104 protein-coding genes and 1 tRNA gene (1 of these 105 running past the window's edge) are annotated in these 115343 nt (G+C 71.7%); 67 read left to right on the plus strand and 38 right to left on the minus strand.

All coding sequences use genetic code 11. From position 1 onward, the window contains the following. On the plus strand, positions 1-103 hold the end of the coding sequence (locus ACQP1N_RS13350) for a hypothetical protein (protein WP_433231547.1). It extends 1280 nt beyond the left edge of the window; 103 of the gene's 1383 nt are visible here — the last part of the coding sequence; its start codon lies beyond the left edge, outside the window; its stop codon occupies positions 101-103. A gap of 16 nt (positions 104-119) precedes the next feature. On the opposite strand, the gene ACQP1N_RS13355 is transcribed toward ACQP1N_RS13350, so the two are convergent. Together ACQP1N_RS13355 and ileS are read right to left on the minus strand one after the other, a co-directional pair. Beyond that, positions 120-845 carry a DUF1707 SHOCT-like domain-containing protein gene (locus tag ACQP1N_RS13355; RefSeq protein ID WP_067795831.1) on the minus strand — a complete coding sequence of 242 codons (726 nt, stop codon included), beginning with the start codon at positions 843-845 and terminating at the stop codon, positions 120-122. Positions 846-997: 152 nt separating this feature from the next. Next, positions 998-4171, minus strand: a complete 3174-nt coding sequence (gene ileS / locus ACQP1N_RS13360) for an isoleucine--tRNA ligase (RefSeq protein ID WP_433231550.1) — start codon at positions 4169-4171, stop codon at positions 998-1000. A gap of 716 nt (positions 4172-4887) precedes the next feature. Here ileS and ACQP1N_RS13365 point away from each other — a divergent pair. From ACQP1N_RS13365 to ACQP1N_RS13375, 3 genes are all read left to right on the plus strand, one after another. Next, complete coding sequence (locus tag ACQP1N_RS13365; protein WP_067795826.1) at positions 4888-5268, plus strand: TraR/DksA family transcriptional regulator; 381 nt, start codon at positions 4888-4890, stop codon at positions 5266-5268. 68 nt (positions 5269-5336) lie between these two features. Next, on the plus strand, positions 5337-5942 hold the full coding sequence (lspA, locus tag ACQP1N_RS13370) for a signal peptidase II (RefSeq protein ID WP_217999812.1): 606 nt from the start codon (positions 5337-5339) through the stop codon (positions 5940-5942). Beyond that, a complete protein-coding gene (locus ACQP1N_RS13375; RefSeq protein ID WP_067795771.1) occupies positions 5942-6877 on the plus strand; it encodes an RluA family pseudouridine synthase in 936 nt (311 codons plus the stop codon). Before lspA ends, ACQP1N_RS13375 begins: the two co-directional genes overlap by 1 nt. A 3-nt stretch (positions 6878-6880) precedes the next feature. Here ACQP1N_RS13375 and ACQP1N_RS13380 read toward each other — a convergent pair whose 3' ends face one another. Beyond that, the gene (locus ACQP1N_RS13380) at positions 6881-7192 is read right to left on the minus strand and encodes an AzlD domain-containing protein (protein ID WP_067795769.1); all 312 of its coding nucleotides are present in this window, start codon (positions 7190-7192) and stop codon (positions 6881-6883) included. After that, positions 7189-7896, minus strand: a complete 708-nt coding sequence (locus tag ACQP1N_RS13385) for an AzlC family ABC transporter permease (RefSeq protein ID WP_433231554.1) — start codon at positions 7894-7896, stop codon at positions 7189-7191. Before ACQP1N_RS13385 ends, ACQP1N_RS13380 begins: the two co-directional genes overlap by 4 nt. Before the next feature lie 446 nt (positions 7897-8342). Between ACQP1N_RS13385 and dnaE the strand changes: the two genes are divergently transcribed. Further along, on the plus strand, positions 8343-11873 hold the full coding sequence (gene dnaE / locus ACQP1N_RS13390) for a DNA polymerase III subunit alpha (protein ID WP_067795762.1): 3531 nt from the start codon (positions 8343-8345) through the stop codon (positions 11871-11873). 237 nt (positions 11874-12110) lie between these two features. Here the strand turns inward: dnaE and ACQP1N_RS13395 are convergent, their stop codons facing one another. Then, positions 12111-12815, minus strand: a complete 705-nt coding sequence (locus ACQP1N_RS13395; protein WP_067795759.1) for a DUF6882 domain-containing protein — start codon at positions 12813-12815, stop codon at positions 12111-12113. Between the two features lie 128 nt (positions 12816-12943). Between ACQP1N_RS13395 and ACQP1N_RS13400 the strand changes: the two genes are divergently transcribed. Further along, positions 12944-13561, plus strand: coding sequence for a hypothetical protein (locus tag ACQP1N_RS13400; protein ID WP_433231558.1), 618 nt, complete (start codon positions 12944-12946; stop codon positions 13559-13561). On the opposite strand, the gene ybaK is transcribed toward ACQP1N_RS13400, so the two are convergent. Together ybaK and ACQP1N_RS13410 are read right to left on the minus strand one after the other, a co-directional pair. Beyond that, positions 13445-13960 (minus strand): Cys-tRNA(Pro) deacylase, encoded by a 516-nt coding sequence (gene ybaK / locus ACQP1N_RS13405; protein WP_067795756.1) that lies wholly within the window; start codon positions 13958-13960, stop codon positions 13445-13447. The two genes, ACQP1N_RS13400 and ybaK, sit on opposite strands and share 117 nt — an antisense overlap. A 22-nt stretch (positions 13961-13982) precedes the next feature. After that, on the minus strand, positions 13983-14645 hold the full coding sequence (locus ACQP1N_RS13410) for an LON peptidase substrate-binding domain-containing protein (protein WP_067795753.1): 663 nt from the start codon (positions 14643-14645) through the stop codon (positions 13983-13985). Between the two features lie 186 nt (positions 14646-14831). Between ACQP1N_RS13410 and ACQP1N_RS13415 the strand changes: the two genes are divergently transcribed. The 9 genes from ACQP1N_RS13415 (at position 14832) to ACQP1N_RS13455 (ending at position 21925) form a co-directional block, all read left to right on the plus strand. Next, positions 14832-15644, plus strand: coding sequence for a PhzF family phenazine biosynthesis protein (locus tag ACQP1N_RS13415; RefSeq protein WP_067795825.1), 813 nt, complete (start codon positions 14832-14834; stop codon positions 15642-15644). Between the two features lie 62 nt (positions 15645-15706). After that, entirely contained in the window at positions 15707-17014 is a 1308-nt protein-coding gene (hisD, locus tag ACQP1N_RS13420; RefSeq protein WP_067795750.1) for a histidinol dehydrogenase, read from the plus strand. Beyond that, positions 17011-18159, plus strand: coding sequence for a histidinol-phosphate transaminase (locus ACQP1N_RS13425; protein ID WP_084262747.1), 1149 nt, complete (start codon positions 17011-17013; stop codon positions 18157-18159). The genes hisD and ACQP1N_RS13425 overlap by 4 nt, the downstream gene beginning before the upstream one ends. After that, complete coding sequence (gene hisB / locus ACQP1N_RS13430) at positions 18156-18749, plus strand: imidazoleglycerol-phosphate dehydratase HisB (protein ID WP_067795747.1); 594 nt, start codon at positions 18156-18158, stop codon at positions 18747-18749. Before ACQP1N_RS13425 ends, hisB begins: the two co-directional genes overlap by 4 nt. 2 nt (positions 18750-18751) lie before the next feature. Beyond that, positions 18752-18922: a hypothetical protein gene (locus ACQP1N_RS13435; RefSeq protein ID WP_165488417.1), complete on the plus strand. Its 171-nt coding sequence runs from the start codon at positions 18752-18754 to the stop codon at positions 18920-18922. After that, entirely contained in the window at positions 18919-19554 is a 636-nt protein-coding gene (gene hisH / locus ACQP1N_RS13440) for an imidazole glycerol phosphate synthase subunit HisH (protein WP_067795745.1), read from the plus strand. The genes ACQP1N_RS13435 and hisH overlap by 4 nt, the downstream gene beginning before the upstream one ends. A 34-nt stretch (positions 19555-19588) precedes the next feature. Beyond that, a complete protein-coding gene (priA, locus tag ACQP1N_RS13445) occupies positions 19589-20308 on the plus strand; it encodes a bifunctional 1-(5-phosphoribosyl)-5-((5-phosphoribosylamino)methylideneamino)imidazole-4-carboxamide isomerase/phosphoribosylanthranilate isomerase PriA (RefSeq protein WP_067795742.1) in 720 nt (239 codons plus the stop codon). Further along, positions 20305-21066, plus strand: coding sequence for an imidazole glycerol phosphate synthase subunit HisF (gene hisF / locus ACQP1N_RS13450; protein ID WP_067795738.1), 762 nt, complete (start codon positions 20305-20307; stop codon positions 21064-21066). The genes priA and hisF overlap by 4 nt, the downstream gene beginning before the upstream one ends. Before the next feature lie 13 nt (positions 21067-21079). Continuing rightward, positions 21080-21925: an ATP-grasp domain-containing protein gene (locus ACQP1N_RS13455; protein ID WP_433231565.1), complete on the plus strand. Its 846-nt coding sequence runs from the start codon at positions 21080-21082 to the stop codon at positions 21923-21925. 4 nt (positions 21926-21929) lie between these two features. On the opposite strand, the gene ACQP1N_RS13460 is transcribed toward ACQP1N_RS13455, so the two are convergent. The 3 genes from ACQP1N_RS13460 to ACQP1N_RS13470 all read right to left on the minus strand — a co-directional run bounded on the left by ACQP1N_RS13460 (position 21930) and on the right by ACQP1N_RS13470 (position 25238). After that, on the minus strand, positions 21930-23621 hold the full coding sequence (locus ACQP1N_RS13460; RefSeq protein ID WP_433231568.1) for a CocE/NonD family hydrolase: 1692 nt from the start codon (positions 23619-23621) through the stop codon (positions 21930-21932). A gap of 87 nt (positions 23622-23708) precedes the next feature. Further along, on the minus strand, positions 23709-24884 hold the full coding sequence (locus tag ACQP1N_RS13465; RefSeq protein WP_433231570.1) for a winged helix DNA-binding domain-containing protein: 1176 nt from the start codon (positions 24882-24884) through the stop codon (positions 23709-23711). 18 nt (positions 24885-24902) lie between these two features. Next, the gene (locus ACQP1N_RS13470) at positions 24903-25238 is read right to left on the minus strand and encodes a hypothetical protein (RefSeq protein WP_067795727.1); all 336 of its coding nucleotides are present in this window, start codon (positions 25236-25238) and stop codon (positions 24903-24905) included. A gap of 124 nt (positions 25239-25362) precedes the next feature. Between ACQP1N_RS13470 and ACQP1N_RS13475 the strand changes: the two genes are divergently transcribed. Further along, the gene (locus ACQP1N_RS13475; RefSeq protein ID WP_165488416.1) at positions 25363-25983 is read left to right on the plus strand and encodes a 1-hydroxy-2-methyl-2-butenyl 4-diphosphate reductase; all 621 of its coding nucleotides are present in this window, start codon (positions 25363-25365) and stop codon (positions 25981-25983) included. 63 nt (positions 25984-26046) lie between these two features. On the opposite strand, the gene ACQP1N_RS13480 is transcribed toward ACQP1N_RS13475, so the two are convergent. From ACQP1N_RS13480 to ACQP1N_RS13490, 3 genes are read right to left on the minus strand one after another with little or no spacing between them, the layout of a single operon-like run. Next, a complete protein-coding gene (locus ACQP1N_RS13480) occupies positions 26047-27303 on the minus strand; it encodes a hypothetical protein (RefSeq protein WP_242608915.1) in 1257 nt (418 codons plus the stop codon). A 54-nt stretch (positions 27304-27357) separates the two neighbouring features. Further along, positions 27358-29139, minus strand: a complete 1782-nt coding sequence (locus tag ACQP1N_RS13485) for an ABC transporter ATP-binding protein (RefSeq protein ID WP_433231573.1) — start codon at positions 29137-29139, stop codon at positions 27358-27360. Continuing rightward, a complete protein-coding gene (locus ACQP1N_RS13490) occupies positions 29136-30938 on the minus strand; it encodes an ABC transporter ATP-binding protein (RefSeq protein ID WP_433232695.1) in 1803 nt (600 codons plus the stop codon). Before ACQP1N_RS13490 ends, ACQP1N_RS13485 begins: the two co-directional genes overlap by 4 nt. Before the next feature lie 186 nt (positions 30939-31124). Here ACQP1N_RS13490 and ACQP1N_RS13495 point away from each other — a divergent pair, with 186 nt between their 5' ends. From ACQP1N_RS13495 to ACQP1N_RS13595, 21 genes are all read left to right on the plus strand, one after another. Next, the gene (locus tag ACQP1N_RS13495) at positions 31125-31796 is read left to right on the plus strand and encodes a TIGR03085 family metal-binding protein (protein WP_067795712.1); all 672 of its coding nucleotides are present in this window, start codon (positions 31125-31127) and stop codon (positions 31794-31796) included. Positions 31797-32043: 247 nt separating this feature from the next. Beyond that, complete coding sequence (locus ACQP1N_RS13500; RefSeq protein ID WP_018657218.1) at positions 32044-32250, plus strand: cold-shock protein; 207 nt, start codon at positions 32044-32046, stop codon at positions 32248-32250. Between the two features lie 119 nt (positions 32251-32369). Further along, positions 32370-32756, plus strand: coding sequence for a phosphoribosyl-AMP cyclohydrolase (gene hisI / locus ACQP1N_RS13505; protein WP_067795709.1), 387 nt, complete (start codon positions 32370-32372; stop codon positions 32754-32756). Next, on the plus strand, positions 32753-33352 hold the full coding sequence (locus tag ACQP1N_RS13510) for a Trp biosynthesis-associated membrane protein (protein WP_067795706.1): 600 nt from the start codon (positions 32753-32755) through the stop codon (positions 33350-33352). Before hisI ends, ACQP1N_RS13510 begins: the two co-directional genes overlap by 4 nt. Further along, a complete protein-coding gene (locus ACQP1N_RS13515) occupies positions 33349-34017 on the plus strand; it encodes a response regulator transcription factor (protein WP_067795704.1) in 669 nt (222 codons plus the stop codon). Before ACQP1N_RS13510 ends, ACQP1N_RS13515 begins: the two co-directional genes overlap by 4 nt. Before the next feature lie 35 nt (positions 34018-34052). Further along, positions 34053-34538, plus strand: coding sequence for a DUF2752 domain-containing protein (locus ACQP1N_RS13520; RefSeq protein ID WP_433231576.1), 486 nt, complete (start codon positions 34053-34055; stop codon positions 34536-34538). A gap of 101 nt (positions 34539-34639) precedes the next feature. Then, positions 34640-35446, plus strand: coding sequence for an indole-3-glycerol phosphate synthase TrpC (gene trpC / locus ACQP1N_RS13525; protein WP_067795701.1), 807 nt, complete (start codon positions 34640-34642; stop codon positions 35444-35446). Positions 35447-35654: 208 nt separating this feature from the next. After that, positions 35655-36887 carry a tryptophan synthase subunit beta gene (trpB, locus tag ACQP1N_RS13530; protein WP_433231578.1) on the plus strand — a complete coding sequence of 411 codons (1233 nt, stop codon included), beginning with the start codon at positions 35655-35657 and terminating at the stop codon, positions 36885-36887. Beyond that, positions 36884-37696, plus strand: coding sequence for a tryptophan synthase subunit alpha (gene trpA, locus ACQP1N_RS13535; RefSeq protein ID WP_067795696.1), 813 nt, complete (start codon positions 36884-36886; stop codon positions 37694-37696). Before trpB ends, trpA begins: the two co-directional genes overlap by 4 nt. A 145-nt stretch (positions 37697-37841) precedes the next feature. Beyond that, positions 37842-38336, plus strand: a complete 495-nt coding sequence (locus tag ACQP1N_RS13540) for a vitamin K epoxide reductase family protein (protein ID WP_433231582.1) — start codon at positions 37842-37844, stop codon at positions 38334-38336. A gap of 59 nt (positions 38337-38395) precedes the next feature. Continuing rightward, positions 38396-39175: a DsbA family protein gene (locus ACQP1N_RS13545; protein WP_433231585.1), complete on the plus strand. Its 780-nt coding sequence runs from the start codon at positions 38396-38398 to the stop codon at positions 39173-39175. A gap of 112 nt (positions 39176-39287) precedes the next feature. After that, on the plus strand, positions 39288-40136 hold the full coding sequence (locus ACQP1N_RS13550) for a DsbA family protein (protein ID WP_084262742.1): 849 nt from the start codon (positions 39288-39290) through the stop codon (positions 40134-40136). Between the two features lie 43 nt (positions 40137-40179). After that, positions 40180-41415 carry a prolipoprotein diacylglyceryl transferase gene (gene lgt / locus ACQP1N_RS13555; RefSeq protein WP_084262741.1) on the plus strand — a complete coding sequence of 412 codons (1236 nt, stop codon included), beginning with the start codon at positions 40180-40182 and terminating at the stop codon, positions 41413-41415. A 12-nt stretch (positions 41416-41427) separates the two neighbouring features. Then, a complete protein-coding gene (locus tag ACQP1N_RS13560) occupies positions 41428-42165 on the plus strand; it encodes a VIT1/CCC1 transporter family protein (protein WP_242608914.1) in 738 nt (245 codons plus the stop codon). A gap of 68 nt (positions 42166-42233) precedes the next feature. Then, positions 42234-43022, plus strand: coding sequence for a hypothetical protein (locus ACQP1N_RS13565; RefSeq protein ID WP_067795690.1), 789 nt, complete (start codon positions 42234-42236; stop codon positions 43020-43022). A gap of 52 nt (positions 43023-43074) precedes the next feature. Continuing rightward, positions 43075-44190 (plus strand): hypothetical protein, encoded by a 1116-nt coding sequence (locus ACQP1N_RS13570; RefSeq protein ID WP_433231590.1) that lies wholly within the window; start codon positions 43075-43077, stop codon positions 44188-44190. Between the two features lie 301 nt (positions 44191-44491). Next, complete coding sequence (gene gltB, locus ACQP1N_RS13575) at positions 44492-49063, plus strand: glutamate synthase large subunit (protein ID WP_433231593.1); 4572 nt, start codon at positions 44492-44494, stop codon at positions 49061-49063. Positions 49064-49079: 16 nt separating this feature from the next. Further along, positions 49080-50543 (plus strand): glutamate synthase subunit beta, encoded by a 1464-nt coding sequence (locus ACQP1N_RS13580; protein WP_433231596.1) that lies wholly within the window; start codon positions 49080-49082, stop codon positions 50541-50543. A 72-nt stretch (positions 50544-50615) separates the two neighbouring features. Continuing rightward, positions 50616-51092 (plus strand): helix-turn-helix transcriptional regulator, encoded by a 477-nt coding sequence (locus tag ACQP1N_RS13585; protein WP_433231599.1) that lies wholly within the window; start codon positions 50616-50618, stop codon positions 51090-51092. Between the two features lie 26 nt (positions 51093-51118). Further along, the gene (locus ACQP1N_RS13590) at positions 51119-51571 is read left to right on the plus strand and encodes a VOC family protein (RefSeq protein WP_433231601.1); all 453 of its coding nucleotides are present in this window, start codon (positions 51119-51121) and stop codon (positions 51569-51571) included. A gap of 506 nt (positions 51572-52077) precedes the next feature. After that, a complete protein-coding gene (locus tag ACQP1N_RS13595; protein WP_067806586.1) occupies positions 52078-52938 on the plus strand; it encodes a hypothetical protein in 861 nt (286 codons plus the stop codon). Here the strand turns inward: ACQP1N_RS13595 and ACQP1N_RS13600 are convergent. Beyond that, positions 52928-53623 carry a DUF6597 domain-containing transcriptional factor gene (locus ACQP1N_RS13600; RefSeq protein ID WP_067806583.1) on the minus strand — a complete coding sequence of 232 codons (696 nt, stop codon included), beginning with the start codon at positions 53621-53623 and terminating at the stop codon, positions 52928-52930. The genes ACQP1N_RS13595 and ACQP1N_RS13600 overlap by 11 nt on opposite strands. A gap of 66 nt (positions 53624-53689) precedes the next feature. Between ACQP1N_RS13600 and ACQP1N_RS13605 the strand changes: the two genes are divergently transcribed. Together ACQP1N_RS13605 and pyk are read left to right on the plus strand one after the other, a co-directional pair. Then, positions 53690-54244: a type 1 glutamine amidotransferase domain-containing protein gene (locus tag ACQP1N_RS13605; protein ID WP_067806579.1), complete on the plus strand. Its 555-nt coding sequence runs from the start codon at positions 53690-53692 to the stop codon at positions 54242-54244. Between the two features lie 106 nt (positions 54245-54350). Further along, complete coding sequence (pyk, locus tag ACQP1N_RS13610; RefSeq protein ID WP_131732476.1) at positions 54351-55781, plus strand: pyruvate kinase; 1431 nt, start codon at positions 54351-54353, stop codon at positions 55779-55781. A gap of 103 nt (positions 55782-55884) precedes the next feature. Here the strand turns inward: pyk and ACQP1N_RS13615 are convergent. Then, positions 55885-55967 (minus strand) — tRNA-Leu (locus ACQP1N_RS13615). Between the two features lie 157 nt (positions 55968-56124). On the opposite strand from ACQP1N_RS13615, the gene ACQP1N_RS13620 reads away from it, so the two are divergent. From ACQP1N_RS13620 to ACQP1N_RS13660, 9 genes are all read left to right on the plus strand, one after another. After that, positions 56125-56661 (plus strand): ANTAR domain-containing protein, encoded by a 537-nt coding sequence (locus ACQP1N_RS13620; RefSeq protein WP_242608690.1) that lies wholly within the window; start codon positions 56125-56127, stop codon positions 56659-56661. Positions 56662-56944: 283 nt separating this feature from the next. Further along, positions 56945-58120, plus strand: coding sequence for a branched-chain amino acid ABC transporter substrate-binding protein (locus tag ACQP1N_RS13625; RefSeq protein WP_207393983.1), 1176 nt, complete (start codon positions 56945-56947; stop codon positions 58118-58120). 91 nt (positions 58121-58211) lie between these two features. Further along, positions 58212-59177: a branched-chain amino acid ABC transporter permease gene (locus ACQP1N_RS13630; RefSeq protein WP_067806040.1), complete on the plus strand. Its 966-nt coding sequence runs from the start codon at positions 58212-58214 to the stop codon at positions 59175-59177. Next, positions 59174-60322 carry a branched-chain amino acid ABC transporter permease gene (locus ACQP1N_RS13635; RefSeq protein ID WP_067806043.1) on the plus strand — a complete coding sequence of 383 codons (1149 nt, stop codon included), beginning with the start codon at positions 59174-59176 and terminating at the stop codon, positions 60320-60322. Before ACQP1N_RS13630 ends, ACQP1N_RS13635 begins: the two co-directional genes overlap by 4 nt. Continuing rightward, a complete protein-coding gene (locus tag ACQP1N_RS13640) occupies positions 60319-61110 on the plus strand; it encodes an ABC transporter ATP-binding protein (RefSeq protein ID WP_433231609.1) in 792 nt (263 codons plus the stop codon). The genes ACQP1N_RS13635 and ACQP1N_RS13640 overlap by 4 nt, the downstream gene beginning before the upstream one ends. Then, the gene (locus ACQP1N_RS13645; RefSeq protein ID WP_433231612.1) at positions 61100-61906 is read left to right on the plus strand and encodes an ABC transporter ATP-binding protein; all 807 of its coding nucleotides are present in this window, start codon (positions 61100-61102) and stop codon (positions 61904-61906) included. Before ACQP1N_RS13640 ends, ACQP1N_RS13645 begins: the two co-directional genes overlap by 11 nt. A 325-nt stretch (positions 61907-62231) precedes the next feature. Then, positions 62232-62768, plus strand: coding sequence for a MauE/DoxX family redox-associated membrane protein (locus ACQP1N_RS13650; RefSeq protein ID WP_131732475.1), 537 nt, complete (start codon positions 62232-62234; stop codon positions 62766-62768). 42 nt (positions 62769-62810) lie between these two features. Continuing rightward, on the plus strand, positions 62811-63338 hold the full coding sequence (locus ACQP1N_RS13655; protein WP_067806050.1) for a TlpA family protein disulfide reductase: 528 nt from the start codon (positions 62811-62813) through the stop codon (positions 63336-63338). Between the two features lies 1 nt (position 63339). Then, positions 63340-65214, plus strand: coding sequence for an ABC transporter ATP-binding protein (locus ACQP1N_RS13660; protein ID WP_067806053.1), 1875 nt, complete (start codon positions 63340-63342; stop codon positions 65212-65214). Here ACQP1N_RS13660 and ACQP1N_RS13665 read toward each other — a convergent pair. The 3 genes from ACQP1N_RS13665 to ACQP1N_RS13675 all read right to left on the minus strand — a co-directional run bounded on the left by ACQP1N_RS13665 (position 65164) and on the right by ACQP1N_RS13675 (position 67547). Beyond that, positions 65164-65562: a S26 family signal peptidase gene (locus tag ACQP1N_RS13665; protein ID WP_067806057.1), complete on the minus strand. Its 399-nt coding sequence runs from the start codon at positions 65560-65562 to the stop codon at positions 65164-65166. The genes ACQP1N_RS13660 and ACQP1N_RS13665 overlap by 51 nt on opposite strands. Before the next feature lie 740 nt (positions 65563-66302). Next, on the minus strand, positions 66303-66863 hold the full coding sequence (locus ACQP1N_RS13670; RefSeq protein WP_067806071.1) for a DUF4352 domain-containing protein: 561 nt from the start codon (positions 66861-66863) through the stop codon (positions 66303-66305). A gap of 255 nt (positions 66864-67118) precedes the next feature. Beyond that, positions 67119-67547: a PaaI family thioesterase gene (locus tag ACQP1N_RS13675; RefSeq protein WP_433232698.1), complete on the minus strand. Its 429-nt coding sequence runs from the start codon at positions 67545-67547 to the stop codon at positions 67119-67121. Between the two features lie 62 nt (positions 67548-67609). Here ACQP1N_RS13675 and polA point away from each other — a divergent pair, with 62 nt between their 5' ends. The 6 genes from polA (at position 67610) to coaE (ending at position 76669) form a co-directional block, all read left to right on the plus strand. Beyond that, a complete protein-coding gene (polA, locus tag ACQP1N_RS13680; protein WP_433231617.1) occupies positions 67610-70300 on the plus strand; it encodes a DNA polymerase I in 2691 nt (896 codons plus the stop codon). 203 nt (positions 70301-70503) lie between these two features. Then, positions 70504-71607 (plus strand): polysaccharide deacetylase family protein, encoded by a 1104-nt coding sequence (locus ACQP1N_RS13685; protein ID WP_433231619.1) that lies wholly within the window; start codon positions 70504-70506, stop codon positions 71605-71607. Positions 71608-71845: 238 nt separating this feature from the next. Beyond that, positions 71846-73321: a 30S ribosomal protein S1 gene (rpsA, locus tag ACQP1N_RS13690; RefSeq protein WP_067794036.1), complete on the plus strand. Its 1476-nt coding sequence runs from the start codon at positions 71846-71848 to the stop codon at positions 73319-73321. Between the two features lie 244 nt (positions 73322-73565). Further along, the gene (locus ACQP1N_RS13695) at positions 73566-75530 is read left to right on the plus strand and encodes an endonuclease/exonuclease/phosphatase family protein (RefSeq protein WP_433231622.1); all 1965 of its coding nucleotides are present in this window, start codon (positions 73566-73568) and stop codon (positions 75528-75530) included. Positions 75531-75567: 37 nt separating this feature from the next. Continuing rightward, positions 75568-76044 carry a GNAT family N-acetyltransferase gene (locus ACQP1N_RS13700; RefSeq protein ID WP_067794037.1) on the plus strand — a complete coding sequence of 159 codons (477 nt, stop codon included), beginning with the start codon at positions 75568-75570 and terminating at the stop codon, positions 76042-76044. A gap of 25 nt (positions 76045-76069) precedes the next feature. Next, entirely contained in the window at positions 76070-76669 is a 600-nt protein-coding gene (gene coaE, locus ACQP1N_RS13705; RefSeq protein WP_433231626.1) for a dephospho-CoA kinase, read from the plus strand. On the opposite strand, the gene ACQP1N_RS13710 is transcribed toward coaE, so the two are convergent. Then, positions 76666-82497: a TIR domain-containing protein gene (locus tag ACQP1N_RS13710; protein ID WP_433231629.1), complete on the minus strand. Its 5832-nt coding sequence runs from the start codon at positions 82495-82497 to the stop codon at positions 76666-76668. The two genes, coaE and ACQP1N_RS13710, sit on opposite strands and share 4 nt — an antisense overlap. A gap of 96 nt (positions 82498-82593) precedes the next feature. Between ACQP1N_RS13710 and ACQP1N_RS13715 the strand changes: the two genes are divergently transcribed. Continuing rightward, positions 82594-83817, plus strand: a complete 1224-nt coding sequence (locus ACQP1N_RS13715) for an SLC13 family permease (protein WP_433231631.1) — start codon at positions 82594-82596, stop codon at positions 83815-83817. Between the two features lie 29 nt (positions 83818-83846). On the opposite strand, the gene ACQP1N_RS13720 is transcribed toward ACQP1N_RS13715, so the two are convergent. The 3 genes from ACQP1N_RS13720 to ACQP1N_RS13730 are packed head-to-tail and all read right to left on the minus strand — an operon-like array spanning position 83847 to position 86522. After that, positions 83847-84749: an inositol monophosphatase family protein gene (locus ACQP1N_RS13720; protein ID WP_067794041.1), complete on the minus strand. Its 903-nt coding sequence runs from the start codon at positions 84747-84749 to the stop codon at positions 83847-83849. A 32-nt stretch (positions 84750-84781) separates the two neighbouring features. Then, the gene (locus ACQP1N_RS13725) at positions 84782-85477 is read right to left on the minus strand and encodes a hypothetical protein (RefSeq protein WP_433231634.1); all 696 of its coding nucleotides are present in this window, start codon (positions 85475-85477) and stop codon (positions 84782-84784) included. A gap of 31 nt (positions 85478-85508) precedes the next feature. Beyond that, a complete protein-coding gene (locus ACQP1N_RS13730; RefSeq protein WP_067794043.1) occupies positions 85509-86522 on the minus strand; it encodes a hypothetical protein in 1014 nt (337 codons plus the stop codon). 204 nt (positions 86523-86726) lie between these two features. Between ACQP1N_RS13730 and ACQP1N_RS13735 the strand changes: the two genes are divergently transcribed. Continuing rightward, entirely contained in the window at positions 86727-87878 is a 1152-nt protein-coding gene (locus ACQP1N_RS13735) for a sensor histidine kinase (protein ID WP_433231636.1), read from the plus strand. Positions 87879-87966: 88 nt separating this feature from the next. Further along, positions 87967-90096, plus strand: coding sequence for an excinuclease ABC subunit UvrB (uvrB, locus tag ACQP1N_RS13740; protein ID WP_067794045.1), 2130 nt, complete (start codon positions 87967-87969; stop codon positions 90094-90096). Between the two features lie 63 nt (positions 90097-90159). On the opposite strand, the gene ACQP1N_RS13745 is transcribed toward uvrB, so the two are convergent. Then, the gene (locus ACQP1N_RS13745; RefSeq protein WP_433231639.1) at positions 90160-90996 is read right to left on the minus strand and encodes a GNAT family N-acetyltransferase; all 837 of its coding nucleotides are present in this window, start codon (positions 90994-90996) and stop codon (positions 90160-90162) included. A 129-nt stretch (positions 90997-91125) separates the two neighbouring features. On the opposite strand from ACQP1N_RS13745, the gene ACQP1N_RS13750 reads away from it, so the two are divergent. Then, complete coding sequence (locus tag ACQP1N_RS13750; protein WP_067794047.1) at positions 91126-91629, plus strand: GNAT family N-acetyltransferase; 504 nt, start codon at positions 91126-91128, stop codon at positions 91627-91629. 119 nt (positions 91630-91748) lie between these two features. Further along, the gene (locus ACQP1N_RS13755; protein WP_067794048.1) at positions 91749-92783 is read left to right on the plus strand and encodes an SGNH/GDSL hydrolase family protein; all 1035 of its coding nucleotides are present in this window, start codon (positions 91749-91751) and stop codon (positions 92781-92783) included. Here the strand turns inward: ACQP1N_RS13755 and ACQP1N_RS13760 are convergent. Then, entirely contained in the window at positions 92780-93352 is a 573-nt protein-coding gene (locus ACQP1N_RS13760; protein ID WP_067794049.1) for a TetR/AcrR family transcriptional regulator, read from the minus strand. The genes ACQP1N_RS13755 and ACQP1N_RS13760 overlap by 4 nt on opposite strands. Positions 93353-93423: 71 nt before the next feature. On the opposite strand from ACQP1N_RS13760, the gene ACQP1N_RS13765 reads away from it, so the two are divergent. The 6 genes from ACQP1N_RS13765 to ACQP1N_RS13790 all read left to right on the plus strand — a co-directional run bounded on the left by ACQP1N_RS13765 (position 93424) and on the right by ACQP1N_RS13790 (position 99858). Further along, entirely contained in the window at positions 93424-93999 is a 576-nt protein-coding gene (locus ACQP1N_RS13765; protein WP_067794050.1) for a dihydrofolate reductase family protein, read from the plus strand. 36 nt (positions 94000-94035) lie between these two features. Then, positions 94036-95013, plus strand: a complete 978-nt coding sequence (locus ACQP1N_RS13770; protein ID WP_433231643.1) for a CapA family protein — start codon at positions 94036-94038, stop codon at positions 95011-95013. Positions 95014-95139: 126 nt separating this feature from the next. Next, positions 95140-96150, plus strand: coding sequence for a hypothetical protein (locus ACQP1N_RS13775; RefSeq protein WP_433231645.1), 1011 nt, complete (start codon positions 95140-95142; stop codon positions 96148-96150). 418 nt (positions 96151-96568) lie between these two features. Continuing rightward, the gene (locus ACQP1N_RS13780; protein WP_067794053.1) at positions 96569-96958 is read left to right on the plus strand and encodes a lactococcin 972 family bacteriocin; all 390 of its coding nucleotides are present in this window, start codon (positions 96569-96571) and stop codon (positions 96956-96958) included. A 127-nt stretch (positions 96959-97085) separates the two neighbouring features. Then, positions 97086-99161, plus strand: coding sequence for a hypothetical protein (locus ACQP1N_RS13785; RefSeq protein ID WP_433231648.1), 2076 nt, complete (start codon positions 97086-97088; stop codon positions 99159-99161). Between the two features lie 19 nt (positions 99162-99180). Then, the gene (locus ACQP1N_RS13790; RefSeq protein WP_433231650.1) at positions 99181-99858 is read left to right on the plus strand and encodes an ATP-binding cassette domain-containing protein; all 678 of its coding nucleotides are present in this window, start codon (positions 99181-99183) and stop codon (positions 99856-99858) included. A 55-nt stretch (positions 99859-99913) separates the two neighbouring features. On the opposite strand, the gene ACQP1N_RS13795 is transcribed toward ACQP1N_RS13790, so the two are convergent. Further along, positions 99914-101335 (minus strand): hypothetical protein, encoded by a 1422-nt coding sequence (locus ACQP1N_RS13795; RefSeq protein WP_433231652.1) that lies wholly within the window; start codon positions 101333-101335, stop codon positions 99914-99916. A 40-nt stretch (positions 101336-101375) separates the two neighbouring features. On the opposite strand from ACQP1N_RS13795, the gene ACQP1N_RS13800 reads away from it, so the two are divergent. After that, complete coding sequence (locus ACQP1N_RS13800) at positions 101376-102572, plus strand: RNA-guided endonuclease InsQ/TnpB family protein (protein WP_433231654.1); 1197 nt, start codon at positions 101376-101378, stop codon at positions 102570-102572. Between the two features lie 195 nt (positions 102573-102767). On the opposite strand, the gene ACQP1N_RS13805 is transcribed toward ACQP1N_RS13800, so the two are convergent. From ACQP1N_RS13805 to ACQP1N_RS13820, 4 genes are all read right to left on the minus strand, one after another. Next, complete coding sequence (locus ACQP1N_RS13805) at positions 102768-103904, minus strand: NAD(P)H-dependent flavin oxidoreductase (protein WP_433231656.1); 1137 nt, start codon at positions 103902-103904, stop codon at positions 102768-102770. Continuing rightward, entirely contained in the window at positions 103901-104317 is a 417-nt protein-coding gene (locus ACQP1N_RS13810) for a Zn-ribbon domain-containing OB-fold protein (protein WP_433231658.1), read from the minus strand. Before ACQP1N_RS13810 ends, ACQP1N_RS13805 begins: the two co-directional genes overlap by 4 nt. Before the next feature lie 2 nt (positions 104318-104319). Then, positions 104320-105492, minus strand: coding sequence for a thiolase family protein (locus ACQP1N_RS13815; RefSeq protein WP_433231661.1), 1173 nt, complete (start codon positions 105490-105492; stop codon positions 104320-104322). Between the two features lie 68 nt (positions 105493-105560). Continuing rightward, positions 105561-106517: a GlxA family transcriptional regulator gene (locus tag ACQP1N_RS13820; RefSeq protein WP_433231664.1), complete on the minus strand. Its 957-nt coding sequence runs from the start codon at positions 106515-106517 to the stop codon at positions 105561-105563. A 101-nt stretch (positions 106518-106618) separates the two neighbouring features. Here ACQP1N_RS13820 and ACQP1N_RS13825 point away from each other — a divergent pair, with 101 nt between their 5' ends. After that, positions 106619-107272, plus strand: a complete 654-nt coding sequence (locus ACQP1N_RS13825; protein WP_067794060.1) for an HD domain-containing protein — start codon at positions 106619-106621, stop codon at positions 107270-107272. A 79-nt stretch (positions 107273-107351) separates the two neighbouring features. On the opposite strand, the gene ehuA is transcribed toward ACQP1N_RS13825, so the two are convergent. The 9 genes from ehuA to pip all read right to left on the minus strand — a co-directional run bounded on the left by ehuA (position 107352) and on the right by pip (position 115322). After that, positions 107352-108110 (minus strand): ectoine/hydroxyectoine ABC transporter ATP-binding protein EhuA, encoded by a 759-nt coding sequence (ehuA, locus tag ACQP1N_RS13830; protein WP_067794093.1) that lies wholly within the window; start codon positions 108108-108110, stop codon positions 107352-107354. A 199-nt stretch (positions 108111-108309) separates the two neighbouring features. Beyond that, positions 108310-108963: an ectoine/hydroxyectoine ABC transporter permease subunit EhuD gene (gene ehuD, locus ACQP1N_RS13835; RefSeq protein WP_067794061.1), complete on the minus strand. Its 654-nt coding sequence runs from the start codon at positions 108961-108963 to the stop codon at positions 108310-108312. Further along, positions 108963-109679, minus strand: a complete 717-nt coding sequence (gene ehuC, locus ACQP1N_RS13840; RefSeq protein WP_067794062.1) for an ectoine/hydroxyectoine ABC transporter permease subunit EhuC — start codon at positions 109677-109679, stop codon at positions 108963-108965. The genes ehuD and ehuC overlap by 1 nt, the downstream gene beginning before the upstream one ends. A 6-nt stretch (positions 109680-109685) precedes the next feature. Further along, complete coding sequence (gene ehuB, locus ACQP1N_RS13845) at positions 109686-110579, minus strand: ectoine/hydroxyectoine ABC transporter substrate-binding protein EhuB (RefSeq protein ID WP_067794063.1); 894 nt, start codon at positions 110577-110579, stop codon at positions 109686-109688. A gap of 101 nt (positions 110580-110680) precedes the next feature. After that, entirely contained in the window at positions 110681-111589 is a 909-nt protein-coding gene (thpD, locus tag ACQP1N_RS13850; protein ID WP_067794064.1) for an ectoine hydroxylase, read from the minus strand. Further along, positions 111586-111981 carry an ectoine synthase gene (locus tag ACQP1N_RS13855; protein ID WP_067794065.1) on the minus strand — a complete coding sequence of 132 codons (396 nt, stop codon included), beginning with the start codon at positions 111979-111981 and terminating at the stop codon, positions 111586-111588. The genes thpD and ACQP1N_RS13855 overlap by 4 nt, the downstream gene beginning before the upstream one ends. 33 nt (positions 111982-112014) lie before the next feature. Then, the gene (ectB, locus tag ACQP1N_RS13860; RefSeq protein ID WP_433231670.1) at positions 112015-113277 is read right to left on the minus strand and encodes a diaminobutyrate--2-oxoglutarate transaminase; all 1263 of its coding nucleotides are present in this window, start codon (positions 113275-113277) and stop codon (positions 112015-112017) included. 49 nt (positions 113278-113326) lie between these two features. Next, positions 113327-113773, minus strand: coding sequence for a diaminobutyrate acetyltransferase (ectA, locus tag ACQP1N_RS13865; protein ID WP_242608689.1), 447 nt, complete (start codon positions 113771-113773; stop codon positions 113327-113329). 574 nt (positions 113774-114347) lie between these two features. Further along, positions 114348-115322 carry a prolyl aminopeptidase gene (pip, locus tag ACQP1N_RS13870; RefSeq protein WP_067794068.1) on the minus strand — a complete coding sequence of 325 codons (975 nt, stop codon included), beginning with the start codon at positions 115320-115322 and terminating at the stop codon, positions 114348-114350. Between the last annotated feature and the right edge of the window lie 21 nt (positions 115323-115343).

Below are 115343 nucleotides of genomic sequence, written 5' to 3' on the forward strand. Positions count from 1 at the left end.
CGAGGCCGAGGACCTGGAGTCGCTGTCGCGCGCGGAGGCCAAGTCGCGGGGCTGCACGCCCTGCCTGGTCTGCCAGCCCGACCGCGAGCACGCCCGCGACTGAACCCGCCGGCCGCCGCTCAGCGGCGGCCGCGCCGCTCGTCGCGCAGTTCCCGCAGCCGGTCCCGGCGCTCGTCACGCACCCGCCGCCGTTCCTCGTGCCGCTCCCGCTGCAGCTCGCGGACCTCCTCGCGGTGCAGCCGGTGGACGTCGCGGTGCCGGTCGCCGCGCCCCTTCTCGCCGACCGCGCGGCGGCTGACGGAGATGCCGCCGAACAGCAGCATCCCGGTGATCCGGATGACGGGCGCGTCCGGGTCCACGGTGTCGTCCTCCGGCAGATCGTTCCCGCCGAAGATCGCGACATTGGACCCGACGACCCGGACGCCCGGCGGGACGACCATGTTCACGCCGCCGAAGACGCACGTGACGTTGACGGTCACCTCGCCCTGGCTGAGGACCGCCTGCCGGAAGTCCAGCTCGGCGCCGCCGAACACGCAGGAGACGTTCGTGGTGGGCTCGACGAGCCAGCGGCCCTTCCGCTCCACCCCGGAGAAGATCGCCACGAGGTTGGCCGACTGCGGCGCAGGCGGTGCGAGCGCGGGTTCCTTGCGCAGGTCCACCCGCGGCCGCGGGGCCTGCTCCGCGGCCGGCAGGTCGCTGAGAACGGGCTCCAGGTCGGCGTACGTCTTGGCCCTGTAGACGGCATCGATGCGCTCGGCGTGCTCCTCCGCCGTGATGCGCCCCTCCGCCAGTGCCTCGCGCAGGCGGTCGGCCACCTCGTCGCGGTCGGCGTCGGATGCGCGCATGCTCGCGGGCGACGGTCGTGCCGGAAGCCCGGAGTCGGCGGGCTGCTCGGGAAGATTCACAACCCAATCATTGCAAACGCGATGTGTCGCGAAGAACCCCCGGCGAAAAGTTCTCCGCCGCGTCCGGACGCGTCCGGACGCGGCGGAGAGGGTCACGCCTTGCGGAGGTAGTAGGTGAGGCCCAGGTCCTCGTCCCTGGTGGCGGGGACGCCCTCGGGCCGGCCCTCGGTCACCGTGGTCGCGAGGACCTCGCCGGCCACCTCCGCGGTGTGGGCGCGCAGCGCCTCCGCGAGGTCCGTGCCGGTCGCCTCCCACCACAGCTCGATGCGGTCGGTGACCTCCAGCCCGGCGGCCTTGCGGCCCTCCTGGACCAGCCGGACGGCCTCCCGCACCAGGCCCGCGCGCCGCAGCTCGGGGGTGACGGTGAGGTCGAGCGCGACGGTCTCGCCGGCGGCGCTCTCCACCGCCCATCCGCTGCGCGGACGCTCGGTGACGATCACGTCGTCCGCCGCCAGGGGCACCGTGCCGAGGTCCCCCGCCTCGACCTGCGCCTCGCCCGCGCGCAGCGCCCGCACGAGGGCCGCCGCGTCCGCCGAGGTGATCGCCTTGGCGACCTTCGGGGTGTCCTTGGCGTAGCGCCTGCCGAGCTCCCGGAAGTTCGGCTTGACCTCGTATTCGACGAGGTCACCGCCGATCGAGGACAGCTCCTCGAAGCCGAGGACGTTCAGCTCCTCGGAGATCTGCGCCCGGAGCTGCTCGGGCAGCGCCGGCCAGCCGGCCGCGCCGACGAGCGCGCGGCCGAGCGGCTGGCGGGTCCGTACGCCGCTCGCGGCCCGCGCGGAGCGGCCCAGCTCCACCAGCCGGCGGACGAGGGCCATCTGGGCGGTCAGGGTCTCGTCCAGCAGGTTCTCCTGGACCGTGGGCCAGTCGGCCAGGTGCACCGACTCGGGGCCGTCCTCCGGCCGGATGACGTCCCACACGTGGTCGGTGACGAACGGGACGATCGGCGCCATCAGCCGGGTGAGGGTCTCCAGGCACTCGTAGAGGGTGGCGAACGCGGCCGAGCCCTCGGGGGTTCCGGGGCCTTCCCAGAAGCGCCGCCGGGAGCGCCGCACGTACCAGTTGGACAGGTCGTCGATGAACTGCGAGAGGCGCCGTCCCGCGCGGGCGGTGTCGAACTCCTCCAGCGCCGCGTCGACCTCGCGGACCGTGCGGTGCAGTTCGGCGAGCGCCCAGCGGTCCAGCAGCGGGCGGTCGGCCGGGGCGGGCGCCTCCGCCGCCCGGTCCGGCGTCCACGCACGGCCCTGCGCCTCGGCGGCGTTCGCGTAGAGGACGAAGAACGACGCGGTGTTCCAGTAGGTGAGGAGGACCTTGCGGACGATCTCCTCCAGGACGCCGTGCCCGACGCGGCGGGACGCCCACGGCAGCCCGCTCGCGGCCATGAACCAGCGCACCGCGTCGGCGCCGTGCTGGTCCATCAGCGGGATGGGCCGCAGGACGTTGCCGAGGTGCTTGCTCATCTTCCGGCCGTCCTCGGCGAGGATCAGCCCCAGGCATACGACGTTCTCGTAGGACGACCGGTCGAACACGAGTGTCCCGACCGCCATGAGGGAGTAGAACCAGCCGCGGGTCTGGTCCTGCGCCTCGCAGATGTACTGGGCCGGGTAGGCCTCCTCGAAGACATCGTTGTTGCGGTAGGGGGCGCCCCACTGCGCGAACGGCATCGACCCGGAGTCGTACCAGGCGTCGATGACGTCCGGCACGCGGCGCGCCTCCGTCCCGCACCGCGGGCAGGGGAACGTGACGTCGTCGACGTGCGGGCGGTGCGGATCGAGCGCCGACAGGTCCTGCTCCGCAAGCGCGCCGAGTTCCTTGAGCGACCCGACGCAGGTGACGTGGTCCTCGTCGTCACCGCAGACCCACAGCGGCAGGGGAGTGCCCCAGTAGCGGCTGCGGGACAGGGACCAGTCGACGTTGTTGCGCAGCCACTCCCCGTACCGGCCGTGCTTGACCGTCTCGGGGTACCAGTTGGTCTTCTCGTTCTCCTCCAGCAGCCGGTCCTTGATCTGCGTGGTGCGGATGTACCAGGCGGGGAGCGCGTAGTAGAGCAGCGGCGTGTGGCAGCGCCAGCAGTGCGGGTAGCTGTGCTCGAAGTGCCCGCCGCGGAACAGCAGCCCGCGCGCGCGCAGGTCCTCGGTGAGGGGCTCGTCGGCGTCCTTGAAGAACTTGCCGCCGACCTGGGGGACCTCGCGCAGGAAACGCCCGTCCGGCCCGACCGGGTTGACGATCGGCATCCCGTAGGCCTTGCAGACGGTCATGTCGTCGCCGCCGAACGCGGGCGCCTGGTGGACGAGCCCGGTGCCGTCCTCGACGGTGACGTAGCCGCCCAGGACGACGTAGTGCGCGTCCGGGATGTCGACCAGGTCGAACGGCCGCCGGTACGCGGTGTGCTCCAGCTCGGTGCCCTGGAACGTCGCCAGCCGCTCGGCACCCTCACCGAGGACCCGGTCGAGGAGGGGCTCGGCCACGACGAGCACCTCGTCCGATCCCTGCGGCCGGGCGGCGACGTACGTGACGTCCGGGTGGACGGCGACGGCGGTGTTCGACACCAGCGTCCACGGGGTCGTCGTCCAGATGAGCAGCGCGGCGCCCATCTCGGCGAGCGGACCGGACGTGACGGGCATCCGCACGTACACCGACGGGCTGGACACCGTCTCGTAGCCGCCCGGCTGGCCCAGCTCGTGGTCGGACAGGCCCGTCCCGCAGCGCGGGCAGTACGGCGTGATGCGGAAGTCGCGGAACAGCAGGCCCTTGTCGAACACCTGCTTCAGGGACCACCACACGGACTCGACGTATTCGGCGTCCATCGTCCGGTACGCCTCGTCGAGGTTGACCCAGTAGCCCATGCGCTCGGTCATTTCCTCGAACGCGTCCACGTGGCGCAGGACCGACTCGCGGCAGCGGGCGTTGAACTCCGCGACGCCGTACTCCTCGATGTCCTTCTTGCCGGTGAGGCCGAGCTCCTTCTCCACGGCCACCTCGACGGGCAGCCCGTGGCAGTCCCAGCCCGCCTTGCGCGGGACGTGGTGGCCCTTCATGGTCTTGAAACGCGGGAAGACGTCCTTGAACACGCGGGCCTCGACGTGGTGGACGCCCGGCATGCCGTTGGCGGTGGGCGGACCCTCGTAGAACACCCACGGGGTACCGGACGCGGTGCGCTCCAGCGACCGCTCGAAAACCTTGTTCTCCTGCCAGCGGCGCAGCATGTCCCGCTCCAGGGCGGGCAGATCGACCTGCGCGGGCAGCGGCCGAAACGCTCGGCTCACGATGGCGGACCTCCGGATCGACGCGAACACGTTGACCGGAGGGACGAGGCGCGCGGCCCCGCGGTACCACCCTCCTTGACCGCGCCCGGACGGCACGGCCCGCTTCGTTCGAGTCCCGGCTGCCGGTTCTACTGCGCCCGCGGGCGGTTCCTCCGGCGGCTCCGGGGTGATCAGACCGCCGTGCTCGCCCCCGGGCTCACACCGTCCCCGGGTCGCTCATGGCCGCGTGCGGCGGCAGGTGTCCCCATCAGCGCCTGCCGTACAGACTGCTCGTCTGAACTTTAACGCACCCGGCCTGCCCACTCTTCCCGGTTTCCCGGCCGGCCCGCGGTTTCCCGGCCGGCCCGCGGTGGTGTCCCCGTGGGCCGACCACACCCACCCTTTGCGATCTCGTGCGTTGCGCTGGGGTTTCCGGGCGTTCGGCGGGCGGGCATAAGCGGTCGGTAACACGGCCCAGGTTGTTTACCGCTCCCGAGAAAAGGGGACTTATGCTGCCCGTCGAGGCGATCAGCGCGAGGGAGGCCGACATGGCCGGCGCGACGAGGGACGCGAAGCCCGCCGAGGAGACGCCCACCGCGGCGAAGACCCGGGACAAGACGTCCGGTGCGAAGAACTCCGCCGGAAAGCGGGGCAGACCGGCGGCCGGGCGCGGTCCCGCGAAGACGGGGAAGGCGGCGCGGGACGGCCGGGCCCCGGCCAAGGCGGCGGCCGCGGAGCTGCCGGTCCGCGAGGGGGAGCACCGCTGGACGCCCGGCGAGCTCGCCGAGGTGCGGGCCGGGCTGCAAGAGCAGATCGAGACCCTGCGCGCCGAGATCGCCGCGTCCGCGAGCCAGATCGCCGAGGGCGACGCCAGCGACGGCGCCGGCGACGACCAGGCCGACGCGGGCGCCAAGACCTACGAGCGTGAGCACGAGCTCGCGCTGGCCTACAATTCACAGGACCTGCTCGCCCAGATCGAGCGGGCCGTCCAGCTGATGGACGCCGGCACGTACGGGATCTGCGAGTCCTGCGCCAAGCCGATCGGCAAGGCGCGTCTCCAGGTCTTTCCGCGTGCGACCCTGTGTGTGACATGCAAACAACGCGAGGAACGTCGCTGAGCGACTCAACGAACCCAGAGCGCGGGGCCGGGGAATCCACGGGATCTCCTCGGCCGCGCCGCGTCGGCGTGCTGGTCGCCGTGGCCCTGGCCGCGCTCGCCGCCGACATCGTGTCCAAGATCATCGTGGTGGCGACGCTGCAGGACCGGGAGCCGGTCCGGCTGCTCGGCGGGGCGGTGACGCTGCTGGAGACCCGCAACAGCGGTGCCGCGTTCTCGATCGGCACCGGCTACACGGTCGTGTTCACCCTGATCGCCTGCGGCGTGGTGGTCGCGATCCTGCGGACCGCCCGGAATCTGCGCAGCACCCCGTGGGCGGTGTGCCTCGGCCTGCTGCTCGGCGGCGCGCTCGGCAACCTGATCGACCGGCTGGTGCGGGCCCCGGCGCCGCTGAAGGGCCATGTCGTCGACTGGATCCAGTTGCCGCACTGGCCGGTGTTCAACCTGGCCGACTCGGCGATCGTCTGCGGCGGCGCCCTCGCCGTCCTGCTGGCGGCCCGCGGTCTGCAGGTCGACGGGACCCGCATCTCCGGCAAGGGCGACGACCCTGAGGCCGACGACCCTGAGACGGAGCGGCCCGAGGCGGAGCGGCCTGAGACCGGGAAGCCGGACACCGCCGGGGACGGCGGGCCCGGAACCGGCGCCGAGGTCGCGACCCCGGAGGAGAAGGCCTGATGGGCGGCGAGGTGCGTAGCCTTCCCGTGCCGGACGGGCTGGAGGGCGAGCGGGTCGACGCCGCGCTGGCACGGCTGTTCGGGCTGTCGCGCAGCAGCGCCGCCGAGATCGTCGCCGCCGGCGACGTGCTGCTGGACGGCACCGCGGTGGTCACCAAGTCCGAGCGGCTGCACGCCGGCGCCTGGCTGGAGGTGACGCTCCCGCCGCCGCCCGCGCCGCCCGCGCCGGTCGCCGAGCCCGTCCCCGGAATGAGCGTCCTGTACGAGGACGACGACATCGTGGTGGTGAACAAGCCGGTCGGTGTCGCGGCGCACCCCACCACCGGCTGGACGGGCCCGACCGTCCTCGGCGGGCTGCTCGGCGCCGGGCACACGATCGCGACCAGCGGTGCGTCCGAGCGGCAGGGGATCGTCCACCGGCTGGACGCCAACACCACGGGCGCGATGGTCGTGGCGAAGAGCGAGGTCGCGTACTCGCGGCTCAAGCGGGCGTTCAAGGAGCGCCGCATCGACAAGCGCTACCGGGCGCTCGTACAGGGCCATCCGGACCCGTTCCGCGGGACGGTGGACGCGCCGATCGACCGGCATCCGTCCGGCGACGGCCGGTTCGCGGTGGTGGCGGGCGGCAAGCCGTCGGTCACGCACTACGACACGGTGGAGGCGTTCCGGGCGGCGACGCTGCTCGACATCGACCTGGAGACGGGCCGCACGCACCAGATCCGGGTGCACATGGCCGCGATCCGGCACCCGTGCGCGGGCGACCTGGCGTACGGCGCCGATCCGACGCTGGCGGCTCGGCTCGGCTTGAAGCGGCAGTGGCTGCACGCCGTCCGGCTCGGGTTCGAGCACCCCACGAAGGGCGAGTGGGTGGAGTTCGAGAGCCCGTACCCGGACGACCTGGCCCGCGCCCTGGAGATCGTCGAAGCGGAGTCGTGACCGCTACAGGCCGAGGAGGCGCAGCCCGGCGGTGACGGCGGCGGCGGCGATCAGGACCACCAGGAACGGCGCCCGCAGCGCGAGCGCGGCGACGGCCGCGCCGAGGCCCGCCAGGCGGGCGGCGTCGAACTCCAGGGACCTGCCGTCGGCCAGCGCCTGGACGGCCGTCAGCGCGGTCAGCAGCGCCACCGGCACCAGCCCGGTGAACCGGCGCACGCGCGGGTCGTCCAGGACCCGCTGCGGGATGACGAGCCCGGAGAGCTTCAGCGCGTAGCAGCCGAGCCCGGTGGCCAGCACCGCGATCCACACGCTCACGACGTGGCCCTCCCGCGGAGCAGGGCGGGCAGCGCGGCGACGGCGGCCAGCATGACCGGCACGCCGGGCGGCAGCAGCGGCGTCGCGGCCACCGCGATCACGGCCGCCGCCAGGGCGGTCCGCACCGCGTCCCCGCCCCCGGTCAGCCGGGGCCACAGCAGCGCCAGGAACGCGGCGGGGCCGAGGACGTCCAGGCCGATGGCGTCGGGGTCGCCCAGCCGGGCGGTGCCGGCCGCGCCGAGCAGCGTGGTGGCGTTCCACGCCAGGTAGAGGCTGATCGCGGTGGTGTAGAACCCGGCGCGGGCCGCCGCCCGGCCGTGCTGCGCGGTCGCGACGGCGGCGGTCTCGTCGATGACGGCCTGCGCGGTGAGCAGCCGGCGCCAGCCGCGCACGCCGAGCGTCCCGGCGAGCCGCAGCCCGTACAGGGCGTTGCGCCCGCCGAGCAGCACCGCGCCGAGCGTCCCGGCGACCAGCCCGCCGCCCCCGCCGATCACCCCGGCCAGCGCGAACTGGGACGCGCCGGTGAACGTCAGCAGGCTCAGCGCGCACGCCTGCGCGACCGTGAGGCCGGCGGTGACCGCCGCCGCGCCGAACGCGAGCCCGGACACGCCCACGGCGATGCCCACGCTCAGCCCGTCCCGGACGGCGGCCGCCCGCGCGCGCTCGTCCCGCGCGGCCGCGGGGTCGATCACCTGGTCGTGCATGACGGATTCCCTCTCGTGCTGCGGCGGGCCGCGCAGGGAGGCCGATGCCCGGGGCCGCGCCTGGCCGGCGGAGAAGCGGAGCCCGGGAGGGGCTCCGCCTCGGCCGGCTCCGGGGTCGTCGCTCAGGTCGCGATGGCGACCGGCTCGCCCGGAGCCGGCGGCGTGAACCCGCAATGGCGACGTTTCATGCCCGGGAGCGTATGCGCCGCCGGGTCCGCGTGTCGAACTGCGGACACGTCGTCCCGCCTGCTGAGACACCTGGACGGCGGCGCCGGGATCGGGCGCGTCGGGGCGCGTGGGACCCGCGATGAGGGTTAGGCTCTCAGCATCGCGTCATCCCGGCGCTCCCGTCCGGGTTGACGGTCTTCCCCCGGGACCGATAACGCCACCACGTGCCGGCCAAGCACGTGGGCGGTCGCATGCGACGAGCAGGAGGCGCAACAGGCATGGCCGACTCTTTCGTTCATCTGCACGTCCATACGGAGTACTCCATGCTGGACGGCGCCGCCCGGCTGAAGCAGATGTTCGAAGAGGTGGACCGGCAGAAGATGCCGGCGATCGCCATGACCGACCACGGCAACATGCACGGCGCCTACGAATTCCACAAGCACGCGACCGCGGCCGGGGTCACCCCCCTCATCGGGATCGAGGCGTACATGGCGCCCGAGTCCCGGTTCCACAAGAAGAAGGTCCAGTGGGGGGAGCCGAGCCAGAAGCGCGACGACGTCTCCGGCGGCGGCCTGATCAACCACATGACCCTGTGGGCGCGGAACAGGACCGGCCTGCACAACATGTTCAAGCTGTCGAGCCGCGCCTACACCGAGGGCTTCGTCTTCAAGTACGCCCGCATGGACGAGGAGCTCCTCGCCGAGCACGCCGAGGGCGTGATGGGCACCACCGGCTGCCCGTCCGGCAAGATCCAGACCCGGCTGCGGCTCGGCCAGTTCGACGAGGCGCTGAAGGCCGCCGCCACCTTCCAGGACATCCTCGGCAAGGAGAACTACTTCCTGGAGCTGATGGACCACGGGCTGGAGATCGAGCGCAGGGTCCGCGACGGCCTCATCGAGATCGGCAGGAAGCTGAACATCCCGCCGGTGGTCACGAACGACTCGCACTACACCCACGAGTCGGAGGCCACCGCGCACGACGCGCTGCTGTGCGTCCAGGTGGGCAAGCAGCTCGCCGACCCCGACCGGTTCCGGTTCGACGGCAGCGGCTACTACCTCAAGACGGCGGACGAGATGCGCGGCATCGACTCGTCCGACATCTGGGCCGAGGGCTGCAGGAACACGCTGCTGGTCGCCGAGCGCGTCGACCCGGCGGGCATGTTCGAGTACCGCGACCTCAGCCCCCGCTTCCCCGTCCCCGAGGGCGAGACCGAGGAGAGCTGGTTCCGCAAGGAGGTCTGGAAGGGGCTGGAGCGCCGCTTCCCGGACGGCCTCCCCGACGGCTACAAGGAGCAGGCCGAGTACGAGATGGGCGTCATCCTCGGCAAGGGGTACCCGTCCTACTTCCTCGTCGTCGCCGACTTCATCATGTGGGCCAAGCAGAACGGCATCCTGGTCGGGCCGGGGCGAGGGTCCGCCGCGGGCTCGCTGATCGCCTACGCGATGGGCATCACCGACCTCGACCCGATCCCGCACGGGCTGATCTTCGAGCGGTTCCTGAACCCCGAGCGCGCGTCCATGCCCGACATCGACATCGACTTCCCTGAAGACCGGCGCGCCGAGGTCATCAGGTACACGACGGAGAAGTGGGGCGCCGACAAGGTCTCGTTCATCGCCACGTTCGGCACCATCAAGGCGAAGGCCGCCATCAAGGACGCGGGCCGGGTCCTCGGTTTCCCGTACGCGCTCGGCGACCGGATCTCCAAGGCGTTCCCGCCCGCCGTGATGGGCAAGGACATCCCGCTGTCGGGCATCTTCGACGACAAGCACCCCCGCTACGGTGAGGCGGGCGAACTGCGCAAGCTGTACGAGGAAGAGACCGACGTCAAGCAGATCATGGATCTGGCGCAGGGCCTGGAGGGGCTGATCCGCCAGACCGGCGTGCACGCCGCCGGGATCATCATGTCCGGCGAGACGATCACCGACCACATCCCGATCATGCGCAGGGACGCCGACGGGGCGATCATCACGCAGTTCGACTATCCGACCTGCGAGACGCTCGGCCTGCTGAAGATGGACTTCCTCGGCCTGCGGAACCTGACGATCATCGACGACGCGCTCAAGGGCATCAAGAAGAACAAGGGCGTCGACGTCGACCTGCTCGCGCTCCCGCTCGACGACAAGAAGACCTACGACCTGCTCGCACGCGGCGACACGCTGGGCGTCTTCCAGTTCGACGGCGGCCCGATGCGCTCGCTGCTGCGGCTGATGAAGCCGGACAACTTCGAGGACATCTCCGCCGTCGGCGCCCTGTACCGTCCCGGTCCGATGGGCGCGAACTCCCATACCAACTACGCGCTCCGCAAGAACGGCCAGCAGGAGATCACCCCGATCCACCCGGAGCTGGAGGAACCGCTCAGGGAGATCCTCGACACGACCTACGGCCTGATCGTCTATCAGGAGCAGGTCATGGCGATCGCGCAGAAGGTGGCGGGCTACACGCTCGGCAAGGCGGACCTGCTGCGCCGCGTCATGGGCAAGAAGAAGAAGGCCGAGCTGGACGCGCAGTTCGTCGGGTTCGAGAAGGGCATGATCGACAACGGCTTCTCCAAGGAGGCCGTCAAGACGCTGTGGGACATCCTCGTCCCGTTCTCCGACTACGCGTTCAACAAGGCGCACTCCGCCGCGTACGGGCTGGTCTCCTACTGGACGGCCTACCTGAAGGCGAACTACCCGGCCGAGTACATGGCGGGCCTGCTCACCTCCGTCGGCGACGACAAGGACAAGAGCGCCCTCTACCTGTCGGAGTGCCGCCGGATGGGGCTGAAGGTCCTGCCGCCGGACGTCAACACCTCCGAGGCCGACTTCACCCCGCTGGGCGACACCGAGATCCGGTTCGGGCTGTCGGCGGTCCGCAACGTCGGCCACAACGTGGTGGACGGGATCGTCGCGGCCCGCAAGGAGAAGGGCGCCTACACCGACTTCAACGACTTCCTCGGCAAGGTCCCCCCGCAGGTGTGCAACAAGCGGGTCGTGGAGTCGCTGATCAAGGCCGGCGCGTTCGACGAGCTGGGCCACCGGCGCAAGTCGCTGCTGATGGTGCACGAGCAGGCCATCGACTCGGTCATCGACATCAAGCGCAAGGAGGCCGTCGGCCAGGACTCCCTGTTCGGCGCGCTGGAGGACGACGGCGGCGAGGACGCGTTCGCCGTGGCGATCCCCGAGGGCGAGGAGTGGGACAAGACGACCCTGCTCGCGTTCGAGCGGGAGATGCTCGGCCTGTACGTCTCCGACCACCCGCTCCTCGGCGTCGAGCACATCCTGGAGCGCGAGGCCGACTGCACGATCGCCGTCCTGAACGGGGGGGAGCGGCCGGACGGCCAGGTCGTCGTCGTCGCCGGCCTGCTGTCGGGCCTGCAGCGCAAGGTCACCAAGCAGGGCAACTCGTGGGCGATGTTCCAGCTGGAGGACCTGGGCGGTTCCATCGAGGTGATGTGCTTCCCGTCGTCCTACCAGCTGTGCTCGACGCTGCTGGCGGAGGACGCGATCCTCGTCGTCAAGGGCCGCCTCGACCGCCGCGAGGACGTCGCGAAGATCATCGCGATGGAGGTCACCCAGCCCGACCTCACGATCACCGACGCCACCGGCCCGTTCTCGGTCACGATGCCGCTCGGCCGCTGCACGCCGCCGACGGTCTCGCGGCTGAAGGAGGTGCTGATCACCCATCCGGGCACGGCGGAGGTGCACCTGCACATCCAGAATGGGCCGCGCACCACGGTCGTCCGGCTGGACGACAGGCTCCGCGTGGCGCCGTCCCCGGCCCTCATGGGCGACCTGAAACAGCTTCTCGGCCCCTCCTGCCTGGGCTGACGCTGTTCATTGCACTGCCCTCGGCGTCAGGCGCCGGAGTGCCTTCCTGCAACGGGCACCGCGGCGATCGCTGCATCGCTCCGGCTCGCCCGGCGGCTCGCCGCGCGATCGGTTTCTCGCGGGCTCGAAACCGGCTTCGCACGCGATCGCAACGCCTGAGGTGGACGCGTGGCTCAGGCGGCGGTCGACGTGGTCGGGTTCGATGGCACTGTGCTCAGCCATGAGCGGTGCCGGACGTCAGGTGGCGACGGCGGCGGGGGTCAGTTCAGCTTTCCAGTCGACGAAGCGGCCGAGGCCGTCGAAGGTGGCGTGGGCGGTGCCGCCGCCGGGGAGCATGACCTCGGTCCGCATGTCGGTCTGCCGGTAGGCGATGCGGTGGTGCGACAGGAACCCGGCGAGCGTCAGCCGGGGCTCCCGCGGGAACAGGCCGGCCGCGTTCGCCAGCAGCCGGGGCAGCGGGACCGGGTCCCACTGGGCGGCCGGCACCCGCGGGTCGTCGACGTGCAGGTAGGCGGAGCCGCCGTCGTAGCCGACGCCGATGTAGCCGGCGCCGCCGAGGACGCCGCCCGCGGCCATCGCCATGAGTTCGCCGCCGTGCCCGGCCGGGCCCTCGTACCCGGACAGGTCGACCTCGGGGGTGGTGAACTCGGTGATGCCGAGCCGCTCGCCGAGCGTCCGGAGCAGCAGCGTCGGGACGACCGCGGGATGCGCGGCGCCGAACGGGGGGTTGGCCCACCCCCACAGCCAGGTGCGCTCGCGTACCGCGTAGCTGCCGAGCAGCGAGATCCGGACGGTGACGCCGCCGCTGGTGTAGGTGCGGGCGGTCAGGTCGGCGCTCCAGTCCTCGCGCGGCAGGAACTCGGCGAGCGTCTCCTGCTGCTGCAGGACGACGGCCGCCAGCGCGGCGCCGAGGCGTTCGAACGCGGGGCTGAATCCGGCCATGTCGGGCACATTATCCCAGTAATCGAGGCGGTCGTGGGCGGGAATCGGACACCCTTCGAGAGTCGATCGGCCGAACCGGGCAGGCTAGGCTTTCGCTGTCAGAGGACTTACCCCTAGGAGGGTACGAGGTGCGGCGACCTGCCGGGAGGCTCTTCGCGACGAGGCTCTTGGCGACATGGGCCGTCGCCACCGCCGTCGTGGCGCTGCTCGGGCCGCCGGCGGGCCTGCTGTGGGCGAAGACCGTCCCCGCGGTGACCTATGTGGTCGTGCAGGGTGAGCCGCTGATCGCCGATCCGGAAGGGCAGGGCCCGATCGGGGTGGACGCGCGGTTCGCGCTGATCGCCCTGGTCGCCGGGATCGCGTGCGGTGTCGCCGGCTATCTGGCGGGCGGCCGCGGCAACGATGTCGCGCTGCTGCTCGGGCTGGCCGCCGGGGGCTGCGCCGCGGCCGTCCTTGCCTGGAAGACCGGCCACATGATCGGCCTCAGCGGCTTCCAGGACGCGGTCCGGCACGCGCGCGACGGCACCGCCGTCACCGGCGTCGCCGACCTGCGCGCCAAGGGCGTGCTGATGTTCTGGCCGCTGCCGGCCGTGGCGGTGTACGGGCTGCTGGAGCTGGTCGTCGGGCGGCTACCCGCGGGCGATGGCGGCGACGCGGGCGCCGGTGAGGCGGACGAGGTCGGCGGGGGCGAGTTCGATCTGGAGTCCGCGCCGGCCGGCGGAGACGTAGACGGTCCCGAGCGCTGACACCGACGTGTCGATCACGGCGGGCAGCCGGCGGCGCTGCCCGAGCGGGCTGATCCCGCCGACGACGTAGCCGGTGGCGCGCTCTGCGTCCTTCGGATCGGCCATCCGCGCCTTCTTGCCGCCGGCGGCCGCCGCGAGCGCCTTCAGGTCCAGGCTGGACGACACCGGGACGATCCCGACCGTGAGCCGCCCGTCGACCTCGGCCAGCAGGGTCTTGAAGATCTGCCCGTGGGGGATGCCGAGGGCGTCGGCGGCGGCCTCCCCGTAGGACCCGGCGTTCGGGTCCACCTCGTAGGCGTGCAGGGTGTACTCGATCCCGGCGCCGTCCGCGGCGGCGGTCGCCGGCGTCCCCCGGCCGCCTTTGCCCGCCCTGTCCCGCTTGGCCTTGGCAGTGCTCATGAGGGCAGTCTGCCGTGCTCGTTCAGTTGGGGGCGAACGACCCGTCCAGGAACTGCCCGGCGGGGATCATCGGGAGCACGTCCAGGATGCGGTTCTCCCGGTCCAGCAGGTCCCGTTCGGCGGCCAGCCGCAGTGCCGCGTCCTCGCACTCCAGCAGGCGCTGCTTGTCGTGCCCGTCCAGCACGAGCGACGCCGCGATCACATACGACAGGGCGACCGGGTCGTCCGGTGGCTCGATCTCCTCGAACGGCCCCGCGCCCGCGGCGCCGAGCCGGCGCCGGTACAGCCGGAACAGCCGGCGGACCTGCGCCGCGATCGGCCCCGGATCGCTTCCGGCCTCCTCGGGGAGGAACTCGACCTCGCCCTGCAGGTAGGGGCGGGACTCGTCCAGCTCCTTCACCCGGAACCGGCGGGCCCCGACCGTCACGATGTCGTACCGCCCGTCCGGGTGCGGGGTCACCTCGTGCAGCTCGGCGACGCAGCCGACCTCGGCGAGCCGGTGCGCGGCGCCCTCGCCGACCTCGTGGCCGAGCTGGATGCCGATGACGCCGAACCCGCGGGGTTCGGGCCGCTGGAGCAGGTCGCCGATCAGCCGGCGGTACCGGTCCTCGAACAGGTGCAGGGGGAGCACCAGCCCGGGGAACAGCACGGTTCCCAGGGGGAACAAGGCGAGCCGCTCGGTCACATTCCCACTCCCGCGCTCCTGGACGCCGCCGGGAAGACGCCCTCGGGTCAGGGTACGTCCATATTGATGATCTTGGTAAGAGAGGTTTTTCAGAGTGTGAAGCCAGTGTCGCATCCGGGGGCCGGCAGGTCGATCGCGTTCATCGGCCATGCCGCCGGGCGCGGGACGGCCGGTAGCGTCGGCGTCATGAGGATTCTCGCCGTCGACGCGTTCACCGACCGCCCGTTCGCCGGAAACCCCGCCGGGGTGTGCCTGCTGGAGGACGCCGCCGATCCCGGATGGATGCAGAGCGTGGCCGCCGAGATGAGGCACTCGGAGACGGCGTTCGTGCGGCCCGTCGACGGACCCGGCGCCGACTTCGAGCTCCGGTGGTTCACGCCGGTCACGGAGGTCGCCCTCTGCGGGCACGCGACGATGGGCTCCGCGCACGCCCTCTATGAGACCGGGACGGTCGCGCCGGACCGTCCGATCCGGTTCCGGACGCTCAGGAGCGGGGTGCTCACCGTCACCCGGGAGGAGGACGGGAGCCTGGCGATGGACTTCCCGGCCGCGCCCGCCGCGCCCGCCGGCGTCCCCGGGGGGCTCGCCGAGGCGCTCGGCCTGCCGGTGCTCGGCGCCGGCCGCAACGCCCAGAACGACCTGCTGGTGGAGGCCGCGGACGAGACGGCCGTGCGCAGGGCCGCCCCGGACGTCCGCGCGCTCGCCGCGATCGACGCCCGCGGTGTCATCGTCACGGCGGCGGCCGACCCCGGGCGGGAGCACGACTTCGTGTCCCGGTTCTTCGCGCCGCGCGTGCTGCCCGGGGACGCCGAGGACCCGGTGACCGGCTCCGCCCACTGCGCCCTCGCCCCCTTCTGGGCCGAGCGGCTCGGCCGCGACACGCTGACCGGCTACCAGGCGTCGGCGCGCGGCGGGTACGTCCGCGTCGCGCTGCGCGGCGACCGGGTGACGCTGGCGGGCCGGGCCGTCACCGTGCTGGACGGTGCCCTCCTGGCCTGACGGCGCGTCTCGGCACCTGAGACGATGCGCGAGGGGCGGAGGGCACTCCGTAGACTGGGCGGGTGATTTCCCGTATCGACCTGCGCGGCTCGCTTCCCCGCGACCTGCGCTCCGTGCTGCCCCGCGCCGAACTCGACGTCGAGGCCGCCCTGGACAAGGTGCGGCCCATCTGCGCGGACGTGCGCCATCGCGGCTCAGCGGCGGTCCGGGAGCACACGAAGGCGTTCGACGGGGTGGAACTGGAGAGCACGCGGGTCCCGGTGGCGGCCGTCCACCAGGCCCTCGCCGACCTCGATCCGGCCGTCCGGGACGCCCTTGAGGAGAGCATCCGCCGCGCCCGCATCGTGCACCGCGCGCAGCGCCGCACCGACGTGACCACGCGGGTCGTGCCGGGCGGCACCGTCACCGAGCGGTGGATCCCGGTCGAGCGCGTCGGCCTGTACGTGCCGGGCGGGCGGGCGGTGTACCCGTCCAGCGTGGTCATGAACGTCGTCCCCGCGCAGGAGGCGGGTGTCGGCTCCCTCGCCGTGACCTCGCCCGCGCAGCGGGAGTTCGGCGGCCTGCCGCACCCCACGATCCTGGCCGCGTGCGCGCTCCTCGGGGTGGAGGAGGTGCACGCCGCCGGCGGCGCGCAGGCGATCGCGATGTTCGCCTACGGCACCGACGAGTGCGCCCGCGCCGACCTGGTGACCGGGCCCGGCAACGTCTATGTCGCCGCCGCGAAGCGGCTGCTCAAGGGCGTGATCGGCATCGACGCCGAGGCGGGCCCGACCGAGATCGCGATCCTCGCCGACGACACCGCGAGCCCGGTGGACGTCGCCGCCGACCTGATCAGCCAGGCCGAGCACGACACGCTCGCCGCCGCCGTCCTGGTGACCGGCTCGGTGCGGCTCGCCGACGAGGTCGAGGCCGAGTTGAAGGCGCAGGTCGCGCGCACCAGGCACACCGAGCGGATCACCGAGGCGCTCGCCGGGCGGCAGTCCGGCATCGTGCTGGTGGACGGCATCGAGGACGGCCTGAAGGTCGTCGACGCCTACGCCGCCGAGCACCTGGAGATCCAGACCGCGGACGCCGCCGAGGTCGCCGCGCGGGTCCGCAACGCCGGGGCGATCTTCGTGGGCCGGTACGCGCCGGTGTCGCTCGGCGACTACCTCGCCGGGTCCAACCACGTCCTGCCGACCGGCGGGTGCGCCTGCCACTCCTCCGGGCTGTCGGTCCAGTCGTTCCTGCGCGGCGTGCACGTCGTCGAGTACGACCGGGACGCCCTCGCCGCGGCGACCGGCCGGGTCGTCGCGCTCGCCGAGGCCGAGGACCTGCCCGCGCACGGCGCGGCGCTCAAGGCCCGCTTCGACTGGGAGATTCCTTCGTGACCTCGCTGAACGACCTGCCGCTGCGGGACGACCTGCGCGGCAGGGAACCCTATGGCGCGCCCCAGCTGGACGTCCCGTACGCGCTGAACACCAACGAGAACCCCTACCCGCCGTCCGAGCGGCTCGTGAAGGCGCTCGGCGAAGCCGTCATGGACGTCGCCGGGTCCCTCAACCGCTACCCCGACCGGGACGCCGTCGCGCTCCGCGAGGACCTCGCGGCGTTCCTCAACACCGACACGCCCGGCGCGGGCCTCACCGCGGACCGGGTGTGGGCGGCGAACGGCTCCAACGAGATCATCCAGCAGATCCTGCAGGCGTTCGGCGGGACGGGCCGCACCGCGCTCGGCTTCGAGCCGTCCTACTCGATGCACCCGATCATCACCGCCGTGTCCGGGACCCGCTGGGTGAACGCCTCCCGCGACGAGGACTTCGGCCTCGAACCCGGGCGCGCCCTCGCGGCCGTCGAGGAGCACCGTCCCGACATCGTGTTCCTCACCTCACCGAACAACCCGACCGGCACCGCCCTGCCGCTGGAGGCGATCAGGGCGGTGCTGGAGGCCGCGCCCGGCATGGTCGTCGTGGACGAGGCGTACGCCGAGTTCCGCCGCGCGGGCACCCCCTCCGCGCTGACGCTGCTGGACGGTCACCCCCGCCTGATCGTCACCCGGACGATGTCGAAGGCGTTCGCGATGGCCGGGACCCGGCTCGGCTACCTGGCCGCCGACCCCGCCGTGATCGACGCGCTGCTGCTCGTCCGGCTGCCGTACCACCTGTCGGCCGTCACCCAGGCCGTCGCCCGCACCGCCCTCGCGCACGGCGGGGAACTGCTCGGCGGCGTCGAGGCGCTGCGCCGCGAGCGTGACGGGATCGTCGCGTGGCTGCGCGCCGAAGGGTTCCGGGTCGCCGACTCCGACGCCAACTTCGTCCTGTTCGGGACGTTCCCCGACCGCCGCGGGGTCTGGGAGGACCTGCTCGAACGCGGTGTGCTGATCCGGGAGGTGGGACCGCCCGAGTGGCTGCGGGTGAGCGTCGGCACCCCCGCGGAGATGGCCGCGTTCCGCACCGCACTCAAGCAATCGCGAGGGGGGACGGCCCCCCGCACCCCCCGGGCCGGTTCCGTGGGGAACAGTGAGGAGAGCCTGTGACGCGCAAGGGACGAGTCGAGCGCGGGACCAAGGAGACCCAGGTTCTCGTCGAGATCGACCTCGACGGGACCGGGCAGGTCGACGTCGCGACCGGCGTCGGATTCTTCGACCACATGCTGGCCCAGCTCGGCAAGCACGGGTCGTTCGACCTGACCGTCAAGACCACCGGTGACCTGCACATCGACAGCCACCACACGATCGAGGACACCGCCATCGCGCTCGGCCGGGCGTTCCGCGCGGCGCTCGGCGACAAGGCTGGCATCCGCCGCTTCGCCGACGCCTCGATCCCGCTGGACGAGGCGCTCGCGCAGGTCACCGTGGACGTGTCCGGCCGCCCCTACCTGGTGCACGTCGAGCCGGACGGCATGGCCCCGATGATCGGCCCCGAGTACGACACCACGATGACCCGGCACATCTTCGAGTCGTTCGTGTCGAACGCCCGGGTGGCGCTGCACGTCCACGTCCCGTACGGGCGCAACGCCCACCACATCGTGGAGGCGCAGTTCAAGGCCCTCGCCCGCGCGCTGCGCGACGCGGTGGCCCTCGACCCGAAGGTGCACGGCATCCCGTCGACCAAGGGGGCACTGTAGCCGTGGAGATCGGCGACCTGCACTTCACCTACGGCAATGTGGCGGTCTTCGCGATCGCGGCGTTCCTGCTGGCCGGCGTCTACAGCTTCATCAAGCAGGGCATCAAGATCGGCGCGCTGATCCTCCTCGTCCTCGCCGGGCTGGCGTTCGCCGGGGGAGTGGTGTGGCTGTGACGAAGATCGTCATCCTCGACTACGGTTCCGGCAACCTGCGCTCCGCCGAACGCGCCGTGGCCCGCGCCGGCGCCGAGGTGACCGTCACCGCCGACTGGGACGCCGCGCTGAACGCCGACGGCCTGGTCGTCCCCGGCGTCGGCGCGTTCGCCGCCTGCATGGCGGGTCTGCGCGCGGTGCGCGGCGACCAGATCATCGGGCGCCGCCTCGCGGGCGGGCGCCCCGTCCTCGGCATCTGCGTCGGCATGCAGATCCTGTTCACCAAGGGCATCGAGCACGGCGTCACCACCGAGGGCTGCGGCGAATGGCCGGGCACGGTCGACCGGCTGCACGCGCCGGTCGTCCCGCACATGGGCTGGAACACGGTCGAGGTGCCCGAGGGCTCCACCCTCTTCGCCGGCCTGGCGGACGCGCGGTTCTACTTCGTCCACTCCTACGCCGCCCGCACCTGGGACCTGGAGCCCGACCCGACCGGCCTCATCGAGCCGCCGCTGGTCACCTGGGCCGAGCACGGCGACCGCTTCGTCGCCGCGGTCGAGAACGGCCCCCTGTGCGCCACCCAGTTCCACCCGGAGAAGTCCGGTGACGCCGGCGCGCACCTCCTGCGCAACTGGCTCACCACGATCGCCTGATCAGCCCGCCCCTCTGCCTCGATAGGGTTTCCGCATGACTTTGACGCTCCTTCCCGCGGTCGACGTCGCCGACGGCCAGGCGGTCCGCCTGGTCCAGGGCGAGGCCGGGACCGAGACCTCCTACGGCGCCCCGCTGGAGGCGGCGCTGGCCTGGCAGCGGGCGGGGGCGGAGTGGATCCATCTCGTGGACCTGGACGCCGCCTTCGGGCGCGGCTCCAACCGGGAGCTGCTCGCCGAGGTGACCGGGAAGCTGGATGTGAAGGTCGAGCTGTCCGGCGGCATCCGGGACGACGCGTCGCTGGAGGCGGCCCTGTCCACCGGGTGCGCCCGCGTCAACATCGGCACCGCCGCGCTGGAGAACCCCGGCTGGTGCCGCAAGATCATCGCCTCGCACGGCGACAGGATCGCGGTGGGGCTGGACGTGCGCGGGACGACGCTCGCCGCGCGGGGCTGGACGCGGGAGGGCGGCGACCTGTGGGAGGTCCTCGCCCGGCTGGAGGACGACGGCTGCCCGCGTTACGTCGTCACCGACGTCACCAAGGACGGGACGTTGCGCGGCCCCAACACCGAACTGCTCCGCGAGGTCTGCTCCCGGACGGACAAGCCCGTCGTCGCGTCCGGCGGCGTGTCCTCGCTGGACGACCTGCGCGCCCTCGCCGCCCTCACCGGTGACGGCGTCGAGGGCGCGATCGTCGGCAAGGCCCTGTACGCGCGGGCGTTCACGCTGGAAGAGGCCCTGGAGGCCGTGAGATGACGGTGGCCGTGCGGGTGATCCCGTGCCTGGACGTCGACGCCGGGCGCGTGGTCAAGGGCGTCAACTTCCAGAACCTGCGGGACGCCGGCGACCCGGTGGAGCTGGCGCGCCGCTACGACGCCGAGGGCGCCGACGAGCTGACGTTCCTGGACATCACCGCGTCCAGCGCGGACCGGTCCACGACGTACGACGTGGTGCGGCGCACCGCCGAGCAGGTGTTCATCCCGCTCACCGTCGGCGGCGGCGTCCGCACCGTCGAGGACATCGACCGGCTGCTGCGCGCGGGCGCCGACAAGGTCTCCGTCAACACGGCCGCGATCGCGCGGCCGGAGTTCCTGCGGGAGGCCGCGCACCGCTTCGGGTCGCAGTGCGTCGTCCTGTCGGTGGACGCCCGCCGCGCCGCGGGCACCGAGTCGGGTTTCGAGGTCACCACGCACGGCGGCCGCAAGGGGACGGGCATCGACGCGATCGAGTGGGCCCGCCGCGGCGCGGAGCTCGGCGTCGGGGAGATCCTGCTGAACTCCATGGACGCCGACGGCACCAAGGCCGGTTTCGACCTGGAGATGCTCTGCCGCGTCCGCGCGGCGGTGCCGGTGCCGGTGATCGCCAGCGGCGGGGCCGGCGCCGTCCGGCATTTCGCGCCCGCCGTGGCCGCGGGCGCGGACGCCGTCCTCGCCGCCAGCGTCTTCCACTTCGGGGAGCTGACGATCGCCGAGGTCAAGGACGCCCTGCGCGAGGCCGGCCACCCCGTTCGCTGAAGAGGACCCCCGCATGACCATCGCGTTCGCGACCTGTTCCCTGCTGCCGGGCGGCAGCGACGATGTCCAGGACCTGATCGGCGCCCTCGCCCGCCTGGACATCGGCGCCGAGCCCGTCATCTGGGACGCCGACGTCGACTGGTCCCGGTACGACCTGGTGGTCATCCGCTCCACCTGGGACTACACGTCCCGCCGCGAGGAGTTCGTGGCGTGGGCGCAGGGCCTGCCGCGCGTCCTGAACCCGGCCGGGATCGTCCGGTGGAACACCGACAAGCGCTACCTCCGCGACCTCGCCGACGCGGGCCTGCCCGTCGTGCCGACCCTGTGGGACCCCGGCGACATCCCGTCCGGATGGCCGGAGTACGTCATCAAGCCGGCCGTCTCCATCGGCTCGGGCGACACGGCCCGATGGGGCCCGGGCGAGGAGGACCGGGCCCGCGCCCACCTGCGTTCCCTGCGGGACGCGGGACGCACGGCGATGGTCCAGCCGTACCTGCCCGCGGTCGACACCGCCGGCGAGACGGCCCTCGTCTTCTGCGACGGCGAGTACAGCCACGCCGGGCGCAAGGCCCAGATCCTCACCGCCGGAGCCGGAATCCAGGGTCCCGTCCGCGACGACACCGCACGCGGCCAGGTCACCGCCGCGACGGCCACCGACGCCGAACTGGACGTCGCCGTCCGCGCCCTGGCGGCCGTCCCGGGCGGCGAGGACCCCCTCTACGCCCGCGTCGACCTCGTCCCGGGCCCGGACGGCGCCCCGCTCATCATCGAACTCGAACTGACCGAACCCAGCCTCTACCTCCACCACGGCCCCGGCAGCGCGGAGCGGTTCGCCAAGGCGATCGCCGCCCGCCTCTAGGCGGCTACAGGGGGTCCTCTTCGGGGGCCGGGGTCGCCGACTCGGGCGAGTGCTCGGCGATCGGGAGGATGATCGCCGACGGGCGGCCGGGGTCGTGGAAGACCTCCTGGTTCGCCTTGAGCATGCGGGTAGCGGGGGTGGCGAGGGGTTCGCCGGTGCCGGGGTTGGCGGCGACCTTGGGGTGGGCGCCGCTGGTGACGTGGACACGGACGCGGTGGCCGCGGGCGAAGCGGTGGCCGGCGGGCCACAGGTCGACCGCGATGCGGCGGACGCCGTCCGTCCCGACGGGCTTGTCGGCGACGGCGGGCAGGCGCAGGCCGCCCTCGCAGACGTTGCGGGACGTCCCGTCCGGGGCGACGTCGCAGAGCCGGACGACGAAGTCGGTGTGCTCGCGGTCGGAGCGGACGAACAGGTCGGCGCCGACCGGGCCGATCACGTCCAGGTCGTCGGTGAGGACGGGGGAGGTGAACACCAGGACGTCGGGGCGGCGCTCCAGCGGCCGGTGATCGACCGGTCGGGAGCTGCCGAGCAGGGTGGGGCCGCCGAGCGCGGGCGTCGGGCGGGCCGGGTCGAAGGTGTAGGTGCTCGGCGGGTGGTCCTGCGGGCCGTCCTCGCCGAGGCCGCGGCCGGCGTGCAGGTGCCAGCGCACCTGCCGCATGCCGGGCGGGGGCCAGTCCCGGTAGCCGCGCCACTCGCGGGCGCCCGTGATGTAGAGGCGGACGGGGTCGGGCCGCAGCCCGGACGGGTCGCCCTGCAGGTGGGCGCGGAACCAGGCGAGCGACTCGCGGATGCCGGGCAGGCCGTGCCGGGCGTCGGTGTGCCACCAGGGGCCGATGGTCAGGTACGGGGCGTGCCCGGCGGAGCGCAGCGCGAGGTAGTCCTTGATCTCCCAGGGCAGGAACACGTCGTACCAGCCGCCGAGGAGGGTGACGGGCGCGCTGACCTGGCCGACGGTCCCGCTGAAGTCGCGCCGGTCCCAGTAGCCGCCGGGGGTCGCGTGGTTGGCGAGGAGGTCCTGGTAGAAGCGCATCGACTGCCCGCCGGCGAGCATGTCCAGTTCGGAGAGGGGGCGGCCGGACCGGGCGGCCCGCACGGCCCGGCGCCGGGAGACCAGCGGCGCGGTGATCATGCCGAGCGGGCGCTGCTGCCGGTGCGTGAGGTCGGTCCAGGTGAGCGTGGACTCCAGCGCGAACGACCCGCCCACGTACGCGGCGTCCCGGAAGGAGGACGCGGTGATCTGCAGCGCCATCGCCTTCAGCTCCGGACCGGCCTCGGCGGCGAGCGCCCACGCCGAGTAGCCGAGATAGCTGGGGCCGAACGTCGCGAACGAGCCGTGGAACCAGGGCTGCCGCTTCAGCCACTCGACGGTGACGAGCCCGTCGTCGCGTTCGTGGCCGAGCGGGTCGAACTCGCCGCCGGAACCGGATGTTCCGCGCGTGCTCTGCACGACCAGCTGGAAGCCGAACGGGACGAACAGCAGCCCGTTGGCGAGGGCGGCGGGTCCGCGCCGCCCGTAGGGGGTCCGCACCAGGATCGTGGGCGGACGCTCCACACCGGCGGGGGTGTACCGGTCGGCGAGCAGCGTGACGCCGTCCGGCATGGTCACCGGCAGGTCGCGCTGGACGGTGTAGCGGGTCAGCCCGTGGGGGCGGGGCAGCCTGATCGATGGAGCTGGCAGTCGGTTCCAGAGAGCCATGCCGCCTCCATCCGCGATTTCCCTACTACTCGGTAGGATATCCGCCCGCGGAGGTGGGCGGGCATCACGTTCCGGTGTCGCCCCCGGTCAGGACATGAGCTCGCGTTCCAGTGGGGTGCGGAAGCGGGGGATCGCGCGGACGTCGCCGTACCAGGCCGACATGCGCGCCGCCTCCCGCTCGATCGCCGCCCCGGCCTCGGCGCCGACGTCCTCCAGGACGCGGACGGCGATCTCGCCGTCCTTGCGCTGCGCCCAGCCGCCGACGATGCGGCCGTCCCACCACACCGACGGGCCGATGTTGCCGTTCCGGTCGAACAGCGCCGGGCCGTGGCCGCCGAGGAACCAGCCGCGCTCCCGCCAGCCCATCGGCGTCGGGTCGAGCGCGGGCAGCAGCGCCGCCCACGGCTCCGGTTCGGGCGCCGGCTCCAGGTCGTCGGACAGGACGAGCCCGGTGCCGCCGCCGAGATCGACCTCGGTGACATCGAGCGGCGCGAGGGCCTTCTTGACGTCACCGGCGGTCCAGCCCGTCCACCACTTCAGGTCCGCGACCGGGGCGGGGCCGAACGCGCGCAGCCAGCGGCGGACGAGCTCCGTGCGCGCCTCGCCGGCCGGGACGTCCTCGATGCCGCCGGGCAGCCACGCCTCGACGGGCGACCACCTGTACTGGCTGCTGGTCCACGATCCGTTGGGCCGCCCCCGCACGATGCGGCCCTCGCAGCCGAGCGTGACGAGGACCCAGGTGGTGACGCTCGTGGGACGGGAGTAGGACTTGCCCGGGGCCGGGTCGACCTGCGTCCGCAGCACCGGCACGTCGGCGCTGAGCTGGGCGCCCGTCGCCTCGCCGCGCGCCAGCAGCGCCTTGTGCGCGGCCTCCTCGGCCTCGGCGAACCAGGACGGGACGCCGGAGATGTCGCTGCCGCGCTCGATCAGCCGCGCATAGGTGGCGCGCTGCTTGGCGGCCAGCCCGTTCGCCGTGGACGCCTGCAGCACCGGAACGAGATCGACGGGCGCGACGAACATCGTCCGGCGCATCGCGAGCATCCGCAGCAGCGTCCGGTCGTCGTACAGGGCCCGCTCCACCGCGCCGGGGCCGGCCTCGACGCTGCGGGCCGCGACCGACAGGAACACCGTCGCCGGGTCGGTGGCGTGCAGGACCACCATGGACCGGGCGATGCCGAGGACGTCGTCGGTCCGGGCCGGCGGGGCGAGCCGGTGGCGGAGCGCGAGCCGGGCCCGCCGCTCCGCCGGTTTCATCGAACGCATGTGCGAATCTTAACGGGTTCAGCCGTTGTTGGAGATCTTCACGACGACGTTGTCCTTGGTGACCGACTGGACCGAGACGGTGAACCCCTCCGCCTGCTCGCCGTCGCCCACCGGCACGGTCACGGTCTGGCCCGCGATCTTGAGGGTGACCGTCTCGCCCTGCACGCTCACGAGCTCCGCTTTCACCCCGAGGACGGACGCGCTCGCGTCGACGCCCCGGTCGAAGGTCACCGTGCAGGAGTTGACGTCGCAGGAGGTCTTGCTGTTCTCGCCGCCGCACGCGGCCACGGCGCCGAGCGACAGCGCGAGAAACGGGAGGACGGCCAGCTTCCGCCGGAGGGGCAAGGAGGTCATGCCGGGAGTCTAGGGGCATGCCGGGCCGCCGCCACCCTCCCCGGGGCCGATCTCACCGGGACGAATGCGGTACCGCGCGGTGACGCGGCTGGATCTTCCGGTGACCTCGTGTTTCGCTGGACGGGTGACCGCGGATCGTGAGGACGGGGATGCGCCGATGCTCGGCCCGGTGGTGTGCGCCGCGCTGCGCGTCGAGGCCCGCGCGGTCCGCCGCGGGCTCATCCGGACGCCGGTCGTGGTCGTCGGCTACCGCGCCCGGCGCGCGGACCGGCTGCCGGACGCCTGCGCCGCCCTCGTCACCGTCGGCTTCGGCGGCGCGCTCGACGGGCGGCTGCGGCCGGGCGACGTCCTGGTCGCGGACGAGATCCGCGGCCCCGAAGGCACGGTGGTGCCGTGCAGCGCCCCGCGCCTGCTCGCCGGGGAGCTGATCCGCGACGGCCTGAACGTGCAGGTCGGCCCCCTCGTGACCACCGATCATGTCGTCCACGGCAAGGAACGCGCGGTCTGGGCGGCGCAGGGCGCGCGAGCCGCCGACATGGAGTCGGCCGTGATCGCCGCACGCGCCGCCACGCTGCCGGTCGCCGCCGTCCGGGTCGTCGTGGACGGCCCCGGGCATCCGCTGTGGCATCCGGGCACGATCGGCCGCGGGCTGGCCGCGCGGCGCGTCCTGGCGCGCACCGGCCCCGCCCTGGAACGCTGGAGCGTCCTGCTGGTCCGCGGCGGAGAGGGCACCGCGGCCCGGTGAGCCGCGGGCCGTGCCCCGGCCCGCGCCGTGCCCCGGCGCGGCTCGACGCGGCTCGGCGGGTGCTCAGGTCATCAGGCGGGCGGCCGCCGCGGCGCGCACGTCCGGCTCCTCGGCGCCGTCGTGATGCAGCCGCTGCAGCCGCAGCCCCGTCTCGCGGGTCAGCGGCGCGTACCGGGCGGCCTCGGCGCGGACGCCCTCTTCGCAGTCCCACAGCCCCTCGACGGTGTAGGACTCGGCCGTGTGCGGGGCCGTTCTCGTCAACGCGGTCAGGATGCGGGGTCTCAGATAGGCATAGGTGGACTCGGCCCAAGCGGTCTTCAACAGGGGGACGGCCTCGCCCGCGCGCAGCCGCCCCAGCCCCTCGATCGGGCTCGCGGCACCGGCCCATTCGCGCCGGGCGACGGCCCCGCGAAGCTCGTCCATCAGCAGCGGGATGTCCTGCCGGGTGCCGTACCGGGCGAGGATCCGCAGCCCCATGTCGGCGCAGCCGCCCCGCGCGGCCGCCCACGCCCGCGCCCGCGGCAGCGTCTCCGGCCCGTACTCGCCGAGCGCCCGGCACACCGCCCCGCCGAATCTGCTCGGCCGCTGCGGCAGCAGCTCCTCCGCCAGATCCAGCAGCGCCGGCGTCCGCCGCCGGCCCAGCTCGAAGATCGCCGCGATCGCGCCCTCCCCGCGCCGCCGCGCCAGATCCAGCAGCTCCGCGTCGCTCTGAGTGTCGCGCGCCGGGGCCGCCACCATCGCCCGCCGCGCCGCCCGGCCCGCCTCCCGCTGCCGCGCCAGCGCCTCGGCCACCCGCGGCTGCCGCGCCGCCCACGCCTCGATCACCGGGTTGCGCCGGCCCGGGATCAGCAGCGTCAGGTCCGCGTCGTCGCACCGCGCCGCCACCAGCTCGTCCAGACCGGCCGCCAGCGACGGATCCGCGAGGTCGATCAGCTCGGCCACCGCGTCGAACCACTGCGCGCCCTCCTCGGCGTACCGCCGCAGCGGCACCGCCGCCTCCCGCCGGCTCAGCCGCACCAGGTCCGCGAGCACGCCCAACGCCAGATCGACCCGCCACTCGTCCGGATCGGTGTGGTCGGCCGCATCGAAGAGATGCTCCGCCAGCGGCCCCGACGACAACTCCAGGTCCACCATCAACCGGGCGTAGTACAACCGCCGTGACTCGCACTGCCGATCCCACCGCGGATCCCGCCGGATGCAGGCGTACACGTACTCGCCCGCCCCCGGCCTGTCCGCCGCGCGGCGCGCGGCCCTCCCCAGACCTCGCTGCAGCTGACCGTGCAGCGTGCCCGCCGATTCCACCACGACCTCATTGCTCACCCCAGCAGAATGCGCACGAGACCAGATAACGGGCAAGTAGTTTGTGCTCGCCCGTCACAGGGTGCGCTGGGCGATCCAGGAGGCGTGCAGGTCCGCGTAGACGCCGGGGCGGCTCACCAGCTCGGTGTGGGACCCCCGCTGGACGATGCGGCCCGCTTCGAAGACGATCACCTCGTCGGCGGCCTCGGCGGTGGAGAGGCGGTGGGCGATGGCGATCGCCGTGCGGCCCCGCGTCACGCCGTCCAGGGCGCGCTGGATGCGGACCTCGGTGGCGGGGTCCACGGCCGAGGTCGCCTCGTCCAGGACGAGGAGGTCCGGGTCGGCGATGTAGGCGCGGGCCAGGGCGACCAACTGCCGCTCACCCGCCGAGAGGGACTCGCCGCGCTGGCCCACGGGGGTGCCGAGGCCCTGCGGGAGACCCTCCAGCCAGTCGGCCAGGCCCAGTTCGGTGAGCGCGAGGACGAGGTCCTCATCGGACGCGCCGGGCCTGCCGTAGCGGATGTTGTCGCCGAGGGACGCGTCGAACAGGAAGCCGTCCTGCGGCACCATGACGATCCGCTCGCGCAGCGAGGAGAAGCGGACGCGGTCGAGGGGCACCCCGTCCACCAGGATGCGGCCCGAGGCGGGGTCCATGAGCCGGGTGAGGAGCTTGGCGAACGTCGTCTTGCCGGAGCCGGTCTGGCCGACGATCGCGACGCGGCTGCGGGGCGCGATGTCCGCGTTCACGTCGTGCAGGACGGGCGGGCCGCCCGGGTAGGCGAAGCCGACCGACTCGAACCGCACCTCGATCGGGCCGCGCGGCAGCGTTTCGCCCGCCTCGCCCGGGTCGGCGACGTCCGGGACGGTGTCCAGCACGCCGAGCACGCGGCGCCAGCCCGCGACCGCGTTCTGCGCCTCGTTCAGGACCTCGGTGGCCGTCTGCATCGGGCTGACGAACAGCGTGACCAGGAACAGGAACGCGATGAGCTTCCCGGCCGACACCTCCCCGGCGATGCCGAGCAGGGTGCCGGCGACGACGACACCGGCGGTGGCGACGGCGGCGACCAGTTCGGTGACCGGGAACGTCAACGCGACCATCGCCTGCGCGCGGGTCTGCGCCGAGCGGTACGCCTCGACGGTCTCGTCCACCCGCCGGCCGGTGCGCTCCTCCGCGGCGTACGCGCGGATGACCGGGGCGCCCACGACGGACTCGCCGACCGCGGCCAGCAGGTCGCCCATCCGCTCCCGAACTCCGAAGTACGCCGCCGACAGGATCCGCTGGAAGCGGCGCAGCGCGAACGCCAGCGGCAGGAACGCCGCCCACACCAGCAGCGCCAACGGCCACGAGTAGACGGCCATCAGCACGCTCGCCACGAGCAACTGCCCGATCGAGACGATGAACATCAGCCCGCCGGACTGCATGAACTGGCTGATCTGGTCGACGTCGCTCGTCACCCGCGACACCAGCGCGCCCCGCCGCTCCCCGCTCTGGGTGAGCATCGACAGGTCGTGGACGTGCCGGAACGCCCGCACCCGCAGCCCCGCGAGACCGCCCTCGGAGGACCTGTAGAGCCGCACGTTCATCAGGTACGCGCACACGGCCGTCACCAGCACGGCCGCCGCGCACAGCAGCACCGCCGTCCGGATGAAGGCGATGTCGGGGCCGTCCGGGCGGCCGAGGCCCTTGTCGATCGTCTGCTGGACGGCGATGGGCACCACCACGCGTCCCGCCGTCGACGCCAGCGCGAGCGCCAGCGTCCCGGCCAGGCCCGCGCGGAACTCCGGGCTCAGCCGCAGCCCGCGTCTCAGGGTGCTGATCGCGCCCTCGGCCGCCGCCGTGCCGTTCAGGACCGTCATGCCAGTGCCTCCTCGCCGCCTTCGACCGCCTCTTGCTCCGCCTCGGCCCGCTCGTAGGCGTTGACGAGGTTGCGGTAACCCTCCGGGCCCTCCAGCAGCCCGGCGTGGGTGCCGCGCGCCACGACGCGGCCGTGCTCCATGTAGACGACCTCGTCGGCCAGCGCGATCGTGGCCTTGCGGTAGGCGACCACCACGACGGTCGCGCGGCCCGCCTCGTCCGACCGCGCCTCCCGCAGGCTCTGCAGGATGCGCGCCTCCACCTGCGGGTCGACGCTGGACGTCGCGTCGTCCAGGACGAGCAGCCGGGGCCGCCGCACCAGCGCGCGGGCCAGCGCGAGCCGCTGCCGCTGACCTCCCGACAGGGTCGCCCCGCGCTCGCCCACCTTCGTGTCGAGCCCGTCCGGGAGCGCCGCGACGAACCCCTCGGCCTGGGCGAGCCGCAGCGACTCCCAGACCCGCTCGTCCGGGACGTCCAGGCCGAGCGTGACGTTGCCGCGCACGGTGTCGTCGAACAGGAACGTCTGCTGCGGGACGAGCGCCGCCGTCGCCGCGACCCCGCCGCGCCGGACGTCGCGCAGGTCGACGCCGTCCAGCAGCACGGCCCCGTCCGCCGGGTCGACGAGCCGGACCAGCAGCGAGGTGAGCGTCGACTTGCCGGACCCCGTCGGGCCCACCACCGCGATCGTCCGGCCCGGAGTCGCCGCGAACGACACGTCGTGCAGGACGCGGCGCTCACCGTCCCCGTTCTCCTCGGCCGTCTCGTAGGCGAACCGGATCTCGCGGACCTCCAGCTCGGTCGCCCCGCCGGAGCCGCCCAGCACCCCGTCCCCGTACGGGAGGGAGCCGCTCGCGTCCAGCACGCCGCGGACCCGCTTCCAGCCGACGACGCTGCGCGGCACCTCGCCCAGCACCCAGCCGAGCGCCCGGATCGGCCACGACAGCAGCGTGAACAGGTAGGCGACGTTCACCAGGTCGCCCGGCGACATCGCGCCGGACTCCAGCCGCACCGACCCGATCAGCAGGACGGCGAGCACACCGAGGTTCGGCAGCGCCTCCAGCACCGGGTCGAACAGCCCGCGGATCCGGCCGACCGCGATGTTGGCGTCGCGCAGCGCCTCGGCCCGCTCGGCGAAGCGCCGGGTCTCCGCCGCCTCCCGGCCGAGGGTCTTGACCACCAGGCCGCCCTCGAAGCTCTCGTGCGCCACCTCGCTGACCTCCGCGCGCAACTGCTGCGCCCGGGTCGCCACCGGTGACAGCCGGCGCTGGTAGACGATGTTGATCAGCGCGACGGCGGGAAAGACCAGGAAGCCGACCGCGGCCACCACCGGGTCCGTCACCAGGATCGACACCGCCGCGATCAGCAGCATGAACACCACCCCGACCGCCATCGGCAGCGGCGCGATCGGCGCCCACACCGCCTCCACGTCGGCGTTGGCGTTCGACAGCAGTTGCCCGGTCGGGTGCCGGTGGTGCCACGCCAGTGGCAGCCGCAGGTACTGCCGGGTCACCGAACGGCGGTAGGACGCCTGCAGCCGGTACTGCATGAGGCCCGCGTAGAACCGGCGCCCCGCGACGCCGAGCGCCTTCAGCGCCGCCACCGCCATGATCACGGCGGCGGCCCCGGCCAGTGCCCCGGCCGTCGTGTGCCCGGCCGCGAACGCCGGCAGCACGACCTTCTCCGCCGCCCAGCCCAGCACCCGCGCGGTCGCCACGGTCATCGCCGCGTACAGGGCGCTGGCGAGCACCGACACCGTGAACACCCGGGGCTCGGCCTTCACCGCCACCCACAGCACGCCCATCCCCTCCCTGAGCACGTGTGGGCTGACGCGTCTGGACGCAGGTGGCACGGCGACTCCTCGATCACGACGGTGCCCGGGACAGGCCCCCGAGCGACCGCGCCAGGGGGTGTACCGGGCCTGCCCATTGCCTACCATCCGGCCGCGGCGCTTATTCCCGGCGGTCCCCGGACGGCTTACGATCACCAGATGAGCACCTCCGAGGACGGCCCCGCCGAGCCGGGGCCCGTCCGCCGCGAACGGCTGCTGCTGGCCGCCGCGCTGGCGCAGGCGGGACCGGACGCGGCCACGAAATGCGCCGGCTGGACCGCCCGCGACCTGGCGGCCCATCTCGTCGTCAGGGAGAACCGCCCGGACACCGCCCCCGGAATACTGCTGCCCCCGCTGTCCTTCTACACCGAGCGTGTTCGGCGCCGTACGGCGCGGTCCGTCCCGTTCGACCGGCTGGTGGAACGCTTTCGGGACGGACCGGCGAAGTTCTCGCCCTACGCGCTTCCTGGAGTCGACAAAATCGCGAACGGTGTCGAGTTCTTTGTTCACCATGAGGACGTCCTGCGCGCACGTCCCGACTGGGAGCCGCGGGAGATCTCCCCGGAACTCCGGGAAGTGCTCTGGCGACGGATAAAAATTGCCCGCTTTGTCCTAAGAAAGGTTCAGGTCGAGGTAACGCTGGTGCAACCGGACGGCCGGAGCCTGCGGGTGCCGGCGCACGGCCGGCACCCGCGCGGAGCCGTGCGCGTGCACGGCCCGGTCGGCGAACTCGTCCTGTGGGCGCTGGGCCGCCGGGACGTCGCGAACGTCCGTATCACCGGGGACACGGGCGCTGTCAAGGGCCTGACCGAGGTCGGTTGGAGTCTTTAACGGGCAGGTAACGGCAGGGTTCGCCAAGAGAAGAATCACGTGCCTTGCGGCTCCTCCGCTTTACGGCGGAGCGGTGATACTGTGGGGCGGTCGGTTGCAGTCGTGGTTCTCGATCGTGCAGACGCCCGCGGACTGATGGCAGCGGGCGTTTTGGCTTTTCCGGGACCGTACCGGGGGCGAGAGCGTTCCGCAGCGACCGCACGGGCCCGCGAGGTGTGGGCCCAGGTTTTGCCGCAAGGAGAAAGACATGCCCCAGCAGGGCACCGTGAAGTGGTTCAACGCCGAGAAGGGCTTCGGATTCATCGCCGTGGACGGCGGCGGTCCGGACGTCTTCGTGCACTACTCGGCCATTCAGAGCTCCGGCTACCGCACGCTGGACGAGAATCAGCGCGTCCAGTTCGAGGTGACGCAGGGCAACCGAGGCCCGCAGGCCGACCAGGTCGTCCCCCTGTAACACCCGATAGCCGTACGTCCGGGCCCGCCCCCTCCGCCGGGGGAGCGGGCCCTTCGTGCCGGTGGGGGCCGTCGCCCGCAGAGGTCGGAGGCGGACGCGGCTGCAATAAACTCTCGGTCATGTCCGTACGACCGTCCAGCAATCTGGACCCGAAGATCGCAGCTCGACTGAAGCGCGACCCGAACGGGCTCGTGCCCGCCATCGCCCAGCAGTACGACACCGGCGAGGTGCTCATGCTCGGCTGGATGGACGACGAGGCCCTGCACCGCACCCTCACCACCGGCCGCTGCACCTACTGGTCGCGCAGCCGGCAGGAGTACTGGGTGAAGGGTGAGAGCTCCGGCCACCAGCAGTGGGTCAAGTCGGTCGCGCTGGACTGCGACGCCGACGCCGTGCTGGTGAAGGTCGACCAGGTCGGGGGCGCCTGCCACACCGGCGACCGCACCTGCTGGGACGCCGACGTCCTTCCCGCCGTGGTCGGGGAACGCCCTGACCCGACCTCATGACACCCGGGCGTGAACGCGGACTGACGGCGCTGCTGTGCGCCACCGGCGCGGGCCTGGTGCTGCTCGCCGCCGGGCGCGGCTGGGCCACCGTCAAGGCCGAGGACGCCATCACCCCGTTCACCCAGACCCTCACCGGCGGCGACCTCGGCGGCGCGGCGGGCGCCCTCGGCTGGGCCGGCCTCGCCGGGCTCGCCGCCCTGTTCGCCACCCGCGGCCGGGTGCGCGCGGCCGTCGGCGTCCTCATCGCGCTGTTCGGCGTCGGGATCGCCTGCGCGTCGGCCGCCGCCGTCCGGCGTCCGAACGTGCTGTCCGCGGCCGGCGACAAGAGCGCCCTGCTGAAGCTCGGCGCCGACCCGGCCCTGCACGTGAACCTGTGGTGGACGGTCTCGGTCGCCGGCGGGATCCTGCTGGTCGCCGCCGGTCTCCTCACCGCCGCCCGCGGGACGCGCTGGCCCGGCATGTCGGCCCGCTACGAACGCGCAGCCCCGCGCGGGCCCGCCGCGAAGGAAGCCGCCGTGCCGGACGACCCGTCCGCGATGTGGCGCTCCCTGGACCGCGGTGAGGACCCGACCGCCCGGCGGAACGGGCGGTCATGAGCACCGACGGTGGCGGTGGCCTCGTCCTCGTGATCGAGCACGATCCCGCCGTCGCCGAGTTGCAGCGCCGCTACCTCTCCCGGGAGGGCTTCGACGTCGAGATCGAGGCCGACCCCGGCCGGGCGCCCGCCGCCGCCGAACACAGCCGCCCCGACGTCGTCGTCCTCGACCTGTCCACCGCCGCGCTGCCGGCCGACCTCTACCGGCGCGTCGCCGACGCCGCCCGTCCCGCGCCGGTCGTCGCCGTGACCGGCCCCCTCGACCCCGCCGCCGCCCGCGTGCTCGGCGACCACCACATCGCCCGCCCGTTCGGCCCGCGCGCCCTCGTCGGCGCCGTCGCCGAGGCCCTCCGCCGCGGTACCCCCGCCGCCGCGCCCGCCCCCCTGCGGGCAGGCTCCATCGCCCTCGACCCGCATGACCGGATCGCCGTCGTCGGCGACCGCCGCGTCACCCTCACCGTCACCGAGTTCGACCTCCTCGAATACCTCATGGCCAACCCCGGCCGCGTCTTCACCCGCGAGCAGCTCCTCGACGCCGCGTGGGGGCCGGGCGCCGGCGCCGGAAGCCGCACGGTCGACGTCCACATCGCGCAGCTCCGCGCCAAACTCGGTGAAGGGAGCCCCATCCGGACCGTCCGCGGCGTCGGTTACGTCCTGGACGGGTGAGGGCGCTCGGGGGGGTGTCGCCTATCGTGGACCCCGTGACTGGCGTATCCGTCCCACCACAGGAGCACGCGCACGGACCGGCGCGGCACGGACCGGCGCGGCACGGACCGGCGCGGCACGGACCGGCACGGGCGCTCCTGCCCCAGGCGGCGGTGCTCGGCGGCGTCGTCGCCGGAACCCTGATCGTGGCGTTCCGGGGCGACCCCAACGAGGCGGGCCACTACCCGAGCTGCCCGTTCCTGATGATGACCGGGTACTACTGCCCCGGCTGCGGGATGACGCGGCTCGTCTACGCGCTGGCCCACGGCGACGTGGGCACCGCGTTCGGGTTCAACCCGCTGCTGTTCCTCATGCTGCCGGTCTTCGCCTACCTGTACGTGAGGTGGACGGTGATGACGGCGCAGGGGCTGCCCATGCGGACCGTCCTGTTCAAGCCGGCGGTGGTGTACTCGTTCGTCGGCCTTCTGATCGTCTACTGGGTCGTCCGCAACCTGCCGTTCGCGCATGTACTCGCGCCCTGAGCGCCACAAGCCCGCCGGACGGCCCTCCCGGGTGGGGAAGGCGTCCGAGGGGGCGGCTACGATCGGTGCACGGAACGACCTGAAATAGGGGGCCTGCGACCTTGAGTGTTTTGGACGAGATCATCGAAGGCGTCCGGGCCGATCTCGCCGACAGGCAGCGCGAGGTCCCGCTCGACGCCCTCAAGGAGAAGGCCGCGAAGGCCCCGGCCCCGCGGGACGCGCTCGGGGCGCTGCGCGGTCCGGGCGTGACGGTCATCGCCGAGGTCAAGCGCAGCAGCCCGTCCAAGGGCGCGCTGGCCGCGATCGCCGATCCCGCCGCGCTCGCCCGCGACTACGAGGCCGGCGGCGCCAAGGTGATCAGCGTGCTGACCGAGCGGCGCCGGTTCGGCGGCAGCCTGGACGACCTCGCCGCCGTCCGCGCGAACGTCGACGTCGCCGTCCTGCGCAAGGACTTCATCGTCACCTCCTACCAGCTGTGGGAGGCGCGGGCGGCGGGCGCCGACCTCGCGCTGCTGATCGTCGCCGCCCTGGAGCAGGACGCCCTCGTGTCGCTGGTCGAGCGGGCCGAGTCCATCGGGCTGCTGCCGCTCGTCGAGGCCCACACCGAGGAGGAGGCGGCCCGCGCCGTCGACGCCGGCGCCAAGGTCATCGGCGTGAACGCCCGCGACCTGCGCACCCTGCAGGTCGACCGGGGGGTGTTCGCCCGGGTCGCGCCGACCCTCCCCAAGGAGGTCGTCAAGGTCGCCGAGTCGGGGGTGCGGGGCCCGCACGACCTGCTCGCCTACGCCTCCAGCGGCGCGGACGCCGTGCTGGTGGGGGAGAGCCTGGTCATCGGCCGGGACCCGCGGGCCGCGGTCGCCGACCTCGTCGCCGCCGGCGCCCATCCGGCGCTGCGGCAGGGCGGCTGACCCGCGTTGCCGGGACGCGGGGGCGTTCCCGCCGGCGCTGGCCGGGCCGGGCCCGCGGACTTGATGGACGGACTCGATAGGGTCTCGATAGCCGGACTCGATAGGGTGAGGGGCATGCAGGTCGAACCGCTCCGGGAGCGATGGCGGGGCTAGTCGAGGACCCCACCGATCCGACGGCCACTTCTCCCACGACAGGACGCGTTTACCCATGACCATGGACACCGCCGCGCGCGGTGCTGAAGCCGTACCCGACGCCACCGGCCATTTCGGACGCTTCGGCGGCCGGTTCGCGCCCGAGGCGCTGATGGCGGCGCTGGACGAGTTGACCCACGAGTTCGAGGCGGCCAAGCAGGACCCCGCCTTCACCGCCGAACTGGAGGACCTGCTCGCGAACTACGCGGGCCGTCCCAGCCTGCTGACCGGGGCCGAGCGCTTCTCCGCGCACGCGGGCGCCCGCGTGCTGCTCAAGCGCGAGGACCTCAACCACACCGGCTCCCACAAGATCAACAACGTGCTGGGCCAGGCGCTGCTCACCCGCCGGATGGGCAAGTCCCGGTTGGTCGCCGAGACCGGCGCCGGCCAGCACGGCGTCGCCACCGCCACCGCCGCCGCGCTCCTCGGCCTGAGCTGCACCGTCTACATGGGCGAGGTCGACACCGAGCGGCAGGCGCTCAACGTCGCCCGGATGCGGATGCTCGGCGCCGAGGTCATCCCGGTGAAGACCGGCAGCCGCACCCTCAAGGACGCCTGCAACGAGGCGTTCCGCGACTGGGTCGCCACCGTCGACCACACCCACTACTGCATCGGCTCGGTGATGGGCCCGCACCCGTTCCCGGTGATGGTCCGCGACTTCCAGCGCGTCATCGGCGTCGAGGCGCGGCAGCAGTGCATCGACATGACCGGCGCCCTGCCGGACGCGGTCGTCGCCTGCGTCGGCGGCGGCTCCAACGCGATCGGCACCTTCCACGCCTTCATCCCGGACGAGTCCGTCCGGCTGTACGGGTTCGAGGCGGGCGGCGACGGCGTCGCCACCGGCAAGCACGCCGCGACGCTCGTCGGCGGCTCCCTCGGCGTCATCCACGGCATGCGGACCTACCTGCTGCAGGACGACAACGGCCAGACCCTCGACACCCACTCGATCTCCGCCGGCCTCGACTACCCCGGCGTCGGCCCCGAGCACGCGTGGCTGCACGACACCGGCCGCGCCGAGTACCGCGAGATCACCGACGCGGAGGCGATGGAGGCGTTCGCGCTGCTGTGCCGCACCGAGGGGATCATCCCGGCGATCGAGTCCGCGCACGCGCTCGCCGGCGCGCTCAAGGTCGGCGGGGAACTGGGCCCGGACGCCACGATCATCGTGTGCCTGTCCGGACGCGGCGACAAGGACATGCACACGGCCGCCACCTTCTTCGGCCTGATGCCCGAGGAGGAGGGCCGGTGACCGTCCAGACCACCTACGACAAGGCCAAGGCCGAAGGGCGTGCCGCGCTCGTCGGCTACCTGCCCGCCGGGTTCCCCACCTGCGACGGCGCCGTCGCGGCCGCCAAGACCATGGTCGACGCGGGCTGCGACGCCATCGAGATCGGCCTGCCCTACACCGACCCGATGATGGACGGCCCCACCATCCAGGACGCCGTCCACCGGGCCCTCGTCGGCGGCACCCGCGTCGCCGACGTGTTCCGCACGGTCGAGGCCGTCGCCGCCACCGGCGTCCCGACCCTCGTCATGACGTACTGGAACCCCGTCGACCGCTACGGCGTCGACCGGTTCGCCCGCGACCTGGCGTCCGCCGGCGGCTCCGGGCTGATCACTCCCGACCTCACGCCCGAGGAGGGCGGCGAGTGGCTGGAGGCGTCCGACGCCCACGGCCTGGACCGCGTGTTCCTCGTCGCGCTCAGCTCCACCGACGAGCGCATCGAGACGATCACCGGGGCGTGCCGCGGCTTCGTGTACGCGGCCTCGCTGATGGGCGTCACCGGTGCCCGCTCCGCCGTCGACACCGGCGCCCCGCGCCTGGTGGAGCGGACCCGCGCGATCATCGACAAGGCCGGTACCGGGCTGCCCGTCGGGCTCGGGCTCGGCGTCGGCAACGGCGCCCAGGCCGCCGAGGTCGCCGGCTTCGCCGACGGTGTGATCGTCGGGTCGGCGTTCATCCGCCGCCTGCTGGACGCCCCCGACCTCGCCTCCGGGCTGGCCGGGGTCCGCTCGCTCACCGAGGAACTGGCGGCGGGCGTCCGCGCCGGCCGCTGATTCCGGACGGTCCCGTGACGGCGTTCCGGACCGCCGGAGCGCCGTCACGGGAACTCGGCGCGACCGCCGCCGAGTTCATGCTTGTGGTGCCGGTGCCCTCCACTAGGGTGTGTCCGCCGGCGAAGGCGGTTCCGGAAGGATCACGATGACGCAAGAGACGACGGCCAAGAACCGGGCCAAGGCGGCGGCGTCGCCGCCGCTGCCTCCCGCGTGGTTCCAGGTCGCGGCCTGGGTGCTGACGCTCACCGGGCTGGGGATCTCCGTCTATCTGACGATCACGCACTACGACGAGAAGGCGCTGGTGTGCTCGGCGTCCTCGGCGATCGACTGCCACGCGGTCACGACGAGCGAGTACTCCACCCTGCTCGGCGTCCCGATGCCGCTGTTCGGGCTGGCCTTCTTCGTCGCGTTCGGTGCGCTGCTGACGCCGTGGGCGCTGCGCTCGACCTGGCCGCCGCTGCGCTGGGGTCGGGTGGCGAGCGTCGCGGTGGGCATGCTGTTCGTCGTCTACCTCGTCACCGTCGAGCTGGCGATCCTGCACAAGATCTGCCTGTGGTGCACCGGGGTCCACGCCGTCACCGTGCTGCTGTTCCTTCTCGTCCTGGCCGACGAATTCCGACGGGTCGGCCAGGTCGACTAGTCTCGCCGTTACCGCGCCGCAGGGTGGCGGCGCCGGGTCCGCATCCATAGGAGAACCTAATGAGCAAGGCCGCACGAGAGCGGTCCGCGAGAGAGCGCCTGGCCGCTGAGCGCAAGCGGCAGGCGGCGCGGGAGAAGCAGCGGCGGCTGCTCGCCATCGTCCTCGGATCGGTGGTGGCCGTGGCGGTGATCGTGGTCGCGACCGTCCTGATCGTCGACCAGCAGCGCAAGAACGGCCGGGCCGAGGCGCACAAGGGCCCGCTCGCCCCGCTCAGCCGGCAGGCCGACGGCTCCATCCTGATGGCGAAGGCCGGGGTGACCAAGCCCGAACTGGAGATATTCGAGGACTTCCAGTGCCCGGTCTGCAAGCAGTTCGAGGACGCCACCAGCAAGACCGTCCAGGAACTGGCGCTGCAGGGCAAGGTCAAGGTCGTCTACCGGCCGTTCCACCTGTTCGGCGGGCAGCCGGACCCGGTCCGGAGCAACTCGCTGCGCTCGGCGGAGGCGGCGCTGTGCGTCCCGGCCGACAAGTGGATCTCCTACCATGACGCGCTCTTCAAGTTCCAGCCCGCCGAGGGCCAGAAGGGCTTCTCGCCCGACGACCTCGTCAAGTGGGGCAAGGACGTCGGCGTCACCGACCCGAACTTCGAGAAGTGCGTCCGGGACGGGCAGAAGAAGTCCACGGTCGACGCGATGACCAAGTACGCGTTCCAGGACCGCGGCGTCCAGGGCACGCCGACGGTGTTCCTGGACGGCAAGAAGCTCGACCAGGAGCAGTTCATGAACCCCGCGGGGCTGCGCGTGTCCATCGACGCCGCCCGCGCGGCCGGGAAGAAGTGACCCCGCCGGGCGAGTGACCCCGGCCCGGCGCTTCCGGGCGCCCCGGCCCGCCGCCCCCGCTACGCTCGTAGGTGCATGGAAGTACGCAGAGTAGTGGCCGATCGGGGGATCGATGAGCGAGCAGGGCAGGGAGCCGACCGCACGGCGGCGGCTCGCGGAGGAACGGGCACGGGCGGCGGCCCGGGGACGGCGGCGGCGCGCGCTGCTGGTCGTCCTCGGCGCCGTCGCCGCCGCGGCGGTCGTGGTCGTGGTGGTCGTGGTCGCGCTGTCCGGCCGGGGCGGCTCGCCCGCCCCCCGCGGCTACCAGGGCGCGCTCGCGCCCGCGACCCGGCAGCCGGACGGCTCGGTCGCGATGGCGCAGCCGGGGGTGAACGCCCCCGTCCTCGACGTCTGGGAGGACTTCCAGTGCCCGGCGTGCAAGGCGATGGAGGCCCGGCTCGGCGGGACGATGAAGCAGCTCGCCGCGGACGGCCGGCTCAAGGTCGTCTACCGCCCCTTCCAGCTGTTCCAGCAGGAACCGCTGATGTCGAACTCGCGGCGGGCCGCGAACGCCGCCGCCTGCATGCCCGCCGGTCATTGGGTCAAGTACCACGACCGGCTCTACGCCGAGCAGCCCGTGGAGGGGGACAAGGGCTTCGAGCCGCAGGAACTGATCAGGTGGGCGGCCGACCTGGGCGTCACCGACCCGTCCTTCGCCTCCTGCGTCAACGGTGAACAGCAGATGAAGACCGTGAACCAGGCGAGTGCCCAGGCCGGGAGGGCCGGGGTCGACTCCACCCCGTACCTGGCGCTGAACGGGAAGAAGGTCGGCAACGATGTTCTCGGCTCGCCCGACGCACTGAAGAAGGCCGTCGCGAAGGCCGGCGGCAACGCGCCCACGTCCGGCGGCCCGCGGTCCAGCGGCGCGGCGACCGGCGGGCGGGACGGCACGTCGCAGGCCGCGGCCTCGTTGCGGTGGTAGAGAGGGCGCGCGCCGCGCCCGGGAGGCGGTAACGTCAACGGTCATGCACCAGCTCGCCTACATTCCGAGTCCCTCGCAGGGCGTCTGGCACCTCGGGCCCGTCCCGATCCGCGCCTACGCCATCATGATCATCCTTGGCATCGTCGCCGCGGTCTGGCTGGGCGAGCGGCGCTGGGCCGCCAAGGGCGGCGCCCCGGGCGTGATCGTCGACGTGGCCGTGTGGGCGGTGCCGTTCGGCCTGGTCGGCGGGCGGCTCTACCACGTGGTCACCGACTACCAGCGGTACTTCGGGGAGGGCGGCGACCCCGTCCGGGCGCTGGAGATCTGGAAGGGCGGCCTCGGCATCTGGGGCGCGGTCGCGCTCGGCGCGGTCGGCGGGGTCATCGGCTGCCGGCGGCGCGGCATCTCGCCCCTTGCGCTCGCCGACGCGGTGGCGCCCGGCATCGCGCTGGCGCAGGCGATCGGCCGCTGGGGCAACTACTGGAACCAGGAGCTGTACGGCCGCCCGCTGGACACCTTCTGGGCGCTGGAGATCGACCAGAACCACCGCCCGATGCTGGACGGCGGGCCCGCCCTCGACCCGAAGTACGCCGACGTCGCGACCTACCATCCGACGTTCTTGTACGAGTCGCTGTGGTGCGTCGGTGTCGCCGTCCTCGTCATCTGGGCCGACCGCCGCTACAAGCTCACCCACGGGCGCGCGTTCGCCCTCTACGTCGCCGCCTACACGGTGGGACGCGGCTGGATCGAGGCGCTGCGCATCGACGAGGCCCACCACATCCTCGGCCTGCGGCTGAACGACTGGACGTCGATCATCCTGTTCCTCGGCGCGGTCGCCTACCTGTACCTGGCCCGTGACCGCACCGGCCCGGAGAACGTGGGCCGCCCGGTGGCCGAGACGGCCTCCGGAGCCCCCGCCGCCGTCCCCGCGACGGCGGACACCGGGGCTGCGGACACCGAGGCTGCCGAGACCGGGACGAAGGCCGGCGCGGCGGACGAGGCGGATCCCGCGGACGAGGCGGATCCGGCGGCCGAGGCCACCGGCGACGCCGGGGAGCCCGCGGACGGGGCGGACGGCGAGGAGGATGCGTCCGGCCCCGAGGACGAGACGGGCGCGGACGAGCCGGAGGAGGGCTCCGGCACGGACGAGCCGGCGGACGAGGTCCCGGACGAGGCCCCGGAGGCCGAACCGGTTCCCGAGACCGGCGACAATGAGGACGACGGTGCCACCGAACCCGGCCGGGTGCAAAAGGGGGAGCCCGTCACGGACGGGAAGTAGGAAACGGCGACGGTGTCGGACGCAGGCGAGATGTCCGGTGAGAAGTCCGGTGTGCGACCGGAGCACCACCACCAGCACCGCGACGTCACGGGGGGCTGGCTGCGACCCGCGGTGTTCGGCGCGATGGACGGGCTGGTCTCCAACTTCGCGCTGATCGCGGGTGTCGCGGGCGGCCAGGCGAGCCAGAAGGTCGTCCTGCTGGCCGGTCTCGCGGGCCTGGCGGCGGGCGCGTTCTCGATGGCGGCGGGGGAGTACATCTCGGTCGCCTCCCAGTCGGAGCTGGCGGAGGCGGAGATCGAGGTGGAGCGGCTGGAGCTCGCCCGCCATCCGGCCGCCGAGGAACGCGAGCTGGCCGAGGTCTTCGAGGCGCGCGGCGTGGACCCGGAGACCGCCGCGGAGGTCGCCCGGCAGCTGTCCCGCGACCCCGACGAGGCGCTGGAGGTGCACACCCGGGAGGAACTCGGGGTGGCGCCCGGCGACCTGCCGTCGCCGGTGCTGGCGGCGGGCTCGTCGTTCCTGTCGTTCGCGATCGGCGCGGTCCTGCCGGTGCTGCCGTACCTGCTGGGCGCCACCTCGCTGTGGCCCGCGGCGATCATCTCGGCGCTCGGCCTGTTCGGTGCCGGTGCGCTGGTGTCGCAGATCACCGCCCGGCCCTGGTGGTTCGGCGGGACGCGGCAGCTGCTGTTCGGCGCCGCCGCCGCGGGCATCACCTACGCCGTCGGCGCGCTGATCGGCACTAACGGGTTGTAGCTCATACGAATACGGATGAAGCGCCCTTTCGGTCACGCGAAGGCATCCGGACCGCTAAGCTCCGGGGCGTGATCGAGGCTCGTGACACAGATTCCGCCGAGGCCGCGCAGAAGGGCCGCGGGCGGGACTTCTGGCCGGATGACAAGCCCGGCCGCAAGCTCCCCAGTCCAAAACTGCTGTTCGGCGGGGCCGCCGCGGCGGTCGTGCTGATCGCCGCCGCCGTGGCCGTCGTCCTGCTGACCGGCGGGGGCGGGGAGCCGGCGCCGAAGACGGCGGTGCCGACCGCGTACACCCCGGACTACCTGGGGGAGGGCTTCGGCCAGATCGCGTCCCGGTCCGCCGACGGCCGCGCGATCACCGAGGGCGAGGCGTTCTCCGCCAAGAACGTGAAGTCGGGCCAGTACGCGTTCACGCTGGCCGCGTCCAAGCTGGCGGCCGACTGCAAATCCGGCACGTGGGGCGCGCGGCTGCAGGGCGACCTCGCCAAGTACGGCTGCAGCCAGCTCGTCCGCGCCGCGTACGTGAGCGCCGACAAGAAGCACGTCGGCCAGTTCATCGTGATCAACCTGGCGAGCGAGGACGGCGTCAAGCAGATCCTGCGCGACCTGGACCCGGCGACCGGCGCCGGCTGGGTCGTGCCGTTGAAGGCGCCGGGTGTGCCCGCGTTCGGGCCCGGGTTCAGCGCCGCCTACGCCAAGACCTACGGCCACTACGCCGTGATCACGTGGGTGGAGCGGGCCGGCGGGCGGCAGCCCGCCTCGCTCAACGAGATGATCGATGTGAGCCTCGCCATCGAGAACGCCGCCGACTTCCTGTACGGGCGGCTCGAACTGGCGTCCGGAAAGCCGGGGCAGTGAGCGGCCCGCACGCGGGCGCGGCACCGGCCGGCGGGCGGTAGTCTGCGCGCCCGTGGACTCCGATGAACCCCGCCGCCGCGGCCGCGGGCGCGCGCCGGTGAGCCGGCCGGGCCGCCGGCAGCCCGGCCCCCGCAGGACGCCGTCGGCCCGCGCGGGCGGTTCCCGCCGGGGCGCCCCGGCCCGCCGCCCGTCCCCGCGACCGGAACGCCCCGCCCCGCCGCCCGTCCCCCCGCATGACGACGCGCCCTATGACGACGCCCCGTACGGGGACGCGCAGTACGAGGACGCCTCGTACGGGGACGCCCAGTACGGAGACGCGTACGAAGCCTCTCCGCCCCCCGGTCCGCGCGGTGGGAAGGCGAAGAAGCCCGGCAAAGCGAAGAAGGCTCGCAAAGCGAAGAAGGCGGACAGGCCCGCCGGGCGTTCCACCGGGCCGGGGCCGAAGCTGTACTTCGGCGCGGCGGCCGTCCTCGGCGTGCTCATGCTGATCGGCCTCGGCGTCTGCGTCCTGCCGCGTGGCGGAGACAGGCCCGCCGCCGGTCACCCCGCCGACGCGAAGATCGGTGAACCCGCCGGGAACGGGCCTTCGCCGGCGTCCTACTCCAGTTCGCCGTCGACCTCGGCGTACGCGGGCATCACCACCCGCCGCGCGGACCCGGGGCCGCTGACGGCCGGGGAGGTGTTCCCGCCGGAGGCGGCGACGCTGCCCGTCCCGGGCGGGAAGGCCAAACTGAAGCTGCGCGCCAAGCGGCTGGACGGTGACTGCGCCGCCGCCGTGTGGGGCCGGTCCGTGGGCGCCGAGCTGCGCCGGGGCGGCTGCACACAGGCGGCGCGCGGGCTCTACTCCGATACGGGACGCGGCTACGCGCTGGCCGTCGCGGTGTTCAACCTGAACGGGTCGGCGGATGCGGACCGGTTCGTCGCGAAGCTGGAGGAGACGATCGGCGCCGGATTCGTCCTGCCCCCGCAGGCGCCCGCCCCGCTGGACGGCTTCGGACGCGGCTTCGGCATGGCACGCGGCCTCGCCATGGGACATTTCGCCGTCGTCTCGTGGGCCGCGCGCCTGGACGGCAAGGGCGACGAGACGGACGAGACGCTCCTGTCGCTGCTGATCGAGGGCGGCAAGTCCCCGGCGGTGCTCGGCCGGGCCGCCCGCGCGTCCCACTAGCCGCCCGCGATCCGGCCGGGGAATCTCCCGGTAGGTCATCGGAGTCCGGTGGTAAACATCGCGTCTTGGTGACGATGCTCACCGGGGGCCGGTGCGCGGGCCGGTCACGGCGAACCATTAGCCTGGTCTAAACCACTCGGAGATGACGCATCCGGGATCACCACCGAGAAGTTTCGCGATCGGGTGTATTCGGGCATGTTCCCGACAGTGATGTAATGTCATCCCACCGCAGCAGGGCCAACGTCGTCCCACGACTGCACTGACATCGAAGCAGTGACACGAGACGACGACGGGAGGGTTGATGGCCGCTGTTGCCTTCACACCTGCTGCCCGCACGCAGGGCCGCCCCCATGCGCAGGGGCTGTACGACCCGGCCAACGAGCACGACGCCTGCGGCGTCGGCATGGTCGCGGACATGCACGGCCGCAAGAGCCATGACATCGTCCAGAACGCCCTGACCGTACTGAAGAACCTCGACCACCGCGGCGCGGTGGGCGCGGAGCCGGACGACGGTGACGGCGTCGGCATCCTCATCCAGATCCCGGACGCCCTCTTCCGCGAGGTCTGCGACTTCCCGCTCCCCGAACCCGGCGCGTACGCGGCCGGCATCGCCTTCCTGCCCGCGGACGGCGACGAGCGCGCCGCCGCGGTCGCCCGCATCGGGACGCTCTGCGCCGAGGAGGGCCTGTCGGTCCTCGGGTGGCGTGAGCTCCCGCACGACCCCGACTTCACCGGCCCGGCCGCGCGCCGGGTCATGCCGCACTTCGCGCAGCTGTTCCTCGCCCCCGCGGAGGGCGGCCCGCACGCGGGCAAGACCGGCCTGGAGCTGGACCGCGTCGTGTTCTGCATGCGCGAGCGCGCCGAGCAGGACGTCCGGGTGTACTTCCCGAGCCTGTCCAGCCGGACGATCGTCTACAAGGGGATGCTGACCACCCCGCAGCTGGAGCCGTTCTTCCCCGACCTGTCCGACCGCCGCCTCACCAGCGCGATCGCCCTGGTGCACTCGCGGTTCTCGACCAACACGTTCCCCGCCTGGGAGCTGGCCCACCCGTACCGGTTCATCGCCCACAACGGCGAGATCAACACGGTGAAGGGCAACCGGAACTGGATGCGGGCCCGCGAGGCGCTGCTGAAGTCCGACCTGATCCCCGGTGACATCTCCCGGATCTTCCCGGTGATCGACATCGAGGCGTCCGACACCGCCTCGTTCGACGAGTGCCTGGAACTGCTGCACCTCGGCGGGCGGTCGCTGCCGCACGCGGTGCTGATGATGATCCCGGAGGCGTGGGAGAACCACGCCGAGATGGACGCCGGCCGCCGCGCGTTCTACGAGTTCCACTCCACCCTGATGGAGGCGTGGGACGGCCCCGCCAGCGTCAGCTTCACCGACGGCACCGTCGTCGGCGCCGTCCTCGACCGCAACGGGCTGCGTCCCGGCCGGTACTGGGTGACCGATGACGGCCTGGTCGTGCTGGCCAGCGAGGCCGGTGTGCTCGACATCCCGGCGAGCAAGGTCGTCCGGAAGGGCCGGCTGCAGCCCGGCAAGATCTTCCTGGTCGACACCGCCGCCGGGCGGATCGTCGAGGACGACGAGGTCAAGGCCGAGCTGGCGGCCGAGCACCCCTACGGGGAATGGCTGCACGAGGGCCTGGTCCGGTTCGAGGAGCTGCCGCGGCGCGAGCGGGAGGTCCCGACCCACGAGACGCTCGTCAAGCGGCAGCAGATGTTCGGCTACACGCTCGAAGAGCAGCGGATCATCCTGACGCCGATGGCCAGGACCGGTGCCGAGCCGATCGGGTCGATGGGCACCGACACCCCGATCGCGGTGCTCTCGGAGCGCCCGCGGCTGCTGTTCGACTACTTCAAGCAGCTGTTCGCGCAGGTCACGAACCCGCCGCTGGACGCCATCCGCGAGGAGCTGGTGACCTCGCTGCAGTCCACGCTCGGCCCGGAGGGCAACCTCCTCGCGCCCGGCCCGGACTCGTGCCGCCGCCTCGTCCTGCCCACCCCGATCCTGGACAACGACGAGCTGTCCAAGATCATCCACATTGACGACGAGGGGGCGCTGCCGCACCTGCACGCCCACGTCGTGCACGGCCTGTACGAGGCCGCCGGCGGGGGAGAGGCCCTGGAGGCCCGCCTGGAGGAGATCAACTCCGAGGTGAGCCGGGCCATCGCCGCGGGCGCCCGCATCATCGTGCTGTCGGACCGCGGCGCCGACTCCGCCCGCGCCGCGATCCCGTCGCTGCTGCTCACCGGGTCCGTCCACCACCACCTGATCCGGGAGAAGACCCGCACCAGGGTCGGCCTGGTGATCGAGACGGGCGAGGCCCGCGAGTGCCACCACATGGCGCTGCTCATCGGGTACGGCGCGTCCGCGATCAACCCGTACCTGGCGATCGAGACCGTCGAGGACCTGGTCCGCGCCGGCGTCATCGAGGGCGGGGAACCGGGCGGGGCCGTCCGGAACCTGGTGAAGGCGTACGGCAAGGGCGTCCTGAAGATCATGTCGAAGATGGGCGTGTCCACGGTCGCGTCCTACACCGGCGCGCAGATCTTCGAGGCGATCGGCCTCGGCGCGGGCGTGGTGTCCCGCTGCTTCACCGGCACCACGTCCCGGCTCGGCGGCGTCGGCTTCGACGTGCTGGCCCGCGAGGTCGCCGAGCGGCACGCCCGCGCCTACCCGCCGGGCGGCAACGAGCCGGCGCACCGGACGCTGGAGGTCGGCGGCGAGTACCAGTGGCGCCGCGAGGGCGAGCCGCACCTGTTCAACCCGGACACGGTGTTCAAGCTGCAGCACGCCACCCGCACCCGCCGCTACGAGATCTTCAAGGAGTACACCGCGAAGGTCGACTCGCAGGCCGAGAAGCTCATGACGCTCCGCGGCCTGTTCCGGCTCAAGGAGGGCGAGCGGGAACCGGTGCCGATCGAGGAGGTCGAGCCCGTATCGCAGATCGTCAAGCGGTTCTCCACCGGCGCCATGTCGTACGGCTCCATCTCCGCGGAGGCGCACGAGACCCTCGCGATCGCGATGAACCGGCTCGGCGGCAAGTCCAACACCGGCGAGGGCGGCGAGGACCCGGCGCGCTTCACCCCCGACGAGAACGGCGACCTGCGGCGCAGCGCCATCAAGCAGGTCGCCTCCGGCCGGTTCGGCGTGACCTCGGAGTACCTCACCAACTCCGACGACATCCAGATCAAGATGGCGCAGGGCGCCAAGCCCGGCGAGGGCGGCCAGCTGCCCGGCCACAAGGTGTACCCGTGGATCGCCAAGACCCGGCACTCCACCCCGGGCGTCGGCCTCATCTCGCCGCCGCCGCACCACGACATCTACTCGATCGAGGACCTGGCGCAGCTCATCCACGACCTGAAGAACGCCAACCCGGCGGCGCGCGTGCACGTCAAGCTCGTCGCCGAGGTCGGGGTCGGCACGGTCGCGGCCGGGGTGTCGAAGGCGCACGCCGACGTGGTGCTCATCTCCGGGCACGACGGCGGCACCGGCGCCTCGCCGCTGACCTCGCTGAAGCACGCGGGCGCGCCCTGGGAGCTGGGCCTCGCCGAAACTCAGCAGACGCTGCTGCTGAACGGGCTGCGCGACCGCATCGTCGTGCAGACCGACGGGCAGATGAAGACCGGGCGGGACGTCGTCATCGCCGCGCTGCTCGGCGCCGAGGAGTACGGCTTCGCGACCGCGCCGCTGGTGGTGTCGGGCTGCATCATGATGCGGGTCTGCCACCTGGACACCTGCCCGGTCGGCGTCGCCACCCAGAACCCCGTCCTGCGCGAGCGGTTCTCCGGCAAGCCGGAGTTCGTCGTCAACTTCTTCGAGTTCGTCGCCGAGGAGGTCCGCGAGTACCTGGCGGCCCTCGGGTTCCGCTCGCTGGACGAGGCGATCGGGCAGGTCGAGATGCTCGACACCCACGCGGCCGTCGAGCACTGGAAGGCGTCCGGGCTGGACCTGACCCCGATCCTGCACATGCCCGAGGTGCCGGGCGGCGCGTCGCTGCGCCGGACCGCCGAGCAGGACCACGGGCTGGAGAAGGCCCTGGACAACACGCTGATCCAGCTCGCCGAGGGGGCCATCGAGCATGGCGGGCAGGTGAATCTCGAACTGCCCATCCGCAATATCAACCGCACGGTCGGGACCATGCTCGGCCACAAGGTGACCCTGCGACGGGGCGCGGAGGGGCTGCCCGACGACACCATCGACATCACCTTCACCGGGTCGGCGGGCAACTCGTTCGGCGCGTTCGTGCCGCGCGGCATCACCCTCCGGCTGATCGGTGACGCCAACGACTATGTCGGCAAGGGCCTGTCCGGCGGGCGGCTGACGCTGCGTCCCCCGGCGGACGCCGGGTTCGCGGCCGAGGAGCAGATCATCGGCGGCAACGTCATCCTGTACGGCGCCACGTCCGGTGAGCTGTTCGCCCGCGGGGTCGTCGGCGAGCGGTTCTGCGTCCGAAACTCCGGCGCGACCGCCGTCGTCGAGGGGACCGGCGACCACGCCTGCGAGTACATGACCGGCGGCCGGGCCGTCATCCTCGGCCCGACGGGACGCAACCTCGCGGCCGGCATGTCCGGCGGCATCGCCTACGTCCTGGACCTGGTGCCCGAGCGGGTCAACGGCGAGATGGTCGACCTGGAACCGCTCGACGGCGACGACGTGGACGTCGTCCGGTCGCTGACCGAGCGGCACCTGGCCGAGACCGGTTCGCAGGTCGCCCGGCGGCTGCTGGACGACTGGGACGCCGCCGCGGCCCGCTTCACCAAGATCATGCCGCGTGACTACCGGCGCGTCCTGGGCGCCATGGCCGAGGCCGAGGCCGAGGGACGCGACGTCGACGAGGCCGTCATGGCCGCGGCGCAGAGCTGAGAGGGGGACTTGCGACATGGCTGACCCGAAGGGTTTCCTGACCGCCCGGCGGGAGCTCCCGAAGCGCCGCCCCGTCGACGTGCGGATCAAGAGCTGGTCCGAGGTCTACGAGGACTTCGGCCGCGACCGGCTGGAGCGGCAGGCGAGCCGCTGCATGGACTGCGGCATCCCGTTCTGCCACCAGGGCTGCCCGCTCGGCAACCTCATCCCGGAATGGAACGACCTCGTCTACCGCAAGGACTGGCACGAGGCCGCCGAGCGGCTGCACGCCACCAACAACTTCCCGGAGTTCACCGGGAGGCTGTGCCCGGCCCCGTGCGAGAGCGCCTGCGTCCTCGGCATCAACCAGGAGCCGGTGACGATCAAGCGGATCGAGGTCGAGATCATCGACCGGGCGTTCGCGGAGGGCTGGGTGCGCCCGCGGCCGCCCGCCGTCAGGACCGGCAGGACGGTCGCGGTCGTCGGCTCCGGGCCCGCCGGCCTCGCCGCCGCGCAGCAGCTCACCCGCGCCGGCCACGACGTCACGGTGTACGAGCGCGCCGACCGGATCGGCGGCCTGCTGCGCTACGGCATCCCCGAGTTCAAGATGGAGAAGCGGCACCTCGACCGGCGGCTCGCCCAGATGCGCGCCGAGGGCACCGTCTTCCGGACCTCGGTGAACGTCGGTGTCGACATCACCGCGGACGACCTGCGCGCCCGCCACGACGCCGTCGTCCTCGCGGGCGGCGCCACCGCGTGGCGGGACCTGCCCGTCCCCGGGCGTGAGCTCAAGGGCGTCCACCAGGCGATGGAGTACCTGCCGCCGGCCAACAGGGTGCAGGAGGGCGACTACGAGGAGTCGCCGATCTCCGCGAAGGGCAAGCACGTCGTCGTCATCGGCGGCGGCGACACCGGTGCCGACTGCGTCGGCACCGCGATCCGGCAGGGCGCCGCGTCCGTCACCCAGCTGGAGATCATGCCGCGGCCGCCGGAGTCCCGCCCGGACGCCCAGCCGTGGCCGACGTACCCGGTGCTGTTCAAGGTGGAGAGCGCCCACGAGGAGCTCGCCGGCATGGGCGGCGAACGCGTCTACGCCGTCTCCACCAGCGAGTTCACCGGCGACGAGGACGGCAACGTCCGCGCGCTGAAGCTGGTGGAGGTCGGCGGCCCGCAGACGGGGTTCGCGCCGGTCGAGGGCACCGAGCGGGAGATCCCCGCCGAACTGGTCACGCTGGCCATGGGCTTCGTCGGCCCGCAGCGCGAAGGGCTGCTGGAGCAGCTCGGCGTCGAGCTGGACCGGCGCGGCAACGTGGTCCGCGACCGCGACTACCGGACGTCCGTGGACGGCGTGTTCGTCGCGGGCGACATGGGCCGCGGCCAGTCCCTGATCGTCTGGGCGATCGCCGAGGGCCGCGCCGCCGCCCACGGCGTCGACGCCCACCTGACCGGCCGGACCCACCTGCCCTACCCCATCCCGCCCACGGCCCGTCCGATCGCCTGATCGGCGGGTGCGACGGCACGGGCCCCGGGGGCGGACCGCCTCCGGGGCCTTCGCCATGCGAGCATCAGGGACATGGGAATCGCGCCGTCCACCCCGGGCACCGGGGCACTGCGCCGGATGAGGGCCGCCCGCGACACCATGGACCGCGACTGGGCCGAGCCGCTCGACGTGGCCGCCGTCGCGGCCCGCGCCGGGTACTCGCGCTACCACTTCGTCCGGCTGTTCAACGAGGTCTACGGGGAGACGCCGGGCGCCTACCTGGCCCGCCGCCGCATCGAACGCGCCCAGGACCTGCTGCGCACGGCCAACCTGACCGTCACCGAGATCTGCATGCTGGTCGGCTTCACCAGCCTCGGCACGTTCTGCACCCGTTTCAAGCGGCAGACGGGGATGACGCCGACCGAGTTCCGGCGGCACGCCCGCACCCCCGGCGCGTCCTCGATCCCCGGCTGCTTCGTGCTGCTGTGGGCGGGCGGTTTCCGCGCGGACCGGGGCTGCGCAATTATCGAGAAGCCCGCCCGGCCGGCCGCCTCCTACGGTGATGCGTGATCGCCCTTCACGAAGGAGACAACGACATGATCACAAAACTGGGGCTGGCCACCGTCTGGGTGCTCGACCAGGACTCGGCCCTGGAGTTCTTCACCGGCAAGCTCGGCCTGGAGGTCCGTGACGACATGACGCTCGGCGAGGGCGGCATGCGCTGGGTCACCGTCGGCGCCAAGGACCAGCCCGACCTGAGCCTCGCCCTCATGGTGCCCGGCCCGCCGACCATGGACCCCGACTCGGCCGCCGCCATGAAGGCGCTCATCGCCAAGGGCGTGCTCGGTGCCGGCGCGTTCAACACCGACGACTGCCAGGCCGAGTACGAGCGGCTGTCGGCCGCGGGGGTCGAGTTCGTCCACAAGCCGGAGCGGCGCCCCTACGGCATCGAGGCCGTCTTCCGCGACGACTCCGGGTGCTGGTACAGCCTCACCCAGCCGTTCGGCGAGCTCGACGAATCGGTCTCCTGGAACGGCGCCGCCGGCTGAGGAGGGGCCGGGAAACCCGGAGGTCTCACCGGGCCGGGACGGCGCCGCGGTCGACGTCGAGACCGCCGTCCCGGCGGATCTCGCCTCCCGCCACGTCCCCGCGCTCCGCGACTGGCTGGCGAGCCGGGACGCCGACCCGGAGCACCGGCCTGAGCCGCCCCCACCCGGGCAGGTCTGATCGGCGTCCTGTACGGGGCCGAGCAGGGCGGCGGCCCGTCGGGGACGGGTACGGCTCCGCGGCCCGCGCGGAACCGCCACGACCGGGCGGCCCCGGCCCCCTTGTGGTCTTGAAACCGGTCGGCTACCGTCCCGCCAGGGTTCACGCGCGGCGGCCGGACGGCCCCGTCCCGTCACGCCGCCGTGGGCCACGCGCTCCCGCACCCCGCAACGCGGGACATCAGGGGCCCGGCCACCCACCGCTGGGGTGGCCGGGCCCACCGCGTCCCCGGCCCAGGACGTCCGTTTCCTGCAAGACGGGCCGGACGCGGCCGCCTACCGTCGAGGGTATGAGAGTCCTGCACGCCACCGACCTGGCCCGTGCCGAGCGGTTCATGCTGCTCAACGCCCGCCTCATCGACCGGCACCGGTTCGCGCTCCACTTCCGCGGCGGGCCCGCTGCGCCCGTCCTTGCGGCACTCAGGGCCTACGAGAACCCCGACGGCGGCTACGGGCACGCCCTCGAACCCGACCTGCGCGGCGAAGGCAGCCAGCCCGTCCCCACCCAGCACGCGCTCCAGTTCCTGCACGAGGCCGGCGCGGACGGCGACCCCGCCGTGGCGCGCGCCGGCGGCTACCTGGCGTCCATCACCGGGGCGGGCGGGGGAGTGCCGTTCGTGCTGCCCACCGTCCGCGACGCCCCGCACGGCCCCTGGTGGCAGGCGCCCGGCGAGCCGTTCAGCCATATCAACCCGACCGGAACCCTCGCCGGGATGCTCCACCGGGCCGGCTCCGACCACCCCTGGCTCGGGCCCGCCACCGGCTTCTGCCGGCGCTACCTGGACGACCTCACCACGGAGCCCGGCGCGTACGACGTCCTGGCCGTCCTGGCCTTCCTCGACCATGTGCCCGACCGCGATCGCGCCGAGGCCGCCTTCACCCGTGTCCGCGAGACCCTCGCCGCCGCCGCGCACAGCGACCACCAAGGGCCCCTCGACTTCGCTCCCGCCCCGGACGGATACGGACGCCGCCTGTTCACCGGCGACGTCATCGACGCCGAACTCGACGCCCTCATCGGCGCCCAGGGTGAGGACGGCGGCTGGGACATCGCCTTCCCCAGCTGGACGCCCGTCACCCGGCCCGAGTGGCGCGGTTTCACCACCGTCGAGCGCCTCCTGACGCTGCGCGCGTACGGCCGGCTCAAGCCGTAGCTCCCAGCAGGTTCCGGAGGGGCTCACCCGCCAGGTCGCGCACCTCGTGGGCGAAATGGGCCTGGTCGGCGTAGCCCGCCGCGTACGCGGCGTCCGCCCGTGTCCGGCCCGCCCGGACCAGTCCCAGCGCCCGCTGGAACCGCAGCACCCGCTGCAGCGTCTTCGGCCCGTACCCGAACGCCGCCAGCGACCGCCGCCGCAGCTGCCGCTCGCCGATGCCCAGTTCGTCCGCCACGTCCCGCACCGAGGCCCGCTCCAGCGCCGCGACCACCGCCGGCACCAGCGGATCGGGCGGGGGCATCCGGTCCAGCACCGCCGCGACCAGCGCCGCGCGCCGGTCGCCCGCGTCCGCCACGGTGCCGGCCAGCCGGTCCGCCTCCGCGCCCCACAGCTCGCGCAGGGGGAGGCGCCCGTCCCGGATCGCGTCCGCCGGGACGCCCAGCACCGGCGGCGCCGTCCCCGGCCGGAACCGCACCGCCACCATCGCCTCACCCGGCCGGACGGTCGCGGGGACGGGGCCCGTGTCCGGCCCCGCCACCAGGATCCCGGCGTCCGACCAGATCAGGTCGACGCAGCCGTCCGGCACGACGCGCTGCACGAACGGCTCGGCGTCCGGCGGCAGCGCCGCCGTCCACGCGCACGCCAGCCCCGGCGCCCGGTACTCGCGATAGCCGGTCGGACTCACCCCTCCTGCATACCACCCGCCCCTCGGGGCAGGAGCCCATGAAACCCACCAAATGCAGGAGAAATCATGTCGAACGATCTCCAGGGCAAGACCATCGCGTTCCTGTGCGCCCCCGAGGGCACCGAGCAGGTCGAACTCACCGAACCCTGGACGGCCGTCGAGCAGGCGGGCGGCACCCCGCGCCTGGTCTCCACCCAGTCCGGCCGCCTCCAGGCGTTCAACCACCTCGACAAGGGGGACACGTTCCCCATCGACACGACCGTGGACGTGTCCGGCCCCACCGAGTTCGACGCCCTGCTCCTGCCCGGCGGTGTCGCCAATCCCGACTTCCTGCGCACCGTTCCCAAGGCGGTCGCGTTCGCCAGGTCCTTCTTCGACGCGGGCAAGCCCGTCGCCGTCATCTGCCACGGCTCGTGGACGCTCATCGAGGCCGACGTCGTGAGGGGCCGCACCATGACGTCCTGGCCCAGTGTCCAGACCGATCTGCGCAATGCGGGCGCCACGTGGGTGGACGAAGAGGTACAGGTGTGCGAGGACGGGCCGAACGTCCTCGTTAGCAGCCGCAAGCCCGACGACCTCAAGGCGTTCTGCCAGGCCGCCGTCGAGGTGTTCAAGCGCTGAAGGGCCCTATGGTCTAGACCTCTGCCCTAGACCAATCGATGAACCGGAGGCGACCATATCCTGCACGAATATTCGTACCGCCAAGTAACTAAGTACGGTTGTGCGCGTGACCCGTCGAGCGAAGATTGTCAGCACCATCGGTCCCGCCTGCTCCAGTGCCGAGCAGATCCACGCCCTTGTCGAAGCCGGCATCGACGTGGCGCGCCTGAACATGAGCCACGGCGACCACGCCGTCCATGAGGAGGTCTACCACCGGATCAGGGCGGCCGCCGACGCCACCGGGCGCGGCGTCGGCATCCTCGCCGACCTGCAGGGCCCGAAGATCCGGATCGGGCGCTTCCCCGACGGGCCGGTACGCCTCACCCTCGGCGATGAGTTCACCATCACCACCGAAGACGTCCCCGGCACGCGCCGCGAAGTGTCCACCACCTACCAGGGGCTGCCGGGGGACGTCGGCCCCGGCGACACCGTCCTCATCGACGACGGCCGCGTCGCCCTCAAGGTCGTCGACGTCGACGGCTGCCGCGTCCGCACCACGGTCACCGTCGGCGGCATGGTCTCCGACAACAAGGGCCTCAACCTGCCCGGCGTCCCGGTCAGCGTCCCCGCCCTCACCGAGAAGGACGAGCGCGACCTGCGCTGGGCCCTGCGCCTCGGCGTCGACCTCGTGGCGCTGTCCTTCGTCCGCACCCCGGCGGACGCCGACATCTGCTACCAGATCATGGAGGAGGAGGGCGTCCGGGTCCCCCTCATCGGCAAGATCGAGAAGCCGCAGGCGGTGGAGCGGCTGCCCGAGATCGTCGCCGCCTTCGACGGCATCATGGTCGCGCGCGGCGATCTCGGTGTCGAACTGCCGCTCGAACAGGTCCCGATCGTGCAGAAGCACGCGATCGAACTCTGCCGGGAGAAGGCCCGCCCGGTCATCGTCGCGACCCAGATGCTCGAATCCATGATCTCCGCGCCCCGGCCGACCCGCGCCGAGACCTCCGATGTCGCCAACGCCGTCTTCGAGGGCGCCGACGCCGTCATGCTCTCGGGCGAGACCAGTGTCGGCCAGTATCCGATCGAGTCCGTGCTGACGATGAGCCGGATCGTGCAGACCGCCGAGCGGGCCGCCCTCCAGGCCACCCACACGCTGGAGCGCATGCCCGAGACCGTCGGCGGCGCCATCGCCCGCGCCGCGGCCGAGGTCGGCGCGATCGTCGGCGCCGAGGCCCTCGCCGCCTTCACCATGTCCGGCGAGACCGCGCGGCGGCTGTCGCGCTACCGCTCGCCGATCCCGCTGCTGGCGTTCACGTCGGTCCCGGCCGTGCGGGGACGCCTCGCCCACGTGTGGGGCGTCGAGACCTTCATCGTCCCGCAGGTCGACCACACCGACGCCATGTTCGGCCAGGTCGAGCAGGCTCTCCTCGAACTCGGCCGCTGCCAGAAGGGCGACAAGGTCGTGGTCGTGGCCGGCTCGCCTCCCGGTACCCCCGGCTCCACGAACGCCCTCCGCGTCCACAGCATCGGCGACGTCATCGCCATCCAGCATTGACGCCGCCCGGCACCGGCCGCCCACTCCGCCGGTCACCCGCGCGACACGCACCCCGCGCGGTGACCGGCTCCCGGCGGACGTTGCCGCGGACGAGAGTCTTGTGTACCGGGAGCGGGATTCGAACCCGCACGCCCTTTCGGACAAATCCTTTTGAGGGATTCGTGTCTACCGTTCCACCATCCCGGCATTTTTATGGACATATGCCTTTATGTCCGGTTAGTCGCCCTGGTGAGGGGCGGCCAGGACCAGGGTAGCGGGTTTCGATAGGCTCGTGCGCGTGGAGAGTGCTCGGCGAGTTGTGATCGCGGAAGATGAGGCCCTGATCCGGCTGGACCTGAAGGAGATGCTTCAGGAGGACGGCTACGAGGTCGTCGGAGAGGCGGGGGACGGCGAGACCGCCGTGCGGCTGGCCGGTGAGCTGAAGCCCGACCTGGTGATCCTCGATGTCAAGATGCCGGTGCTGGACGGGATCTCGGCCGCCGAGCGGATCTCGGCGGAGCGGATCGCCCCGGTCGTGATCCTCACCGCGTTCTCCCAGCGCGAGCTCGTCCAGCGGGCGACGGACGCGGGCGCGATGGCCTACCTCGTCAAGCCGTTCTCCAAGACCGACCTCGCGCCCGCCATCGAGATGGCGGTGAGCCGCTACACCGAGCTGCGGGCGCTGGAGGCGGAGGTCGCCGGGCTGCAGGAGCGGCTGGAGACCCGCAAGGTCGTGGACCGCGCGAAAGGGCTGCTGCAGGAGGCCCACGGGTGGTCCGAGCCCGAGGCGTTCCGGTGGATCCAGAAGACCTCGATGGACCGCCGGCTGACGATGCGCGCGGTCGCGGAGGCCGTCGTCGCGGGCGCCGCGGGCGGCCGGGACGAGCCCGCCGCGGGCTGACGACCGGCACCTCCTCCGGTTGCCCTGTCAAGGTCCAATCGGCGGTCCCGGACTGACCACGGATAACTACTCTGTGTAATCGTCCCAGGCAACGGCGGGTATCGGTTAGGCACGGGGGAGTAACGAACGAGTAACCCTTCGATCCGGGGGTCCTGTTCTGGGGCGGGCTTACGGTGTACGACATAGCTGATCCCCGACTGACCGGTTTCCTTGCCCGGAGCCGGCGCCGGGGCATATCTCGTACCCGATCCCCTCCCGGATCCGGATGGAAAGGTTGGGCACCTTGCGGCGCAACAAGATGAGGATCACCGGCGCGGTGGCGGTGAGCGCGGCGCTCGCGCTCAGCGCCGTGGCCTGTGGTGGCGACGATAGCGACTCCGGTGGCAACGGCAACGAGGTCACGATCGGGTTCATGGGCGACCTGACCGGCACGGACTCCGGCCTGGTGATCCCGCCCAAGCAGGGCGCGCTGCTGGCCATCGAGCAGTACAACGCCACGAACCCCAAGGTCAAGATCAAGTTCAAGACCTACGACAGCCAGGGCAAGCCGGAGCAGGCGACCTCGCTGGCGCTGGGCGCGGTCAAGAACGACAAGATCGCCGGCCTGATCGGCCCGGCGTTCTCGGGCGAGTCGCAGAGCGTCGGCCCGATCCTGGAGGAGGCCAAGATCCCGAGCGTGTCGCCGTCGGCGACGAACATCACGCTGGGTGACAAGGGCTGGAAGTACTGGCACCGCGTGGTGGCCGACGACGCGGCGCAGAGCGCCGGCGTGGCGAACTTCGTGATGAACTCGGCGAAGGCCAAGAAGGTCTTCCTGGTGTCGGACAACCAGGACTACGGCAAGGGCCTCGCGGACGCCATCGAGAAGGCGGTGAAGGAGAAGGGCGCCCAGACCCAGAACGACGCGGTCGACGACAAGGGCACCGACTACTCCTCCACGGTCAACAAGGTCAACCAGTTCAAGCCGGACGTGGTGTACTTCGGCGGCTACTACTCGGTCGCGGGTCGGCTGTTCAAGCAGCTGCGCGAGGGCGGCTACAAGGGCAAGATGATGTCGGGCGACGGCTCGCTCGCCACCGGCCTGATCGAGGGCACCGGCCAGCAGAACGCCCAGGGCACGCTGATCAGCTGCGGCTGCCTCATCGACCCCGAGGGCAAGACGAACCCGAAGGCCAAGAAGTTCGCCGACGACTACAAGGCGAAGTTCAACTCCGAGGTCGCCATCTACTCGACCGAGGGCTTCGACGCGGCGACGGCGTTCATCGAGGCCGTCAAGGCGGGCAAGACCAAGCCCGAGGAGATCAACGAGTTCCTCAAGACCATCGCCGCCCCGGGCGTCGGCAAGCAGATCAAGTTCGCCGACAACGGTGAGCTCGCCACCCAGGACATCTTCATCTACCAGGTCGAGGGCAACAAGCTGCCGCTTCTCGGCAACAGCAACGAAGCGAAGGTCTCGTAGGCGTCACCAACGCCCCGACGAGATCCCCTGATGGCGCGGGAGCGGGAGCGTTACAGCGCTCCCGCTCCTTCTCTGACTAAGGCGACCAAAGGTGCTCGACGACTTCATCAATCAATTCTGGCCGTCGACCATCGACGGGCTGGCGCTGGGCGCGATCTACGCGTTGCTGGCGCTCGGCTACACGATGGTCTACGGCGTGCTGAGGCTGATCAACTTCGCGCATGCCGACATCTTCATGGTCGGCACCTTCGCGGCCCTGTGGACGGTCCGCTCGCTGGGCGTCTCCGCCGTCGGCGGTTTCGCGCTGGTGGGGGTGGTGGTGCTGACCGCCGTGGTGGCCGGTGCGGTCGCCGGCGGGGGTGCGATGCTCCTTGAGGTGACGGCCTACCGGCCGCTCCGGAAGAGGGGCGCGTCCAGGCTGGCCGCGTTGATCTCGGCCATCGGGGCGTCGATCTTCATCCAGCAGCTGTTCGCGACGGTGGTCGTGCACCGCGTGTTCGGGACTTCGAAGGAGGGCGGGAAGCTCCCCGTCGACGAGCACTTCAAGAAGCTCACGGACGTGGTGGACTTCGGGCCGATCCAGATCAGCAACGACAAACTGATCGTCTTCGTCGGTGCGGTGCTCATGATGATCGCGCTCGACCAGTTCGTGAACCGGACGAAGCTCGGCCGCGGCATCCGCTCCACGGCGCAGGACCCGGAAACGGCCGTGCTGATGGGCGTCAACATCGACCGCGTCGTGTCGGTGACGTTCGTGGTCGGCGGCGTCATGGCGGGCGTCGCGGCGGCCCTGTACATCCTGCGTTTCGAGCAGACGAACTACTTCGTCGGCTTCCTGCTCGGCATCAAGGCGTTCACGGCGGCGGTCCTCGGCGGGATCGGCAACATCCGCGGCGCCCTGGCCGGCGGGTTCACGCTGGGGCTGCTGGAGATGTACGGTTCGAGCCTGTTCGGCTCGCCGTGGCGGGACGTGGTCGCGTTCACCGTGCTGATCCTGGTCCTGATGTTCCGTCCCACCGGCATCCTCGGTGAGTCTCTCCAGCAGGCGCGCGCATGAACCTCACGAAGAACGGCAACGGCGGCCGGTTCGGTTCCGGCCCGTCCCTCGACCCGCTGCGCCACTGGTGGGCCGGCGCCCCCGGATGGCAGCGCTGGATCGTCTACACGCTGCTCATAGTCGGCGCGGTCTTCCTGCCGAGCGAGTCGATCGGCAGCTTCATGGCGCCGAGCGGCGCCAACTGGCCGTCGATGCTCAGCGACCAGATCGCCATCTACGTGCTGCTGGCACTCGGCCTGAACGTCGTCGTCGGCATGGCGGGCCTCCTGGACCTCGGCTATGTCGCCTTCTACGCGGTCGGCGGCTACACCATCGCGATCTTCGCGGTGCGGTACCACTGGAGCTTCTGGGAGACGCTCGTCCTCGCGATCCTGTTCTCGGCGCTGGCGGGCGTCATCCTGGGCGCGCCGACGCTGCGGCTGCGCGGCGACTACCTGGCGATCGTGACGCTCGGCTTCGGTGAGATCGTCAAGCGGACGGCGAACAACAGCTCGTTCGTCAACGGCCCGCGCGGTGTGCAGGGCATCCCGCACCCGCCGACGCTCTCGGAGTTCGAGATCCTCGGCGTGCAGCCGCTGAAGTACGGGCTGCTGGACTCGCGGCCGTACTACTACCTGCTGCTCGTGTTCATCATCCTCGCGATCGTCTTCGTGCGGCGGCTGGACGCGTCCCGGGTCGGCCGGGCGTGGGCGTCGATCCGCGAGGACGAGGACGCCGCCGAGCTGATGGGCGTCCCGACGTTCCGGTTCAAGCTGGCCGCGTTCGCGATCGGCGCGGCGATCGGCGGCAGCGGCGGCGTGGTGTTCGCCGCGAAGCAGACCTCGATCCTGCCGGCGAACTTCGACTTCCTCGTGTCGGCGCTGATCCTGGCGGCGGTGGTGCTGGGCGGCTCGGGGAACATCCCGGGCGCGATCCTGGGCGCGTTCGTGGTGGCCTGGCTGCCGGAGCGGTTCCGGTTCCTGGACGACTACCGGATGCTGATCTTCGGTGGTGCGCTGGTGGTGATGATGATCTTCCGTCCGGAGGGGCTGTGGCCGTCGCGGCGGCGCAAGGCCGAACTGGCGGAGGGCACCGGCGGCATGGGCAGCATGGGTGCCGAGGTCGCCGGGCCGGGTCAGTCCGAGGCCGCGGAGGTGGGCAAGTGAGCGGGACGGACGAGCGCAAGCCGGTCCTGGAGCTGCGCGACGTCGTGATGCGGTTCGGCGGCGTCGTGGCGCTCAACAAGGTGCAGATCACCATCCGCGAGGGGGAGATCTTCGCCCTGATCGGCCCGAACGGCGCCGGGAAGACGACGGTGTTCAACGTGACCACCGGTGTCTACCGGCCGACCGAGGGCGCGGTCGTGTTCGACGGCAAGCGCATCGACGGCAAGAAGCGCTATGTCGTGACGAAGCTGGGCATCGCCCGCACGTTCCAGAATGTGCGGCTGTTCCACAACATGACCGCGCTGGAGAACGTCCTGGTCGGCACGGACGCGCACCACCGCACGGGCCTCGCCGGCGCGGCGCTCGGCCTGCCGTGGCACCGGCGCGAGGAGCGCCGGGGCCGGGAGCGGGCCCGCGAGCTGCTGGAGCTGGTGGGGGTCGCGCACCGGGCCGAGGAGGCCGCGAAGAACCTGCCGTACGGCGACCAGCGGCGGCTGGAGATCGCGCGGGCGCTGGCCACGGAACCGAAGCTGCTGCTGCTGGACGAGCCGGCGGCGGGCATGAACCCGGCGGAGAAGGTCGCGCTGCAGGACCTGATCCGCAGGATCCGCGACACCGGGGTGACGGTCCTGCTCATCGAGCACGACATGAGCCTGGTGATGGGGATCAGCGACCGGGTCGCGGTGCTGGACTTCGGGCAGAAGATCGCCGACGGCCTGCCGGCCGAGGTGCAGAACGACCCGCGGGTGATCGAGGCGTATCTGGGGGCTCCGGCCGATGCTTCTTGAGATCGAGGACATCCACGTCCACTACGGAAAGATCGCGGCGCTCAAGGGCATCACGGTGTCGGTGGACCAGGGCGAGATCGTGACGCTGATCGGCGCGAACGGCGCCGGGAAGACGACCACGCTGAAGACGATCTCCGGGCTGCGGAACCTGACGTCCGGCGCGATCCGCTTCGACGGCCGGGACATCAGCAGGATGCCGGGCCACAAGCGGGTGTCGGCCGGGATCGGGCAGGCGCCGGAAGGACGCGGGATCTTCCCCGGCATGACCGTGGAGGAGAACCTCCTGATGGGCGCGTACGCCCGCAGGGACGATGTGTCCAAGGAGCTGGCGGAGGCGTACGAGCTGTTCCCGCGGCTGGCCGAGCGCAGGTCGCAGACGGGCGGCACGATGTCCGGCGGCGAGCAGCAGATGCTCGCGATCGGGCGGGCGCTGATGGCCAAGCCGAAGGTCCTGCTGCTCGACGAGCCGTCGATGGGCCTCGCGCCGATGCTGGTCCAGCAGATCTTCTCGATCATCGAGGAGATCAACCGGCGCGGCACCACGGTGCTGCTGGTGGAGCAGAACGCCCAGCAGGCGCTGCAGATCGCGAACCGCGCGTACGTCCTGGAGACGGGCCGGGTGGTGAAGTCGGCGCCGGCGGGCGAGCTGCTGGACGACCCGCAGGTCCGCGCCGCCTACCTGGGCGGCGGGGCGGCGCCGGACGCCGAACCCGAACCCGAGGCCGAACCCGAGGCCGAACCCGAGGCCGGGGACGGCGGTCAGGCAGGCGGAGGCGGTGAGGGCACCTCGCGGTAACGCCCTTTCCCGAGCGCGCCCGCCGGGTCCGGACTCGTCCGGGCCCGGCGGGCGCGCCTTTTGCCGGGGACGCGCCCTCGATCGCGCATTGCCACCGTGTTCCGGCCTGGCCTTCGCCTACCGTCAGGCAGCCGCGGGATATGGCGCCCTGGCCGGATGAAATGAGGCGTTGATGCCCGCCGCGTAAAAGTCAAGCTGGTTGAATCAGCTTCTAACTGGTACTGTCATTGCCCAATGCCGTGCTGATCACCAACGGTTCGATGATTGTGAGGGGTGTCCCTCACCGGCCCCTGCTCCCGGGGCTCGTCCAGTCGGAGAGTGGTTGATGCAATATCTGGCGATAGGCGTCCGGTGCTTTCTCGCGGCCATCTTCCTGGTCTCCTTCGCGAGCAAGGTCAGCGGGCGAGCGGCGTTCACGGCTTTTGAGGCTTCGGTGGCTGAGCTCTCACCCTTTCCGGCCTTCTCCCATCGGGCGACCGCCGTCCTTGTGTTATGTGTCGAGGGCGGCGTTTTCGTGCTGATCGCCATGCCCAGCGGAACGGCCGTGCGAAGCGGATGCGTCGCCGCGCTGGGAATCGTGCTGGCGTTCACGTTCGCCATCATCCCGGCGGTACGGAAGAAGGGGATCGCCGGCTGCCGGTGTTTCGGCTCGTCGAAGACCCCGCCGGGCGTTCACCATCTTGTCCGCAATCTGGTCATCATCGTCATCGCCGCGACCGGGATCACGCTGACCCCCGCCCTGCACCGGCCGGCCGCGGGCGGCGTCGTGATCTCGGTGTGCGCCGGGCTGCTCATGAGCGCGGTCATCATCATGTCGGACGACCTGGTGGAGCTGTTCCGGCTGCCGCCGCGGACTCGCTAGTGCTCACCGGCGAACCCACTGTGCGCACCGAAGGGAGAATCCATGGCGTTCCTCATCGCCGCGACCGTGTTGGTGGGGCTCCTCTGCTGCCTCAATCTGATCCTGCTGTACGGGGTCATCAGACGGCTCCGGGTGCACGCGGAGATGCTCGCCGGCAATCCTCTGCCCGGCGCTCCGGCCATGATCGCCGCGGGGGACGCGGTGGGCGACTTCAACGCCCGCACGGTGGACGGTGAGGAACTGAGCCGAGCGGAGATCTCCGACAAGACGATGGTGGGCTTCTTCTCGCCGAGCTGCGAGTCGTGCAAGGAGAAGATTCCGCGTTTCCTGGAGCTGAGCCGGATGCGGCCGGGCGGCCGCGGGCAGGTTCTGGCCGTCATCGTCGACGACCACGATGAGGCCGGCGAGTTCGTCGACGAACTGAACCCGGCCGCCCGGGTCATCGTCGAGAGGTACGACGGGCCCGTGAGCAAAGCGTTCGGGACCAGCGCTTTTCCGGCCATGCTGACGGTCACCCGGGACCATCATGACCGGCTGGTGGTGGAAACCGCGCAGGTCGGGATCAGCTGACATGCGGGCCACGGGCTTTCGCACCATGATCTCCCGTGCCCGGCTGGCCTTCTCGCTCGCCGCGCGGGCGAGTCCGGGACCGTTCGTCCTCTACGTGGCGATGGCCCTGGTCGGCGGCGCGGTTCCCGTGCTGAACGCATGGCTGCTCAAGATGGTCGTCGACGGCCTGGCCGGACACGCTCCGATGACCGGGCTGACCGCCATCGCCGCCGGGATGGCCGTGACCGGGCTGGTCATCACGTTGACGCCCCAGACGACCCAGTATCTCCGTGCGGAAATGGATCGTTCGGTCGGATGCCTCGTCCAGAACCGGCTGTTCTCGGCGGTCGAGCGCTTTACCGGGCTGGCGCGTTTCGAGAATCCGCACTTCCTGGATCATCTTCGGCTGGCGCAGCAGACCGGGGGGATCGCGCCGAGCCAGGTCGTCGACGGCATTCTGAGCCTCACCAGGGTTTCCATCACCATTATCGGTTTCCTCGTGTCCCTGTCCGTGATCAGCCCCATGCTGGCCGCTCTCGTCCTGGCCGCCGGCGTGCCGACGCTGGTCGCCGAGCTCGTACTGTCTCGTAAACGTGCTGGGATGCTCTGGGAGATCGGCCCGGCCGAGCGGCGCGAAATCTTCTACAGCGAGCTCTTGACCAGCCTTGAGGCCGCGAAGGAGATCCGGCTGTTCGGCATCGGCGGGTTCCTGAAGAACCGCATGCTGGGGGAGCGGCGCACGGCGAACGCCGCCAAGCGCGCGGTGGACCGCCGGGAACTGCTCGTCCAGACGGGACTGGGCGTTCTGGCCGCCGCCGTGGCGGGCCTCGGCCTCCTGTGGATCATCGGCGAGGCGGGGAACGGCCGGATCGCCGCCGGCGATGTGATGATCTTCATAACCGGGGTGGCCGGGGTGCAGAGCGCGCTCGGCGTGCTCGCCGGGGACGTCGCCCGCTCCCATGAGGCTCTGCTCCTGCTCCGGCATTTCGTCGCCGTGACCACCGCCGAGCCGGACCTGCCGGTGGCCCCGCGACCGGACCGCGTGCCGCGGTTGAGCCGCGGCATAGAGTTGCGCGACGTATGGTTCCGCTATTCGCCGGATCACCCCTGGGTGCTGCGGGGGGTCGATCTCTTCATTCCCGCGGGCGCGTCCGTCGCCCTGGTCGGGCTGAACGGGGCCGGGAAATCGACCCTGGTGAAGCTGCTGTGCAGGCTCTACGATCCGACCAGCGGATCGATCCATTGGGACGGTGTCGACCTGCGCGACATGGAGGTCGCCGATCTCCGGCGGCGAATCAGCGTCGTGTTTCAGGACTACATGAACTATGACTTCACCGCGGCGGAGAACATCGCGCTCGGTGACCTCGAAGCCCTGGACGACGGGGAGCGTATCCGGCGGGCCGCCGAACGCGCCGGCATTCACGCGAAACTTGCCGGGCTGCCCCGCGGTTACCAGACGCTGCTGTCGCGAATGTTCTTCATGGAGTCGGAGAAGGGCGACCTTGAGAACGGTGTCGAGCTTTCCGGCGGGCAGTGGCAGCGGCTGGCGCTCGCCCGGGCCTTCGTCCGGGACGGATGCGATTTCATGATCCTCGACGAGCCCTCGTCCGGACTCGACGCGGAAGCGGAGCACGATATTCACGCATCGATCCGCCGGCACCGTGCCGACCGGACGAGTGTGCTCATCTCCCACCGGCTCAGCACCGTCCGGGACGCGGACGCCATCGTGGTGCTGTCGGAGGGAAGAGTGGTGGAGCGCGGTGACCACCAGGCGCTGATGAGGCTCGATGGCAGGTACGCGGAACTCTTCGGGCTCCAGGCTTCCGGTTACCGGGATGCCGCCGAGTCAGAGATGCAGTTTGCGGACGACGACCCCGAGCATACGGCTTCCCGGTAGCGGGCCGAAGTGACGGGAGTCGAAGCTCGCGGCCGGATTGTCACCGAGAACGAAGAGATGACCGGGAGGCACCGCCGGCTTCTCGGCGAGGCCCGGATCGCAGGACGGCATCTCGTCCCCGGCGGTCGCGGAGACCCTCTTGATGATCCAGTTCCTGGTGCCGGGCGGGTCCGGCGGGCCGGGCGGAGGGGACGTGGACCAGTGCGGCTCGGCGAGTTCCCCCTGAACGACCGTGGTCGGGGACTCCACCACGACGACGTCACCGTTCCGGACATGCCGGCAGGGGAGGCGCTTCACGAGGACGCGGTCGCCGTCATGAAGGGCCGGTGCCATGCTGTCGCCGGACACCGTTACCACCGTCATGGCCGCCCGCCCGTAACGAGGCCGCAAAAAGACGCGGCAGAGGCTCAGCAGGGTGCTTTTCAAGCCGCCATGGCGAAAATCTGCATTCCCGCCGTTCGCTCTGATGGTCATCGCCCGATCTCGGAGAGATGCCGCAGCGAACACGGATCGATCACGTGGACACTCCTTCGGCTTCCCCGGGGGGACGATGACGACGCGTGAGCTATCGGCTCAACTGGGGTCCGTGCCTCCGGCGGCGGCCGCGAATGGCGATCGCAGTGCGGCCGAGGTACGGGTCGCACTGCGATCACCTTGAGACGTTCGCATCGATGAGGACCGGATGCATGGCCCTGTCTTCGGACGGAAGCGGCAAATCGGATTAGCGGCAGGAGCCGCATCCGTAGTTCTTGTGGACCAGCCAGGAGGTTCCTCCGGAGGAGCAGCGCCAGGTCTCCCGCCATTCCTGGCAGGAACAGCAGCAAGTGTTGATCCGGGTGCATGATGCCGCGGACGCTTCGGCCTGCGGTACGAATCTGGCCACCGCCCTGTCGGTCCATCGAGTGATGACTGTTTTCATGGCTGCCACCTTTCCTGGTGAGGATGCCGACAACGTAAACTACCGATCTGGCCATAGTCAATGATCTTGTAACTGAATTTTGGAACGTTGAGGGCGGGGGGCAATTTACGGTGTGCGGAGAGCCGGGCTGGAGGATGTCCGTAACATGCGGGACGGTAATCCCGGGAAGTCAGGGCAGCGCGATCTCGGCCGGGGCCGGGTCGGTGGCGGCGCCGACCGGGGGCGACCCGTAGAGCCGGACCGCCTTGGTCCTCGCGCCGCGCGGTATGTCGAACCAGAGGTCGAACTCGACGCGCATGGACGATCCGACGGACAGCCGCTCGGGCTGCCGTTTGATCATGGTGGCGTTGACGTCGGGGGAGTACGTCCTGCCGTCGGTGGTGACGAGACGCTGCTTCCAGGTGTCGAAGACCTGGATGTCGCGTCCGGTGTTGACGGCGAGGACGCGGACGCGGGTGAAGGCGCCCTTGGCGTCCATCGCGGCGTGGGTGCCCATGACGTCGGTCATGGCGCCGCTGAAGCCGATGACGGTGAAGCTCATGTCGGCGCTGCGCCCGGTCTTGCCCCGGGGGACCGACTCGCCCTCGCGGGCCTTCTCGGCGGGGATCTTGTAGGTCGGGAGCGACGTGGCGTGGCCGGAACCGGAACAGCCCGCGAGCGCGAGGATCGCGGCGAGGGCCCCGGAGAGGGCGGCGGCGGCCGGGCGGGTGCGCGGGTCACGGTGGCGCATGGTCCGGAACGTACGGCCGATCGGGACGCGGTGGAAGGGACGGCGTGTTTCCCGCCGCGACCGCAACCGGTCATCCGTCTATGCCGGTGTCGGGACGGAGGCGCCCCCGGACATGAGGTGACCCGGGATCACCTTTGGGGCCGTACGAACCTTCCCCGGGCGCGTACGTTGTCTACTCGGTGATCCCGGGCCGTGTCGATCCACGCTACAGACCCCGGGCGGCGTGCCGCAAAGAAAGCTTCGATCACGCTTTCGTCAGGTGGCGGGAGCGTCCCGCAGCATGCAGGTGAGCCGCGCGGTGCAGACCCGCCGGCCGTCCTCGTCGGAGATCACGATGTCGTAGGTGGCGAGGGTGCGGCCCCCGTGCGTGCGGGTCGCCACGCCCGTCACGTATCCCTCGGTCGCGGACCGGTGGTGGGTGGCGTTGATCTCGATCCCGACGGCGATGCGGCCCCGGCCGGCGTGCAGCGCGGCCCCGACGGATCCGAGCGACTCGGCGAGGACGCACGACGCGCCGCCGTGCAGCAGCCCGTACGGCTGGGTGTTGCCCTTGACCGGCATCCGGCCCACGACCCGCTCGGCCGACACCTCCAGGTACTCGACGCCCATCGTCCGCGCCAGGTCGCCGTGCCCGTCGAACTCCTCACCCGCGCTGATCTTCGCGGCCACCTCCCGCGGGCTCATGCCGCCGGTGTCAGTCACATCGCCTCCACAAAACTGTCGTACGCGCAGACTAGAGTCCTGGTGTGGTGACGACAGCAGCGACCCCTGACAAGCGTGACCGGCTTCTTCTGCTCGACGGGCATTCCCTGGCCTACCGGGCGTTCTTCGCGCTGCCCGTGGAGAACTTCTCCACCACCGACGGGCAGCCGACCAACGCCGTGTACGGCTTCACCTCGATGCTCATCAACGTCCTGCGCGACGAGCAGCCGACCCACATCGCCGTGGCGTTCGACCGCTCGGAGCCGACGTTCCGGCACGAGCAGTACGTGGAGTACAAGGCGGGGCGGCAGAAGACCCCGGACGAGTTCCGCAGCCAGGTCAGCCTGATCTTCGAGGTGCTGGACGCGCTGCGCGTCCCGCGGCTGTCGGTCGCCGGGTTCGAGGCCGACGACATCATCGCCACGCTGTCGGTCCAGGCCACCGAGGCCGGGATGGACACCCTGGTCGTCACCGGCGACCGGGACGCGTTCCAGCTCGTCAACGAGCACGTCACCATCCTGTACCCGGTCCGCGGGGTATCGGAGCTCGCCCGGATGGACCCGGCCGCCGTCGAGGCCAAGTACGGCGTCCCGCCCGAGCGCTACCGGGAGCTGGCCGCGCTGGTGGGGGAGAGCAGCGACAACCTGCCCGGCGTGCCCGGCGTCGGCCCGAAGACCGCCGCCAAGTGGCTGACCAAGTACGGCGACCTCGACACGCTCGTCGCCCGGGTGGAGGAGATCAAGGGCAAGGCGGGCGACAACCTGCGCGAGCACCTCGCCGGCGTGCTGCGCAACCAGCAGATCAACAAGCTCGACACCGAGGTCGGGCTGGAGCTGACGCCGCCGCAGCTGACGATGGGCCAGTGGGACCGCGAGGAGATCCACACCCTGTTCGACTCGCTGCAGTTCCGCGTCCTGCGCGACCGGCTGTACGCGACGCTGTCCGCCGCCGAGCCCGAGGCCGACGAGGGCTTCGAGGTCGAGATGGACGAGCTGGAGCCCGGCGCCCTCGGCGCCTGGCTGGAGGCCAATGCGGGCGACCGGATCGGCATCGCGGTCACCGGCACCTGGGGGCGCGGCACCGGCGAGATCACCGCGCTGGCCCTCGCGTCCAAGAAGGGGCCGGCCGTCCACCTCGACCCGGCCGAGCTGATCGAGGACGACGAGCGCGCCCTGGCCGCCTACCTCGCCGACCCGGGACGCCCCAAGGCGGTCCACGACGCCAAGGGCCCGATGCTGGCCCTCGCCGCGCGCGGCATGACCCTGGCCGGCGTCACCAGCGACACCGCGCTCGCCGCGTACCTCGCGCTGCCCGGGCAGCGGACGTTCGACCTCGCCGACCTCGTCCTGCGCTACCTCCAGCGTGAGCTGCGCAGCGAAACCGAGGCCACCGGGCAGCTCACCCTGGACGGCTCCGGCGAGGAGGAGGCGGCCGAGGCCCTCGCGGTCCGCGCGCGCGCCGTCGCCGAACTGGCCGACGTCCTCGACAGGGACCTGGAGAAGCGCGGCGCCACCCGCCTGCTGCACGAGGTGGAGCTGCCGCTCGTCCGCGTCCTGGCCGATATGGAACGCGCGGGCATCGCCGTCGACGCCGACCACCTCGCGCACCTGTCGGCGTCCCTCGGCGGCCAGGTCAAGGACCAGGAGCAACAGGCGCACAACGCCGTCGGCCACGACTTCAACCTGGGGTCGCCCAAGCAGGTGCAGCAGGTCCTGTTCGACGAGCTGAACCTGCCCAAGACCAAGCGGACCAAGACGGGCTACACCACCGACTCCGAAGCCCTCACGACCCTGCTGGAAAAGGACGGCCACCCCGTCCTGGAGCACATCCTGCGCTGGCGCGAGGTCGCCAAGCTCAAGAGCATCGTCGACTCCCTCATCCCGATGGCCGACGACGCCGGGCGCATCCACACCACGTTCAACCAGATGATCGCCGCGACCGGCCGGCTGTCGTCCACCGACCCGAACCTGCAGAACATCCCGATCCGCACCGCGGAGGGCCGCCAGATCCGCGAGGCGTTCGTCGTCGGCGACGGCTACGAGTCCCTCCTCACCGCCGACTACTCGCAGATCGAGCTGCGCATCATGGCGCACCTCTCCGAGGACGAGGCCCTCGTGGAGGCGTTCGGCTCCGGCGCCGACTTCCACACCATCACCGCCTCCCGCGTCTTCGGGCTCCCGCCCGAGCAGATCGACTCCGAACTCCGCGCCCGCATCAAGGCCATGAACTACGGCCTCGCCTACGGCCTGTCCGCCTACGGCCTCTCCCAGCAGCTGCGCATCTCCCCGGACGAGGCGCGCGGCCTCATGGAGGAGTACTTCGAGCAGTTCGGCGGCGTCCGCGACTACCTCCGCGACGTCGTCGCCAAGGCCCGCCAGGACGGCTACACCCAGACGATCCTCGGCCGCCGCCGCTACCTGCCCGACCTCACCTCCGACAACCGCCAGCGCCGCGAAATGGCCGAGCGCATGGCCCTCAACGCCCCCATCCAGGGCTCCGCCGCCGACATCATCAAGGTCGCCGGCCTCAACGTCGACCGCGCCCTCCGCGAGGCCGGCCTCACCTCCCGCATGCTCCTCCAGGTCCACGACGAGCTCGTCTTCGAAGTGGCGCCCGGCGAACTCGACGCGCTGAAGACCCTGGTGAGCACCCAGATGGCCGGCGCCTACAAGCTGCGCGTCCCCCTGAACGTCTCCATGGGCACCGGCCGGACCTGGCAGGACGCCGCGCACTGACCGCTCCCCCCGGCGCCAGGCGCCGCGGTCTTCCTTGAGCCACATTTGGCGGAAGCGGGGGCGAGGGCGGGTGGTGGGCGGGGATCACGCGGGTACGCCAATGGGTGTCCATGATCGTCCGGGGGTCGTAGGCTGTCCCCCTGGTCCTGTCCGGGTCTAGCGGCGGGGGTGTCGTGCCTCTCCTTCACAAGATCGCTGGAGTCATGATCGTTTGCGCCGTGATCCTGGGGCTGACGTTACCGGGGGAGCGGCGGGGGCGGGACGAGGGGAACGCGGCCGAGCGGGCCGGGGCGGCGTCCGGGGCGACGCCCCCGGCGCGGGCGGCCAGGGCGGGCGGGACGGTGCCGCCGACGGGGTCGGCCTCGCCGCGGGCGTCCGCACCGACGTCCGCGCCGCCGACGCCGATCGCGGCGGCCGCCGCCGGGGCTGTGGCGGTCAAGGCCAACGAGCTGGGGCAGGTCCCGGTGCTCATGTACCACCGGATCCTGAACAAGCCCCAGATGTCGCTGGACCGGTCGACCAAGGAACTGCACGACGAGCTGACACGGCTCGCGAAGGACGGATACTGCCCGATCACGGCGGCGGAGTTCGTCGGCGGGCGGTTCAACGTGCCGGCGGGCAGGCACCCGGTGGTCCTGACGTTCGACGACAGCACGCCGGGGCATTTCGGGCTCGACGCGCAGGGCGGTCCGAAGCCCGACACCGCCGTGGGGGTCATCGAGCAGGTCGCGCGGGAGAACCCCGGATTCCGGCCCGTGGCGACGTTCTACCTGAACAAGGACCTGTTCGGGATGGACGACGCCCAGGCGGCGGCCGGGCTCGCGTGGCTGCGGCAGCACGGGTACGAGCTCGGCAACCACACGGTGAACCACCCGAGCCTCTCCGGCATGTCCGAAAAGGGCGTCCGCAAGGAGATCGGGGACATGGAGGACCGGATCGTCAAGCTCACCGGTGCCCACACGACGACCTTCGCGTACCCGTTCGGGGCCGTCCCCAAGAAGAAGGCGTGGGCCGAGAAGGAGGACGGGCGGTACGCCTTCCAGGGGATGTTCCTCGCGGGCTGGCGGCCGTCGGTGTCGCCGTTCGACGGCGACTTCGACCGGTGGCAGATCGACCGGATCCGCTCCGAGGGCAAGATCAAGGAGAACGACTGCACGAAGTACTGCTCGGTCGCGTGGCTCGACTATCTGGACAAGAACCCCGATGAGCGGTACACCTCTGACGGAGATCCGAACACCGTGACGTTTCCGAAGAGCGCCGAGGACCGGCTCGCCAAGGAGTACCGGGGCCGTGCGCGAACATACTGATCATCGCCGCCCCGGGCGGATTGACCACGGGAGACCTGGTCCCATATCCTGAGCGCTGCGCTGTGGGCTTGCGCGTGCTTCGGACGGAGCAGGCTCGCGCTCGGTCAGGTCGGCGACAACGGTTCGGTTCACTGACACGGCACTGTCCGCGTCCCATTCCGGTCTTCGGCAGGGCGGATAACGGCCCTCCGCGCACAACCCATACGACTTCCATGTCCGTACCGGAGCCAGCCGACATATGACGAGCAGCACCGAGGCCACCTCGACCACCCCGCAGGTAGCGGTCAACGACATCGGGTCCGAGGAAGCCTTCCTCGCGGCGATCGACGAGACCATCAAGTACTTCAACGACGGCGACATTGTCGAAGGCACTGTCGTCAAGGTCGATCGTGACGAGGTCCTCCTCGACATCGGCTACAAGACCGAGGGGGTCATCCCCTCGCGTGAGCTGTCCATCAAGCACGACGTCGACCCCAACGAGGTCGTCTCCACCGGCGACCACGTCGAGGCCCTCGTCCTCCAGAAGGAGGACAAGGAGGGACGGCTGATCCTGTCCAAGAAGCGCGCCCAGTACGAGCGCGCCTGGGGCACGATCGAGAAGATCAAGGACGAGGACGGCATCGTCACCGGTACCGTCATCGAGGTCGTCAAGGGCGGTCTCATCCTCGACATCGGCCTGCGCGGCTTCCTGCCCGCCTCGCTCGTCGAGATGCGCCGGGTCCGCGACCTGCAGCCCTACGTCGGGCGCGAGCTCGAGGCCAAGATCATCGAGCTGGACAAGAACCGCAACAACGTGGTCCTGTCGCGCCGCGCCTGGCTGGAGCAGACGCAGAGCGAGGTCCGCCAGACCTTCCTCAACACCCTGCAGAAGGGCCAGGTCCGCAAGGGCGTCGTGTCCTCGATCGTCAACTTCGGCGCGTTCGTCGACCTCGGCGGCGTCGACGGACTGGTGCACGTCTCCGAGCTGTCCTGGAAGCACATCGACCACCCCTCCGAGGTCGTCGAGGTCGGCCAGGAGGTCACGGTCGAGGTCCTGGACGTCGACATGGAGCGCGAGCGCGTCTCCCTGTCGCTCAAGGCGACCCAGGAAGACCCGTGGCAGCAGTTCGCCCGCACCCACCAGATCGGCCAGGTCGTTCCGGGTCGCGTCACCAAGCTGGTGCCGTTCGGCGCGTTCGTCCGGGTCGAGGAGGGCATCGAGGGCCTGGTGCACATCTCCGAGCTCGCCGAGCGGCACGTGGAGATCCCCGAGCAGGTCGTCCAGGTCGGCGACGAGATCTTCGTGAAGATCATCGACATCGACCTCGACCGGCGCCGTATCAGCCTGTCGCTCAAGCAGGCCAACGAGGGCGCCGTCGGCATCGAGGAAGAGGACTTCGACCCGACGCTGTACGGCATGCCCGCCGAGTACGACGAGCAGGGCAACTACAAGTACCCCGAGGGGTTCGACGCCGAGACCGGCGAGTGGCTGCCGGGCTTCGACGAGCAGCGCGAGACCTGGGAGCGGCAGTACGCCGAGGCCCGCGCCCGCTTCGATGCCCACCGCAAGCAGATCGAGGAGGCCCGCAAGGCCGAGGCGGAGGCCGACACCGCGCCCGCGGCCGGCGGCGAGACCTCCTACTCCGGCGGCGGTGAGAGCGAGTCCGGCGGTGGCGCCCTCGCCACCGACGAGGCGCTCGCCGCGCTGCGGGAGAAGCTCTCCGGCGGTCAGTGAGCCCCTCGCGGACGAGATGGATCCGGTGACGGCCCGCTGACCGCGGGCCCGGCCGCCCGCGCGGCGACACCGGCGCAATTCCGGGCACGGCCGGAGAACGATCTTTCTGGATCGGCCTCCGGCCGTGCTTCGGTTGCGCCACCATTGCCGTGCGGACCGCGTCGCCGCAGCCTCGCGTCCGCGGAGGGCCGCGTCATCCCGAAGGTCCGCTCGTCACGCTCGTCCCCCGGGAGCAGTCGTTCAATTGGCCAGCACAGACGCCAACACCGCCGTCGGCACCAGGACCGGCGACCCCGCCGCGGCCGGCCCGTCGATCGTCCCGCAGGGCCCCGCCCGGATCGCGCTGATCGCGGTCACGGTCGCGGTGCTCGCGCAGACCCTGCGGTTCTCGCTGCCGCAGCTCGACCACTTCGCCGACCAGACCGGCACCGCGGTCGCCGCGCTCGGCGTCCTGGTCGTCTACCTCGCCGGGTTCACCGCCCCGCTGATCCGCCGCGCCGCCGGGCCGCGCGGGCTGCTGCTCGCCGGTGTCGGCGGGCTGTTCGCCGTCCGGCTCCTCGCGCAGGCCATCGACCCGGGCACCTGGCTGGCGTTCGCCGGGACCGCCATCGGCATGATCGCCGTCGCGGCGCTGTACGAGGGCGCCCGCGGGCTGTCCGGCGTCGGGTTCGCCACCGCGGTCGTCGCCGGCCTGTCCATCGACAGCGCCGTGCGGATGTGCTTCGCCACCTGGGACCCGGTGTGGCGGGACGGCATCGGCCCGTGGCTGGCGTGCCTGGCGTTCGTCGGCGTCGGCGCCGTCGCGCTCTACCGCGAGCTGGTGTCCGGGCCCGTCGCCGCGCCCGGGGTGTCCTGGCGGGACGCACTGGGCGCCGCCGCGCTCGGGCCGTTCCTGGCGCTGCAGGTCCTCGTCCTCGCCAGCCCCGCGTTCGTGGCGTCGTCCGGCTGGCAGTCGCTGACCGGGGCGCATGTCGCGATCGTCATCGGGCAGGGCCTCGCGCTGGCGTTCCTCGCGTCCGGCCTCGCCGTGCGGGCGGTGCCGGGCGGCGTGTGCGTGCTCGGCGGAACCGTCCTCGGGGTCGGCGCGGGCGCCGTCGCCGGGACGTACGCGATCTCCGGTATCGAGGTCGTCCCCGTCGTGATCGTCGGGCAGGTGATGGCGGCGTGGCTGCTGGCCGTCGCGTGCCGGGCGCCGCTGCGCCGCGCCGGGACCGGCGGCCCGGTCTGGCGGGTCGACGCGGGTGCCGCGCTCGGCGGCCTGCTCATCGCGGTGATCCTCATCCCGTACCAGGTCAGCGCCGTGTCGCCGCTGCCGTTCCCGAACAACCTGCTGCCCGGTCTCGCCGGCATCGCGCTCGGCGCGCTCGCGGCCATCGCGGCGGCCCGCGGCGGCCCGCTGCCCGCCCGCGCCCCGCTGCGCGCCCTGACCGCCCTCACCGCCGCCGCCCTGCTGCTCATCGGCACGCTGGTGTTCACCGTGGTGGCGCCGGACGGGAAGGCGCCGGCGGCGCCCGGCCCCGGCCAGGTCCGCGTGGTGAGCTACAACATCCACGACGCGGTCGACCAGTCCGGGCGGCTCGACCCGGAGGGCATCGCCCGCGTCATCGAGGGCCAGCGTGCCCAGGTCGTCCTGCTGCAGGAGGCCGGGCGGGGGTCGCTGACGTCGGGCACCACCGACGTCGGCGTGTGGCTGTCGCGGCGGCTCGGCATGAAGCTGATCTGGGGCCCGGCCGCCGACGGCCAGTTCGGCAACGCGATCCTGACGTCGCTGCCGGTGCGCAGCTCGGGGACGGGCCGGATGCCGCGCGGCGACTGGTCGCAGATCCGCGGGTACGTGTGGGCGCGGCTGGCCGTCGGCAAGACCACGATGGACGTGTGGTCGACGCACCTGGAGGGCGGCGACGACCGGGCCGGTGAGCGGTCCCGGGAGATCGCGGCGCTGCTGCGGGCCTGGGGCGGCGCGCCCCGCACCCTCATCGGCGGCGACTTCAACACCGACGCGGGCAGCCCGGAGCTGGCCGCGATGACCGAGGGCACCGACCTGCGCAGCGCCGCCCTCGGCGGCGAGGCGTACCCGACCCGGCCGGACGGCGCCACCAACGACTGGATCTTCGGCTCGGACGGCGTCCTCGTCACCGACTACGACGTGCCGAAGTCGGACGCGTCCGACCACTATCCGGTCGCGATCACCGTCCGGGTCGGGCGGTGAGCGGACCCGGCGGCGGGCCGCCGCCCGGGTGTGCGGCATGAGGATCGAGCGGGCGGTCCCCGCCGACGCCGGGGAGATCCTGACCGTCCAGCGCGCCGCGTACGTCGCGGAGGCGCAGTTGTACGGCGACCCGTTCATCCCGCCGCTGGTCGAGTCGATCGAGCAGCTGCGGAAGGTCCTCGCGGGGGACGCGGTGGTGCTGAAGGCGGTGCTGGACGGCCGTCTCGCCGGTGCGGCCCGCGCCCGGTTCAGTGACCGCACGTGCCTGGTGGGGCGGCTCGTCGTCGCCCCCGACCTGCAGGGCCGCGGCATCGGGCGGCGCCTGCTGACGGCTCTGGAGGACGAGGCCGCCGGCCGCGCCGACGCGTGCGTGCTGTTCACCGGGCATCTCAGCGAGGCGAACCTGCGCCTGTACCGCCGCCTCGGCTACACCGAGACGCGCCGCGAGCGCGTCGCCGCGCACCTCACCCTCGTCCACATGCGCAAGCCGCTCGTCCCCGCCGGAACCGCGTAGCGGCCGCGCCGCTAGGGTGACTCCCGTGCTGAAAGTGGGACTCACCGGCGGAATCGGGTCGGGCAAGAGCGAGGTGTCGGCGCGGTTGCGCGAGCGCGGCGCCGTGGTCATCGACGCCGACAAGATCGCCCGGGAGGTCGTCGAGCCGGGCACGCCCGGCCTCGCCGCCGTCGTGGCGGAGTTCGGCGGGGACGTGCTGCTGCCGTCCGGCGGCCTGGACCGCGAGAAGGTCGGCCGCATCGTGTTCGGCGACCCCGCACGGCTCGCCGCGCTGAACGCGATCGTCCATCCGCTGGTGGGGGAGCGGATGCAGGAACTGATGGACGCCGCCCCCGCCGGCGCGGTCGTCGTCTACGACGTCCCCCTGCTGGCGGAGAACGGCCTGGCCCCCATGTACGACGAGGTCATCGTGGTGGACGCGCCGGAGGAGACCCAGCTGGACCGCCTGGTCGCCCGCCGCGGCATGACCGAGGAGGACGCCCGCGCCCGCATGGCGAACCAGGCGTCCCGCGCGGACCGCCGCGCGATCGCCACCCGCATCATCGACAACTCCGGCACCCTGGACGACCTGAGAACCCAGGTCGACGCCCTCTGGGAGACCCTCACCCGCCGTGCCACGCCCTAGAAGGGGGCGTCGAGGGGAAGGCGGTGGACTTCGGGGAGGTAGGGGTCCAGTTCGCCTGGTTCGAAACGGCACATGCCGACCGCGTACCAGAATTCGGCGGTGGCGTTGCCCTCCGATTTGTAGCGGCCGTCGGGGGCCAGGGCGGCCCAGCCTTCGGGCAGCCCGAGGAGGGTGGCGCGGCGGGTGGGGGCCGCGTGGCCGGCGACGTCCCACAGGATGACGGCGCCGTCGTCGCCCGCGGTGGCGAGGAGGTCGCCGTCGGGGTTGAAGGCCGCCGACCAGACGCGGCGGGTGTGGCCGGGGAGGGTGTGCAGGAGACGCCCGTCGGACGGGTCCCACAGGCGCACCACCAGGTCGTCGCCCGCGCTGGCGAGCATCGTGCCGGACGGGTGGAACGCCGCGGTCCACAGGCGGCCCGTGTGGGCGGTGAGGATGTGCAGGACGTCGCCTGTGGCGGGGTCCCAGATCCGGACGGTGCCGTCGTTGCTTGCACTGGCGAGGATCTCACCGGACGGGGAGAAGGCCACCTGGTAGACGCGGTCGGTGTGGCCGCGCAGGACGGCGGCGAGGGCGCCGGTGCGGGGGTGCCAGAGCCGGACCAGGCCGTCGTCGCAGCCGGTGGCGAGCAGGTCGCCGTTCCGGTGGAAGTCGATGGAGCGGACGCGGCCCCGGTGGTCGGCGAGTTCGACGATCTCGCGGCCGGTCGTCCAGTACCAGATGCGGACGGAGTCGTCGTCGTTGGCGGTGGCGAGGAGGTCGCCGCCGGGCGCGAACGCCTGCGCCCACACGTGGTCGGTCTCCACGTTCAGCTCGCGTTCGAACGTGCCCGTCCCCGCCTGCCACAGGTGGACGCCGCCGTCGTTGGTGGCGGTGGCGAGCTGGGTGTGGCGGGTGTTGAACGCGGCGGAGGTGAGGTTGTCGGCGACGCCGCGCAGCTCCCGGATCATCCGGCCGGTGCGCGGCTCCCACAGCCGGACGAGGCCGTCGTTGCCGCTGGAGGCGAGCATGCCGCCGTCCGGGCTGAACGCGACGCCGGTGACGCGGCGGCCGTGGCCGCGCAGCACGACGCGGCACCGCCCGGTCTCGGCGTCCCACAGCCGGGCGGTGCCGTCGTTGCTGCTGGTGGCGAGCTGCGTGCCGTCGGGACGGAACGCGAACGGCCACACGGCGCCGCGGTGCCCGGCGAGTTCGAGGCGCTGCCGCCCGGTCCCGGGGTCCCACAGCCGGACGGAGCCGGCGCTGTCGGAGGTGGCGAGACGTCCGCCGTCCGGGCTGAACGCCGCCTGGTAGATGGCGCCCTCGTGGCCCGGCAGGACGCTGCGCTGCCGGCCGTCCGCCCAGATCCGGACGGACCCGTCGGTGTCGCCGGTGACGAGGAGGTTGCCGCCGGGGTGGAAGGCGATGGCGTAGACGCGTCCGGTGTGGCCGAGGAGTTCCCGCCGGATCTCGCCGGTGCGGATGTCCCAGAGCCGGACGACGCCGGCCTCGTCACCGGCGGCGAGGACGGAGCCGTCCGGGTGGAAGACGGCGCGGAACACCGCGCCCCGGTGGCCGGTCAGCTCGCGCCGCAGCGCGCCCGTGGCGAGGTCCCAGACGCGCAGGGTTCCGCCCGCGTCGCCGGTGACCATGAGGGAGCCCGCGGAGTCGAACACGGCGGTGTAGACGGGCGCGGTGTGCCCGGGCAGCTCGTGCAGGAGGGCACCGGACGCGATGTCCCACACGCGGACGGTTCCGTCGGCGGCGCCCGCCGCGAGGAGGCCGGCCCCGGAGGGGGAGAGCCCGCCGGTGACGACCGGCCACACCCCTTCGGGATGGACGGTGAGGATGTGCGCGCAGTGCCCTGTGGCGAGGTCCCAGATCCGGACGGTTCCGTCCGCCGAACCACTCGCCAGGAGGTTGCCTTCCGCGTCGAACGCCACCGCGTAGGTGCGGTCGGTGTGGCCCTGGAGCGTGCGCAGGGGAGTGCCCGAGACGGCATCGCACACGAGGACGCCGCCGTCCTCGCTGCCCACGGCCAGTACGGAGCCGCCAGGGCTGTAGACGAGCGGCTGGGGGAGGCGGCTGGTCTGGAAGTGGAAACCGTAGGGGACGCCCACCGCGGGCGGTGCGAGCTGGATGTCGATGGGATGCCCGGGGGCGATCGCGGCCTCGCGCAGCTCGGGCGCGGCGGCGACCCGGGCGGGGAGCGCGGCGTCCACGAGGGCGGCGCGGGTCCAGCGGCTGCCGTCGACGGCGACGTCCCGCAGGTCGGCGCGGGCGAGGCGGGCCCGGGACAGGTCGGCGCCGCGCAGGTCGGCCCCGGTGAGCCGCGCCTCGTCCAGGCGGGCCCCGGCCAGCGACGCGTCCCGCAGGACGGCGCGCGACAGGTTCGCGCCGACGAGTTGCGCGTCGGTGAGGTCGGCGCCCGTCAGGTCGACCTCCTGCAAGTCGCGGTAGGACAGGTCCTCGCCTTGCAGGCGGGCGCCGCGCAGGTCGGTGCGCGCGGGGGTGCGCAGCCGTGTCGTGATGCGGATCGCGTTGGCGCGGGCGATGTCGTCGGCGTCGGGGTCGGCGAGCACGCCGGCCGCCCAGTCCTGGCAGGCTCGCGTGTCGGCCAGGTCGCACAGGAAGTCGACGGTGAGCTGGGTGAGCGTGCGATGCCCCAGGGCGGCGGGGGCCGCGCCGCCGGCGAACTCGTCCGCGATGTGCCGCGCGACGAGCCACTCCATCACCGAGGTGTGGATGAACCCGAACAGGCCCTCGTCGGTGCGGACCAGCAGGCTCCCGGCGCCGACGGCGTGCGTCACCTGGTGCGGGGACATCCGGCCGCCGGCGAGGCCGGTGAGGGTGTCGGCGACGTCGGCGAGCTCGGCGAGCCGCAGGAACTGCTCGTTGCCCTCCCACAGGCGCAGCGCGAGCGTGCCCACGGCCCGCCACATGTCCTCGGCCTTCAGCCCGGAGGGCCCGCCGGCGCCGCCGACCCGGTCGGCCTCGTGGGCGAGCCAGGACGACAGGATCTCGTGGTAGAGGTCGGCGGGGCTGACCGCGCGGCGGGCCTGCGCGACCGCGTGCAGCCGGTCCTCGGGCAGGTCGGCGATGAACGAGAGCATCCGCGGGTTGGGCGTCAGCGCGAGCAGCTCCTCGATGCCCGCGAGCAGGCTCAGCCGGGCCTCGGCCGCGCCCTCGTCCCCGTACCGGTTCACCAGGTACGAGCGGACCTGCGGCGGCGTGAACTCCTCCAGGCCGAGGACGCGCCGGTGCGGCAGCACGCCGACCTTCTCGCCCAGCGCGGTCAGTACCTGTGCCTGCGACTTGAAGTGCTGGGTGCGGCTCGCCACCACGATCTTCGCCTTGTCCCGGGCGGCCTGCAGCAGCGTGTCGAGGTGGTCGGCGGCCCGGTCGTAGGTCATCCGCGTCACCAGCTCGTCGAACCCGTCGAAGAGCAGGACGATGCGTCCCTGGCGGAGCATGTAGTGGAACGCCTTGAGGTCGATCAGCTCCTCGCCGTGGTTGGCCAGGTGCGCGGCGACCAGGCCGTCCACCGAGTGCGCCTTGTCGAGGGCCCGCAGCTCGATGAGGATCGGGATGACGTGCGGCAGCTCCTCGGGGATGCGGCGGGCCAGCTCGCGCAGCGCGAACGTCTTGCCGCGCCCGAAGTCGCCGAGCAGCAGCAGGAACCGGCCGTGGTCGGCGGCCAGCAGCCGCAGCATCTCGGCGACGACGTCCTCGCGGGCGCCCCCGGCGGGCGCGTCGTCGCCGGCCGGGGTCCCGGAACGGAACCGGTCGAGCTCGCGGTACCGCTGCGGGACGTACAGGGACGGCGGATACAGCCCGTCGCCGGCCAGCCGCCGCGTCTGCGCCGTCACGTACTCCGACAGGTCGAGCAGCCCCTGGAACTCGGTGAGGCTGCGCACCCGGATGCCGCGCCGCAGCGCGTCGTCGCGCAGGGCACGAGGCGGTGCCGGCCCCAGGTACACGAGCTCGGACCCGTGGTCGGCCCCGTCGGCGTGCACGTGCCGGACGAACGCGTCCACGTCCGCCTCGGTCACCTGCCCGACGTGGGCGCCGATGCGGTACTGGCGGACGAACCCGTCCTCCAGGTGGGTCAGCAGCAGGTGCGGCGGGTCGGACCGGCCCTCCTCGCGCGCGGGCGGGACGATCCGGCGGATGGTCGCGCGCTCGAACCGCGTCTCGCACGCCTCCGTCAGCCGGTCGAGGAGCCGCGCCGTGGGATCGGGCACCGGATCGGCGGCGCCGTCGCCGGCCGGACCCAGTTCCGGGGCGGGCGGGGCGGGCGGGGTCTCGGCACGCGGCGGCGGGAACGTTCCCCGGACGTTCGGCCATGACCGTTCGAGCCGCTCCGGGCCGCGGCGGGCGGCGTCCTCGGGAATCCACCGTTCCAGGCCGTCCCGGCGCAGGACGACGATCTGGTGGCGGCCGGGGCCGAGCGCGGGGACGGCCGGGACGCCGCCGCCGAGCTGCGGAATCGCACCGAACTCCGACCCCGTCCCCTGGAAGAACAGGTTGACGTGGCCGCCGAGAAGCGTTTCCACCGTCTCGGGGTCGCGCAGCGCCCCGGGCTCACCGGAGATGGGCGTGTGCTCGATCGCCCCCAGGCGGAGCCAGCCCTCGTCTTCGAAATGGCGCAGCCGCTCGTTGAACCAGGCGGCCTGGGCCTGTCCGACACGTCCGTACCGGTCCTCCTCGCGGTGGGTCTGCGGCAGGGTCGAGTTGAGACCGGCCACCACGACCCGCAGGTCCGGGACGGGGAACAGCGTCCACGGCTGCGCGCTGTCGAAGATCAGCGCGTCGATGCCCTGGTAGAACTCCTTGAACAGGCCCGCGTAATGCCGCCATTTCGGCCAGTACGGCGGCTGCGGCTCGATGTCGTCGGCCTCGCAGCCGGCGAAGTACGCCCGGCACGCGGCGCGGGTGACGTCGTGGGTGCCCGGCACGATGACGACGCGCTGCGCCTCCAGGCCGAGCAGCGCCCGCAGGCTCGTCAGGAACGACAGCGCCTCGGCGAACTCCTTGCGGCTCCCCGAGTGGGTGAGGTTGCCGGTGACGACCAGCAGGTCGGGCCGCGGCACGCCGGAGTCGGCCAGCCGCGTCACATCGCTCCAGATGCGGTCCTGCAGCTCGGTGGCGGTCGTCGGCTCGCCCGGTTCGGCCAGCGTCCGGCCGAACCGGGGCCCCGAGACGTGCAGGACGCTCAGCTCCTCGCGCGCCTCGTGCCCGGTGCCCGCGGCAGGGAACGCGGGCGCGGCCACGGGCGCCCGCCGGACAGGACGCTCCCCGACCGGCTCCTGCGGCCCGTCAGGCGGTTCCAGGCGGCCCGGCAGCACGTCACCGCCGCCCGGCGGCGAGAAGCCGCCGGGGAAGCCGGGGCCGTTGAGGGGCCGGGCGTGACCGGCGAGGGCCTCCCGGATGCGCCGCATCAGCAGCCCGCGCGCCTCGTCCGGATCGTCGATCCCCACCAGGTCCACATAGGTGATCGTGGACAGCAGCCCGTCGATCGGGCAGTCCTCGATCCGGACCGTCACGAGCTTGCGGGCCGGGTCGTCCGGATCGGCCCGCAGCGCCGCCATCCACTCCAGCCGCCCGTACCGGGAGCGCAGGTAGTTGCGCGACAGCACCGCCACCACGGCCTTGGCCTCCGACAGGCCCCGGTCCATGAAGTCGATGAAGTTGGTCCCGGGCACGAAGTCCCACGCCTGCATCATCGTCCGGTGCCCGGCGGCCTCCAGCTGCCAGGCGATCCAGGACGCCCATCGCTCGTCCGCGGGCGAGTAGCTGACGAAGAAGTCGGTCGGACGCTCCTGCCTGGGGTGGCCGCCGGGGGGAGTCATGCCGCCAGTATCGCGCGGCGGCGTGCGGAAAGCAGCGATCCGCGCCGCCCGAAGACCGGGCCGTCCGGGCGGGCGGGCTGTGGGATCATGACGGCCGTGCCGCCCCCGATGAAGACCCTGCGCCGAGCCGCCGGCGCCCTGGGCGTGCTCGACTGGATCCGCATCGGGGTGCTCGCGCTGGGGCTCGTGTTCGTCGCCACGGGCCTGCTGCCCGCCGACACGGCCCGGTCCAGCATCGGGCGGATCGCGCCCCTGCTGCTCTTCCTGTTCAGCGTCATCGTCCTGGCGGAACTCACCAAAGAGGCCGGGGTCTTCGACGCGATCGCGGAGCGGATGGCGCGGGCCGGACGCGGGAACTACGTCGCGCTCTTTCTGCTGTGCGTGGTGTTCGCGTCGCTCACCACCATCTTCCTCAACCTCGACACGACCGCCGTGCTGTTGACGCCGGTCATGCTGGCGCTGGCGGCGCGCGCGCGGATCGTCACCCTGCCGCTGGCCATGACGACGGTGTGGCTGGCCAACACCGCGAGCCTTCTGCTCCCGGTGTCCAATCTGACCAACCTCCTCGCCGCCGACCGGGTGGCTCTGCAGACCCGTGCTTTCGCGGCCCGCATGTGGATGCCGCAATTGGCCGCCCTAGCCGTCACCATGGCGCTGCTGTGGGTGTTCTATTGGCGGCGGCCCATGCGCGGTGAGGACGCCTATGACCCGCCCGACCTCGCGCCCGTGCGCGACCGGGTGCTGTTCTCCGCCACGGGGATCGCGTGCCTGCTGTTCATCGGGGCGATCCTGGCGGGCGTGCACACCGGGATCCAGCTCGGCATCGCCGCGGCCGTCGCCGCCGTCGTGGCCGTCGCCGCCTTCGCCGTGCGCGACCGTTCGGCGCTGCGCCCCGTCCTCATCCCGTGGCAGCTCATGGTGTTCGTCACCGGGCTGTTCCTGGTCGTTCCCACGCTCGAACGGTTCGGGCTGGACGATGTCATGCGCGCCCTCGTCGGCCACGACGGCGACGCGGCGGGGGCGCTCCGGGCGGCGTTCTCCGGGGCGGGCCTGTCGAACGTCCTCAACAACCTTCCCGCCTATGTGGCGGGAGAGTCGGCCGTACCGGCGTCCAACAAGGACCAGCTCCTCTCCCTGCTCATCGGGACCAACGTGGGGCCGGTCATCACGCCGTGGGGCTCGCTCGCCACGCTGCTGTGGTTCGAATGGTGCCGGCGGTGGGACGTCCGCGTCCCGATCCGCAAGTTCGTGCTCACCGGGACCGTCCTGGCGGTGCTGGGCTGCGCAGCCGCCGTCGGTGTTCTTCCGCTGACCCGGTAGGCGCCCCGCAAGGCGGCTTGCAGGACGGCTTACAGGGCGACGTGGAAGCGGCCGTCAGGGCGGGCTATCCGCGTCGTGGTCTCCAGGAGGCGGCCGAGGAGGTCGGGACGCGCGGCCACGAACCCCAGCTCGGACGCCGGGCGGTCGATGCCCATCTCGTACGGGCCGCCGTCCAGGCGGCGTAGTTCCGCGCCCGCCTCGGCGGCGACCAGCGCCCCGGCCGGCAGATCCACGATCTCGGGCAGATAGCCGACGATCCCGTCGATGTCACCGCGCGCCAGCATCGTCCACGCCACCAGCGGTGCCCACAGCTGGAGCATGCGGGCGCACTGCTTCTCCAAGGATGTGCGGAAGGCGAATGCGACGGGATCGTCCGACTTGACCTGGTGCCCCTGCGTCCATGCCAGCACGGGGTTCTCAGCCCGGCCGGGCCGCGGACGGTCAGGCAGCCTCAGCGGTGCCCCGTCCGGCCCCAGGGCGCCCTTCCCGCGCATCGCCGACCACGTCCGTCCCGACACCGGGTCGTGGACGACGCCCAAGACCGGCCGGGTGTGCGCGCACAGCGCCAGCCCCACCGCGTAGACCGGCATGCCGATCGCCACGTTGTTGGTGCCGTCCAGCGGATCGACGAGCCACACCAGCTCCTCGCCTCCGCCGGTGTCCTCGCCGGGCGCGCCGTCGAGGACACCGGACTCCTCCGCGATGATGCGATGCCCCGGATACGCGGCCCGCAGCCGCCCGACGATCAGTTCCTCGGCGGCCGTGTCCAGCGCCGTCACCACGTCCCCGCCCGCGCCCTTCGGGCGGACCTCCAGGGGACCGCCCATGCCCGCGCTCAGCAGGGCGCCCGCCGCCTCGGCGGCGTCCACCGCCACGCCGCGGGCCTGGCAGAGATCGACCGGAAGGGCCGCTGACGGGGTCGTGGGTTTCATCGGGGCCTCTCCAGTCGGGTTCCGGCGGCGGCCTACCGGCGCGCCGAGCATTGGGCGGCGGCGATCCTGCGCACGGAACGACGCAGGGCGCGCACCGTGTCGGCGAAGTCGGAACGAGAACGACGCACGCTATGCGTGGGCGTGCCCAGAGGGCCGAGGGACAGGTCGCCGCCACCCGGTATTTGGCGGCCCAAGGCGATCGTGGCCGCGTCCATGCCGTCCTCTATCAGCGTGCTATGGAACACGCCCGCCGGGAGGGTGTACGACTCCCCGGTCCGGTGCGCGGTGGAACGCCTCGGAGAGCAGCGGACGGCGCGCCCCGTCGCTCTCAGCTCGTCCACGTCCCCCTCGCTGACGACCTCGAACACCTGCCGCGCCGCCCCTCCGGCGGCCTCCCCGGCGGCCTCCTGGACGTCCATCCGCACGTTCCGCACCGTCCCGTACAGGACGAAGCTGAGCAGATCCCAGCTGTGGCAGTGGACCGCGGACGTGGTGGACGGCGCCGGACGTACCTCCGGCGTCCAGAGGTGCAGGCACACGCCGAGACCACCGCTGCGCTCCACCGGGAGGCACAGGAAGCCCAGCGGGTGCCGCACCGCCGGGACCGGCGGCCCGCCGTCCGCCGCGATGCCGTCCAGGATGCCGCCGAGGACGCCTCTCGCCCACGCCGGCAGCGTCCGCGCCGCCGTCCCGGCGCGGATCTCCCCGCGGATCTCCTCGTACTTCACCCCGGCGGCCTCGCCCCTCCGCGCTCCCGGCTCACTCGTACGGGTCCTTCGCCCGCAGCGCCTTACGGATGATCTCGATGACGTCCCGGTCGGTGTAGTCCCGCGCGAGGCCGATGCCGAGCACCTCGAACAGCTTGCGGACCTCCTCGACGGTCGGCTCGTCGTCCAGCGGCGCCAGCCTGGCCTGCTCGACCGGGACGCGGCGCGCCTGGTCCAGGCTGGTCTGCAGCTCCGCGCTCACCCAGCTGTAGTAGAACTTGGCGCTGTCGACGACCAGCGCCTCCCCGCGCGGATCGTCGCGGGTCACCACCACCCGCGACGCCGCCAGGTCGTAGCGCAGCGTCGTCATCGTCCGCGCCAGGCCGATGTCGATGTCGAGCATGGCGAACCGCTGCTTGTGCCAGCACGCCGCCAGGATCGTCGCGTACGCCTCCTTGCGGGTGCGCTCCAGCGTCCACGGCTCACCGGTCGCGTCCGGGCCGTCCGACACCGAACGGCGGTGGCGCGCGTACGCCTCGCACACCTCCACATCGGTGGGGTCGAGGATCTCCAGGCGGAACAGCAGCGTGCGCCGCTCCCTGCGGGCCGCCGCCACGCACTCCGGCAGCGTGCGCGCGCGTATGTACGTCCCCGTCCCGCCCTTGAAGAACCACCGGTCGGTGTCGCGGCGGGCCTCTTCCAGGACCTGCGCCACCTGCGCCCCGCTGATGACACGGACGACCGTGGTCTCGTCCAGCGTGTGCTTGGTGTCGGCCAGGACGTTCTCGAACCCCTCGATGTGGGCCAGCCTGCCGCTCAGGTCGTCGAGCGTCGCCGAGGACGCCCGGAGCGTGTCGCGGACCTCCGCCTCGACCGGGATGCGGCGCCCGCGGTCCCGCAGCACCGACGTCGCCAGCAGGCCGATCACCGCGAGGATCCCGCTGTTGGTGATGTCGGCCTCGTGCGGCAGGTTCACCCCGAGACCCAGCACCGCCACGACGATCGCCAGCACCAGCGCGATCACTGCGTCGGCGTTCTTCCCGAACCAGTTGGCGAAGCGGGTCATCTTCTGCGGTCATCCCGTCCTAGTCGGCGCCGCGGGCGTCCAGGGGGGCCAAGGGACCCGGAGGACCCACGGGATCCGCCTCGGACGGCACGGTCGGCGCCGTCATCGTAACCACAGCGCATGGACCGCGGAAAAGCCCCGCGGGTGAGGGCTTTGGTCCCTTGCGCGACCGGGTTCGGCCCCCATGCGCTATAGGCTCATCGCATGTACGTGCGGGGCTGGTGGACGGGGGCATGGCCCACCCGGCGTTCGCGCGCGCTCGACGTCTTCCTGGCGGTGTCCCTGGCCGCCGGCGACGGCGTGTTCCTGTGGTTCGCCGACCAGAAGTTCTGGCTGCCGCCGCCCGTCGTGTCGGCGTGCAGCGTCGTCCTCGGCCTGGCGCTCGTCGTGCGGCGCTCCCACCCCGTGGGGCTCGCCCTGTTCCTGCTCGTGTTCGGGACGATCACCGGCGCGGGCGTGTTCGCCGTCCTGGTCGTGCTGTACTCGCTCGCCGCCTACACCGCGTCCCGCTGGACGGTCCTGACGATCGCCGCCGTCACCTACATCGCCGCGCTGGCCTTCCCGTCCCCGACGGCGACGACGGACAACTTCGCCGTGCAGGCCATCTTCGGCATCGCGTTCATCGCGGTTCCCGTCCTGCTGGGCCTCTACATGGGGGCGCGCAAGCAGCTCCTCGCCTCGCTCCAGGAACGCGCGGCGAGGCTCGAACGTGAACAGCACCTCCTCGCAGAGCGCGCGCGGGGCGAGGAACGCACCCGCATCGCGCGGGAGATGCACGACGTGGTCGCCAACCGGATCAGCGTCATGGTCGTGCATGCGGGCGCGCTCAAGGCGATCGCCGCCCGCGACCCCGAGCGGGCCGCCGAGACCGCCACCATCATCGGGGACATGGGGCGGCAGGCCCTGGAGGAGCTCCGCCACGTCATCGGGGTCCTGCGCCAGGGCGAGGAGGCCCTTCCCCAGGAGGCGGTGACACTCGCTCACGTCCGCGAGCTCGTCGGCCAGTCCGGCGCCGCCGGCCTCCGCGTCGACCTGGCGGTCCGCGGCGAGGAGCGCCCGATGCCGATCGCCGTGGGACGGACGGTGTACCGCCTCGTCCAGGAGGCCCTCACCAACGTCCACAAGCACGCCGGGGCCGCCGACACCCGCGTCGGCCTCGGCCTGCTGCCCGAGGCGATCGAAGTGGAGATCGTCAACGACCCGCCCACCGCACGGCCCGAGCACCGGCTGCCGAGCGGCGGGAACGGCCTGGTCGGGCTGCGCGAGCGCGTCACCGCCCTCGGCGGCAGCTTCGAGGCCGGGCCCCGCGGAGGCGGCTACGCCGTCCGGGCGAGGCTGCCGCTGCCCGCGTCCTGACGGCGCGGACGCGGAATGTCGGGGCCCCTGAATACAGTGGTGGAAAGCAGGGGAGTACGCCGGACCAGGCCGGACCAGGGGAGTGCCGATGCGCCCAGTCACCGATCTGCGGCGCCGCGTGGCGCCGTTCGAGGTCGTCACCGAGATGACGCCGTCGGGCGACCAGCCGCAGGCGATCGCCGAGCTGACCGCCCGGATCGAGGCCGGCGACAAGGACGCGGTGCTGCTCGGCGCCACCGGCACCGGCAAGACCGCCACGATCGCGTGGCTGGTGGAGAAGCTGCAGCGGCCGGTCCTGGTCATGCAGCCGAACAAGACGCTCGCCGCCCAGTTCGCCAACGAGCTGCGCGAGATGCTGCCGCACAACGCCGTCGAGTACTTCGTGTCGTACTACGACTACTACCAGCCCGAGGCGTACATCCCGCAGACCGACACCTACATCGAGAAGGACTCCTCGATCAACGACGAGGTCGACCGGCTGCGGCACTCGGCGACCAACTCGCTGCTCACCCGCCGCGACACCATCGTCGTCGCGTCGGTGTCCTGCATCTACGGCCTCGGCACCCCGCAGGAGTACGTCGACCGCATGCTCCGGCTGCACACCGGCCAGGAGATCGACCGCGACGACCTGCTCCGCCGGCTCGTCGGCATGCAGTACACGCGCAACGACCTCGCCTTCACCCGCGGGACGTTCCGGGTCCGCGGCGACACCATCGAGATCATCCCGCAGTACGAGGAGCTCGCCGTCCGCATCGAGATGTTCGGCGACGAGATCGAGAAGCTCGCGACCCTGCACCCCCTCACCGGCGAGCTGATCACCGAGGACGACGAGCTGTACGTCTTCCCCGCCTCCCACTACGTCGCCGGCCCCGAGCGCATGGAGCGGGCCATCCGCGACATCGAGGCCGAGCTGGAGGAGACCCTCGCCGTGATGGAGCGGCGGGGCAAGATGCTGGAGGCGCAGCGGCTGCGCATGCGCACCACCTACGACATCGAGATGATGCGCCAGGTCGGCGCCTGCTCCGGCATCGAGAACTACTCCCGGCACATCGACGGCCGCGGCCCCGGTACCGCCCCCAACACCCTCCTCGACTACTTCCCGGAGGACTTCCTCCTCGTCATCGACGAGTCGCACCAGACCGTCCCGCAGATCGGCGCCATGTACGAGGGCGACGCGTCCCGCAAGCGGATGCTGGTCGAGCACGGGTTCCGGCTGCCGTCCGCGATGGACAACCGCCCCCTGAAGTGGGAGGAGTTCCTCGACCGCATCGGCCAGACCGTGTACCTGTCGGCGACGCCCGGCCCGTACGAGATGAACCGCGTCAAGGGCGACGTCGTCGAGCAGGTCATCCGCCCGACCGGCCTCATCGACCCCGAGATCGTCGTCAAGCCCACCAAGGGCCAGATCGACGACCTCATCCACGAGATCCGCGAGCGCACCGAGCGCGACGAGCGCGTCCTCGTCACCACCCTCACCAAGAAGATGGCCGAGGACCTCACCGACTACCTCCTCGAACTCGGCATCCAGGTCCGCTACCTGCACAGCGAGGTCGACACCCTGCGCCGGATCGAGCTGCTCCGCGAGCTGCGCTCCGGGGAGTTCGACGTCCTGGTCGGCATCAACCTGCTCCGCGAGGGCCTCGACCTGCCCGAGGTCTCCCTCGTCGCGATCCTGGACGCCGACAAGGAGGGCTTCCTGCGCTCCGAGACGTCCCTCATCCAGACGATCGGCCGCGCGGCCCGCAACGTCTCCGGCCAGGTCCACATGTACGCCGACACGGTCACCCCGTCGATGGAGCGCGCGATCGACGAGACCAGCCGGCGCCGCGCCAAGCAGCAGGCCTACAACGCCGAGCACGGCATCGAGCCGCGGGCCCTGCGCAAGCGCATCGCCGACATCCTCGACTCCCTCGCCCGCGAGGACGCCGACACCGAGACCCTCATCGGCGGCGCCGGGCGGCAGCAGTCCCGCGGCAAGGCCCCCGTCCCCGGCCTGGCGTCCAAGGCGGCCTCGCGCTCGGGGGAGGTCGGCCGCCACGCCGCCGACCTCGTCGGCGAACGGCCCCGCGAGGAGCTGGAGGCCCTCATCGAGCAGATGACCGACCAGATGCACCAGGCCGCCACCGACCTGCAGTTCGAGCTCGCCGCCCGCCTCCGCGACGAGATCAAGGAACTCAAACGCGAACTCCGCGACATGAAGGAGGCCGGTGTCAGGTGACCGCCGGGGCGCGCGTGCGGAAGGCGGCGTTCTCCCCGTGCCCGCGTCGGGCGATCGGCGCCGTCAGGTGAAGGAGAGCGCGACGCGGTCCTCCACGGGCCGGTAGCCGAGCCCCTGGTAGATGCCGTTGCTCGTCGGGTCGGCGAGGTCGGTGAACAGCACGACGTGTGCGGCGCCCGCGTCCAGCGCACCCGCGGTCACCGCGGCGGTGACCGCCGCTCCGTAGCCCCGGCGCCGGTGCGCGGCGGGGGTGTACACGGGCGCGACCCGCGCCATGCCGGCGACGACCGGCGTCCGCCCCGCCATCGACACCGGACGGCCGCCGGCCTCCCACAGTGTGAGCCCGCCCTCCGCGAGCCTGCCGTCGACCAGTTCGGTGTTCACGGGCCGGGACTGGCCGGCGTCGCGGTAGAAGGTCGCGAACCATTCCAGCACCAGCTCGCGGTCGCCGCCGCCGGCCGTGCGCGCGGCGCCCTCCGGCGGCGGATCGGGGACGTCCAGCCTGTCGAGCCGGTAGAGCCGCTGCCGCATCCTGACGCCGCTCGCGGCCCCGGTCCTGCTCGTCCACGCCTCGGCGAACGCCCCGGCCGCCGCCCGTGCCCCGTTGACCTCCGGCACCTTCGCGTCCCGCCCGGCCAGCGCGTCCGCCAGTTCCGCGGCCGCCGCCTGCGGCATCGCGCTCAGCAGCAGCGGATGTGCGCCGGTCCACATGCACACGCCCGCCACACGCCCCGCCGCCGTCCACCATCCGAGCAGCGTTTCCCCGTAGAGGCCGGGGCCCTGCCTCCGCAGGGCCTCGGCCACGGTCAGCGCCACGGTGTTCGCGACGGGATCAGCGCGCAGGAAACCGCTCGCCCGCGTGAGGAACTCCTCAAGATCATCGGTCAGCGTCCATCCCATACCCGAGCATGCGCACACCCCTGCCCGCCTCGCACCCCGTTTTCCGGCGGCGGCCATGCCCGGCACCCTCGCCCGCGGCCCGGACATTAATGGGAGGACGCGGCCCGGGGCGCGGCCTACGATCGCGGGATGGGGCATGAGGTTCGGCCGGCGCGGCCCGAGGATCTCCCGGGGCTGGCGGAGATCGAGAACTCGGGCGACCCGATGTTCGAGGAGATCGGGATCGTGTTCCCGCCCGGTCCGACCGTGATCGAGCAGGTGATCGGCAAGGGCGCCGGGATCGTGGTCGCCGGTGACCCGCCGGTCGGGTTCGCGGCGACCCGGCAGGTCGATGGCGCCGCGCACCTGGAGCAGATCTCGGTGCGCGGCGACCTGACCGGGCGGGGCATCGGCGTCCGGCTGCTGGAGGAGGTCGTGGCGCGGGCGGCGGCGGCCGGATCGCCCGGTGTCAGCCTGCTGACGTTCCGGGACGTCCCGTGGAACGGCCCCTGGTACGCGCGGCACGGGTTCGCGGAGCTGCCCGAGGACCGGTGGGGGCCGGGCCTCAGGTCCTACTGGGACGCCGAGGTCGAGGCCGGGCTGCACGAGCTGGGTCCGCGGGTCGTCATGTGGGCGCCGGCCGGGGAGCGGTAGCCTCGGCACCGGCGCCCCGGTGCCGATCATCCGCGGCATCCGGCTGATGATCTACAATGTAAAGGCGGGAACCGGGAGCGGCTCGTGGACGTCTGCCCCAGGGACGTACAAGGAGGACGATGACCAGCCCGGTGGCATGGATGCGGGCCCGTCTCGGCGAACGAAGGGCCGCGCTCGTCCTGCTGGTGGTGCTGCTGGCACTGGCCGTCGTCCCGCTGGCGGCGATGCCCGCGGTCCGCTGCGAGGTCTTCGGCGGCGGCTGCCCCAGGCCCGCACCGGAGAAGCGCACCGACCCGGTCGCGGTCCGCAGGGGACCCACGCCGCTCGAAGTGGCCACGCGGGGTTCGTATGTCGCGCTGGGGGACTCGTACTCGGCGGGCGTCGGCGCGGAGGCGACGGTGGCCGACCAGAACCCGCTCGACCGCTGCCATCGGACGTCCAAGGCGTACTACCACGAGGTCTCCCAGGCGTTTCGTTTCGCCAGGGGCACGTCGTTCTGGGCGTGTTCCGGCGCGACGACCGACGACGTCCTGGACGGGCGGGGCGGTGAGCCCCCGCAGATCGGGCGGATCGGACGCGACACCAGCCTGATCACCATCAGCATCGGCGGCAACGACGTCGGGTTCTCCAAGGTGCTCGCCGGATGCGTCGTCAAGCTGCCGTGGGGCAGGGGCTGCACCTCGCAGGGCGAGGAGATCGCCGGCAAGATGTCCGAACTGCGGCAGGATCTTCCGGCCCTGCTCGCGAAGATCACCGCGCGGGCCCCCTACGCGCGGGTGATCGTGATGGGGTACCCGAAGGCGTTCTCCGAGGTCAGCGGCGTGGACGGGGACAACATCACGGTGTCGGACCAGCGTTGGCTGAATGCGCGCGCCTACGATCTGGGGCGGCTGATCCGCCAGTCCGTCATCGAGGCGGACGCGCGCAAGGCCGCGACGCACGGCCGCGGCAGCGTCGAGTTCGTCGACGCCTACAGTGCGTTCGCCGGCCACGAGGTCGGCAGCCCGAACGCGTACATGAACGGCCTGACACTGAACCTGTCGGCGCTGGAGGCCGAGCCGCGCAGCTACCACCCGACGATCGCCGGGCAGCACGCCCTGGCCCAGTTGTTCACCGAGCAGATCAAGAAGGGACCGGGCCGCCCGCTGTCCTAGCGCGGGACGGCGCGTTCCACCGCGATCGCCACAAGGTCCTGTACCTCCTCGTCGGAGAACACTCCCGGGAGGGTGAGGTGCTCGACGATCAGCCAGTTGAGGGCGAGGTAGAGCAGCCGGACGGAGGTGGCGTCGCCGGGCAGGCCGCTGTCCAGGTGGTAGGCGATGTTGGCGTCGATGTCCGCCCGCACCCGCTCGGTCAGCACGGCGCGCAGTTCCGGGCGCCGGGTCGCCTCCAGGCGCAGTTCCAGCAGTGCCAGGTAGCCGGTGCGGAAGCCGGAGATACGTCCGATCACGTCGCGGAGGAGTTCGGTGACCTTGGCGATGTCGCGGGGCCCCTCCAGGGTCCCGGCCACGGTGGACGCGTCGGGCTGCAGGCGCTCGTAGATCCGGCCGCCCGCCTGGGTGAGCAGGTCGTCCCGGTTGGCGAAGTAGTTGGACGCGGTGCCGGCCGGGACGCTCGCCTCGGCGTCCACCGCCCGGAACGTCAGCCCGCGCGCCCCCTCCCTGGCCAGGACCTCGATGGCGGCGTCGACCAGTGCCGCCCGCCGTTCGGTGTTCCGCCGCATGTTGACACCACTCCAGTTGTAGTACTACGTTCTAGCCACTACAAGCAGAGTACTACGTATGGAGTTCATTTATGCGAAAGCTCGTCTACTACGTCGGCGTCAGCATCGACGGCTACATCGCGGGGCCGGGCGGCGAGTTCGACTTCTACCCGCTCGGGGACGACATGGCGGCCTGGATCAACGAGCGCTACCCGGAGACGATCCCCACGCACGTCCGTCCGCATTTCGGCCTTGAGGGAGCGCCGAACAAGCGGTTCGACACGCTGGTGATGGGGCTCGGCACCTACCGGCCGGCCCTCGACATCAACGTGACCAGCCCGTACGCGCACCTTCGGCAGTACGTCGTCTCCACCACGCTCGACGAGATCGCCGACCCCGGCGTGGAACTGGTCAGAGAGCCGCTCGACGTCGTCCGCGAACTCAAGGCCGAGGACGGTGACATGGACATCTGGCTCGCCGGTGGCGGCAGGCTCGCCGGTGCCCTCCTCCCCGAGATCGACGAACTGATCGTCAAGTCGTATCCGGTGGTGGCCGGGGACGGCATCTCCGCCTTCTCCGGCGGGTTCCGACCGACCCGGTTCGCGCCGGCCGAGCGGAAGCCGTTCGGCAACGGCGCCCAGGTCACCTGGTTCACCCGCGTTCCGTAGTGTGGAAACCAGGGGGTCCGTGGAGGGGAGGAGCCGATGGCCGTCACGATGGCGCTCGCCGGGGACACCATGCTGGGACGCGGCGTGGCGGACGAGATCGCGGTGTCCGGTCCGCACGGCCTGTTCTCGGAGGGGGTGCGCGAGGTCTTCGCGGAGGCCGACCTCGTGCTGCTGAACCTGGAATGCTGCATCTCCGAGCGCGGACGGCCCTGGGGCGCCCCGGGCAAGCCCTTCCATTTCCGGGCGCCGCCGGCCGCCGCCGAAGCCCTCACCGACCTCGGTGTCGACTGCGTGACGCTCGCCAACAACCACGCCCTGGACTTCGGGCCCGACGCGCTGGCGGACACACTCGCCATTCTGCGGCGGGCCGGCGTCCGGACGGTCGGGGCCGGTGCCGATCTGGAGGAGGCGCGGGAGCCCGTCGTCCTGGAAGCCCGGGACACCCGGATCGCGGTCGTGGGCATCACCGATCATCCGGCCGATTTCGCCGCCGGGCCCGATCGTCCCGGTGTCGCGCACGTCGATCTGTGGGGCGGCGTCCCCGATGACCTGGTGAGGCGGATCCGCCGGCTTCGGGACGAGGCCGATGCGGTACTGGTGATGCCGCACTGGGGGCCGAACATGACCGATGAGCCGCTGGGTTACGTCCGGCGTGCGGCCGAGGCGCTGGTGGACGCCGGCGCGTCGCTCATCGCGGGGAGTTCGGCGCACGTGTTCCACGGTGTTTCCTGGCCGGTCATGTTCGACATGGGGGATTTCATCGACGATTACGTCGTTGACCGGCAGCTCCGCAACGACCTGGGCCTGGTGTTCCTGGTCACCGTGGACGGCGGTGGCCCGTCCCGGATCGAGGCGGTGCCGGTCCGGCTCGACCTCGCGCACACCCGGCTGGCCGAGGGCGCCGACCGCGCCTGGATCGTCGACCGCTTCACCGCGGCCTGTGCCGCCTTCGGGACGGAGGTCACCGTCCGGGGTGACCGGCTCGTCCTTGAGCCGAGGCCCGGCGCGCCATAGCGGATCGCCGAGGGGTGGGTACTCGTCCGCCAGCGCGTCGGCCGATCTCGCGCCGGAGCCGTTCCGGCAGCGTCCCTCACCGCGACCGCAATGTTACCGAATGCACTCAATGGGTAGCTAAGCGCAATGGCAGGTCCGGTCCATCCCGCACGCGGTGTTTCCTATCCCGTCACCGCGCTGTTCATGGTGGGCGTCTTCCTGCTCGGCGCGGCGTTCATCGCCTCCTACGTGGGCGGACTCCACGCACCGCATCCCCACCGGGTGCCGGTGGCGGTGGCCGGCCCGGCGGACGCCACCGCACGGGTCGATGCCGCACTGCGCCGCGAGGGCGACGCGTTCGACCTGCGCACCTACCCGACCACCGCGTCCGCACGCCAGGCGATCCAGCACCGGGACGTGTACGGCGCCTACCTGCCCCAGCAGGGCCGGCTGCTCATCACCTCCGCCTTCGGCCCGACCACCAGCGGCCTCCTGCGCAGCGCCTTCGCCCCGGTGGCCGCCGCCGACGGCCTGCGCCTGTCCGTGCAGGACGTGGTGCCGGCCGACCCCGGCGACCCGGAGGGACTCGTCCCGTTCTACCTGGTGATCGGATGGATCGTGAGCGCCTACCTGGTCGCCGCGATCGTCGGCCTCTACCGCGGCATGGCGGCCATCACGCTCCGCGACGCCCTCGTCCGCCTTGCCGCCTTCGCGGTGTACTCGGCGGTGGCCGGCGCGATGGGCACCCTCATCGTGGAAACCGGCTACGGCTACCTGCCCGACAGCCCGTGGCCGCTCACCGGCGTCGGCGCCCTGTGCGTCTTCGCCGTGGCGGCGGCGACCGCCGCGGCCGAGAGCCTGCTCGGGATCATCGGGACGGCGTTGACGATCCTGGTGTTCGTGGTGCTCGGCAACCCCTCGGCGGGCGGCCCGTGGCCGCTGCCGCTCCTGCCGGCGTTCTGGCGGACGGCCGGCCCCTGGCCGCCCAACTGGGCCGGCACGGAAGCCGTACGGAACGCCGTCTACTTCGACGGCCACGCCTTGACGCGCCCCCTGCTCGTCCTCGCCGCCTACGCCGCCGCCGGAATCGTGCTCTTCCTCCTCCTGGCCGGACGCACGAACCCCGTGATGCGCTTCCCCGCCCACTCCACCGCCTGACCGGCATGTGCGAAGCCGGACCGAGAACACGGCTGTGGACAGCCCTGACGCTCCTGCAGGACCGTTTCCGCGACCTTGCATTATGTGTGCCGCGTCCTCATGGGCCGGTACCAGAAGTTGCTCAACTGGAGCATCGTGGAAAACCCCTACAAAAAAGGGGGGGTGACCCGTAACTCTTCGGTTCTCCTGACAAGACCTTTGCTCAAGATCACTGCTGTTGTTATGGTCTCCATGCTTTCCGGAAATTCCGACCATCCGGTGAACCAATCGAGGTGCCGGAGGTGACGGAAACAGCGGGTGGACCCTGAGAGACGCCGAACGCGGCGGCCGAAAGGCCGCCGCGCTGGGCATACATGCACTCCCAGAGTACTCCCTGTCCGGTGGGCAATGCCATGTCCGCATCACGGAGAGGGTCTCCATGCGAAAGACACTGAAGGGCGGCCTGGTCATGGCCGCCACGGCCGGCGTCATCATCCTCGGCGGGGCCGGTGCCGCCATGGCCGAGGGGAACGCCGCACCTGCCCCCGACCCGACCGCCACCGAGGGCTCGGTCACCTTGGACCCGGGCACCGGTGACGTGACCGCCCAGGGCACCAAGAACGTCGGCGGCGGCACGTGGAACTACGGCTCCAACCGGGTTCAGGATTACGGCTGGTCGGACTACTACCACCCCACGAACTGCCACGGCTCGTCCGCGAGGTCGGGCAGGCACTACGCCGCGGATCACGGCGTCGCGGCGAAGCGGTGGTCCGAGGCCACGGTCACGAAGGACGGCACGGTCAAGGTGTACTGGACGAACAAGTGCTGATCCTCGGTGAGGCCGCCTACGGCCGATCTGTCTGAGTGAGCGCGCCGCAGGGGTGACGGGGTGACAGAAGTCATCGCGTCACCCCTGTGTGCCAGTGAACGACCTTGGATTGCGAGGGAATGCTCCCATGCGTCACCCCGGTTTGAAGATCGTCCATGCCGTCATGCTCGCCGTCTCGGTGCTGCTCGCGTTCTTCGTATTGCAGGATCTCGACGAGGAGCCCGCAACGGGCGAGGCGGCCTCGATCTGGATTCTGGATAATCGTGATGCCGTGAGTGGTGCACAGACCGCACGGATGGTGGACTCCTTCGCGCGTGGGCATCGGGTGTCGGTCGTGCGGGAGGTCCAGGACTTCCGGGAACCCGATCGCCTCCTGCATCTTTACATCGCCTCAGGCGACGCCGGATCGGCTCCGGAGTCATGGGCGCGGCGGGGGGTCTCCTCCTTCGGGCACGGCATCCGTACCGAAACCCATCCGTTGAAGGAGAGCGGCTTTCTCGACCCCAGGGGCATGTACAAGGTGTACGGCTCTCGTCGCGCCATCGAGGAACTACGCGCCGAGTTCGCCGGGATCGGCCTCGTCGGGGAGTTGGTCGAGCCTGTCGGGTTCGGCGAGCGTCTCGTGCGTTACGCGCATTCTTCGCTGGGATCGGCCTATTACGTCGTCGCGCTGACCGTGGTGCTGACCGTGGGCGCGAGCGTGCTGCTGAGCGCCAAGGGCTACGGAGTGCTGCGGCTTCAGGGCATGTCGTTCCCGGCGATTCTCCGGCTGGATCTGCGCCGGTCGGCGCCCTTCTGGCTCATCGCCGTCGCGGTGGTCACGACGATCACACTGGTCTTTCTCGGCATGTACAACGGCTTCGCTCACGTCGGGCTGTTCGTCATGGTCGCGGGCGGTTTGGCGGGAGTGCTGTGCCTGCTCTCCCTCATCACCCATCTGGGCGCGTTGGCCTTGGTGACCCGTACCGGTGTGCTGCGGGGGCTGAAAGGGGAGGTGACGGCCAGGCCGGCGATGGGGAGCGTCTATCTGCTGCGGGTCATCGCCGCGCTTCTGGTCCTCATTATCGGCGGTGCCGCCCTGGCGTCCGCACGGGATTTCGCGCAGCGGCAGGCGAGTCAGCAGCGCTTCGCCGCGCTGGGAGAGGCCAATTACATCAGGCTTCCCGGCAGCCGGACGGAGAATGCCTCCGAGGAGGCGGCGGCGCGGGTCGGCCGGTGGTTACGGCGGGTCGATGAGCGGGGGCAGGTCATCGCGATCTACCGGTGGTACCTGAACGATTTCAGCTCCGCGAAGCAAAGACTTCCCGAAGGTGAACTGCTGTTCGTCAACGACACCTTTCTCGCCGAGCAGCCGATCCTGGACCCGTCAGGGAGGCGATACGGCCCGGATCCTCGGGGGCGGTTGCGGGTCATCATCCCGGAGCGCCTGCGTGAATACGCCCAGACCATCATCGACAACGTTCCGGCGGGAGTTCACCCCGCAGACGGCGGGAAGCTGGTGCGCAGGGCCGGTGTGGACCAGGTGTGGGCGAAAGACGGCCAGACGGTCTTCACCTTCGGCTCCGAGAGCGAAGGGCTGGACGAACCCCTGCTACACGATCCCGTTCTCGTCGTCATTCCCAACGGATCGTCCCTCACCTCGGACGCCGACTATACGGCGATGGCGACCCATAACGGGATCATCTTCAAGAACCCTCAGGATCTTCTGTCCGCCCTCGGACGGGACATCCCGAGAGAAGACATCGCGGACATGAATCCGGTCGGTCAGAACGCCGCTGGGGAATACGCCGAATCTGCGCACGAGTTACGGGTCAGCGGGTTGAGTCTGACTGCGGCCCTAGTTGTGCTGTTCACCACCGGGCTGGGGGTGTGCATGATCTACGCCCGCAAGAACGCCCAGGCCATCTTCGCCAAGCACATCAACGGCTGGTCGTTCTGGACGATCCATCGCCGCCTGTTCGCCCTGGACGCCCTCGTCGCCTGCGGGCTGCTGGGCTGGGTCGGCTGGGGGATCTGGACCAGGGTCAAAGCGCTCGACCGATTCACCGCCAGGGGCGTTCCGGCGCCGCCAAGCCTGCCCCCGGCCGACTGGTGGGAACTGGCGCCCGCCGCGGGGGTGGCCGCACTGGCGACGATCCTGCTGACGGCCGGGCTCGCCTTCGCCCACCGCCGCATCGTGACCGAACACGCCGCCGATGTCTGAGCACACCGGGAGCCCGCCCATGATCACCGTTAAGAACCTGTCCAAGTCCTTCGGCCGCCGTACGCTGTGGTCCGACCTCGCTCTCACGGCCAAGGCGGGCGAGATGCTCGCCGTGACCGGCCCCAGCGGATCAGGCAAGTCGACCCTGCTCAACTGTATCGGCCTGCTGGAGTCGCCGACCAGCGGACAGATCCTCTACGAGGGCACCGACACGACGCGGTTCGGCAGGCGGGCCGCGCGTCGCTTCCGCCGTGACGTCCTGGGCTATCTGTTCCAGAACTACGCGCTGATCGAGAACGCCACCGTCGCCGAAAACCTCGACATCGCGTCCCCCAACCGACGCGACCGCCATGCGCGCCACCTCGACGCGCTCGACCGCGTGGGTCTGGTCGGACGGGAGAAGGAGAAGGTCCACCATCTCAGCGGCGGCGAACAGCAGCGCGTCGCCCTCGCCCGCCTCCTGGTCAAGCAGCCCTCCCTGATCCTGGCGGACGAGCCGACGGGGGCCCTCGACAGCACCAACGCCGCCATGGTCATCGACACGCTGCGGCAGCTGAGCGACACCGGCTGCACCGTGATCATCGCCACCCACAGTGACTATATCCAAGGCAGATGTGACACCACCTTTGAGATCACCTCTGCAGAGGCCGACCTGGTGGACCGCACGCCGGTGGTGGTCAAGCGTCCCGGGTCCTGAAGGCGGGACGGAAGGCGGAGTGGACGCGGTTTCCCGGGCCGTCGCTTCGGTGACCTCAGCGGGGGCAGGGGCGCAGTCCGGGGGCGGCGTCGCCGCCGTTCAGGCAGCCGCAGATCGGGGTGCGGGTCTTCAGCGTGACCTTGATCAGGGTGAGGCCGCGGTTGTCCGGTGCTTTGGGCGGGCCGTCGTCCTTGTGCGGGTCGTTGTCCTCGTGTGGGTCCCGGTGGAAGTCGATCTCGCCGGTGGCCGCCTCGCGGACGTGCAGGTGACGCAGTGCCAGCAGTACGGTGCCGGACGTCACGGAGCGGCTGCCGGTGACCCGGGGCGGTCCGGTGTCGGTGAGGCCGAGGCCCTTGAAGACGTCCTGCGCGGCCTGGCTCAGGGCGACGGTGGCGTCGTAGGTGAGGGCCATCTGGCCGTCCACCAGAAGGGGCTCATCGGGGCGGACATGCGGCGCGCCGATGCCGAGGAGGTTGCGGGCGAGGAGGAAGAAGCCGTTGGTCTGGTCGGCGTTGCCCGCGACCAGGAACGGCAGGTGGACGAAGGCGGTGTGGTAGATGACCGTGTTGTCGGGGATCGGCACCTCGTGCGGTCTGGTGCCGAACCGGGTCTTGGTCACGTCGTCGCCGGCGAGGAGGACGAGGCGGTGCCGGGTGCAGCCGCCCTGGACGAGGCCGTTCATCAGTCCGGGGAGGTCTTCGGAGCGTCCGGCGAAGTAGACGAGGGGCGCGGGGGCCTTCTCGCAGACCTTCTTGACCTCGCCGGCGATGTCGTCGGTGCCGGTGTAGTTGACCGGGTCGACGGCGCGGGGCTTGAGCGCGCGGGTGACGTCGTCGGCGATCTCGCTGCTGTAGGCGTCCCGGGACGGGCCGGGTTTGCGGTGGACGAGCATCAAGCGGGAGATCGGCCGGCCCTTCAGTTCGATGCGGACGGCGGCGCGGGTCGCGGCGGCCTCCTGGTAGTTGGTGGACGCGAGACCGTAGTAGTGGGGCAGGGCCGGGAGCTGGTCGGAGGAGTTGACGGTGTCGATGATCGGCAGCCCGGCGGCGATCAGCCGTTCGATCGCCGCCCGGGAATGCTCGGTGTTGCGGCCGAAACCGAAGACGCCGATGAGGCTGGGGTCGCGGCGGGCGAGGTCGAGGATGCGGTCGGCGGTCTCGGCGGAGAAGGCCATGTTCTGCCCGGTGTTGGCGGGCAGCAGGCGCAGCTTGAGGGGGTTGTTGACCTCGCCGGGGTGTTTGGAGCGGTTGTTGCGCATCTGGGCGAGGTAGGCGCCGGCGAGTTCCCGGATGCTGCTCACCGTGAGATCGCTCTGCCCCGGGCTGGCGGTGAACACGCCCGCGTAGACGACGGTGACGTACGGCTTGGGCGAGTCGATGACGGCCTTGTTCTCGTCCTCGATGCGGCGCTGCAGGTCGGCGAGGGTGAGGCGGGCGCCGGTGTTGCCGGGGGAGGAACCGCCGCTTCCTCCCTTCATGCACAGGAGAACCGTTAGGGTGCAAGGCATGGCGCGGTAGGTGAAGCGGGCGTTTCGGTACCGTTTCTATCCCACTCCCGGACAGGCGGCGGAACTCGCCCGCACGTTCGGGTGTGTGCGGCTGGTGTACAACCGGGCGTTGGAGGAACGCACCCGCGCCTGGTACGCCGAGCGGCGGCGGGTCTCCTATGTGGAGACCTCCGCGATGCTCACCGGGTGGAAGAAGACCGAAGAGCTGGCGTTTTTGGGCGAGGTGTCCAGCGTGCCGCTGCAGCAGGCGCTGCGGCACCTGCAGACCGCGTTCACCGGCTTCTTCGCCGGGCGCGCCAGGTACCCGCGGTTCAAGTCGCGCAAGAAGTCGCGCGCCTCGGCGGAGTACACCCGCTCGGCGTTCCGCTGGCAGGACGGGTGCCTGACGCTGGCCAAGATGTCCGAGCCGCTGGCGATCGTGTGGTCGCGGCCCCTGCCGCAGGGGGCGGTGCCGTCCACGGTGACCGTCAGCCGGGACGCGGCCGGGCGCTGGTTCGTCTCGATCCTGTGCACCGATGCCATCGCCCTGCTGGAGCCGGTGGAGCGGGCGGTGGGGGTGGACGCGGGGCTCACCTCGCTGGTCGCCCTGTCCACCGGGGAGAAGGTCGCCAACCCCCGGCACGAGCGCCGCGACCGCGAACGCCTGGCCAGGGCGCAGAAGGATTTGTCCCGCAAGGCCAAGGGCTCGGCGAACCGGGACAAGGCCAGGACGCGGGTGGCGCGGATCCATGCCCGGATCGCCGATCGGCGCCGGGACTTCCTGCACAAGCTGACCACTCGGCTCGTCCGTGAGAACCAAACGGTCGTGATCGAGGACCTGAACGTGCGCACCATGGTCAAGAATCACTCGCTGGCGCGTGCGATCTCAGACGCGGCGTGGCACCAGTTGCGGTCGATGCTGGAGTACAGGGCCGGCTGGTACGGCCGTGAACTCATCGTGGTCGACCGGTGGTTCCCCTCCACCAAGACGTGCGCAAAATGCGGAACCATCACCGACACGTTGTCCCTTGAGGTGAGGGAATGGGAGTGCGGCGGGTGCGGCGTCCGGCATGACCGGGACGTCAACGCCGCGAAGAACGTTCTGGCCGCCGGGCCGGCGGTATCGGCCTGTGGAGCCGACGTAAGACCCAAACGGCGCAGGCCCGGCGGGCGGACGGCGACGAAGCGGGAAACCCGATCGGCGACGGTCGGAATCCCCTGCCCCTAGGCAGGCGGAGGATGTCAACCAGTCGAACAGCGCGAGATCGCGCTCGGAGTCGGCGGGGCGGGGGTTGCCCACGGCTGGTCCTTCCCTGTCCAGGGACGGATCTCGGCTCTCGCTGCGAAAGCGTAAGGCCGTGGCGGCGGGGTGTCACGCCGTGGCAGGAGGGGCGCCCCCGTCGCGGCGTCCGGTTCCGGCCGTTCAGCTCTCGCCGGTGATGGTGTTGAGGCGCTCCACGGCGCCGGCGAAGTCGTCGACCATGTCGTAGACGACCTGGCGGGCGGGTTTGACGGTGTTCATGAGTCCGACGCACTGGCCGACGAAGTAGTTGGCGAGGGCGCGGGCGCCGGGGTTGCCGGACTCGGCCACCTTGGTGATCTGCCGCATGGCGCCCTCGGCCACGATCATCTGCAGCGGCATGCCGAGCGGGCCGGGGCTCGCGGGGCCCTCCCACTCGTCCGTCCAGGCGGAGCGGAGCTGGCGGGCGGGCTTGCCGGTGCGGGACCGGGACCGGATCGTGTCGCGGGAGGTGGCGGCGAGCATCTTCTCCTTCACCGCCGGGGACGTCTCCGCCTCCTCGGTGGTGAGCCACACCGAACCGCACCAGACGCCGGACGCGCCGAGGGCGAGCGCGGCGGCCATCTGGCGTCCGGTGGCGATGCCGCCCGCGGCGAGGACGGGCACCGGCGCGACCGTGTCGACGACCTCGGGGACGAGCACCATCGTGGAGATCTCGCCGGTGTGCCCGCCGGCCTCCCCGCCCTGCGCGACGATCAGGTCGGCGCCCGCGGCGACCTGGCGGCGGGCGTGCTCGGGCGTCCCGACCAGCGCGGCGACGGGGACGCCCGCCGCACGGGCCTTCTCCACCATGAGCGGGGGAGGGGTGCCGAGCGCGCTGGCGATGAGCCCGATGGGGTGGGCGAGTGACACGTCGATCAGCTCGGTCGCGCCCTCCTTGGTGACCTGGCCGCCGCCGCGTGCGTTGGCGCGCCTGGCCCTGTCGAAGTCGGGCAGCGGGACGTCGTACTTGGCGAACAGGCCGGTGAGGAACGTCCAGTGCTCGTCCGGGATCGCGGCGAGCATGGCGTCGAGGCCGCCGCCGCTCTCCGCCGCCTTGTCGATCTTGCCGGGGACGAGGACGTCCACGCCGTAGGGGCGGCCGTTCACATGGTCGTCGATCCAGTGCAGCTCCTCTTCGAGCCGGTCGGGGGTGTACGCGACGGCCCCGAGGACGCCGAGCCCGCCGGCATTGGTGACGGCGGCGACGACGTCGCGGCAGTGGCTGAAGGCGAACAGCGGGAACTCGATGCCGAACCGTGCGCAGACCTCGGTGTTCATGCCCCGACGCTAATGGACCGAATGCCATTCGGTCCAGTGGGTCGGGGGCGGAACAGGATGTAGGTCTCGCCCTCGTCCGGCCGCTCGAACGTCACGTGCAGCGGCAGGCCCTCGCGGAGGTCGCCGCGGGTCACCCCGTCCAGCCGGGCGTGCAGCCACGGCCCCTCGGCCAGCTCGACCAGGGCCAGGTACGCCGGGGGCTCCTCGGGCAGGACGGTCCAGGTCACCAGGGTCGCCTCGCCGCTCGCCTCCGCCCAGCCGGGGTCCTCCTCTCCGCAGCCGGGGCAGCCGGACGCGTCCGGCGCGAACCAGCGGTCGCACGCCTCGCACCGCCGGATGACGAGCCGCCCGGCGGCCGTGCCGTCGAAGAACGGGTCGGTGCGCCCGTCGCGGCGCAGAATCCCGATGTCCATGGCTAGGCCCCCTTCGGGTGCGGGCTGACGATCAGCGTGGAGTGGTGGTCGAGGATGCCGCCGTTCCCGCTGACGAGGATCACGTCGCGGGCCGGCACCTGCCGCTCGCCGCCGTCCCCGCGCGCCTGGATCACGGCCTCCGACAGCGGGGTCATGCCCCACATGTAGTACGCCGACAGCTGCCCGCCGCCGGTGTTGGTCGGCAGCGACCCGCCGGGACCGAGCGCGCCGGACGCGGCGAACGCGCCGCCCTCGCCCTTGGCGCAGAACCCGTAGTCCTCCAGCGACACCAGGACCGTGTAGGTGTAGCAGTCGTACAGCTCGCACACGTCCACATCGGACGGGGTGATCCCGGCCATCTTCATCGCCGTGGCCCCCGCGGAGGCGGCGCCGGTCGTCAGGCCGAAGTCGCTGCCGCGCTCCTTGCGGTGCCCGGGATGGCCCTGCCCCCATCCCCACAGGTGGACGGGCGGGCGGGCGAGGTCGCGGGCCCGGTCGTCGCCCGTCACGATGACGGCGATGGCGCCGTTGGAGACCAGGCAGCAGTCCAGCAGGTGCAGCGGCTCGGACACCCAGCGGGAGTTCTGGTGGTCGTCGAGGGTGATCGGGTCGCGCATCTCGGCGAGCGGGTTGCCGGCCGCCCACGCGCGGGTCGAGACGGCGATCGCGCCGAGCTGCTCGCTGGTCGTCCCGTAGCGGGCCATGTGCCGCTGGGCGGCGAGCGCGTAGAAGGAGGTGACGCTGCGCAGCCCGAGTGCCGCCGTCATCCCCGCGAATCCGTGCCATTCGCGGGCGCTGCGGTTGTAGGCCGCGCCCGCCGACTGCTTCGGCTTGCGCGGCGCGTCCGCGAACACGCAGGCCACGGTGGTCGCGGTCCCATTCAGCACCGACATGGCCGCGTACGACACCATCGCCCCGGCCGTGGCGCCGAACGCGTTGACCTGCGCCAGCAGCCGCAGGTCACCGAGCCCGAGCGTGCCCGCCAGTTCGATGCCGGGGGACCCGCTCACCCCATGGCTGACCAGCAGCCCGTCCAGGTCGCCGAGCGCCAGCCCCGCGTCGGCGGCGGCGAGCCGCACCGCGTCCGCGGCGAGCCGCCGCGGACTCCGCCCGTACACCCTGCCGAGCTCGGTCATGCCGAGCCCCACGATCGACGTGCCCCTCGAAGTGCGCATGGCCCCGCTCTCCTCGTCCGTAAGCGCTACGGTACAGAATGTCGTTCGGTGGAGGGCGGGCCGGGAGATCAGGAGCGGGTGCGGAAGGCGTTGCGGTAGGCCAGCGGGGACGTGCCGACCCGGCGGGCGAAGTGGGCGCGCAGCGTCACCGGCGAACCGAACCCGGCCTCGGCGGCGACCCGCTCGACCGGCAGGTCCGTGCTCTCCAGCAGTTCCTGCGCGCGGTGCACGCGGGCGCGTGCCAGCCACTGCCGCGGCGTCGTTCCCGCCTGGTCGCGGAACCGCCGGGTCAGCGTCCGGACGCTGACCGACGCGTGCCGCGCGATGTCGTCCAGCGTCAGGGGACGGTGCAGATTGGCCTCCAGCCAGGCCAGCGTCGGCTGGAGGGCCGTCTCGCCGTCCGGCGGCTCCTCGCGCCGGATGAACTGCGCCTGCCCGCCGTCCCGCTGCGGCGGCATGACGATCCGGCGGGCGGTGCGCGCGGCCGTCGCCGAGCCGTGGTCGCGCCGGACGAGATGCAGGCACAGGTCGATGCCGGCTGCGACCCCCGCCGAGGTGAGGATCTGCCCGCCGTCCACGTAGAGCACGGACGGATCGACCTCGACGTCCGGGAACCGGCGGGCCAGCGCCCTCGCGTAGCGCCAGTGCGTGGTGACGCGCCGTCCGTCCAGCAGCCCGGCCGCGGCGAGGACGAACGCGCCGACGCAGATCGACGCGATCCGGGCGCCGCGCGACGCCGCGTGGCGCAGGGCGTCCAGCACCTCGGCGGGCGGATCGGACCGGACGTCCTCGTGCCCCGGCACCACGACGGTGCCGGCCGTGGCCAGTGCGTCCAGCCCGAACGGGGTGTCCACCCGGATCCGGCCGAGCATGGCCGACGTCTCCGCGCCGCCGGGCGGCGTGCACACCCGCGTCTCGTACAGCGGGACGTTCCCGGCGGTGGTCGTCGAGCCGAACACCTGCCCCGGGACGGCCAGGTCGAACGCGACCACGCCGTCAAGCGCGAGTACGGCCACTACGTGCATGGCCAGAACGTAGCGCATATCGGCAGTCCGGACACTGTCGGAGACATCCGGCGGCATCGGACGATCAGGAGCGTTCGCAGCACCACGTCCGAGGAGCTTTCGTGTCCGACCATTTCGCCGAGTTCTCGATGCCCGACACCGACCTGACCCGCATGGCGTACGACCTGGTGTCCTCGATGGCGCCGGTGGCGCTCACCCACCACAGCGTCCGCACCTACCTGTTCGGCCGCGCCCTCGGCGAGGCGCGGGGCGCGCGTGCGGGCGCCGACTACGACGACGAGGTGTTCTTCCTGGCGAGCGTCCTGCACGACGTCGGCCTCACCGAACAGGGCGACCGGGGCGGGCGCTTCGAGGTGGACGGCGCCGACCTCGCCGCCGGGTTCGTGCGCGAGAACGGCCTGGACGACGAGCGGACCCGTGTCGTCTGGGAGGCGATCGCGCTGCACACCAGCAGCGGCATCGCGCACCGGATGCGTCCCGAGATCGCCCTCACCCACGCCGGAACCGCCGCCGACGTCACCGGGCTGGGCGCCGGCGCGCTCCCCGGCGACCTGGCGGGACGGGTGCACGCCGCGTTCCCCCGCGGTGAAGCCGGCCGCGGGCTCACCGAGATCATCGTCGACCAGATCGCCCGGAACCCGGCCAAGGCCCCGATGGGCACGTTCCCCGCCGAGATCGCCCGCCAGCACGGCGCCGGCGATCCCGTCCCCGGCTGGGCGGAGATCGTCGCAGCCGCCTGGCCCGGGGTGCGCTGAAACGAGAGTCGCCCGCGTCCCCGGGGCGACGGGGGCGCGGGCGACGCGCGGGATGGCCCGCGGTCTCGGGAGATCCTCGTCAGGATGCCAGCACGGCCTGCAGGAAGTCCCGGGTGCGCTGCTCCGAGGGCTCGCCGAAGATCTGGTCCGGCGGACCCTCCTCGACGATCTGGCCCTGGTCGAACATCAGGACCCGGTTGGAGATGTCCTTGGCGAAGCCCATCTCGTGGGTGACGCACAGCAGGGTCAGGTCGCTCTGCCGCGCGATGTCGCGCAGCAGGTCCTGGACGCCGACGACGAGTTCGGGGTCGAGCGCGGAGGTGACCTCGTCCAGCAGCAGCACCTTCGGCTGCATCGCGAGCGCCCGCGCGATCGCGACCCGCTGCTGCTGGCCGCCCGACAGTTGCGTCGGGTGCGCGTTCTCCTTGTCGGTGAGCCCCACCATGTCCAGCAGGCCGCGGGCGCGCTCGACCGCCTCGTCCTTCGAGAGGCCGAGCACCCGTACCGGGCCCTCGGTGAGGTTGTGCAGCACGTTCATGTTGGGGAACAGGTTGAACTGCTGGAACACCATGCCGACCTGCTTGCGCATCTCGTGCAGGTGCTTCTGGTCGGCCGGGACGCGTTTACCGCCGCGCTCCCTATGCCACAGCGTCTCGTCGCCGATCCAGATGAGGCCCCCGTCCAGTTTCTCCAGCGTCATCAGCAACCGCAGGATCGTGGTCTTACCCGACCCGCTCGGCCCGATGAGCGTCACGCGCTCGCCGGGCGCCACGGTGAAATCGAGTTCGCGCAGCACGACGTTGGAGCCGAACCGCTTGACGACCTTCTCGAAGCGGATTCCCGGCGCGGTGCCGCGCGGAAGCTCGGCCGCCTGCTCGCCCCCGGGAACCTCGCCCTTCTGCGTGGCGACGCCTTTCTCGGTGACGACGTTCGGCGCGGAGCCGGACCCGCCGTCCCCGGGCGCCGGGGCTTTCGGTGCGCCGGGTATTTCGGAAGGGGGGCGATCCCCCACTCCTCCCGGGCCGGCTTCGTCTGTATCAGATGGTGGCATAACGCCTCTCCAAGCGGCGGACGAGTATCGAAGATATGACGCTGACCACGACGAACAACAGCCCGACTATCGTGATGGGCTCCAGGAACTGCAGCGTCTTCGCGCCGACCTTGTACGCGGAGAACAGCAGCTCCGAGACGTTGATCGCCAGGAGCATCGGCGAGTCCTTGAACATCGCGATCAGGTAGTTGCCGAGCGTCGGGATCACCCGGCGGATCGCCTGCGGCAGGATCACGTCCAGCCACACCCGCGACTTCGGCAGGTTCAGCGCGGTGCACGCCTCCCACTGCCCCTTCGGGACGTCGGCGATCCCGGCCCGGTACACCTCGGCCGTGTAGGTCGAGTAGTGGAGGCCGAGCGTGATGATGCCCGCGGTGAGCGACCCGATCGTGATGCCCCAGGCGGGCAGGACGAAGAACACGAAGTACAGCTGCGGGATCAGCGGCGTGGACCGGATGAACTCGGTGATCCACCGGATCACCTGGTTGAAGATCCTGCTGGGGGTGCGGCGCAGCAGCGTCCACACCAGGCCGAGGACGACCGCGATCACATAGCCGGCCAGCGTCGCGATGACCGTGTAGCGCAGGCCGTCCAGCAGGTCGGGGAGGATCTCCCCCGAGTAGTGCCAGTCCCAGTTCATCAGCCGGTCACCCCCGTTCCGGGAGCGCCCGCCGCGACCGTCTCGAGGGACGGCTCACTGGGCAGCCGGCGGCCGAGCATGCGGTCCACCCGGCGTTCGGCGTAGCGGACGAACAGTTGCAGTACCTGCGCGATGATGAAGTACAGGACGAGGACGACCGAGAACGCCGCGACGGTCTGGCCGGTGCTGCCCTGGATGTTCTTCGACACGCGGGTCAGGTCGACGAGCCCGACCAGGGACACGATCGCCGTTCCCTTCATCAGCTCGATGAGCAGGTTGCCGAACGGGGGCAGCATCAGCGCGAACGCCTGCGGCAGCAGGACGCGCCGCATCCGCTGGAACGGGGTGAAGTTCAGCGCGACCGTCGCCTCGTACTGGGCCTTCGGGACGGCGTTGATCGAGCCGCGCACCACCTCGGCGCCGTAGGCGCCGACGTTCAGGCCGAGGGCCAGCACCGCCGCGGACAACGTGGTGAACCGCAGGCCGAGGAGCGGCAGCGCGTAGAAGAACCAGTACAGCAGCACCAGCGTGGCGTTGCCGCGGAAGAACTCCACGTACACCCGGTTCAGCACCCGTACCCACGCGTGGCGCGAGGTGCCCGCCATGCCGAAGAGCAGGGCGAGCACCAGCGCCAGCGCGCCGCCGAGCAGGGTGAGCCGGACCGTGACCCACGCGCCGTCCAGCCACTGCGGGTAGCTGTCGAGGACGTCGGACACGGGCGATCAGCCCTTGCAGAACTTGGCCGCGGTGTCGTCCGGGCCCGGCATGTCCGCCTGCGTGAACCCGAAGGGCTGCAGGATCGGCAGCAGCCCGTTCTGCTGCTTGAGCTTTTCGAGTTCGGTGTTCCATGCGCTCACCAGGTCCGAGTCGGCCTTGCGGAACGCGAACGCGCCGGCGCCGAGCTGCTCCTTGCCGTCGATGACCGGGACGAACGGCGCGGTGACCTCGAAGCCCTCGCCCTTGTGCTTGGACAGCAGGTCGGCGAGCGAGATGCGGGTCAGCCAGATGCAGTCGATGCGCCCGGCCTTGAGGCCCTCGAACGCGCTCGCCTGGTCGGCGAACGACTTGATGTCGCCCTTCTTCACGCCGGTCTTCTCGGCGTACCCGGCCTCGACCGCGCCGGTGAGGACACCGACCGTGACACCCTTCTTGGCCGGGTCCTCGGCGGTCGTCAAACCCTTCGGGTTGCCCGCCTTCACCATGAAGGCGCTCTTGGCGACGTATTCGGGGTTGGCGAACGCCGCCGACGCGCACCGCTCGGGCGTGATGAACATGCCGGCGGCGATCGCGTCGAACCGCTTGGCGTTCAGGCCGCCGATCAGGCCGCCGAAGTCGACCTGGACGCCCTTGATCTCATCGATGCCGAGGTTCTTGAAGATGGTGCGGGCCAGTTCGGGCGCCTCACCGGTCAGCTTGCCGGACTTGTCGGTGTAACCGTAGGGCGCCTCATTCGCGAAACCCACCGTGATGGAGCCCGCGTTCTTGGCCTTCTGCAGCGTGCCGCCGCCCGCCTGCTCCGCCTCCGGATCCGTCGTGGAGCAGCCCGCCGCGGCCAGCGGGGCCGCGGCGGACAGCAGCACGGCGGTGCGGAGGAAGTCTCTTCTCGAAGAGGTCATCGTTGAACTCCTGTGGGTGTGCCATCGCGCCCGCGGGGGCCATGCGCGGCCCCCGCGGGCGCGGGGCGAACGGTCGGGGTTATCGAATTGTTGCCGGCCGGTCAGCCGGCGACCGGCGTGAAATCACGCGCGCCGATGAACGTCGGCCGGGGCGCGGACGCCGAGAACGGCTCGACGCACGTGTTCTCCACGCTGTTGAACACGATGAACACGTTGGAGCGCGGGAACGGGGTGATGTTCCCATTTGAGCCGTGCATGCAGTTGCAGTCGAACATGGTCGCGGAGCCCGCCGGTCCCGTGAACAGCTCGATCCCGTGCTTGTCAGCCAGAATCGAGAGGCTGTTGGGATCGGGGGTGCCGATCTCTTGCCCCCGCAGAGACTCCTTATAGTGGTCGGCCGGGGTCTCTCCCACGCACGCCACGAAGGTCTTGTGCGAACCAGGCATAATCATTAGCCCGCCATTGTGCACGAAGTTCTCGGTGAGCGCGATGGATATGCTCACCGCGCGCATCCGCGGCATGCCGTCCTCGGCGTGCCAGGTCTCGAAGTCGGAGTGCCAGTAGAAGTCCTTGCCGGTGAACCCCGGCTTGTAGTTGACCCGGCTCTGGTGCACGTACACCTCCGAGCCGAGGATCTGCCGGGCCCGTCCGACGACGCGCGGGTCGCGGACGAGTTCGGCGAAGACCTCACTGATCTTGTGGACCTCGAAGATGGAGCGGACCTCGTCCGAGCCGCGCTCGGTGACCGTGCGCTCGTCGGCCAGGATCTCCGGGTCGGACGACAGCCGGCGCAGCTCGGCGCGGTAGTCCTCGACCTCCTCCGGCGCGAGCAGCTGGTCGACGGTCAGGAAGCCGCCGGCCTCGAACGAGTCGAGGGTGGCCTCGTCGATCGGCCCGTCCTGCGGCCCGCCGTACACGACCGGGTCCTGCCGGTACAGCAGCGCCGCCTCGACGGCCTTCCGGGTGGGGTAGGCGTCGTCGAGCGTCGGATGGGACTCGATGATGCTCATGCGTCCTCCTCGGTCAGCAGGGGGTAGACACCGTTCTCGTCATGGACCTCCCGGCCGGTGCAGGGCGGGTTGAAGACGCACACGGTCTTCACGTCCGTGTGCGCGCGCAAGGTGTGGTGCTCGTGGCCGTCCAGCAGGTACATCACGCCGGGCCGGATCTCGTGCTTCTCCCCGGTCTCGTCGTTGGTGAGCTCCCCGTGGCCCTCGATGCAGTAGACGGCCTCGATGTGGTTCGCGTACCACATCTTCGTCTCGGTCCCCGCGTACAGGATCGTCTCGTGCAGGGAGAAGCCGACGCCCTCCTTGGCCAGCACGAACCTGCGGCTGCACCAGGTCGGCGCCTGTACGTCGCGCTCCGAGCCGACGATCTCGTCAAGGGAACGAACGATCATGAATCTCCTCTTTCCAGGTGTACCGGCGGCGGCTCAGACGGTGACTTTCTCGCGGACGGCCTCGACCGAGTCCGCGATGATCTCAAGGCCGTGGGCCAGTTCGGCCTCGGTCGTGGTGAGCGGCGGCAGCAGCTTGACGACCTCTCCCTCGGGGCCGGACGTCTCCATCAGCAGGCCGCGGTCGAACGCCTCGGCGCACACCTTCGACGCCATCTCCGGGTCGTTCATCACCAGGCCCCAGGCGAGGCCGCGGCCCCGGATCGTGCTGATCGCGCCGGCGTGCGCGAGCGCGATCTCCTCCAGCGCCGCCTGGACCTGCTGGCCCTTGGAGAGCGTCTGCTTCTCCATGTCGTCGCCGGTCCAGTAGTGCTCCAGCGCGGCGACGGCGGTGACGAACGCGGGGTTGAAGCCGCGGAAGGTGCCGTTGTGCTCGCCCGGGTCCCACACGTCCAGCTCGCGCTTCATCAGCGTGACCGCGAACGGCAGCCCGTAGCCGCTGAGGGACTTGGACAGGCAGACGATGTCCGGGACGATCCCGGCCTCCTCGAAGCTGAAGAACCGCCCGGTGCGGCCGCAGCCCATCTGCACGTCGTCGACGATGAGCAGGATGTGGTGCCGGCGGCACAGGTCCTGCAGGTGGCGCAGCCACTCGGCGGTGGCGACGTTGATGCCGCCCTCGCCCTGCACGGTCTCCACGATGACGGCGGCGGGCTTGTCCAGGCCGCTGCCGCTGTCGTCCAGCATCGTCTCGAACAGCAGGAAGTCGGGCGTCCGGCCGTCGAGGTAGTTGTCGTAGGGCATCGCGACCCCGTGGCCGAGCGGGACGCCGGCGCCGGTGCGCTTCATCGAATTACCGGTCACCGCGAGCGCGCCGAGCGTCATCCCGTGAAAGGCGTTGGTGAAGCTGACGACGGTCTCCCGGCCGGTGTACTTGCGGGCGAGTTTCAGCGCCGCCTCGACCGAGTGGTTGCCCGCGGGGCCTGGGAACTGCACCTTGTAGTCGAGCTCCCGCGGACGCAGCACGTACTCCTTGAAGCGTTCCAGGAACTCGCGTTTGGCCGCGGTGTACATGTCCAGGCTGTGCACGATCGCGTCGCCGGCGAGGTAGTCCAGCAGCCGGCGTTTCAGCTGCGGGTTGTTGTGCCCGTAGTTGAGCGTCCCGGCACCGGCGAAGAAATCAAGATAGGTTTTACCGTTCTCGTCGGTCATGTGGCTGCCCCGCGCGGTGGTGAACACCGTGGGCCAGCCCCTGCAGTAGCCGCGGACTTCCGATTCCAGACTGGCGAAAACGTCCATGTCTGCCTCCAGACAGGTCGGGATGGAGCGGATGGGGGAGTGGGCGGGATCAGTTCGCGTCGGCGATCGGGCCGATCCTGAAGAGCACCTCGGGCTCGTGTCCCCCCTCGGGGAAGTGCTCCGCGCCGAACAGCGGGCTGCGGACGAGCTCGCACCCGCGGTCCCGGGCGAACGATTCGAACATCGCGGTGGAAGCGGTGTTGTCCGGCGTGACCGTGGCCTCCATGTACCGGTGCCCGCGGGGGGCGAGCCGGTCGGCGAGGTGGTCGAGCATGCGGCGGGCGAGGCCCTGGCCGCGGTGGTCGTGGTCGACGGCGACCTGCCACACGAAGAACGTGTCCGAACGACCGGGCCGGACGTAGCCGGTGATGAAACCGCACGCGCCGGCGGCATCGCGCGCCACCACGGACGTTTCCGCGAAATCGCGGCACCAAAGGGTGTAGCTGTACGGCGAGTTGACGTCCAGGACCTGTGAGTCCCGGGCGAGCCGCCACAGCCCTGGGCCATCGGTCAGGCTCGGCTCCTGGAGTTGCACTTCCGCGTTCGTCTCGTGCGTGTCGGGGCGTCGAGTCGGTGTTTCCAGGGATTGCGCTGCCATGTCCAGGCAACTTAGCGAATCGCGCGCCGTGATCGCAGAGGAATGTTATCTACGGGATGTTTAGTGGCGCGGTCAGCTGGGTAGGGTTAATTGCTTTGCTGAATTCGGTGCAATTTGAATGAGCCCCATGCGGGCGGCGATCCGCCTTTCCCGCTGATAAGCAGGAGGTACGGCCGGGTGCACCGGAGAGCCTGACAGGACGCTTCCTGAATGTCAGCTTAATGTTCCGGTGCCGGGGAAGGAGGGCTTTTGTGTATCGGTTGTGTGAGGTAAGTCACTCAGATTTGGTGTCAACGTGACCGGTGCGATGGGCGTCACGTCGCGTTGTGCGAGGTCGTCCGCTCGCGCGCGCTCCGGGGCGGATCGGAGCCGCGGACGAGCCGGCCGGGGCCCGGCGTTACCGCCGAACCCCGGCCACATTACGGCCGCACTGACGACCGTGTTGTGGTGCGACCGAATTATGAGGCTCTGCTTACTGGTTCTTTGCCGCGGCGAAGCGGTCGGTCGCCTCGATCAGGTGATGCAATATGCCCGGCTCGGTGAATGCGTGGCCCGCGTCGTCGACGATGTGGAACTCCGCCTCCGGCCACGCGCGGTGCAGATCCCACGCCGTCGCCGCCGGCGTGCAGACGTCATAGCGGCCCTGCACGATCACCGCCGGAATGTGGCGGATCTTGTCAACGTTCCTGAGTAGCTGGTCCTCCTCGAAGAACCCTTCGTTGATGAAGTAGTGATTCTCGATGCGGGCGAACGCCACCGCGTAGTCCGGGTCGGCGTACCCGGCCGCCAGTTCCGGGTCCGGCCGCAGTGTGATCGTCGACCCCTCCCAGGTCGACCACGCCTTCGCCGCCGCGATCCGTACGTCCCGGTCGGGGGAGTCGAGCCGCTCGCGGAACGCCGAGATGAGGTCCTCCCGCTCGTCCTCGGGGATCGGCTCGACGTACTTCTCCCACAGATCGGGGAACAGCAGCGAGGCGCCCTCCTGGTAGAACCAGTACAGCTCGAACGGCCGCATCATGAAGATGCCGCGCAGCACCAGTTCGGTCACCCGCTCCGGATGGGTCTGCGCGTACGCCAGCGACAGCGCGCTGCCCCAGCTCCCGCCGAACACCTGCCACCGCTCGATGCCCAGGTGCTCCCGCAGCCGCTCCATGTCGGCGACCAGATGCCAGGTGGTGTTCGCCTCCAGCGACACCCCCGGGTCCTTCGCGTGCGGCAGGCTGCGCCCGCAGTTGCGCTGGTCGAACAGGACGATCCGGTATGCGTCCGGGTCGAACTGCCGGCGGTGCGCCGGGCCGCATCCGGCGCCCGGCCCGCCGTGCACCATGACCACGGGCTTGCCGGCGGGGTTCCCGCAGACCTCCCAGTAGATCCGATTGCCGTCGCCGACGTCGAGCAGCCCGGATTCATGCGGCTCGATCGGCGGATACAGGGTGCGAAGCTCCATGAGGCGCGATTGTCCCACTTG

The sequence above is a fragment of the Actinomadura formosensis genome (genome assembly GCF_050948385.1).
Classification (GTDB): domain Bacteria; phylum Actinomycetota; class Actinomycetes; order Streptosporangiales; family Streptosporangiaceae; genus Spirillospora; species Spirillospora formosensis.

Bases quoted from the DNA above. Each gene is read 5' to 3' on its own strand.
- ACQP1N_RS13700 (WP_067794037.1), top strand. From the start codon at position 75,568: ATGAGGATCGAGCGGGCGGTCCCCGCCGACGCCGGGGAGATCCTGACC.
- ACQP1N_RS13585 (WP_433231599.1), top strand. From the start codon at position 50,616: ATGGGAATCGCGCCGTCCACCCCGGGCACCGGGGCACTGCGCCGGATG.
- ACQP1N_RS13710 (WP_433231629.1), bottom strand. From the start codon at position 82,497: ATGACTCCCCCCGGCGGCCACCCCAGGCAGGAGCGTCCGACCGACTTC.
- ACQP1N_RS13550 (WP_084262742.1), top strand. From the start codon at position 39,288: ATGAGCGAGCAGGGCAGGGAGCCGACCGCACGGCGGCGGCTCGCGGAG.
- ACQP1N_RS13815 (WP_433231661.1), bottom strand. From the start codon at position 105,492: ATGCGCACTTCGAGGGGCACGTCGATCGTGGGGCTCGGCATGACCGAG.
- ACQP1N_RS13620 (WP_242608690.1), top strand. From the start codon at position 56,125: ATGCTTCAGGAGGACGGCTACGAGGTCGTCGGAGAGGCGGGGGACGGC.
- priA (WP_067795742.1), top strand. From the start codon at position 19,589: ATGACTTTGACGCTCCTTCCCGCGGTCGACGTCGCCGACGGCCAGGCG.
- ACQP1N_RS13660 (WP_067806053.1), top strand. From the start codon at position 63,340: ATGCGGGCCACGGGCTTTCGCACCATGATCTCCCGTGCCCGGCTGGCC.
- ybaK (WP_067795756.1), bottom strand. From the start codon at position 13,960: ATGAGCACTGCCAAGGCCAAGCGGGACAGGGCGGGCAAAGGCGGCCGG.
- gltB (WP_433231593.1), top strand. From the start codon at position 44,492: ATGGCCGCTGTTGCCTTCACACCTGCTGCCCGCACGCAGGGCCGCCCC.
- ACQP1N_RS13375 (WP_067795771.1), top strand. From the start codon at position 5,942: ATGGGCGGCGAGGTGCGTAGCCTTCCCGTGCCGGACGGGCTGGAGGGC.
- ACQP1N_RS13795 (WP_433231652.1), bottom strand. From the start codon at position 101,335: ATGAAGGGAGGAAGCGGCGGTTCCTCCCCCGGCAACACCGGCGCCCGC.
- ACQP1N_RS13455 (WP_433231565.1), top strand. From the start codon at position 21,080: ATGACCATCGCGTTCGCGACCTGTTCCCTGCTGCCGGGCGGCAGCGAC.
- ACQP1N_RS13515 (WP_067795704.1), top strand. From the start codon at position 33,349: ATGAGCACCGACGGTGGCGGTGGCCTCGTCCTCGTGATCGAGCACGAT.
- ehuB (WP_067794063.1), bottom strand. From the start codon at position 110,579: ATGACCTCTTCGAGAAGAGACTTCCTCCGCACCGCCGTGCTGCTGTCC.
- ACQP1N_RS13545 (WP_433231585.1), top strand. From the start codon at position 38,396: ATGAGCAAGGCCGCACGAGAGCGGTCCGCGAGAGAGCGCCTGGCCGCT.
- ACQP1N_RS13730 (WP_067794043.1), bottom strand. From the start codon at position 86,522: ATGACCCGCTTCGCCAACTGGTTCGGGAAGAACGCCGACGCAGTGATC.
- ACQP1N_RS13750 (WP_067794047.1), top strand. From the start codon at position 91,126: ATGGGGCATGAGGTTCGGCCGGCGCGGCCCGAGGATCTCCCGGGGCTG.
- lgt (WP_084262741.1), top strand. From the start codon at position 40,180: ATGCACCAGCTCGCCTACATTCCGAGTCCCTCGCAGGGCGTCTGGCAC.
- pip (WP_067794068.1), bottom strand. From the start codon at position 115,322: ATGGAGCTTCGCACCCTGTATCCGCCGATCGAGCCGCATGAATCCGGG.
- ACQP1N_RS13655 (WP_067806050.1), top strand. From the start codon at position 62,811: ATGGCGTTCCTCATCGCCGCGACCGTGTTGGTGGGGCTCCTCTGCTGC.
- ACQP1N_RS13490 (WP_433232695.1), bottom strand. From the start codon at position 30,938: ATGGGCGTGCTGTGGGTGGCGGTGAAGGCCGAGCCCCGGGTGTTCACG.
- ACQP1N_RS13670 (WP_067806071.1), bottom strand. From the start codon at position 66,863: ATGCGCCACCGTGACCCGCGCACCCGCCCGGCCGCCGCCGCCCTCTCC.
- hisI (WP_067795709.1), top strand. From the start codon at position 32,370: ATGTCCGTACGACCGTCCAGCAATCTGGACCCGAAGATCGCAGCTCGA.
- ACQP1N_RS13580 (WP_433231596.1), top strand. From the start codon at position 49,080: ATGGCTGACCCGAAGGGTTTCCTGACCGCCCGGCGGGAGCTCCCGAAG.
- ACQP1N_RS13415 (WP_067795825.1), top strand. From the start codon at position 14,832: ATGAGGATTCTCGCCGTCGACGCGTTCACCGACCGCCCGTTCGCCGGA.
- ACQP1N_RS13785 (WP_433231648.1), top strand. From the start codon at position 97,086: ATGCGTCACCCCGGTTTGAAGATCGTCCATGCCGTCATGCTCGCCGTC.
- ACQP1N_RS13760 (WP_067794049.1), bottom strand. From the start codon at position 93,352: ATGCGGCGGAACACCGAACGGCGGGCGGCACTGGTCGACGCCGCCATC.
- ACQP1N_RS13485 (WP_433231573.1), bottom strand. From the start codon at position 29,139: ATGACGGTCCTGAACGGCACGGCGGCGGCCGAGGGCGCGATCAGCACC.
- ectB (WP_433231670.1), bottom strand. From the start codon at position 113,277: ATGGACGTTTTCGCCAGTCTGGAATCGGAAGTCCGCGGCTACTGCAGG.
- thpD (WP_067794064.1), bottom strand. From the start codon at position 111,589: ATGAGCATCATCGAGTCCCATCCGACGCTCGACGACGCCTACCCCACC.
- ACQP1N_RS13650 (WP_131732475.1), top strand. From the start codon at position 62,232: ATGCAATATCTGGCGATAGGCGTCCGGTGCTTTCTCGCGGCCATCTTC.
- ACQP1N_RS13805 (WP_433231656.1), bottom strand. From the start codon at position 103,904: ATGAACACCGAGGTCTGCGCACGGTTCGGCATCGAGTTCCCGCTGTTC.
- ACQP1N_RS13685 (WP_433231619.1), top strand. From the start codon at position 70,504: ATGATCGTTTGCGCCGTGATCCTGGGGCTGACGTTACCGGGGGAGCGG.
- ACQP1N_RS13395 (WP_067795759.1), bottom strand. From the start codon at position 12,815: ATGGCCGGATTCAGCCCCGCGTTCGAACGCCTCGGCGCCGCGCTGGCG.
- ehuD (WP_067794061.1), bottom strand. From the start codon at position 108,963: ATGAACTGGGACTGGCACTACTCGGGGGAGATCCTCCCCGACCTGCTG.
- ACQP1N_RS13465 (WP_433231570.1), bottom strand. From the start codon at position 24,884: ATGCGTTCGATGAAACCGGCGGAGCGGCGGGCCCGGCTCGCGCTCCGC.
- ACQP1N_RS13790 (WP_433231650.1), top strand. From the start codon at position 99,181: ATGATCACCGTTAAGAACCTGTCCAAGTCCTTCGGCCGCCGTACGCTG.
- ACQP1N_RS13820 (WP_433231664.1), bottom strand. From the start codon at position 106,517: ATGCACGTAGTGGCCGTACTCGCGCTTGACGGCGTGGTCGCGTTCGAC.
- ACQP1N_RS13775 (WP_433231645.1), top strand. From the start codon at position 95,140: ATGGCAGGTCCGGTCCATCCCGCACGCGGTGTTTCCTATCCCGTCACC.
- hisF (WP_067795738.1), top strand. From the start codon at position 20,305: ATGACGGTGGCCGTGCGGGTGATCCCGTGCCTGGACGTCGACGCCGGG.
- ACQP1N_RS13595 (WP_067806586.1), top strand. From the start codon at position 52,078: ATGAGAGTCCTGCACGCCACCGACCTGGCCCGTGCCGAGCGGTTCATG.
- ACQP1N_RS13755 (WP_067794048.1), top strand. From the start codon at position 91,749: ATGACCAGCCCGGTGGCATGGATGCGGGCCCGTCTCGGCGAACGAAGG.
- ACQP1N_RS13675 (WP_433232698.1), bottom strand. From the start codon at position 67,547: ATGAGCCCGCGGGAGGTGGCCGCGAAGATCAGCGCGGGTGAGGAGTTC.
- ACQP1N_RS13460 (WP_433231568.1), bottom strand. From the start codon at position 23,621: ATGGCTCTCTGGAACCGACTGCCAGCTCCATCGATCAGGCTGCCCCGC.
- ACQP1N_RS13745 (WP_433231639.1), bottom strand. From the start codon at position 90,996: ATGGGATGGACGCTGACCGATGATCTTGAGGAGTTCCTCACGCGGGCG.
- ACQP1N_RS13355 (WP_067795831.1), bottom strand. From the start codon at position 845: ATGCGCGCATCCGACGCCGACCGCGACGAGGTGGCCGACCGCCTGCGC.
- ACQP1N_RS13605 (WP_067806579.1), top strand. From the start codon at position 53,690: ATGTCGAACGATCTCCAGGGCAAGACCATCGCGTTCCTGTGCGCCCCC.
- dnaE (WP_067795762.1), top strand. From the start codon at position 8,343: ATGGCCGACTCTTTCGTTCATCTGCACGTCCATACGGAGTACTCCATG.
- ACQP1N_RS13540 (WP_433231582.1), top strand. From the start codon at position 37,842: ATGACGCAAGAGACGACGGCCAAGAACCGGGCCAAGGCGGCGGCGTCG.
- ACQP1N_RS13720 (WP_067794041.1), bottom strand. From the start codon at position 84,749: ATGAAACCCACGACCCCGTCAGCGGCCCTTCCGGTCGATCTCTGCCAG.
- ACQP1N_RS13780 (WP_067794053.1), top strand. From the start codon at position 96,569: ATGCGAAAGACACTGAAGGGCGGCCTGGTCATGGCCGCCACGGCCGGC.
- rpsA (WP_067794036.1), top strand. From the start codon at position 71,846: ATGACGAGCAGCACCGAGGCCACCTCGACCACCCCGCAGGTAGCGGTC.
- ACQP1N_RS13645 (WP_433231612.1), top strand. From the start codon at position 61,100: ATGCTTCTTGAGATCGAGGACATCCACGTCCACTACGGAAAGATCGCG.
- ACQP1N_RS13810 (WP_433231658.1), bottom strand. From the start codon at position 104,317: ATGGACATCGGGATTCTGCGCCGCGACGGGCGCACCGACCCGTTCTTC.
- ACQP1N_RS13500 (WP_018657218.1), top strand. From the start codon at position 32,044: ATGCCCCAGCAGGGCACCGTGAAGTGGTTCAACGCCGAGAAGGGCTTC.
- ACQP1N_RS13770 (WP_433231643.1), top strand. From the start codon at position 94,036: ATGGCCGTCACGATGGCGCTCGCCGGGGACACCATGCTGGGACGCGGC.
- ACQP1N_RS13765 (WP_067794050.1), top strand. From the start codon at position 93,424: ATGCGAAAGCTCGTCTACTACGTCGGCGTCAGCATCGACGGCTACATC.
- ACQP1N_RS13470 (WP_067795727.1), bottom strand. From the start codon at position 25,238: ATGACCTCCTTGCCCCTCCGGCGGAAGCTGGCCGTCCTCCCGTTTCTC.
- trpB (WP_433231578.1), top strand. From the start codon at position 35,655: ATGACCATGGACACCGCCGCGCGCGGTGCTGAAGCCGTACCCGACGCC.
- ACQP1N_RS13735 (WP_433231636.1), top strand. From the start codon at position 86,727: ATGTACGTGCGGGGCTGGTGGACGGGGGCATGGCCCACCCGGCGTTCG.
- ACQP1N_RS13495 (WP_067795712.1), top strand. From the start codon at position 31,125: ATGAGCACCTCCGAGGACGGCCCCGCCGAGCCGGGGCCCGTCCGCCGC.
- ACQP1N_RS13635 (WP_067806043.1), top strand. From the start codon at position 59,174: ATGAACCTCACGAAGAACGGCAACGGCGGCCGGTTCGGTTCCGGCCCG.
- ACQP1N_RS13590 (WP_433231601.1), top strand. From the start codon at position 51,119: ATGATCACAAAACTGGGGCTGGCCACCGTCTGGGTGCTCGACCAGGAC.
- ACQP1N_RS13385 (WP_433231554.1), bottom strand. From the start codon at position 7,896: ATGCACGACCAGGTGATCGACCCCGCGGCCGCGCGGGACGAGCGCGCG.
- uvrB (WP_067794045.1), top strand. From the start codon at position 87,967: ATGCGCCCAGTCACCGATCTGCGGCGCCGCGTGGCGCCGTTCGAGGTC.
- ACQP1N_RS13510 (WP_067795706.1), top strand. From the start codon at position 32,753: ATGACACCCGGGCGTGAACGCGGACTGACGGCGCTGCTGTGCGCCACC.
- ACQP1N_RS13855 (WP_067794065.1), bottom strand. From the start codon at position 111,981: ATGATCGTTCGTTCCCTTGACGAGATCGTCGGCTCGGAGCGCGACGTA.